Genomic DNA, 96153 nt, shown 5'->3' with positions numbered 1-96153 from the left:
CACATGCCGCAGTCGTTTGATGAGGGCCCAGAATCCTCCGCCTTTCAGTCACGCTGAGCTCTCAGACTGAATTTTTCAGGTCCGACTATTTCAAGATCTGGATCAGAAATAAATCTGTCCCTCTTTTTCCCGCTTGTGGCCCGGCGCACCGGGAAAGTCTAGCGCTGGTTGCCTCCGGCGTGGGCCGGCTCCGCGCGCGGTAATCAATAGAGGCCCGGCAACAACCGCCGCGTCCTGGCGCGGTACGCCGCGTACTCGTCGCCAAACTGGTCGAGCAACAGCGCTTCCTCCGCCCGGATGCGCGCCAGCAGTACCGGCACCATCGCCAGCGTCAGCACCACCCCCACGCCCGAGCGGAATCCGAGCACCCATCCCAGCGAACTGATCACGAACCCGAGGTAGCTCGGATGCCGGATCACGCCGTAGATGCCGGTCGTCACCAGCGTATGCCCGGGCTGGATCGCCACCAACCCGCTGAACCGGCGCCCGAGCACGAACACCGGCCACAAGCGCAGCACGCCGCCGGCTGCAAACAGGGCCACGCCGATCCAGCGCACGGTATCGCCATCCAGCGTCCAGAAGCCGATGCGGTCGGTATAGGCCGGGAGGTAAGCCGCGAGCAGCCCCAGCACGCCGAACGCGCCCAAGACCCAGCGGTTGCCGCGGTCTTCGCGCATGCCGCTGCTGATGTTGCCGCCGGAGAACAGCGCGGCCACGGCCAGTGCAAACAGCACGATGGTGAGGGCCACGCGCGCGGGATGCGCGAAGAAGGCGCCGATGCCGCCCCAGCCTGCGATCGCGATGGCCAGGTAGGCAACGGTGCCGGCAAGGGTGGCGAATGCCAGGCCGGGAGTCGGGCGCATGGGGACCTCCGCTGCGACGATCGATGCACCCGTGTAGCGTAAGCCCGGCATGACGGGCTGTCGAGCGGGCGTGGACGTGCTTAAATTGCGGCTTCGCCCCGCTGTCGGATGCGCCGCCGTCGCAGGGCCGCCCGCCATGAAGCCCCAACGCCATCCCGTCATGCCACTGATCGACATCCATAACCTCCAGCAAGCCGCCCTTGCCTTTGGCGAGGCCCGCAACTGGGGCAAGTACCACAGCCCCAAGAACCTGGCGATGGCGCTGAGCGTGGAGGTGGCCGAGCTGGTCGAGATCTTCCAGTGGCAGACCGAGGATGAGTCGCGCCAGGTCATGTCGACGCACAAGCGCGAGCACGTGGAGCAGGAGCTGGCCGATATCACCATCTACCTGACGCAACTGGTGACGGCGCTGGGTGTCGACCTTGATGCCGCGGTGCGCGCCAAGATGGAGATGAATGCCAGGAAGTACCCGTTGCCGGAGTGAGTCAGCGGGTTGGATGAACTGATGCCGGAAGCCCAGGCCTGCGTTGCATTGCGCGACGGCGGCCTGGCCTCATGAGGCGGATGCTCCTGTCACCAGGATGCACAGGAACAGCACGGCATTCAGCATCGACAGCCCCCAGACCGTCAGCACCATGGCCGACGCGTCGCGCAGGCGCTCGCGCAGGCGGTGTCCGCCCGGCAGCCATTCCCCCCGCGTCCGGCGGGACCAGCAGCAAATACCCGCGCTGCACATGCCCAGCCACGCCAGCGTGCCAAGCGATTCCCATCCGGTTTGCCGCGATGCCTGCACGCGAGTCGGCGATGTACGTAGCGGTATGGGAGCCGGGGGCGGACGATCGATTGCGGCGCGTGTGACGGGGTCTTCAAGAACGCCCGACCCGGCTACGGAACCAGGCGGAGGCTGGGGCGCGATGTCCGGGGGCGCGGGCTGCGGCCGGCCTGGGCGCGTCAGCCTGGGCGCCATCTTTGGCGTCGCTTGCGGCTCGTTCTTCGCAATGTTGTGCACAGGCGCCTCGGGCGCGTTGGGTTGCGATGCGGTGGCGCGCGGAGCCGGCTTGCGGCTCCTGTGCGGGCGCCAGCTGGCAAAGACGCTGTCCAGGCATGCCACCGACGTGCAGGCATCCCGGCGCCGGCGCCATGCGATGACCTCGTCCTGCCCGATTGCGCCGGCGCGCAGCAGTCGCTGCTGCTGTGCATGAATGCGTTCATGATTGCGATAGAGCATCGCGTAGTCGCAGATCAGGGTGGCGGCGCTTGGTTGCCGGCTTTCCCTGCATGGGCTTCCTGAGGCGAACAGATCGTCGCAGCGGGCGGCTGGGTGACGCAGCGCGTGCTTGCAGGCGATATCCGACGCCTGCGCACCGGCGGTGAGCAGAAGGTTGATCGAGATGCAGGCGGCCAGACGGGCCGGAAGCCTTTTCATCCTGTCGCCCCGGGGGCATGCCGAGGGAGGGGCGGCGCAAACGGGGCGTCGATGGGCTCCTATTCTGCGGCTCTGTCGCGGATGTTCGGTGCGGTCGCACACGGTACGGCAGCGATGTGTCCCGGGCACTGGCGCACCGCGGACTGCATATTGAGCGCGGCGCACTGCCCTTGCGATCGCTTCCTGCGCGCCTTGCTCATTTGATCAAAAGCCTCCCCGGCGCTTGATCATTTCATGAAGTCCAATGCTGCGGATGCGGTGGCGTACAGCCTGCGCCCCAGCCGGCTTTGTCTCCCGGCGTCCGCATACGAAGGCTCCACGCGTTCCCCGCTGCACCTGGCTCCCAGCCGCGCCGCGACTGGCATGCCCCATGCAGTTACCGGGCAGGGCCGCCGCTAGCGGCCGGCAACAGGGGAGACGGCAATGAGGCTCTGCAACACAATAGGGATGGCGACGGCACGGTCTGCTTGCTACCTGCCAGCCGAAGCCTCACTGTCCTCGCCATTGCCGTTCGCTGCCGACGTCGAGCCGCCGCTCGGCGCGCACCTTGTGACGCCGCGCCACGGTTACGCGCACCACGGCATCTACGTCGGCGATGGCAAGGTGGTCCACTACGCTGGCTATTGCCACCGTCAGCAGCGCGGCCCGGTGGAGGAACTGGGCCTGGCTGCGTTTGCCGCCGGGCGCGGCATCACCGTGCTGGCCACGCCGATGGCGCGCTACGGTGTCGCCGAATCTGTCAGGCGCGCGCGCTCGCGCCTGGGCGAAGACCGTTACCGGCTGCTGACCAACAACTGCGAGCACTTCTGCACGTGGTGCCTCTATGGCGAAAGCCGCAGCGAGCAGGTGCGGCAATGCATGATGCATCCGCTCAGTGGCTTGCGGCTGTTGGCGAGCCTGCTGGCCTGCTGGTGGAAGACGGCAGCCAGGCAGGCATGGGACGGTGTCCCGGCCTGAGCGCAAGGCAACGGCTGGCGTTACGCCAGGATCCAGAACAGTACGATGCTGTTCACGGCGATCAGTCCCGCCGATACCAGCACGATCCGCGTCGCGGTCCGCGCCCGCTCGCGCCGGCGCGCGGCATCCGGTAGCCATTCAACCCGTCTCCTCCGGCACCACCGGACCACGCACACGCCGCACAGGATCAACCATGCCAGCGCGCCAAGTGGTTCCCATCTGCCAGGCAAAGATCCCTCTATGGGGTAGATGGGGGTCCATCGGGTGGCAGGGCCGGGAGGCGGTTGATTGGTCGCTACCGGGGCGACGGGGCGCTCTGGGGTTTCTCTTTCGGTCACGGCCCGGTGCGGAGGCTGCGGCGCGGCCAGAGGGGCGGCATCCGGGAGCGGCCGATCGGTCGTGGCCGGAGCGATGGGGTGCTCGTTGATTTTCCTGTCGGCCACGAACTCAGGCGGAGGCTGCGGCGCAGGTGGTGGGACCGTATCGGGGAGCGGCCTGCTCTTCACGACAGGGGCGACAGGTTGCTCCCGGCCTTCTGCAGGCAACACGGCCTCCGCCAACGGCTGCGAAGCGGCGGGAGACGCGGGCCGCGCCGTGGCGGGCTGGGTGTCCCGCTGCTTTTCCTGCGGCTTCTCCTGCTGCCTCTCCTGCTGTTTCTCCCGCGGCACCGGCTTCGCGACAGGCTGAGGCTGACGCACCGCCGTCTGCATGCCAGCGTCCGGTTTGGTCTTCCTGGCATTGCTCGCGGCTTTGGCGGGTACCGGGAGCGCCTGGGCAGCGGGGGGAACAGGCTTCTGGCTCGCGTAGTCACGCCAGTTGGCAAAGACCCTGTCCAGGCACGGCACCGAGGTGCAGGCATCGCGCAGTCTTCGCCATGCGGCGATTTCATCCGGGCCAATTTCCCCGGTGCGCAGGAGCTGTAACTGCTCGGCGTAGACGCGCTCATATGTGCCGCGGAGCATCGTGTAGTCGCAGATCAGGGCGACGCCACTCGGCGGCTTGTCCGCATGCCTGCATGTGTTCGCTGTGGCCGGCTGGCCGTCGCAGCGGGCCGCCTGCGGAGCCGCCACATGATGGCAGGCAATATCCGAAGCCTGCGCACCGGTGGCGAGCAGAAGGCTGAGTGCGACGTAGGCGGCCAGTCGGCCAGGAAGCCTTGCCATGCAATTACCCCGCGGTAGCGGGATGCGGTGCGCGATGGCGCCGAAGGGTTCCTATTCTCGCCCTGTGCAACAGATGCTCCGTACGTTAGCGCACGGAACACAAACATTCCTCATGGTGGAGCGCGGCAAGCCCGGGACCCTGGCGTCAGCCATGACAGCCTGTCTCCCCTGCCTTCGAGCCGGCAGGCACCCGCGCGGTAATCATCCAGCAGGCAGCGGTGAAGTGCACAGTCTGGCCATGCACATAGGGCCTGAAGGCGTTGCCGACGACTTCGACAACCCGGGCACGCGTGCCTGCGTCTGCATCACCCAGTGCCAGGCCGACTGGGCCCAGGTTCGTGAAATAGTCTTCCAGCGCGCGCGCTGGAAGCGCGCATGCCACGTCGATCGGCGTGATGTCGATGGCGGTCCAGCCGCTGCCTTCGAGGATGGACCGCACGAACCGGCGACCGCCGAACGCGAACTGGCCGGGGGCACCGGGTTGCCGTGGCAGCAGGTTCGGCAACAGTGGCGCCGCGGCGCGCTCGGCGGTGGTCATGAAGGGGTTGTCCGCGGCGCTGCGCCAGGCGAGGCAGTGCAACGCGGCACCCGGCTTCCCGGCACGTCGCAGGTTGGCAAAGGCGGCGACCGGGTCGGTGAAGAACATCACGCCAAGGCGCGACACGATGGCGTCGAAGCTGCCCGGCGCGAAGGCATGGGTTTGCGCATCCGAATGGACAAAGGCCGCCTGAACGCCTTCCCGTTGCGCGCGCGACCGCGCAACGTCCACCAGCGGGCCGGAGATGTCGATTCCCGTGCAATGCCCGCGCGCCCCGAGCAGCCGCGCCAGCGCCAGCGTCGTCGCGCCCGCGCCGCATCCCACGTCGAGCACATGCTGCGCCGTGCCGGCATCGACCGCGCCGACCAGCAGCGCTTCCAGCGGCTGGAGCATCCGGTCGAGCAGCGCCTGCTGCGCGACCCAGGCCTGGCCGGTCGGGCCGTTCCACAACGCGGCCTGGTCGCCGCCATTGCTGCGCTCTGCTTGCTTGTCACCCATGGTTGCCTCTCCTTGCTCGCCTTCATGGTATTGAAGCTACACTGTGTGTTCAAGCCAACTTGAGTTGACATCCTCGCCGGCCTGAAGTCCGGCGATCCCTACGGCGCTCAGGCGCGGCATTAAACCGCCCCTGAGTCGCTTCGGTGGGTTCCTGCTGCTGGCGACCCGACTGCATCGCTCACTTCACAGGCTAACCGGGCGTGTCCCGCCCTTAGAACATTGATTGCGCCAACCACATCGGCGTTTTCCTCGAAGCCGCATTCCACACACTCGAACCAAGCTTGGGTCTGCCTGTTGTGTGCCGATATGTGGCCACAGCACGGGCAGGTGCGGCTTGTATTCTTCGGCGACACGGCAATGAGATAGCCGCCGTTCCACGCCAGCTTGTAGTCCAGCTGGCGGCGGAACTCGGACCAGCCTTGATCGAGGATGGCCTTGTTCAGGCCAGACTTGGCCCGCACGTTTCTTCCCGGCGCCTCCGCCGTGCCTGCGGCCGAATTGGACATATTCCGCACCTGCAAGTCCTCGATACACACCATCGCGTGGTTTTGGCTGATCGCGGTCGTGGTCTTGTGCAGGTAGTCGCGGCGGGCGTTGCCGATCCGGGAATGAATGTGCTGAACGCGGGCTTTCGCCTTGTTCCAGTTTTTGCTGAACTTTTTTTTGCGGCTCATCGCCTGCTGGGCCTTGCGCAGCGCGGTTTCATGCCGCTTGACGCTGTTGAGCGGCGCGTAGAACGTGCCGTCCGAGAGCGTAGCGAACCGCGCCACGCCCATGTCGATGCCAACCGCGCCGCCGTTGGGGACGTGCTGCTCGACCTCTCGCTCGGTCTGGATCGACACAAACCACCTGCCGCCCGACAGGCTCACGGTGACGTTTTTCACCGTGCCGAGCGTCTCACGGCTGTTGCGGTAGCGCAGCCAGCCGAGCTTCGGGAGGAACAGGCGGCTGTTGGCCTGATCCTGCTTGATCTGCTTCGGGTCGGGATAGCGGAAGCTGTCGCTTTGGCCCTTCTTCTTAAAGCGTGGGAAGCTGGCCCGCCTGGCGAAGAAGTGCGCGTAAGCCCGCTCCAAATCCTTGAGAGTCTGTTGCAGCGGATGAGTGGGCGCATCGGCCAGCCAGGCGGTGTCTGTGCTGTTGCGCCACTGGGTGAGCAGCTTGCACAGGCCGGCGTAGCCGAGCTTCTTCTCGCCCTGCTCATGGCGTTCCTTCTGCAACGCCAGCGCCTTATTGAACGCGAACCGGCACGATCCGGCGAAGCGGCGCATGTTGCGCTGCTGCTCGCTGGTGGGCATCAACTCGTACTTGAAGGCTTGAAGTCGTTGCATGGCTCAACAATACCTCAAAGGCATGTCCAGCTGCCTGCTGCGCAAGGAACGGCCCGACATCCAAAACCGCTACTGGGCGTCCTCTGGTCGCCGTCTTACTTCGTCTCATCCTGCGGCGGCGCTCCGAGCTCCATCGTGCGCCAATACATCGAACAGCAACAGACGCAACATTCAAGCCCAAGGACGGCTACGCCGTCCGCGCTATCCTTACCCGCCCTGAACGGCGGGGCTTGCCGCGCACAGGGTTAAGCGGTGAAAAGCCTGGATATCGCCTTGGCGTAGCGCGCGAGTATACCTGCGTCGAGGCTACCCTCCTATGAGGAAAAGGGCCTGCTCGCCCCGATCGGTCGGCGTGGCATGTGACGCGTGTACGCAGCCGGAGTACTCGAGCGGCTGGCGCTCGCTGGGGCGGGCGGCGGGGTTCTCGCTGGATGACATCGCCAAGATGTTCTCACCGGGGGGGGCGGGTCGCAGGTCGATAGGAAGTTGCGCGCAGCCAAGGCCAATGAACTGGACCGCACGATCCGCAAGCTCACGGCGATGCGGGACTGACTGCGGTACGCGGCCGTGTGTCCGGCGCTGAGCCATATGGAATGCCCGACGTTCCGGCGGATCCGGGCGGGCCGGCATCGGGGGCGATTGGGGGCAGGAAGAAGCTGGCCGTGCCATGAAGTGAAGGGCGTCGCCATGGGAAGCGCCGGTCCTCTGCCCTCCATAGGGGAGAACACGGGCGGTTCTCAGTCGCGCACGATATTCCACACAGCGGCGCGAACCCACTCGAACCCAATACGCTCTTGTTCCAGCCTCAGGTTTTTGCGGATGCGGTTGTCCCGCAAGTCGTCATAGAGCGCCCGCTCGGCGGCGTTCAGCCCGGGCAGATCCCGCAACATCTGACTATCCTCCACGCCCCATTGCGCCTCGAACGCTATCAACGTCTCGCGGTCCATCAGCAGCGATTCGGCGTGCCCGAACACGCCGCGCAGCTGGCTGAGCATGGCAAAGCCGTGGGTGTCGATGTCGCCCCAGTAGTAAAGCCGGCAATCCGACAGCCAGCGCGCGCCGGCGAGGAGGCTGAAGCCATAGCCCGCACCAAAGATCACCAGGCTGTCGGTGACCTCCGGGAACGCCAGAAAATTTATCTCGTTCTCGGTGATGAACACGCGCGAGACGCCGGGCGCCAGCGCCGCAAAGCTGTCAGCATCCAGCGTGACATCATGTGTTGGTGCGTTGCCAGGCAGCGTGCGGTTGTTGCGGTCGAGGATGCGGAATCGAATGCGCAGCGGCTTGTCGAGAAAGCCATAGCGCGCGGAGAACTGGTGGATGCCGGAGTACTCCGAAGCGATGGCGCCTGGCGGCAGCGACAGGTCGAGCAGCTCGGCCAGCACGCCGCGATGCGCCTCGATGAATTTGGTATGCACGCCCGGCAGATCGACCTGGCGCAGATATACGCCAGGTCTCGGGCGCTGCTGCAGCCAGCCGACGATGGCAAGCAGCCTGTCCCACGCGTCGTGGAGTTCCAGCGGCTGCGTCGCGCGCGTGGTCGCGGCAATGGCGCTAAAGCGCTCGACCTCGCGGCGCTTGCCCAGGAGTGCGACGGCATCGTCCAGCGTATCGACCCACGCCGCACACGGCATGGCATTGGCACCAAACGTGCGATGCCGGAATTCGCGCATTTCCAGCCGGCAATGCGGCAGTTGCCGTAATTCGCCAATCCAGGCGCGCGCTGCCTCGAAGCGCTCCGTCAGTTCGCCTGAGGACGGTGCGCGCAACGTCAGCCGCCTTGGGAACAGCGCCTCCTGCGGTCCCGGGCCGAGCAGCGCGCGCAGGATGTCGCCCTTGTCCCAGAGCCGCTGCACCTGGATGCGCACGTCGGCGGGACGGCTCCAGTTCATGCGGTCATCCTGGCTTTCTCGGCGCGGTACTCGTCAATCGTCAGGTTGCGCACCTTGGAGGCGCGCCCTTCGTCGTTTTGCACGAATGCGACGCTGGATACGTAAGGTTCGATGATGTGGATTTTCTGCAGCGGCGTCACAATCAACAGTTGCAGATTGAGCTTCGCGAACAGCCGCAAGCCATATTGCGCCGACTCGTCCGAGCCGCGCCCGAAGGCTTCATCGATCACGACAAAGCGGAACGAGCGCGAACGCACCGCGCCCCATTCAAGCCCGAACTGATAGGCCAGGCTGGCGGCCAGGATGGTGTAGGCAAGCTTTTCTTTCTGGCCGCCTGACTTGCCGCCGGAGTCGGAGTAGTGTTCATGCTCGGCGTTGTCTTCACGCCAGCGTTCGCTCGCGCCGAAGACGAACCAGTTGCGCACGTCGGTCACCTTGGCGGTCCAGCGCCGGTCCTGTTCGGTCAGGCCGGTGCGGCCGCGAAAACGTTCGATGATGCGCTTGACCTGCAGGAACTTGGCTTCGGAGTACTGGCTGTCCTCGGAGCCGGTCAGCACGCCTTCGGTACAGGCGCGCAACTCGGACTGGAAGTCGCGGATTTCTGCATCGGGCGTTACCTGTGCTTCCAACCGGATGTAGCGCCCGGTGTTGTAGTCGATCTGCGTCAGGGACTCGTTGATGCGCTCCACGCGTTCGCGGATGGTCTGCTGTTCCTTGCCGAGTTGCGCGTTGAAGTTGGCGATCTCGTTGATGGTGTTGACGTTCAGCAGTTCCTTGAAGCGGGACTCGAAGCGGGGCAGATCGTCGGCGCGCAGCTTGTCGAGCATGCCGCGGTATTCAAAGCCAGCCGAGACGCTGGCATCAACCTCGCTGGTTTCCAGCTTGAATGCATCCTTGTAGGCGGACATCGCTTTCACGATGTTCTCGCTGAGGCGCGCTATCCGCTTGGCTTCGGCGTCGAGGCGTTCCTGGAGCGCGGTGCGCATATCGCGCTCGCGGCCGTCGCATGCTTCCACGGTCAGCGTGTGCTCGCCCAGTATCTCCGCGCGCAGCACATCGATGGTGCCGCCCGGCACGGCTTGCGCCAGGTCGGCGCAGGCGTCCAGCGTTGCCTGGGTTTCGTCGCGCAATGCCAGGGCGTCGCTCTTGCGGCCCTCTGCCTTGGAGCGCTTGTCGCGGTGCTCGTCCAGCTGCCTTTCAGTGTCTTGCAGCGCGGCCTGGACCTCGCCCAGCCGGTCCGTCAGTTGCCTCAGCACATCCGATGCGGATTCCAGCTGACGCTTCTCTTCGGCCAGCCGCGCGGCTTCGCGTGCCGGGGCCTGCCAGTCAAGCTCTTCGAAGTCGGCAAAAATATCGAGCTGGGACAGGGCGGTAAGCTGGTCCCTGAGGGCGTCGCGCTCCTTCATCAGCGCGGACATCAGCGCGGCCAGCTTTGCCAGCCGGGTTTCCAGCGCGCGCGCATCCGCTTCCAGCGCTGCAATCTTGGCGGCATTGCTCCAGCCCAGCACGTAGCGGCTGCGATCGTCCAGGCGGTGCCGGTCGTCCTTCTCATGGCGCTCGCCCGGCATCTTGACCTGTCCCGCGCGCGTGACGGCGCGGGTTTCGCGGCGGAATTGCTCGTGCGTGGCGCAGCAGGCAACGTCGAAGCGCGCGGCGACTTCCCGTTCCAGCCAGCCGTAGAAGGGCGAGTCCGGCTTGATGGCGAGCTTGCGCGCGAGCGAGTCGCGGTGCAGCGCCGCGCTGTCCGTCCTGGCGCCTTCGCGCACGCGGAAATAGACCAGGCGGCCTTTCAGATGCGTCCGGTCCACCCATGCCGATACCTCCGGATAGCGCGCATCGGGCACCAGCAGCGACAAGCCGAAGTTGTGCAGCAGGCGCTCGGCCGCGCCTTCCCAGTCGCGCTCATCGTCACGTACCTGCAGCAGTTCGCCGGCGAAGGGCATGTCGTCTTCGGACAGCGACAGCGCCTCGCACATGGCGCTGCGCATCGCGATCTGCGCCGCCGGGATATTGCTGCGGCGCGCTTTCAGGCTGCGGATTTCTTCGCTCAGCGCGTCATGATCCAACTTGTCCTGGCGGAACGCGACGTTGTGTTCGGTCAGGTCGTTCTCCAACGCGGCTTGGCGGGACTTTGCCGTGTCGGCAAGCGCGGCAAAGCGCGCCTTCATGGCAAGGAAGGCCGGCTCGTCTTCCGCCGGCGTCTCGCCGACCGCGCGGACCAGCTCGCCGTAGCGCTCCGCCCTGTGCCGGCGCCTGGCGCTCTCGTCGGTCTGCACGCGGATGTCTTCGGCGAGCCGGCCGAGGCGGTCGCCGCCGTTCTCGGCGATATTGCGGCGCAGTTCTGCCTCGTCGTTGCGCTGGGTGTCGCGGCGCTCCTGCAGGCGGCGCACGTGGCAGTCTTCGCGCTCCCATTCCTCGGTCTGGCCGGCAATGCGCTTGTCGAGCAGCGCCAGCTTGAGCTTTGCAAAATAGGGGCGCAGCGCCTCGCGGCAGGCACGCAGCTGCTCGGAGGCTGCGACCCGTTCGGCATGGCGCTCGCAATCGGCGACCAGCGGCGTCAGCATCGCCTCTTGCCGCTTGGCCTTGAGGACCGCCTCATGCGCGCGATCCAGGTCGTCGAAGTGTCCCAGCAAGGCTTCGATGCGCGGCGCGACGTCGAACGGCTCCAGCATGTGGCTGCGCACGAAATCGGTCAGGTTGCCGACGGACTTCATCGACACGGTCTGGTGGAACAGCTCCAGCGCCTGATCGTTCTCGATGCCGAAGCGCCGGCGGAACCAGGCGCCATAGGGATTGAATGCGTCAAACACCTCGGCCGTCAGCCCGCGCAGCTTCTTGCGCAGCGCGGCGATATCCGTACCGAAGTGGGCAAAGTCGCTGGCAATGGACAGTTCCTGTTCCGCGCCGACATAGAAGCGTGCCGGCTGCCCATGGGCTTCCTTCATCCAGAACACTTGCGCCAGCGTCACAGTCTGGTCGTACCCGGCGTTGTGGAAGACGCCGAGGATGACGGAGTAGCTGTTCTGGTCGCGCAGCGCCACGGGGCGCGCGGTGCCGGTGACTTCGTTGCGCTCGGACTTGTAGTGCCCGAGGACATAGCTGCGCAGGGTGCGCTCGCGGCTTTCGGCGCCGGCGGCCTTGTTGTAGGCGATGCGCTGGGCGGGCACCAGCAGCGTGGTCACGGCGTCGACCAGCGTTGACTTGCCTGAACCAATGTCGCCGGTCAGCAGGCCGTTCCTGCCTTCCGGGCGGATGATCCAGACGCGCTTGTCGAACGTGCCCCAGTTGAAGACCTCCAGCCGCGACAGGCGAAAGCCGGACAGCGTGTCGTCGTCGGTGAAGTCCAGGCTCAGGTTTTGCGGCTCATGCATCGGACAGCCCTCCATTGGGCGCGCCTGCCTGGCCGCTCAGCTGGATCTGGTAGGCCGCCAGGCGGGAATCGAATTCAGACAGCCATTGCGCGTCGATAAAGGCCTTCAGGATGCGGCGTACTTCAAAGCCGGTCCGGTTGCCCGCGCGCGCGCCGGGGTCCGTCTTCAGCCGGCGCAGGAAGCCCAGCTCAACGATCTTGTTCACATGCAGTTCGATCTGGTCGATCAGCTTGACTTCGTTTGTCCCGGCCGGCAGGAACACGCGCAGCAGTTCGGCGATTTCATCGAGCGTCAGGACCAGCCGCGTATCGCCGCCGGTGGCGTCGAACTCGGCGAGCTTTTTGCGCAACAGGGCCAGCGTCAGGCTCACCGGGAACGACAGCTGCCTGCGCGCGATCAGCCGTGGCGGGCGCCCTGTGCTGTCGTCGTCGCTGTCCGGCTGCGAGCGCAGGAAGGCGTAGCCTTCGGCCTCATCGAGCACCAGTTCCAGCCCGAGCACCGCAACGTAGTCGCGCACCGTCGGCTGCAGGTTGAGCAGCGCATGCCACGCCGCGGCATCGGCGTCGCGGTAAAGGACGCCCTTCAGCAGCGGCACCACCAGCGCCGACAGGGCAAGGTCAGGCGGCGCCGAAGACGAGCCGGCTGCGGCAATTTCATTCTGGTCTGGTGTCATGTTCATCGGACAAAAATTACCCTGGGCAGGCTGGCCTGCCTGACCACGGTGCCCGCCTCCGGGCTCTGCACCGTCCAGCTGACGGTGTCGGTCGCGTCTTCATCCACCACGGTGCGGAAGGTGTCGCCCGAGAGCTGCAGGTAGGCGACCAGTTCAGCCAGGCCATGCTGGAGCGGGCGCATGTCGCACAGCGCCTGCAGCGTGACCTGTGTGCGGCTTTGCAGCGCGTGGCGTACGTGTCCGGCCAGTTCTGCCTTGTCGATCACGACTTGCGAGAACAAGGCTTCCGCATCGACCTCGGCGTCGCCGGCTTCGATGTCGCGCTCGGCAATGCGCGGCTTCAGGGCCGGCACGAACAACGGCCGCTCCATCGGCAGTTCGATATCGGCGGCGGTATCGTCTACCGCCATCACAACACCAGGCGGCGGCGCGTCGCGCACGGCCAGCGCGCGGGCCTCGATGCCGCGCAGGATATCCATGATGCGGCGGTTCTCCAGCCAGGCCTTGTCGTCGAGGAAGCGCCGCAGTTGTTGCGAGAGCTGGGCCACGGTGCGCTGGGTATGCTCGCCGGCCTCCAGCCAATCGTAATGCACGCGGCGCAGGCGCGTGTCGGGCTTGAGTTCCGATACCGGCGGCAGTGCCAGCACATGTTCGAGCAGGGACGAAAGTTCTTCCTGGCGGCGGCTGCTCATCAGGAAATCCCAAAAGGCGCGGAAACTGCGGCCCTGGTCGGAATCGGCGATGGCATCGCGCTCGCCCATGATCTCTTCGAGCAGTGCGCCCCTTGAGCCTTCCCACAGCGCAATGCGCTCGCGCACGCGGCGGTCCAGCGAGCGGAAATTGTCTTCCACTTCGCGGAAGTCTGTCAGCAGTTCGCGCGCCAGCGAGACGAACTGCTGGAAGCGGTCTTTCAGCGCGGTGTCGTCCAGCAGTGACAGGTCGCCGCCTGCCACGCGCGCGATTTCCGCATCCAGCTCGTCGCGTCGCCGGTGCAGTTCCGCCATGCGCGCCTGCGGGTCGGTCTGCGTGCCTTCTTGCATCTGCTTGAGCAGGTCGAACAGCGTCAGCAGGCGCGACTCCGTGCCGACGAAGCTGCGTTCGGCCAGCGTGCCGAGCCAGGCGATCGCCTTTTCGGTGGCCGGCGTCAGGTCGAACTGCGGCTCGTCCGAGCCCTGCCGGTAGAACTTGCGCAGCCAACCCCTCTCGTTGGCGGCCCAGTCGTTCAGGTAATCGAGTGCGGCTTTGGGAAAGGCATCCTGGCCAAGTCGTTCGCGCAGGGCAAACAACTCGTCCTCGAGCGCTTCGGCGAGATCGGATTGCCCGATCGAACGACGATTGGGTTCGACGAATGCACGATGGAGAAACGCCGCGACAAGGCTGGCATGGTCGGAGCGCAGCAGGCGCCAGGCGGGATGGCTCTGGCGCAGGCGCTCAAGGGTGTCGAAATCGAGGCTCACAGGGACAAGCCAGGCGCTTCGGCAGTGCGCTGGCAGGTTGGCAGGGTGAGCCCCGGATTTTACGCCAGCGATACCAGGCGCGATGTGATGCGTGGATCGTGTGACATGGCTTTGGTGTTCCCTTATCCCAGCCTGAACTGACCTACCGCCCCCGCCAGGCTTCCTGCCTGCGTTTGCAACGCCGCGGCCGCCGCGGTCGACTGCTCAACCAGCGCCGCGTTCTGCTGGACCATTTCGTCGAGCTGGCTGACCGCCTTATTCACCTCTTGAATGCCGTGTGTCTGTTCCATCGCAGCGTGAGTGATCTCATTAATAATTCCGGTCACCTTCGACACATTGCCGACGATCTCGTCCATCGTCTCGCCGGCGCGCCGGACCTGCCCCGAGCCGGAGGTGACGCTGCCCACCGTGGATTCGATCAGCGTCTTGATCTCCTTGGCCGCCTGCGCACTGCGCTGGGCCAGCGCGCGCACTTCGCCGGCCACCACGGCAAAGCCCCGACCCTGGTCGCCGGCACGCGCCGCTTCCACCGCGGCGTTCAGCGCCAGGATGTTGGTCTGGAAGGCGATGCCTTCGATCACGCCGATGATGTCGGAGACCTTGACCGAGGCATTCTCGATCTGCCCCATGGTGGCGATGACTTCGCCGATTACCACGCCGCCATCGGCGGCCACGCGCGAGGCGGCGCTGACCGACGCGTTGGCATGCTGCGCCGAGTTGGCCGACTGGCTGACGGTGGCGGTGATCTCTTCCATCGACGCCGCAGTCTGTTCCAGGCTGGCGGCGGCGGATTCGGTACGGCGCGACAGGTCGATATTGCCGGCGGCGATCTCGTCGGACGCGGCGCGCACGGATTCGCTGGCGTCGCGGATCTGGCGCATGGTGATGCAGAGCTTGTCGGCAAAGGTATTGAAGGCGCGCGCGATCTGGGCGACTTCGTCGTTCCCGTGCGCGGGCAGGCGCTGGGTCAGGTCGCCGTCGCCGGAGCCGATGGCGTCCATGGCGTCGCGCACGGTGCCGAGGCCGCGCAGCGACATGGTCGCCACGCCCCATACCACGATGGCGGCAACGCCCGCGATCAGAACCAGCGCGATCACCGAGGCGATCAGCACCGAGCGCATGCCGGCCGTGGCCTCGGCCTGGTCGAGCGCGACGATGAGCATCCAGTCGGTGCCGGGGATGGCGCGCGCGCCGAGCAGCTTGGCGCTGCCGCCGATGTCGACCTGCAGCGGGGGCTTCGCGCCGGCGAGCGCGCCGAGCTTGTCGGCGGTCAGCGCGGGAACGAGATCGGTGACGGGCTTGAGTGTCAGCTTGCCGTCGGTATGCGCGACGATTTCGCCGGATTTGGCGACCAGCATGCCGAAGCTCGCCGGCGTGGGATGGATCGCCTTGACGTTGGCGATCACGGTGTCCATGGCGACGTCGCCCGAGACCACGGCCTTGACGCCGCCGTCGCGGATCACCGGCACGGCGAACGCCACCACCAGCTTGCCGGTGCCGGCATCGACATAGGGCGGCGTGACCACCGGCTTGCCTGCCGCGGCGGCCTGCTTGTACCACGGACGGCCGGTGGGATCGTAGTCGGGCGGGATGCCTTCCGGCTTGGAAAATTTGGCAGTCTTGTCGGCATAGCCCACGTAGACATTGGCAAAGCGGCCGGCGTCGGCGATCTGCCTGAGCGCAGCGTCGGGTTCGGGCTGCAGCGCGGCGTCCTGCAGCGAATCGATCATCTGGCTGTGCGACGCCACCCACTCGGCGATGGCGCTGCTATGCCCGCTCTGCACGGCGGCCAGGCTGCTATCGATGGCGTCTTCGTTATAGCGGCTGGCGACTAACTGGTTCAGCGCGGTATTGATGGCGAGCGCGGCCACGACAATGGCCACGCACAGGGCCATGATCCGGGCGCGGAGAGTAGTGAACATCTGGGGAGTTCCTTTGTAGGGAATCGTGGGGGGCAGTTGTCTCGTGGGATTTCCACCCCGCTGTATACGGGTGCGCCCCTTGCCGACTTGAGAGCGGAACGCGAGATGTTCGGGAATTCGCCGAAGTTGACGACGCAACCTGCCAGTTTGCTGTGTGATCGGAGCGTCGTCAGGGTGTTGAAGGCATGGCTGTCAGGGTGTTGAAGGCGAAGCTTCTTTACAACGCTTTACAAAGGCTTACACCGGTTATGCGTTTCGCAACATATTCTCCGGTCAACCCCACAACAACAAGCGGAGAGACGCCGTGCTGAACCTTTCTCATACATCCACGCCGCTGCGCATCCTGGCGCTGAGCGGCGCGCTCGCGCTGGCAGCCTGCGGCGGCGGCGGTGGAGATGATTCCGGTGGCCAGGGAACGCTGAAGGTCTCGATGACCGATGCGCCCGCCTGCGGCTATGACAATGTCTTTGTGACCGTCAACAAGGTGCGCGTGCACAGCAGCGCCAACGCCGATCCGGGCGCCGGCGGCTGGGTCGATATCGATGTGGTGCCCGCACGCAAGATCGACCTGCTGTCGCTGACCAACGGCGTGCTGACCACGCTGGGCCAGACCGTGCTGCCGGCCGGCAACTATCAACAGGTACGGCTGGTGCTCGATGCGAACCGCGGGGGCGGTTCGGGCGCGCTGGCCAACTCGGTGGTGCCTACCGGCGGCACCGAGCAGTCGCTGGACACGCCGAGCGCGGTGCAGTCCGGCATCAAGATCAACCGTCCGTTCACGGTCGCGTCCGGCACGCTGACCGACCTGGTGCTGGACTTCGACGCCTGCAAGTCGGTGGTCACGCGCGGTAACGGCACCTATGGCCTGAAGCCGGTGGTGACGGCGATCCCGACGGTGGTCAGCGGCGCGGTCACCGGCGTGGTGGCCTCTGCCCCTGGCGCGCGCGTCTATGCCGAGCGCAACGGCGTGGTGGTGAAGGCCACGGTGGCCGATGCCAACGGCAACTTCACGCTGTCGCCGATCGAGCAGAGCAGCACCGCCGGCGCGGTCGACGTGGTGGTGGTGCCGGGCGCCGCCAATGGCCGCGGCACGGGCATCGTGCGTAGCGTGCCGGTGGTGGCTGGCGGCAGCACGGCGATCTCGAATTCGGCATCGCCGATGACGTTGCCGACTTCCGCGTACCGCCGCGTCTCCGGCACGGTTACGCCGGCTTCGGCCGAAGCGACGCTGCGCGCGCTGCAACTGGTCAATGGCGGCACCTTCGAGATCGCGGCGACCGCCGCGGCCACCGATACCGGTGCCTACAGCCTGTTCGCGACCGAGCCGGCGCTGCCGGTGGCCGCGCCCGTGATCGGCACCTACCAGGCTTCGCTGCCGATCCCGCTGCAGCCTGACGGCGCCGCGGGCGGCAAGTACAGCGTGCAGGCCACCAGCAACAGCGGTGCGGTGGTGTCGCAACAGGTCGATGTCAATACCGCCGATGTGATCCAGAACCTGTCGTTCTGAGCGGACCGGGTTAGCGGTCGTTTAGCGGGGGACCAGCCGGAAGCGGGCGCAAGCCTGCTTCCGGCTTCTTCGTTTCTGGTGCCCTGCCCGGTCCGGCATGGCGCCCCGCTGGCCGCGGTTTCCCGCTAGACTTGGGTTCTCGCGTCCGGGGAGTTCGCGCCATGGCAGCACGCACCGCGGCCAAGTCCGCACCTGAGCCGTCACCAAAGCCTGCGTCTGCGCCCACAGCGGCGCCAGCGGCGCGGCGCAAGGCCGGCGGCCTGTTCCGGGTCGGCATCGGCGGCTGGAATTTCGCACCCTGGCGCGACAACTTCTATCCGGCCAGGATGCCGCAATCGCGCGAACTGGCCTACGCCAGCCGGCACCTCAGCGCGATCGAAATCAACAGCACTTATCACGGCACGCAGAAGCGTTCGTCGTTTATCAAGTGGCGTGATGAAACACCGGACAATTTCGTGTTCGCGGTGAAGGCGTCGCGCTTTGCCACCAATCGGCGCGTGCTGGCGGAATCGGCCGAATCGATCGAACGCTTTATCGACAGCGGCATTGCCGAACTGGGCTCCAAGCTCGGTCCACTGGTATGGCAGTTCGCGCCGACCAAGCAGTTCGATGCGGAGGATTTCGAGGGTTTCCTGCAATTGCTGCCGGCGTCCGTCGAAGGCGTGAAACTGCGTCACGTGCTGGAGGTGCGGCATGACAGCTTCATGTCGCCGGACTACCTGAAGCTCGCACGCAAGTACAAGGCCGCCACGGTGTTCACCGATTCGCCGAAATTCCCGTCGATGGCGGACCTGACCGCGGATTTTGTCTACGCGCGCCTGATGGAAAGCAGCGAGAAGCTGAAGACCGGCTATGGTCCCAAGGCGCTCGACGAATGGGCCGAACGCGCGCAGTCATGGGCGCAGGGCGCGCAGCCGGCCGACCTGCCGGTGCTCGAAGACCGCAAGCCGGCCGCACGCAAGCGCGAGGTCTTTGTCTTCTTCATCAACGGCGCCAAGGAACGCGCGCCGGCCGCCGCGCAGGCGTTGCTGGAGCGGCTTGGCTGGACGCCGCCCGCCGATGCGGATGCCTGACGCCGGATCGCTATAATCCCGCATGAACTCGACCCCCGCCCAGCCGCAAGCCGGCCCCGCTTTTTCCACGCTCCCGCTGTCGCCCGCCATGCTCGCCACGCTGGCGCAGCTCGGCTATGACGAAATGACGCCGATCCAGGCGGCCAGCCTGCCAATCACGCTGGCCGGCCAGGACCTGGTCGCGCAGGCCAAGACCGGCAGCGGCAAGACCGCGGCGTTCGCGCTGGCGCTGCTGAACCGGCTCGATCCGCGCCGCTTCGACGTGCAGGCCATGGTGCTGTGCCCGACGCGCGAACTGGCCGACCAGGTCACGCAGGAAATCCGCCGCCTCGCGCGCGCCGAAGAAAACATCAAGGTGCTGTCGTTGTGCGGCGGCTCGCCGATGCGCCCGCAGGTGGACAGTCTTATTCATGGCGCGCATATCGTGGTGGGCACGCCGGGCCGCATCCTCGATCATATCGATCGCGGCAGCCTGGACCTGGCGGCGATCAACACGCTGGTGCTCGACGAAGCCGACCGCATGCTCGACATGGGTTTTTTCGACGATATCGCCTACATCGCCAGCCGTTGCCCGAAGGAGCGCCAGACGCTGCTGTTCTCGGCAACGTATCCCGAAGGCATCGACAAGCTTGCCCACAAATTCCTGCGCAAGCCGCAGTCGCTGAAGCTGGAAGCGACGCATGACAACGCCACCATCCGCCAGCGCTTCTATGAAGTGGAGGAAGGCGAGCGCCTGGGCGCGGTGGGGCGGCTGCTCGACCATTTCCGCCCGGCCAGCACGCTGGCGTTCTGCAATACCAAGGCGCGCTGCCGCGAACTGGTGGAGCTGCTGCGCGCGCAGGGCTACCAGGCGCTGGCCCTGCATGGCGACCTGGAGCAGCGCGATCGCGACCAGGTGCTGGTGCAGTTTGCCAACCGCAGCTGCTCGGTGCTGGTTGCCACCGACGTGGCCGCGCGCGGGCTCGATATCGCGCAGCTGGAAGCGGTGATCAATGTCGAGATCACGCCCGACCCCGAGGTGCACGTGCACCGCATCGGCCGCACCGGCCGCGCGGACCAGGAGGGCTGGGCGTTCAGCCTGGTCAGCATGGACGAGATGGGGCGCGTGGGTAACCTCGAACAGCACCACGGCGGTGAATTCGAATGGCATGCGCTGGCCGAGCTGACACCCGCGAGCAACGAGCGGCTGCTGCCGCCGATGGTGACGCTGCAGATGCTGGGCGGGCGCAAGGAGAAGATCCGCCCCGGCGACATCCTGGGCGCGCTGACCGGCGAGGCCGGCTTCACCAAGGAGCAGATCGGCAAGATCAATGTGCTGGAGATGTCGACCTATATCGCGGTGGAGCGCAGCATCGGCCGCGAGGCGGTGAAGCGGCTCAATGCGGGCAAGGTCAAGGGCAAGAAGGTTAAGGTGCGCCTGATGACCGAGTGAGCGGGGCGCCGGCAGCCGTGGTTGCACCACAACATTGCTTACAAAGATTCGTGTAAGTCACCCTGTAAGCCGGCGCATTCCTTTGCTACTCTGTTTCCATTGGCCGCAAGGCAGGTAGCGCCAGCCGCATGATTTCTCGACGGAAGAGGAGTTGGTGATGAAAACTGCACGCCAGGTTCTGGAATCCAAGCCGACTCAGGCCATCTACAGCATCCCGCCGACGGCGACGGTCTATGCCGCGCTGCAGCTGATGGCCGAGAAAGGGATCGGGGCCCTGCTGGTGATCGAGCACGGGGCCATCATGGGCATCCTGAGCGAGCGCGACTATGCGCGCAAGGTGATCCTGATGCAGCGCACCTCGCGCGAGACGCTGGTGCGAGACATCATGACCACCTCGGTGATCTACGTCAGCGCCGGCCAGAGCACCGACGAATGCATGGCGCTGATGACCAAGCACCGACTGCGCCACCTGCCGGTGATGGAGAACGATGAGCTGGTCGGCATGCTGTCGATCGGTGACCTGGTGAAGGACATCATCTCCGAGCAGCAGTTCATCATCGAGCAGCTGGAGCATTACATCCATGGGGGTGGGCATTAAGGCATTGATGGGCCCCGTGGCGAATTGACGCGCCGGCCCTCTCCCCCGGCCCTTCTCCCGCGGGCGGGAGAGGGGAGAAAGCCGCAGGGGTTTGACGACACCCCGTAGTCTCCGCTCAGCGCGATATGCGCTTACCGCATATAATTATGCGGTTACTGAATTACGGTCACTCCGCTGCGGCTTCCTGCCGTTCCTGGCGGACCTTCCGGCCGCCAATTCCCCTTCTCCTATGTTTGCCTCGCGGCACATTGCCGCGTACCCGTGTCTGCAATGTCGTCGTCCGCATCCGCCGCCCAAGCCATCCCAACGCCCGTCCACGACCATCGCGCCATCATGCGTGTCATCGGCGGCATCGTGCTGTGCATCCTGCTGGCGGCGCTGGACCAGACCGTGGTGATCCCGGCGGTGCCGGCCATCGCCAATGACCTGAACGGGTTTGGCCACCTGTCGTGGATCGTGACCGCGTACCTGATCGTGTCGACGGTGACCACGCCGCTGTACGGCAAGCTTTCCGACAGCTTCGGGCGGCGCCGCCTGCTGATGGTGGCGATCACGCTGTTCATCGGCGCCTCGGTGGCGTGCGCGCTGGCGCAGACGCTGGGGCAGCTGATCCTGTTCCGCGCGCTGCAGGGCGTGGGCGGAGGCGGGCTGATGTCGCTGGCGCAGGCGGCCATCGCCGACGTGGTGGCGCCGCGCCAGCGCGGGCGCTACCAGGGCTACCTGGCCACGGTGTGGGCGGTGGCGTCGATCGCGGGGCCGCTGGTGGGCGGCTGGGTGTCGGACCACATGTCGTGGCGCTGGCTGTTCTGGGTCAACGTGCCGCTGGGCCTGCTGGCGATGGTGATGTGCTATCGCGGCCTGGCGGTGCTGCCGTCGCGCGGCGGTCGCGCGCGTGTCGACTGGCTGGGCGCGCTGCTGCTGGCGGTGGCCATCGTCGCTTTCCTGCTGGCGATGAGCTGGGGTGGCGATGTCTATGACTGGCTGTCGCCGGAGCTGGCTGCACTGCTCGTCGCCGCGGCCGTGGCGGTGGCGCTGCTGGCGTGGCAGGAGCGCCGTGCCGCCGACCCGATGCTGCCGCCGCGGCTGTTCGGCAACCGCGCCTATGTGATGGGCGTGGCGGCATCGGCGCTGTCGGCGCTCAATATCTTCCTGTGCATCTTTGCGCTGCCGCTGCACTTCCAGCTGGTGCGCGGCGCCGATGCCTCGACCTCCGGCCTGCTGGTGATGCCGTTCCTGGTGGCGACGGTGGCGGGCAACTTTATCGTGGCCTGGGTCGCGCCGCGCGTGGGCCGCATGCGCGGCATCCTGACGGCGGGCTATGTCGCCGGTGCGCTCGGCTTGATCGTGCTGGCCCTCGTGACGCCGGCGGTGCCGCTGGCTGTTGTGCTGATGGCGATGACGCTGGCCGGCGTTGGCCTGGGCATCACCATGGTGGCCACGCTGATGAGCGTGCAGAACGTGCTGGAGCGCCGCGATACCGGCGCCGGCACTGGCGCGCTGCTGGTGCTGCGCTCGCTCGGCAGCGCGCTGGGCGGGGCGCTGGCGGGCACACTGCTGACGCTGGAATTCCGCCATGCGCTGGCGGCTTCGGGCGTGACGCAGGCGCTAGACCTGGGCGCGCTGCGCCATGGCAGCGAAGCACTGGCGCAGTTGTCGCCGGCGGTGCGGCAGGTGCTGGCTGGCGGCGTCGAGTCGGGTTTCCACCTGATCTTTGCCGTCGGTGCGGTCGCGTCGGTGCTGGCGCTGCTGGTCGTGCGCAGCATGCCGGACCTGGAGTTGCGCGGCAGCGTCACCGAGCACGCGGCCACGCTGGCGATGGACTGAAGCGGCGGGCGGCAGCGGGCACGTCATCGGCGTAGACTACGCGTACCCGATACAGCGAGCCGATCCCTGGAGCCCGTCGCCATGTTCCGTCGTTCCCTGACTGTCCATCCCCTCGCCTTCGCTGCCGTCGCGTTTGCCGCGTCGGCACTGCTGCCCTCGCCTGCCCGCGCCGCCGACAAGCCCGCGGCGCCCGCTGCCACGGCGCCGGCCGGCACTTGCCCCGCATCGCTCAACTTCACCTTCCCGCGCCTGCAGGACGAAGCGCCGCAGAACCTGTGCCAGTACGCCGGCAAGGTGGTGCTGGTGGTCAACACGGCCAGCTATTGCGGCTTCACGCCGCAATATGAAGGGCTCGAGGCGCTGCACGCCAAATACAATGCGCGCGGCCTGGTGGTGCTTGGATTCCCGTCCAACGATTTCTCGCAGGAGCCGGGCTCGGAGAAGCAGATCGCGGACTTCTGCTACAACACCTACGGCGTCAAGTTCCCGATGCTGGGCAAGTCGCACGTGCGCGGCAGCGACGCCAATCCGATGTACGCGCTGCTGGCCAGGCAGACCGGCACCGCGCCCAAGTGGAACTTCTACAAATACCTGATCGGCCGCGACGGCAAGGTGGTGGCCAGCTATGACAGCCGCACCAGGCCGGACGACAAGGAACTGGTGGCGAAGATCGAATCGCTGCTCGGCGCGCAGCGCTGAGCAGCGTCCTGCCCCCGTCAGCTCAGTCGCGCACAAGCCCTTCCGCGCGCATCGCGTCCTGCACCGCGGGCCGTGCGGCCACGCGCGACAGGTATTGCTGCAGCGACGGGTATGCGCTCAGCGGCACCATCAGCATGCGCGCCCAGCCGAGGATGGTGAAGCAGTACGCATCAGCCACGGTGTAGCGGTCGCCCATCAGGTATTGGCGGGTTTGCAGGTGGCGGTCAAGCTCGGCGAAGCGCGCCTGCAGCCTGGCCTTGCATTCCTGCTGCGTGCTTGGCGCGGTTTCCTTGTGCCACAGCCACGGGCTGAACACCTTGTGCAGTTCGGTGGAAACCAGCGTCAGCCAGCCGGTGGCTTCCAGCCGTTCGCGCGTGCCGGCGGCCGGCAGCAGGTTGCGTTCCGGCACCAGATCGGCGATGTACTGCAGCAACGACGCCACTTCGGTATGGCGTGAGCCGTCGTCCAGCTGCAGCAGCGGCACGTAGCCGCGCGGGTTGATGGCGTAGTAGTCGTCGCTGCCGTGCTCCGGCTGCGCCAGCTTGTGATGCTGGAGGTCGACACGGGCCAGCGTGACGGGCAGGCCGGCTTCGCGCAGCGCGATGTGGACGGACATCGAGCATGCACCTGGGGAGTAGTAGAGCTTCATCGCGATCCTGTTTGGGGTTGGCTGGCCGCCACGCCGTTGTGGGGCCGTGTGGGCAGTCTAGGATCGCGGGCTCGGTGCGGCAATGCGCGGGCGTGCGGAGGGCGATTGCAGATTTGCACAGCGTCTCGCCGTGCGATGGTTTGCCCCTTTCCCGCGTGCGGGAGAGGGGCAAACCTGCAGCAAACCTACTCCACTTCGCGGAACAACCGCCCCCACCCTTTCAGCTCGCGCGTATCCACGCCGCACAGGCGCAGCGATTTCCACACCACCGTCGAAATGGTGTCGTACAGCGGAATCCCCGTCTCGGCTTCAAGTTCCTCGGCCAGGTGCGCCGCACGCAGGTTGGTGCAGAACGTGGTGATCGCCTGCGGGCCGTGCTGCGCGAGGCCGCGCACCATCTCGCGGATGGTGTCCGCTTCGACTTCGGCAAAGCTGTAGTTGACGTGCAGGTCGAGGTGGCTTTCCGCCACGCAGTGAAAGCCGCTGCGTTCGTAGTTGGCGATGATGCGCTGCTGCACGTCGTCCAGGTACGGCGTGGCCAGGCCAAAGTTGCGCGCGCCGGTCTTTTCCAGGATCTCGTTGAGCGCCAGCACCGAGGTGGTGGCCGGGATGCCGGTCGCCTCGGTGATCTGCCTGCACAACGCTTCATCCTTGTCGAAGCCGAGCCAGCCGGACGAGGTGCCGTTCCAGGCGATGACGTCGACGCGCGCATCGGCCAGCAGGCTGGCGGCTGCCAGGATCTTGTCGAGGTTGAACTGCCCCAGCGCCTGGTCGCGCAGCGATATCTCGGTCACGGTGAAGCGCGAGAAATGCGCGCTGACGTTGGGCAGGCCGGCAACCATCGCGCTGGTGATGGGCTCGAGCGCCGTGTTGGAAGACGGCGTGAGCATGCCGAGTCGGATTTGCTTGGTCATGTTGTGGTCTCAGGAGTGGATGCGGGGCCGGGACGTTGCCGGCCCCCTGTTCGTCTTGGAATTCAGGTGATCGCGGCGATCCGCGAGAATCAGACCGGAATCTTGGTCTCGTAGTCGATGGCGGTCGAGGCCAGCAGCAGTCCCACGCCAGCGGCGGCGAAGAACATCAGCGCCAGGAAGTACGAGCCGGTGAACTGCACGATCATGCCGACGATGATGGGCACGGTGATGCCGCCGATATTGCCGCCCAGGTTCATCACGCCGCCCAGGAAGCCGACCTTGTTGCGCGTGCCGAGCATCGACGGGACACACCAGAACAGGCCGCACCAGCGCAGGAAGAACAGCGTGGACGACAGCAGCACCACCACGATGATCGGGTCGCTGACATAGGCCACCGAGAAGATCGACGCCGTGGCAACGACCGCGGCAATGCCGAACAGCGTGCGCATCACCACGTTGGGACGGCCGCCCGCCTCTTTCCACTTGTCGGCGATCCAGCCGCCGATCAGTTCGCCGATAAAGCCGCTGAAGAAGATGATGAAGCTGGCGCCGCCCATCTGCTTGATGTCGAAGCCGTGCACCTTGTTCAGGTAGTTGGGCATCCACGTCAGCAGGCCGTAGAACACGGTGTTGAAGCACATCCAGCCGATCGCCATGCACCACACCGAGCGGTACTTGAAGAAGTCGAGCGAGCGGCCCGACAGGTTGGCCGGTTCGGCCCGGTGCTCGTTGGCCTGCGCTTCCTCGATATAGCGCGCTTCCATCTCGTTCACGCCGCGGTGCTCGCGCGGGGAATTGCGCACGTAGTACCAGGCCATGAAGCCGGCCAGCACGGTGCCCACGCCGGCCACGATAAAGGCCAGCCGCCACGAGCCCAGCGAGGCGATCAGCCACGTGATGATGATGGCGCCGAGCGCCGCGCCCAGCGGTGCGCCGCCGTCCAGCAGCGTGGCGCCGCGGCCGCGTTCGTTCTGCGTCATCCAGATCGCGTTGAGCTTGCCGCCGGCCGGGTAGATCGGCGCTTCGGCTGCGCCCAGGCCGAGCCGGGTCAGCATCAGCGACATGGCATTGGTGGTGAACGCCGCGATGGTCTGGGCGAGCCCCCAGAACACGGTGGCGCAGGCAATCACGATGCGCGGCTTGTACTTGTCGGCCAGCATGCCGCCCGGTACCTGCATCAGCGCGTAGGTCCAGAAGAACGAGCTGAGGATCAGGCCCTGCATGGTGGGACTGAGGTCGAATTCCTTCGCGATCAGCGGCATGGCCACCGAGAGCGAGGCGCGATCAATGTAGTTGATCGCGATGAGGAACAGCATCATCAAAAAAATCTTCCAGCGCACGGAGGTCTTGGCCTCCGTCAACACTGTCGCCTGGCTTGTCGTTTGCATGGCGGCGTCTCCTTGTCTCGGTCCTTGGGTGGGCGGTTTTAATGGGTGTCGCGCAACAGGCCGGAGTATAAGATACGTAATCTGTAATTACAACGCTCGTAAGTTATTGATTTTACGATGTTGCGGATGCACAATTTTGGGATGTGATAGCCTTCTCGTGGTGCATTTCCCCAATCTGGTGACGTCTGTGACACAAACGCTTTCCCCAACTACGCGCCTGCGCACCCTCGGCATGTCCGCCGGCATCGCTGCCCGGCTGCGCACCATGATCGAAGAGGGCGAGTTGCCGCCCGGCGCCCGCATCGACGAACGCGCCTTCTGCGAAACCTTCGACGTCTCCAAGACGCCGCTGCGCGAGGCGCTCAAGGTGCTGGTCTCCGAGGGACTGGTGCTGCACCGGCAATACATCGGCTACCGCGTGGCGCCGCTCGACCTGGAGGAGTTGCGCGCTACCTTCGAGACCCTGCACGGGCTCGAGGCACTGGCCGGCGAACTGGCGGCGCGGCGGCTGGGCGACGCCGCCATGGCGAAGCTGGAGCGGCGCCACCAGGCCATGATCGACGCACATGCCGCGGGGCGGCGCACCGACTATTTCCGCATCAACCAGGAAATCCACCAGCTGATCATCGACGGCGCCGCCAACCCGGTGCTGGCCGGCGTCTACGCCACGCTGATGAGCAAGGTCCACCGCGCGCGCGGCGCCGCCAATGCCGACACCCTGCGCTGGCAGGAGTCGCATGAGGAACATGAAGAAATCATGGCCGCGCTGCGCGAGCCCGGCAGGCCGCGCCTGGCGCAGGTGCTGCGCCGGCATTCCGAAAACACCGCGACCGAGGTACTCGCGGTGGTGGCGGCTTCGCTGGCCGAAGCCGGCGCGCGCGACGCCGGCCTGAAGCAGTCCGCCTGAACAATCCCCAAGGAAGACAACGACAATGAAACTGGTTCGAGTAGGCAATCCCGGCGCCGAGCGCCCGGGCGTGATCGATGCGGAGGGCCGCGTGCGCGACCTGAGCGGCGTGGTGGGCGAGATCGGCCCGGGCGAGCTGGCGCCCGCGGCGCTGGCGCGGCTGGCGCAAGTGGATGTGGCATCCCTTCCTGTGGTCGAAGGCGAGCCCGATGCTATGCGCTTCGGCGTGCCATGGACAGGCATCGGCAAGATTGTGGCGATTGGCCTGAACTATGCCGATCACGCCGCCGAGGCCGGCATGCCGTTGCCGGCCGAGCCGATCGTGTTCCTGAAGGCCAACAGCTCGCTGAACGGCCCGAACGACGACGTGATGCTGCCGTTGGGCTCGGAGAAGTCCGACTGGGAGGTCGAGCTCGGCGTGGTCATCGGCACCGTCGCGCGCAATGTCTCGCGCGAGGAGGCGCTGAACCACGTGGCCGGCTACTGCGTGGTCAATGACGTGTCCGAGCGCGAGTTCCAGATCGAGCGCGGCGGCACCTGGGACAAGGGCAAGGGCTGCGACACCTTCTGCCCGGCCGGCCCGTGGCTGGTGACGCGCGATGAAGTGGCTGACCCGCAGGCGCTGGGCCTGTGGCTGGAGGTCAACGGCGAGCGCGTGCAGCGGGGCAGCACCGCGACCATGGTCTTCGACGTGGCGACGGTGGTCAGCTATGTCAGCCGCTTCATGACACTGCTGCCAGGCGACCTGATCGCGACCGGCACGCCGCCGGGCGTAGGCATGGGCTTCAAGCCGCCGCGCTTCCTGAAGGCGGGCGACACGATGCGCCTGGGCGTGGAAGGGCTCGGTGTGCAGAGCCAGCGCGTGGTCGCCTACGGCGAGCGCTGATCGCAGTCCCGGCGCAAGCCGGGCAGGGCGCGGCGTCACCCGGCAAGGTGATGCCGCCGCGCGTTGCGCGATGCTGCAACGCAGGTAAAAAGCGCGCGTTTCGATGGTTCCCCGTCGAAACGCTTTCACACAAAGCGTTGGGTTTCCATACAAAGCGTGCCGTGCGCGCAACGGTTCCGGTGTCGAAAACGCCCGGATCGCATCGATTTACAGGAAATCGCACACTTGGCATTTCGCTTGCGTTTTCTGCGTGAAATACTGGTTATACAGGTTTCGCCAGAGAGCAAACGTCATGTCAGAGCACGCCCCCGAGATCGAGTCCTACCTCGGTACCACACTCAAGCGCCGCTACTGCGGGCTGGCCGACACCCTGGAGAGCCGCGCCGAGCTCGAGGCGATCCGGCGCAACATCCACCAGAATCCCGAACTTGCTTTTGACGAGGTCCGCACCTCCGGGCTGGTCGCCAGCCTGCTGGATGCGTGGGGCTTCGCGGTCACGCGTGGCGTGGGCGGGACCGGCGTGGTCGGGACGCTGAAATGTGGCGAGGGCAGGCGCAGCATCGGTATTCGCGCCGACATGGACGCGCTGCCGATCCACGAGCGCACGGGGCTGCCTTACGCGAGCGCCAATGCAGGCCGCATGCATGCCTGCGGCCACGACGGCCACACCGCGATCCTGCTCGGCGCGGCACGGCAGCTGGCGCGTACGCGCAACTTCGACGGCACTGTCCACCTGATCTTCCAGCCGGCCGAGGAAATCGGCGCGGGCGGTGGCGCCGAGCGCATGCTGGCCGACGGGCTGTTCGAACGCTTCCCGTGCGACGCGATCTTCGGCCTGCACAACCATCCGGGCGTGGAGCAGGGCAACTTCCTGTTCCGCTCGGGCCCGTTCATGGCGGCGTGCGACACCGTCACCATCACCATCCGCGGCAAGGGCGGCCACGCAGCGCGTCCGCACCAGTCGGTCGATCCGATCCTGGTGGCCGGCAGCCTGGTGATGGCGCTGCAATCGGTAGTGTCGCGCTTCGTGGACCCGAACGAGGCCGCGGTGGTGAGCATCGGCACGCTGCACGCCGGGCACGCACCCAATGTGATCCCGGACAGCGCGCGCATGGAGATCAGCGTGCGTTCTTTCAGCCCCGATGTGCGCGCGTCGCTGGAAAACCGCATCCGCCAGCTGGCGATCTCGCAGGCCGAGGGCTATGGCGCGGTGGCGGAGGTCGACTACGTGCGCGGCTATCCGGTGCTGGTGAACAGCGAGCGCGAGACCGAGTTCGCGCGCCAGGTGGCGCAGGAACTGGTCGGCGCCGACAAGGTGGTATCGCAGGCCGCGCGCATCACCGGCAGCGAGGACTTTGCGTATTACCTGCAGCAGCGTCCGGGCTGCTTCGTGCGGCTGGGCAACGGGGCCAACCAGCCGCTGTTGCACAACGCGGGGTATGACTTCAACGACGAGAACCTGACGGTGGGGGCGGCGTACTGGACGCGGCTGGTGGAGCGTTATCTGGGGCGTTGAGCGGAGAAAGCAAACGCCTACCGGAAGAATGCGCTCGGCGGCACGCCGAACTGCCGCCTGAACATTGTCGCGAACGCGCTGGGGCTGTCGTAGCCCAGATCCAGCGCCACGTCGACCACCTTGCTGCCGGCCGCGAGCTTTTCCAGCGCCGCCAGCAGCCGCGCCTGCTGGCGCCATTGCCCGAAGGTCATGCCGGTTTCGCGCGCAAAGCGGCGCTGGATGGTCTTGGGATCCACACCCAGCTTTGCACCCCAGTCCGCCAGTGTCAGCGCGGTGTCGGGCGTATCCACGATCGCATCGCAGATCTGCCGCAGGCCCGCGTCCGCCGGGCGCGGCAGGTGCAGCGGCAGCGATGGCACCAGCAGGACTTCATCGAGCAGCAGGCGCATCAGGCGCGCATCGCGTGTATCCGGTTCATAGGGCAGGGGGATGTCGATCGCGGCCAGGATCAGCTCGCGCAGCAGCGGCGAGATGCCGAGCACGGTGCAGCGCTGCGGCAGGCCCGGCGCGGCATCCGGGCGGATATAAGCGGTGCGCATCTGCACGTGGCCGACCATGCGGATCCAGTGCATGGTGCCGCCCGGCATCCACATGCCGCGCGTGGGCGGCACGATCCACTGGCCTTCGTCGGTGGCCACCACCATCACGCCGTGCACCGCGTGGATCAGCTGCGCGTGCGGGTGCTGGTGCGGCCTGGTCGTTTCGCCGGGCAGGTAGTCGGCGGCCATCGCGGCGACCGGCATCGGGCTGCGGTCGTAGCGGACGTAGCGCGGCGGATTACTGTCGGTGTCGCCCGGCGGGGCAGTGTCGTCGGAAGCACGGAGCGCGCGCGGCATGTCCTTTTCTCCAAGGTTGCGGACCCATTCTCGCAGGACAGGCGCGTGCGCGCCAGCTAGCATCCCTGCTCACAGTCCTGACTGGCCAGCGCCCCCGCTGGCGTTTTCCGTTTGTCGAGAGCCGCCAATGAGCACAACCATCGACTCCGCGCCAGCCGGCGCCTCAGCAGCCAGTACCTCCGCCACGCCGGCACAGGCCGAACGCACCGGCTTCCGCGTGCTGTCGGCGATCAGCTTCGCCCACTTCCTCAACGACATGATCCAGTCGTTGATCCTGGCGATCTACCCGATGCTCAAGGGCGGCTTCAACCTGAGCTTCACGCAGATCGGGCTGCTGACCATGACGTACCAGGTCACCGCCTCGCTGCTGCAGCCGGTGGTTGGCCTGTACACCGACAAGCACCCCAAGCCGCATTCGCTGGCGGTGGCGATGGCCTTCACGCTCGGCGGCCTGCTGCTGCTGTCAGTGGCGCCGACCTACGGCGTGCTGCTGGTTGCGGCGGCGCTGGTCGGCACGGGCTCGTCGATCTTCCATCCCGAGTCGTCGCGCGTGGCGCGCATGGCGTCGGGCGGCCGGCACGGGCTGGCGCAATCGATCTTCCAGGTCGGCGGCAACGGCGGCAGCGCCATGGGGCCGCTGCTGGCGGCGCTGATCGTGCACCAGCAGGCCAGCCTGGCGTGGTTCTCGCTGGCGGCGCTGGTGGGCATCGTGGTGCTGTGGCGCATCGGCGGCTGGTATTCGCGCCAGCTGGCGCAGGGCGCGCGCAAGCGCAAGGCCGCGGGGGCCGCGGCCAGCGCGGTGCCGGCGCGCGTGGTGGTGCGGGCGATGCTGGTGCTGATGGTGCTGGTGTTCTCCAAGTACTTCTACATGGCCAGCCTGACCTCGTACTACACGTTCTACCTGATGGAGCGCTTCGGGCTGGCGCAGCAGAACGCGCAGCTGCACCTGTTCCTGTTCCTGTTCGCGGTGGCGGCTGGCACCATCCTGGGCGGGCCGATCGGCGACCGCATCGGGCGCAAGCGTGTGATCTGGGCATCGATCCTGGGCGTGGCGCCGTTCACGCTGCTGCTGCCGCACGTGGGCCTGCTCTGGACCACGGTGCTGACCTTCATCATCGGCTTTATCCTGGCGTCGGCGTTCTCGGCGATCCTGGTGTTCGCGCAGGAACTGATTCCCGGCAAGGTCGGCATGGTGTCTGGGCTGTTCTTCGGCTTTGCCTTCGGCATGGGCGGCATCGGCGCCGCGGTGCTGGGCGGAATGGCGGATACGCACGGCATCCGCGTGGTGTATGAGTACTGTGCCTATCTGCCGCTGCTGGGGCTGCTGACGGTGTTCTTGCCGGACCTGCGCGAGCGCGTGCACGCCTGACGCGGTTGGCTTCCCGGTGCGCCGGGGCCGCAGGGTGGGGCGCATGCCGTCGCCGGCGGGGGGCGCTGGGCCTTGCTGAGCCCGGTCAGCGCGCGGCAAGCTGAGTGCGTGGGCACTTCCGCTGCTGCGGTGGACTGCTGCCGGCCGGCGTTTTGCGGCATCATGGCGAGCATGAAGTCCGCCATGCCCCCGCTGCCTCCGCTTACTCCGCTTACTCCGGTCAGCTCCCAGCCTGTCCCGACGCCGGCCAATGCCACGCCGGCCTGCGAGCGCTGCCTGGAACTGGCTGCCGACCCACGCCGGCGCGAGCCGCCTGCTTGCCTGGCGCTGCGCAATACCGCGCCGCTGGTCAGCCAGAGCGCCGCGGGCGTGCCGTTCAGCATGCTGACCTTTGCCTGCCGCGACTGCGGCACGGTCTGGCGCCTCTATGACCGCGCCAATGAACTCTTTGTCTCCTGGGTGCCGGAGCGCCCGCTGGTGCGCTGAGTGGTTCGCTGAGCACCGTTGAGCGCGCAACCGATCGGCTAAGATAGCGGCTGTCGCGCGCCGGCCGGCGGCTCTGCCCGGCGAAGGCGCGCCCCAGACCCTCTCCCGGTATTCCCGACATCATGGCCTTCCTGTTCCGCCCGACCCTGCTGGCAGCCACCGTTGCCGCCGGCCTGCTCGCCGCCGCCGCACTGCCCGCCGCCGCCGCAGACAACTACCCCAGCCGCCCGATCCGCCTGATCGTCGCCTATCCGACTGGCGGCATCAGCGACACCGTGGCGCGCGCGCTCGGCGAGCGCCTGTCGGCGCAGATGGGCACCTCCGTGGTGGTCGAGAACAAGGCCGGCGCCGGCGGCAGTATCGGCATCGACGCCGTCGCCAAGTCAGCGCCGGACGGCTATACGCTCGGCTTCGCCTCGACCAGCCCGCTGACGCTGAACCCGCATGTCGGCCACGTCAACTACGACCCGCAGAAGGACGTGGCGCCGGTGATGAGCGTGATGTACTCGCCGGTGCTGGTGGTCGCCACCAACGGTTTCAGCGGCAAGGGCTTCGCCGACATGGTCGGCCAGGCCCGCGCCAGGCCGGGTTCGGTGCGCTGGGCGACCTCGGGCCTGGGCACGGTCGGCCATGTGGTGCTGGAACAGGTCAGGCAGAAGTCGAAGGCCGACATCACGCTGATCCCGTACAAGGGCGCCGGCCAGCAGATGAACGATGCGCTGGGTGGCCAGTTCGAGGTGATGAGCACCAACGCCAGCCCGGCACTGACCCAGCATATGCAGGCCGGCCGCCTGCGCGCGCTGGCGGTCGGCGCTCCCAGGCGGCTGGATAGCCTGGCGCAGGTGCCCACGCTCGCCGAGCTTGGCTATCCCAAGGCCAACCTGACTTCGACCTTCGGCGTCTTCGCGCCGGGCAAGACCCCCGCGGCGATCATCGATCGCCTGAATGCCGAGTTGAACAAGGCACTGGCCGAACCGGAAGTCCACGAGCGCCTGCTCAAGGGCGGCGAAGTGCCTACCGGCGGCACGGCGGCGCAATTCGCCAAGGCGATCCGCGAGGAGTACGCGGAGAACGCGCGCATCGTCAAGGAAGCCGGCATCAAGGCCGATTGACCGGCGACCGCCGGCTCAGGCGGTATCGAGCCGGCTTCCCAGCCCATAGACCGACGACAGCCGCACGCCGTTGTGCGGCCACAGCGACAGCTTGGTGCGCACGCGCGACAGGTGGCTGTCCACCGTGCGCGAGGTCGGCTCGACGTGGTGGCGCCACACCTGGTCGACCATGGTCTGGCGCGGCACCACGCTGCCGAGATTCCGGAACAGCAGCACGGCCAGGTCGAACTCCTTGGGCGCCAGCGGCACCGGCCTGCCATGCACCCAGGCACGCCGCTCCGAGGGGGCGAAACGGAACGCGCCATGCGCTACGTCGCAGGCCTGCGTGGCCGGCCGCACGCGCCGCAGCAGCGCCTGCGCGCGCGCGCCCAGCTCGCCCAGCCGCAGCGGCGCGGGCAGGTAGCTGTCGGCGCCCTGCGCAAAGCAGGCCGCGACAAAGCCCTCTTCGTTCGAGCCGCCGGTCAGCATCACCGGCAGGTCATGGCCGAGCGAGCGCCGCACCCACGCCAGCACATCCAGTGCCGGGATTCCCGGCGTTTCGCAATCGAGGATCAGCAGGTCGAACGTCTCGGCGTGCAGCGCGCCCAGCAGCGTGCGGCCGCTCAGGTAGCGGCGGCACTGGTGGCCGTCCAGGCGCAGGGTCTGTTCGATGCGGATGGCAAGGGTCGGATCGGTCTGCAGCGAGGCAATCTTCACGGTCGTGCTCCTGCCGGGGCGTGCCACCGGCAAAGAATGCGGGCAGGAATGCAAACGGGAACTCAAACGCAAATGCTGACGCGGTTGTGCCATCGGCGCCGGTTGCCCGGCGCCGCGGCGATGCCATGTTATGGGCACGGTGCCGAGGCAAGAAGTAAAAGATTGTTGAAAGCCTGAATTGAGGTCTTTCCTATTCGTCCCGCCGGTCGCGCGGTCTTAAATGACCCGCTACGGCCGGCAGCCATGGTGCGCTGCCCTGGCCGGCAAACGTCGCCGGAGACCACACATGGGAAAGAAGATTGCATCGCTGGAAGACGCGCCCGCCGATGCGGCGCTGATCCGCCGGATCATTGCCGGCGGCGGGCATGAGTGCGTGACCTTCACTGAAAGCCGCAAGCTGCTGCTGGCGCTGCGCAATGCGTGCTTCGACCTGCTGCTGCTCGACTGGTCGATGCCGGACCTGTCCGGGCGCGAGGTGCTGGCGTGGGTGCGCACGCATCTCGACCGGCGCGTGCCGGTGATGTTTCTCAGCGGGCGCGATGCCGAGCAGGACATCATCAGCGCGCTCGCCGCCGGCGCCGACGACTATATGGTCAAGCCGGTGCGTCCCGCCGAACTTTCGGCCCGCGTGGAATGCCTGCTGCGGCGCGCCTATCCTGCGGTGCAGTCGCCGCACGCCCCGCTGCGGCTGGGCGAATACGCCTTCGACTGCGCCATGCGCTCAGCCACCTGCAACGGACATCCTGTCTGCCTGACGCCCAAGGAGTTCGACCTCGCCGTGCTGTTGTTCCGCAACGAGGGCCGCATCGTCACGCGCGACCATATCACCGCCGCGGTCTGGGGGCGCGAGATCTCGTCGCTGTCGCGCACCATCGATACCCATGTGTCGCGCGTGCGCAGCAAGCTCGGCCTGCAGGCGTCGCGGGCGCTGCGGCTGACGCCGGTCTACACGCATGGCTACCGGCTGGAACGGATCGAGCGCGCTGCCGCATGAGGGCAGGCGCGCGCCCATGAAAAAAGGCACCCGGAGGTGCCTTTCGCCATCGACTGCTGATCGTGTAACGCTCAGAAGATGTGGCGGATACCGACGGCGGCGCCGGTCTGGTTGTTGCGGCCCGGCATTTCGGTGATGGTGCCGCCCGAGACCTTGTTGAAGTCCACGGTGCCATAGACCTGGGTGCGCTTGGACAGCGAGTACTCGGCCAGCAGCACGCCGGTGTAGCGGCGGCCGTTGTTGTCGTTCACGCCGTTCACGTTCTCGACGTAGTCGCCGTAGAACACGCCGGTCAGGGCCAGTGCCGGGGTGGCCTGGTAGGTCATGCCGATGTAGCCGATGGTGTCCTTGCGCGGATTAGCCGCGAAGTTGCCGCCAGCGGGGACCGGGTTCTGCGTCGCGCCGCCGGTGAAGTTCAGCGAAGCGTCGACCGAGCCGGTGCGGTCCTGGCCGCCGATGTAGCCCAGGAAGATCTTTGCCGGGCCGATCGAGTACTTACCGGCAGCGCCCCACATTTGCTGCTTCTGGCCGGTGGTGTTGCGGACTTCCTGGTACACGCCGCCGATGCCGAACGGACCGTAGGTGTAAGCGGCACGCGCGCCCCAGTACTGGTTCTGGCTCATGCTGCCCGGCTGCTCGCCGAAGCCGTAGCTGGCGCCAACGTCCAGGCCGCCGAACTTGCCGCCGTAGCTGACGACGTTGTCGTTACGGAAGTTGGTCAGGAAGAACGGCCAGGCGTTGTTGGTGTAGTTGCCGATGGTCAGCGGATCGTAGTCGCCGAAGAAATTAAAGCCTTCGGTGTACTGGCGGCCCAGCTTGATCGTGCCGAAGTCGCCCGACAGGCCCACATAGGCTTGACGGCCGAACAGACGGCCACCCTGGTTGGCACGGCCGGTGTCCGGATCGAAGCCGTTTTCCAGCTGGAAGATCGCCTTCAGGTTGTTGCCCAGGGCCTCGCTGCCCTTCAGGCCCCAGCGGCTGTTGGTCACTGCGCCGTTGGTCAGTTCCCACGAGTTGTCGTTGTTGGCGCTCGAGTTCGTCTGGAAGCGGATGCTCTGGTCAACGATACCGTACAGGGTGACGGACGACTGGGCGAATGCCGAACCCGCCAACAGGCTGCCGGCTGCGAGGACGATGGCCGATTTCTTCATGGTGCTCCTTTTCTGTCTTGTACTGTTCTCCGCCGGATCACGGCAGGGACGAAGGTCTACGTTTCGTGTAAACGCCGGCGAAAATTTAACAAAACGTTAGCAGTAAGGACACAAATGTCCGCCAAGCCCGGCTTTCAAGCAGGATTTTGGTGCGAATCCGTTGTCTGGCCGCTACATATTCCAGTTTTGGTGCGTCGCGCAAATGCCGCCATGCAGCTTGGGCACTGGGCTGAGAGGCCACGGCGGTGCGCAAAAGACGACAGGCCAGGGCGCAGACACTGCGCCCTGGCCTGTAGCGGAACGGATGGGGACCGGCCGCGCGGGCCGGCCCGGATCAGCCTTGCGGGATCTCGATCTTGACTTCGAGCACCTCCAGGTTGTCCTGGCGTTCGAGGCTGACGCGCAGGTCCTGGTCGCTGATTTTGACGTACTTGGAAATCACCGCCACCAGTTCGCGCTGCAGCGCGGGCAGGTAGTCGGCGGGGGCGGAATGGCCGGTGCGCTCGTGGGCGAGGATGATCTGCAGCCGCTCCTTGGCGACCGACGCGGACTTTTTCTTCTCCCCCAGCAGGAAGGAAAGGATCGACATTGGGATGTGCCTCCGGACCGTTTATTTGTTGCCGAAGATGCGGGAGAACAGCCCCGGCTTCTGGTAGTCGGTGAAGCGCATCGGCTTGTCCTTGCCGAGGAAGCGGTCCACCACGTCGCCATAGGCGTCGGCCACGTCGCTGCCTTCCAGGTGGATGGCGGGCGTGCCCTGGTTCGATGCGTGCAGCACGGCTTCGGATTCAGGCACCACGCCGATCAGCTTGATGCGCAGGATTTCCTGGATGTCGGTCAGCGACAGCATCTCGCCGCCATGCACGCGCTTGGGGTTGTAGCGCGTGATCAGCAGGTGCTCCTTGATCGGGTCGCCGCCCTCGCTGGCGCGCTTAGTCTTGGACGACAGGATGCCGAGGATGCGGTCCGAATCGCGCACCGACGACACTTCGGGGTTGGTGACGATCAGTGCCTCATCGGCAAAGTACATCGCCATCAGCGCGCCCGACTCGATGCCGGCGGGCGAATCGCACACGATGTACTCGAAGTCCATCTCGATCAGGCCGTTGATGACCTTCTCCACGCCTTCCTTGGTCAGCGCGTCCTTGTCGCGAGTCTGCGAGGCCGGCAGGATGAACAGGTTCTCGCACTTCTTGTCCTTGATCAGCGCCTGGCGCAGGTTGGCTTCGCCCTGCACCACGTTGATCAGGTCGTACACCACGCGGCGCTCGCAACCCATGATCAGGTCGAGGTTGCGCAGGCCGACGTCGAAGTCGATCACGGCAGTCTTGTGGCCGCGCAGGGCCAGGCCGGCGGCAAAGCTGGCGCTGGTGGTGGTCTTGCCGACGCCTCCCTTGCCGGAGGTCACAACGATGATTTTTGCCATGGCTCTTTGGTCCAGTAATTAGGTTGAAGCTTGCGCTGCTTGATTGGGGTCCCCGATGCCGGTGCGGTTACTTGAGCCGCAGCGCCTCGAGGATCAGTTTTTCTTCGGCCAGGCGTACCTGGGCCGTCTTGCCGAGCACATCGGCCGGGAGCGTCTGCTCCGCGGTGCGGTAGATGCCGGCGATGGAAATGAGCTCGGGCTCCATGCACGTGCTGAAGATGCGCGCGGCGGTGTTGCCCTTGACTCCCGCCAGCGCGCGGCCGCGCAGCGGGGCATAGATATGGATGTTGCCTTCGGCGATGACCTCGGCGCCATAGCTGACCACGTCGAGGATCACCACGTCGCCGTGCGCGTAGACCTGCTGGCCCGAGCGCAGCGGCTTGTCGATCAGCAGGGTCTGGTGCTGGCGCACTGCGGCGGCGACCGCGGCATCGGTGGTGGCCTGGGCGGCGGCGCGGGCGGCTTCCTCGCGCGCGGCCTGCTCGGCCGCGGCCTGTGCGGCGGCTTGTGCGGCAGCCTGTTCCGCCTCGGCAGCGGCCTTGGCCTCGGCGGCACGGTCGGCGCCGGCCCCGCTGCCGCGGCGGCTCTGGCTGTCGAGCAGCGGCAGGCCGAAGCGCTCGGCCCATTCGCGCTGGCCCGCGCGGGCCACCACGCCGATGGCGCGTGCCTTGAGCGTGGCAAGAGTCTCGATCACCGTGCCGAGCGCGACTTCGCTATCGTCCTCGAGCGCGCGCAGGTCCAGTGCGATCACGTCATTGGAGAAGAAATCGGGAGTGGCTTCGAACCGGGAGAGGAGGTCATCCCGCAGCGCAGCCATGTCGGCGGTCTGGAGGGCGAGAAGGAGGGCGTCGACGTTGCCACTGCGCAGCTCGAAGCGTGGCGATTTCTTCTGGGACATAGCCGGGTGACCGTGGAAATGCCACATTCTAACGTTCTCTTACTCGCTAACTGTAACAATTGGCGCGATACGTGAGATCGGAGAGAGATGGGTGCCCTGTGCGTTCCATCCGCGCCCGCGTTGTGCCTCAGGCGGCTCGCGAATCAAATCCCGAGTGATGGGTGACACGCAGCACCGGCACGCGCCGCCGTAGCAATTTGCAAAGCCTTGTTACGATTGCGCCATCTGATAGCGGAGGTTCCATGGGCGCCATCGTCAATTGCGTGGCCTACCGGCAGGGCAAGCGGCTCGGCACGGTCGGCATGGAAGAGATTCCCTCGGTGCTTGGCGTGCCCGGCACTTTTGTCTGGCTCGGGCTGCATGAGCCCGACCTGATACTGCTGCGCCAGGTGCAGCTCGCCTTCGGCCTGCACGACCTCGCGGTGGAAGACGCGCTCGATGCGCACCAGCGGCCCAAGCTCGAGGCCTATGGCGATTCGGTCTTCGTCGTGCTCAACACGGCGCAGCTGGTCGAAGACGAAGTGGTGGTCGGCGAGACGCACCTGTTCGTCGGTCCCAACTACGTGGTCTCGGTGCGCCACGGCGCGAGCAGCGCCTACACCCCGGTGCGCGAGCGCTGCGAAAGCGATCCGCAGGGCCTGTCCAACGGACCCGGCTACGTGCTGTATGCGCTGATGGACTTCGTGGTCGACCATTACATGCCGATCGTCACGCGGCTGGAAGACACGCTGGAGGACCTTGAGCAGGGCATCTTCCACGACGAGTTCGATCGCGGGGCGATCGAGCACCTGTACCGGGTCAAGCGCCAGGTGCTGCGCCTGCGCAATGCGGTCAGCCCCGTAGAGGACATGTGCGGCCAGCTGATCCGGCTGCATGAGCAACTGGTGCCACGCGAATTGCGCGCTTACTTTCGCGACATCGAGGACCACGCCAGCCGGCTGGTGCGCACGCTCGACGTGGTCCGCGAAATGCTGACCACCGCGGTGCAGGTCAACCTGGCGCTGGTGACGGTGGGCCAGAACGAGGTGGTCAAGCGGCTTGCCGGCTGGGGTGCAATCCTGGCGATCCCCACGGTCGTGTTCAGCCTGTACGGGATGAACTTCAATTTCATGCCGGAGCTGAAATTCCACTATGCCTATCCGGCGGTGATCGGCGTGACGGCGGTGGCGTGCGGACTGCTGTGGCGCCGGCTGCACCGCGCGGGATGGATATGATCCTTGCAGATGATTTATCGATGCGAAGAATGATTAATCCATGTTTTTATGGTGGTTGATTATTCGTATCGATAAGCTGGTGGCCTACCGGGCGCCTTCGCTGACTCCTACACTGGAGCAAAGTAGGCGCCGCGCCCGGAGTCCGCCATGTCGAAAGCCCGTTCCCCGCATGCCGCCGTGCTGGCCGGCATCCTCTGCGCATGGCTGTGCCTGCCGCCGGCTGCCGCCGCACCCCAGCCGCCCGCTCCCGCGCAGGCGCAGACCCGCGACGCTGTTGCCGCCTATGAGTTGGGCCGCTTCGACGAGGCCTTGCAGGGCTTCTCCAGCGCCGCGCGCCAGGGCAACCGCCTTGCGCAATTCAACTACGCGATGATGCTGCTGCGTGGCGAGGGCACTGCCGCGCGGCCACAAGAGGCATTAGTGTGGCTGCGCAAGGCGGCCGACAATGGCATGACGCATGCGCAATACACCTGGGGCGATCTTTACGAGCGCGGCGAGCTGGTGCCGAAATCGCTGGAAGAGGCGAACCGCTGGTATGAGCGCGCGGCGCAAGGCGGGCACGTGCAGGCGCAGATGGAGCTGGCGACGAATTACTTCACCGGGCGTGGCTTGCCGCGCGACTATGCGCAGGCGTTTGCGTGGTACCGGCGCGCGGCGAGTGCGGGGGATGGTGGCGCGCAGTACATCGTCGGCAGCTTCTATGAGCACGGCGAGCCTGGCGTGGTGGACCGGGATATCGAGCAGGCGAAGATCTGGTACGCGCGCTCGGCGGCACACGGAGATCCGGGGGCGCTGGCGAAGTTGCGGTCGCTGCTGGAGGAGACGGTGAGGGGGAGGGCGGGGATGTGAAGGGCGCGTCGGAGTACGCAAACCTTCATTGACTGAAGGCCGGCTCCCTCTCCCGCAAGCGGGAGAGGGAGCAAACAATCGGGTTAGGTGCGGCCTCTCAGCCCAGTTTCTTCCTCAGCAGCTCGTTCACCTGCGCCGGATTCGCCTTGCCCTTGGTCGCCTTCATCGCCTGGCCGACCAGCGCGTTGAACGCCTTTTCCTTGCCCGAGCGGAATTCCTCCACCGACTTGGCATTGGCCGCCAGCACGTCGTCGATGATCTTTTCCAGCTCGCCGCTGTCCGACATCTGCTTCAGGCCCTTGGCGGCGATGATGGCGTCGGCATCGCCGTCGTGCTCGCCCGCCCACATGGCCGGGAACACGTCCTTCTTGGCGGTGTTGTTCGATACCGTGCCGTCCGCGATGCGCGCCAGCAGCCTGGCCAGCTGCGCCGGCTTGACCGGTGCGTCGTCGATGGCGATGCCTTCGCGGTTCAGCTGCGACGCCACGTCGCCCATCAGCCAGTTGGCGGCGGGCTTGGCGTTGGCGGTGCCGGCATCGGCAACCACGGCCTCGTAGTAGGCGGCAAATGCCTTGGTCGAGGTCAGCGTGGTCGCGTCATACGCTGACAGGCCGTATTGCGACACGAAGCGCGCCTGCATCGCGGCCGGCAGCTCGGGCAGGGCATCGCGCACGCGCTCGATCCAGGCCGGTTCGATCTCCAGCGGCATCAGGTCCGGATCCGGGAAGTAGCGGTAGTCGTGCGCGTCTTCCTTGGTGCGCATCGCGCGGGTTTCGCCGGTGTCCGGATCGAACAGCACGGTGGCCTGCTGGATCTTGCGGCCGTCCTCGATCTCGGCGATCTGCCACTGCACTTCGTATTCGATGGCCTGCTGCAGGAAGCGGAACGAGTTCAGGTTCTTGATCTCGCGGCGGGTGCCGAATTCCTTCTGCCCGTACGGGCGCACCGATACGTTGGCGTCGCAGCGGAAGCTGCCTTCCTGCATGTTGCCGTCGCAGATGCCCAGCCACACTACCAGCGAATGCAGCGCCTTGGCGTAGGCCACCGCTTCGGCGGCGCTGCGCATGTCGGGCTCGGTGACGATCTCGAGCAGCGGCGTGCCGGCGCGGTTGAGGTCGATCCCGGTCATGCCGGCAAAGTCCTCGTGCAGCGACTTGCCCGCGTCTTCTTCCAGGTGCGCGCGCGTCAGGTTGACGGTCTTTTCGTAGAATTCGCCCTTCTTGCCTTCGACCTGGATGGTGATGGTGCCGCCCTGGACCACCGGGATCTCGTACTGGCTGATCTGGTAGCCCTTGGGCAGGTCAGGGTAGAAGTAATTCTTGCGCGCGAAGACGCTGCGCGGCGCGATGGTGGCGCCGATTGCCAGGCCGAACTGGATCGCGCGCTCGACCGCGCCCTTGTTGAGCACCGGCAGCACGCCGGGCAGCGCCAGGTCCACCGGCGAGGCTTGCGTGTTGGCCTCGGCCCCGAAGGCGGTCGAGGTGCCGGAGAAAATCTTGGAGGCCGTCGAAAGCTGCGCGTGCGTTTCGAGGCCGATCACCACTTCCCATTGCATGGCGGTATTCCTGTTCGGTTCTTTCGTTCTGTCTGTTGCGGCGGGGCGGCGGGCCGCCCCGGGTTCGGTCTGTCTGGCGTCTGTCCGGCTGTGGCCCTCAGGGCTCGGGGCTGGCAAGCCAGGAATCGAGTTGCGCAAGCGCCGCGGCGCGCGCGACCGCGTCGCCGCCGACGGTAACCGCGCGCGCCTTGCGTACGCCGCCGGCGCTGTTGCTGCTCGCGGGCACGTCGCGGCGGACGTGCAGCTCGCTGGTGCCGTCAAAGCCGTGATGGGCGCCGGGGTAGATCTCCAGCCGGAAGCGCGCGTTGGGCTGGCGCGCCAGCACGGCGGACTGCAGCATGGCGCAGCGCGTGGCGGGCGTCCAGTCGTCGGCGCCGCCGATCATCAGCAGCACGGGCGCGCGCAGCCGGTAATCGTGCTGGCGCACCGCGCGCTTGCAGCCGGGGTAGAACGCGACGGCGCGCTCCACTTGCGGCGTGCCCGTCGGCCACGGACGGCTGGCGTCGACGGTGGCCAGCACCGCCTGCGCGCCGTTGGACCAGCCCAGCAGCACGATGCGCGCGGGGTCGACGCCCGGCTGGGTGCCCAGCCAGCGCAATGCTGCCAGCGCATCGGCGCGGCGCGTGCGGTCGTCGATGCCGCGGTTGTCGATCGGCTCGGTGCAGGTGCCGTGAGGCTTGCCACGGGCGCTGAAGCTGTCCGGCATCAGCACCGCGTAGCCGCGCGCGGTCAGCCACTGGGCGTATTCGCGGTAGCGTTGCTGCAGCAGCGCCGACGCGTCGGCGCCGTAATCTGCGGCCACGGTGGTCATGGGCTCGTGCGGGGACAGCAGGCCGCCGCAGCCATGCAGCGCTACCACCACCGGCAGCGCACGTGGCGAGGCGCCTTCGCGCGGCACGAACCAGTAGGCGGTCAGCGCCGGCGTGGCCGCGTCGCCGCGCAGCAGCACGCGTTGCGCGGGCACAGGAGCTGAGCTGGGGGCCGCCGTTGCCGGCGCGGCTCCCTGGCGCGTCACCGTGCCGGGCGCCAGCGCGCCGGCCGGCGACAGCAGCGGCGGCTGCACCAGCGCCGGCGCCGGCAGGTCGGGTGTATGCGCCGCGGCGCCGCCCGACCATGCAACCAGGCCGAACGCCAGCACCGCTGCCGCAGTGCGGCGCGCGGCGCGGACGGCGCTTGCGGTGTCGGGTCGGGGCCGGAAGGCGGGTGTGCGCGGCATGGCGGTGGCGATATCAGCGGGTATCAGCGCGTGGCGGCGCAGCCGCCGCTGCCGGGCTCGAACATCACGGGCCAGGCCTGTTCGTAGATGCCGGCCGTGCAGCGCTGCTGGCAGTTGGCATGCGCCAGCGTGACGCGGCGCGGGTCCTGCCAGACCATCAGCTTGCAGCCGCTGCCGTCGTTGGCGCGCAGCTCGATATGCGGCCTCTTCTGGACCTGGCGGAAGTCGGCCAGGTTGAAGGTGCACGAGCCGCGCCGGCCCACCCACAGTTTCCACGAGAGCTGCTGCACGGTGTTGTCGGAAACGCGCAACTGGGCATCCTCGCGGAAGCCGTCTTCCTCGGTGCGGCGGCAGTCGCCGGCCAGGTCGATGTCGCGGCTGGCGATGGGCGTGGGCTTGCCGATGATCGGCAGCTGGATGCAGCCCGCCACCAGCGTGGCGAATACCAGGGCGGCGAGCAGCCGGAGGAAGGTCGGGGTCATGGTCAGGCCTTGGCGGGGCGGCGCAGGTGCCAGTCGGTCGCCTGCTGGAACGCATGCGCGGTCTGCAGCAGGCGCGCTTCGTCGAAGTAGTTGCCGATCAGTTGCAGGCCGACCGGCATGTTGCCATCGCCGAAGCCGCACGGCACGCTCATGCCGGGCAGGCCGGCCAGGCTGGTCGACAGCGTGAAGATATCGGCCAGGTACATCTGCACCGGGTCCGAGGACTTCTCGCCCAGCTTCCAGGCCACCGTCGGCGCCACCGGACCCATGATCACGTCACACTGGGCGAAGGCGCGCTGGAAGTCGTCGGCGATGATGCGGCGGATCTTCTGCGCCTGCAGGTAGTAGGCGTCGTAGTAGCCATGCGACAGCACGTACGTGCCGACCATGATGCGGCGCTTGACCTCGGCGCCGAAGCCTTCGGCACGGGTCTTCTTGTACATGTCGAGCAGGTCGCGGTACTCGGCGGCGCGGTGGCCGTAGCGCACGCCGTCGAAGCGCGACAGGTTCGACGAAGCCTCCGCCGGCGCGATCACGTAGTACACCGGGATCGACAGCTCGGTCTTGGGCAGCGTCACCTCGACCAGCGTGGCGCCCAGCTTTTCATACTCGGCCAGCGCGGCGCGCACGGCCTGCTCGACGTCTGCCGACAGGCCCTTGCCGAAGTACTCCTTCGGCAGGCCGATGCGCAGGCCCGCCAGCGGGCGCTCGGCGCTGGCGCCGGCGCGCGGCTGGCCCAGCAGGCGGGTGTAGTCCTCCTCCACGCCGCCTTGCTCCGGCGGGATGCTGGTCGAGTCCTTCGGGTCGAAGCCGGCCATGGCGTTGAGCAGCAGCGCGCAGTCCTCGGCCGAGTGCGCCATCGGGCCGCCCTGGTCCAGCGACGAGGCGAACGCGATCATGCCGTAGCGCGACACGCGGCCGTAGGTCGGCTTGATGCCGGTGATGCCCGAGAACGACGCCGGCTGGCGGATCGAGCCGCCGGTGTCGGTGCCGGTGGCGGCGGGCGCCAGGCCCGCGGCGACGGCCGCGGCCGAGCCGCCCGACGAACCGCCGGGCACGCGGCTGGTGTCCCAGGGATTGCGCACCGGCCCGAAATGCGAGTTCTCGTTGGACGAGCCCATCGCGAATTCGTCCATGTTGGTCTTGCCCAGCGTGACCATGCCGGCGGCGGCCATGCGCTCGACCACGGTGGCGTCAAACGGGCTTTCGTAGCTGTCCAGCATCTTCGAGCCGGCGGTGGCGCGCCAGCCGCGGGTGACGAACACGTCCTTGTGCGCGACCGGCACGCCGGTCAGCGGCGCGGCTTCGCCGCGCGCGCGGCGCTCGTCGGCGGCGCGCGCCTGCGCCAGGGTGCGCTCGGGGTCGACGTGGATAAAGGCGTTGAGCGCGGCGGCCTGCTCGATGCGGGACAGGTACTCGCGCGCGAGTTCCTCGGCGGAGACGGTGCGCGCGGCCAGGGCGTCGGCGAGCTGGCGCAGGGAGGTCACGGAATCAGCGGAAAAGGGCATGACAGTCGGGTTGGCATTCGGGGTGGCGTACTGGCTGGGGCGGCCGGGGCGGCAAGGTTCTGCGAGATTCGCCAGGTTCGGCAAGGCGCGCGGCCGGCGCAGGTCACTCGATGACCTTGGGCACCAGGTACAGCCCGTTCTCGGTGGCCGGGGCGGGACGCTGGTAATCGTCGCGGCGGTCGTTCTCGGTGACCGCGTCGTCGCGCAGGCGCTGCACCATGTCGCGTACGGCCGACAGCGGGTGCGCCAGCGGTTCGATGCCGGTGGTGTCGACCGCCTGCATCTGCTCGACCAGCGAGAAAAAGTTGTTCAGCTGCGCAAGCGTCTGTTCGGCCTCGGCATCGCTGGTTTCGATGCGGGCCAGGTGGGCGATGCGCTTGACGTCGGATAGGTCGAGGGCCATGGCGTGGTGGTTCGGATGCTCGGATGCGGAAGGTGCCGGCAGCGGCCGGCGGCCGGCCGTGCGGCGGTGACGTCGCGCGGTCGGACAAGGCGTCTCCGGAGCGCTGCAACGGCGCAACGGAGTCGTCGGAATTACAGGGTTTTTCAGGCCGTAAACGCCCGAAGCAGCAGGAATTATAAGGTATCATTGCGTGCTCCCGACCTTTGGCAACGCCTTCGTCACTTTGCCGCAGGCCGCTCCCCGGCTGGCCCGCCGTGCCTGGCGGCCGAAGGTGCCCGAAGGGCGAACCTGGGTCCTCTGATTAGGCCTTTGCCACCGGCCACGACAGCCCGAATTCAACGGGTCCTGACGCGCCGGTGCCTGCACATTTTCGTGCGCATTGTCGCGAACTTTTTCGCGAGGCCTAATCAAAGGTTCCCGTAGGGCTGGCCCGCGCGGCATGCCGGCGGCGGCGCCGACCCCGACTCCAATCCAGCACCCCGGCCGGGCACCCCGCGCCGGAGCGTGGGCGGGCCGGGAAGCCGAGAACCGTTCCGTATTCAACACCCAAGTACTTCGTGGCCGGGCCGCCCGCGGCGCCGGCCGCTTCGCCTACCCGCGAACACCATCACAGACAGGATTCCTGATGTTCGGATTTCTCCGCAGCTACTTCTCCAACGACCTGGCGATCGACCTCGGCACCGCCAACACGCTGATCTACATGCGCGACAAGGGCATCGTGCTGGACGAGCCCTCGGTCGTCGCGATCCGCCAGGAAGGCGGTCCCAACGCCAAGAAGACGATCACGGCGGTGGGCAAGGAAGCCAAGCAGATGCTGGGCAAGGTGCCGGGCAACATCGAAGCGATCCGTCCGATGAAGGACGGCGTGATCGCCGACTTCACCGTCACCGAGCAGATGCTCAAGCAATTCATCAAGATGGTGCACGACAGCAAACTGCTGCGCCCGAGCCCGCGGATCATCATCTGCGTGCCGTGCGGCTCGACCCAGGTCGAGCGTCGCGCCATCCGTGAATCGGCCCTGGGCGCCGGTGCCAGCCAGGTGTACCTGATCGAGGAGCCGATGTCGGCCGCGATCGGCGCCGGCCTGCCGGTGTCGGAGCCGTCGGGCTCGATGGTGGTGGACATCGGCGGCGGCACCACCGAGGTGGGCATCATCTCGCTGGGCGGCATGGTCTACAAGGGTTCGGTGCGCGTCGGCGGCGACAAGTTCGACGAGGCCATCGTCAACTACATCCGCCGCAACTACGGCATGCTGATCGGCGAGCAGACCGCCGAAGCGATCAAGAAGGAAATCGGCTCGGCCTTCCCGGGCTCCGAAGTCCGCGAGATGGAAGTCAAGGGCCGCAACCTGTCCGAGGGCATCCCGCGCGCCTTTACCGTTTCGTCCAATGAAATCCTGGAAGCCCTGACCGATCCGCTGAACCAGATCGTGTCGGCGGTGAAGATCGCGCTGGAACAGACCCCGCCGGAACTGGGCGCCGACATCGCCGAGCGCGGCATGATGCTGACCGGCGGCGGCGCGCTGCTGCGCGACCTGGATCGCCTGCTGGCCGAGGAAACCGGCCTGCCGGTGCTGGTCGCCGAAGACCCGCTGACCTGCGTGGTGCGCGGCTCCGGCATGGCGCTGGAGCGCATGGACAAGCTGGGCAGCATCTTCTCCTACGAGTAAGCACCAGGAACTGCACGTGGCGATGCGCGGGCTGCCGGATCGTTGGATCAGGGCGGTGTCGCGGCGCCGCATCGGCCGGGGGATCGCCCCGGCAACGCCCGCCGCCCTGCGGCGCCGTGCCCCCGCCGGGCGCGGCACCGCGGGCGGCGCGGTGTTTGCGGCATTCGCATGCGTGCACCGGCCTGCGTTCGGGTAAATGGATTACTCTCCTCCGCCGCTCTTCAAGCAAGGCTCCTCCGCTGTCGCCAGGCTGGTGCTCTACGTGGGCATCGCGCTGGCGCTGCTGGTGGTCGACGCCCGTTTCAATGCGCTCAGCGTGGGCCGGCAGGTGGCCGCCACCGTGCTGATGCCGGTCGAGCGCCTGGTGCTGGTGCCGCGCGACGCGCTGCGCACCGCGTTCGACTACGCGCAGTCGTCGGCGATACTCGCCTCCGAGAACCGCGAGCTGCGCCAGATCGCGGTGCAGCAGGCCGAGGCCTCGGTGCGCCAGGCACAGCTGGAGGCCGAGAACAACCAGCTGCGCAAGCTGCTGGGGCTGGCCCGGCAATCGGCCACGCCGGTGACGGCGGCCGAGATTCTCTATGACGCACGCGACCCCTACAGCCAGCGCATCGTGATCGACAAGGGCAGCCAGCAAGGCATGCGCGCCGGCTACCCGGTGATCGACGAGCGCGGCGTGGTGGGCCAGGTCACGCGGGTGTCGCCGTTCCAGTCCGAAGTGACGCTGCTGACCGACAAGGACCAGGCGATTCCCGTGCAGGTGGTGCGCAACGGCCTGCGCAGCGTGGCCTTCGGCGGCGCGCGCGCGGGCCAGCTGGACCTGCGCTTCATGGCCGCCGCCGCCGATCTGCAGCAGGGCGACCTGCTGGTGACATCGGGGCTGGACGGCATCTATCCGCCGGGGCTGCCGGTGGCGAAGATCGTCCAAATCGAGCGCAAGGCCGACACCGCGTTCTCGCGCATCTACTGCGAGCCGGTGGCCGGCGTGCGCGCCCACCGTCAGCTGCTGGTGGTGCGCTATGACTCCGCCATCCCGCCGCGCGAGTCGGTCGAGGCCAAGCCCGAGGCGCCGGTCAAGGGCGCCAAGTCCGCCGCGGCACGCGCGGCCGCGGCCAGCGCCGCGGCGGCCAGGGATGCCAAGGAGGGTCAACGGTGACCAATCCCCAATACCTGCTGCGGCCCGTCAATCCCGCGTTTATCGCGCTCAGCTTCGTGCTGGCATTCCTGTTCAACCTGATGCCGTGGGGCGACACGCTGTGGATCCCCGACATGGTGGCGCTGGTGCTGGTGTTCTGGAACATCCACCAGCCGCGCAAGGTGGGCATGGGCGTGGCCTTTGCGCTGGGCCTGCTGATGGACGTGCACGATGCGCGCCTGCTGGGCGAGCATGCGCTGGCCTATACGCTGCTGGCCTACTTTGCCATCACCATCCACCGCCGCGTGCTGTGGTTCACGGTCTATACCCAGGCGCTGCACGTGCTGCCGCTGCTGTTCATCGCGCACGCGGTGCCGGTGCTGATCCGCCTGGCGATGGGCGCGCCGCTGCCGGGCTGGCCGCTGCTGCTCGCGCCGGCGATCGAGGCGCTGCTGTGGCCGCTGGCGACCAGCCTGCTGCTGGCGCCGCAGCGCCGTTCGAGCGATGTCGACGAGACGCGTCCGATCTGACGCCCGGATTTGACGCCACTCATCCCTAACAGGCCCCGCGCAGTACCATGACCGAAATCCGCAACGTCGAACTGGAAATCGGCCGCTTCCGCATCCGCGTGGCGGCCGCGGCCCTGTTCACGGTGATCTGCTTTGGCCTGCTGTTCTCGCGCTTCCTGTGGCTGCAGTGGTACAAGCATGACCAGTACTCGGCCAAGGCGGAGGATAACCGCATCTCGGTGGCGCCAATCGAGCCCAACCGCGGCATCATCATGGACCGCAACGGCATCGTGCTGGCGCGCAATTATTCGGCGTACACGCTGGAGATCACGCCGTCCAAGCTGACCGATACGCTGGACAACACCATCGAGGGCCTGTCGGGGCTGGTGGAGATCCAGCCGCGCGACCGGCGCCGCTTCAAGCGGCTGATGGAAGAGTCGCGCAGCTTTGAAAGCCTGCCGATCCGCAGCCAGCTGACCGATGCGGAAGTGGCGCGCTTCTCCGCGCAGCGTTTCCGCTTTCCGGGCGTGGACGTGCGCGCGCGGCTGTTCCGCCAGTACCCGCTGGGCGAGTCAGCCTCGCACGTGATCGGCTACCTGGGGCGCATCTCGCAGCGCGACCAGGAGCGGATCGAGGCCATGGACGAGGCCAACGATGCCGACAGCGCCAAATACGATCCGCGCAGGGACGCCGACAACTACAAGGGCACCAACTACATCGGCAAGATCGGCCTGGAGCAGAGCTACGAGACCGAGCTGCATGGCCTGACCGGCTTCGAGGAAGTGGAAGTCAGCGCCGGCGGGCGCCCGATCCGCACGCTTTCGACCTCGCCCGCCACGCCGGGCAACAACCTGATCCTGTCGCTCGATATCCGCCTGCAGCAGCTGGCCGAGGCGCTCTACGGCGACCGCCGCGGCGCGCTGGTGGCGATCGAGCCGACCACCGGCGACATCCTGGCGTTCGTTTCCAAGCCGACCTTCGATCCCAACCTGTTCGTCGAGGGCATCGACACCAATACCTGGAACGAACTCAACGGCTCGCCCGACAAGCCGCTGCTGAACCGCCCGCTGCGTGGCACCTATCCGCCAGGCTCGACCTACAAGCCGTTCATGGCGCTGGCGGCGCTGAGCACCGGCAAGCGCACCGCAAACTGGGGCATGTCGGATCCGGGCTTCTTCACGCTGGGCAACCACACCTTCCGCGACGACAAGCCGGGCGGCCACGGCTGGGTCGACATGCACAGCTCGATCGTGCATTCGTGCGACACCTACTACTACGCGCTGGCGCGCGACATGGGCGTCAACGGCATCCATGACTTCATGAAGCCGCTGGGCTTCGGCCAGATCACCGGCATCGATATCGAGGGCGAAAGCCGCGGCATCCTGCCGTCGACCGACTGGAAGCGCAAGGCCTACCGCAAGCCCGAGCAGCAGAAATGGTATGACGGCGAGACCATCTCGCTGGGCATCGGCCAGGGCTACAACAGCTTCACCATCCTGCAGCTGGCGCAGGCCACCTCGGTGATCGTCAACAACGGCAAGGTGATGAAGCCTCACCTGGTCAAGGCGGTCGAAGACGCGGTCACGCGCAAGCGCACGCTGACGGTGCCCAAGGAAAGCTACACGATCCCGTTCAAGCAGGCCGACATCGACGTGATCAAGCGCGCCATGGTTGCGGTGACGCACTCAGGCACGGCGGCGCGCGTATTCGCCGGCGCCTCGTATGAGTCGGCCGGCAAGACCGGCACGGCGCAGACCTACAGCCTGTCCAAGGGCGAGAAGTACAACCACCACGCGCTGGCCGAGCACAAGCGCGACCACTCGCTGTATACCGCGTTCGCGCCGGCGGGCCAGCCGAAGATCGCGATCGCGCTGATCGTCGAGAACGCCGGCTTCGGCGCCGCGGTGGCCGCGCCGATCGCGCGCAAGCTGATGGACTATTACCTGACCGGCAAGTGGCCGGCCGAACTGGAGGCAATGGCGCCGCCGGCCAGCGAGCGCGTGGCCGGCCGCCCGCCCGTGGATACGCCGAGCGTGTTCACCACCGGCCAGACCGCCAGCATCGCCAGTGCCACGGTGATGTCCTCCGGCGCCGCCGCCAGCGCCGTGGCCGCGGCCTCCGGCGCGCAGCCGGTGACGCCGGAAGCCATCGCCGCCGCGCTGAACGCGGAGGCAATCGCACCAGCCTCGGCCGTCGAGACGCTGGACCAGCGCATGCTGCAGGCCCTTGGCCACAGCAAGCCCGCGCCGCAGCCGGCCTCCGCCCCCGCCGTGCAGCCCGCCAGGGCGCCCGCGCCCAAACCTCGCGTCAAGCCCGTGTCCGCCAAGGCGGCCAGCGGTGCCGACGCCACCCGCTGAAGGAGACGCGCATGGATCGCCGCCGCGTCATGTCCCTGATCAAGACCGCGCTGACCGGTTTTGACAAACCGCTTTCACTGATCGTCTTTCTGCTGTTCGCCACCGGCATCGTCGCGCTGTACTCGGCCGCCATCGACATGCCGGGCCGCGTCGAAGACCAGCTGCGCAACATCCTGCTGTCTTACGTGGTGATGTTCGTGATTGCCTACCTGCCCACGCAGACGCTGATGCGGGTGGCGGTGCCGATCTACACGATCGGCGTGGCGCTGCTGATCGCGGTGGCGATGTTTGGCCTGATCCGCAAGGGCGCGCGCCGCTGGCTCTATGTCGGCATGGTGATCCAGCCGTCGGAGATCATGAAGATCTCGATGCCGCTGATGCTGGCGTGGTACTTCCAGAAGCGCGAGGGCGTGATCAGGTGGTTCGACTTCATTGTCGCGCTGGGGCTGCTGCTGATCCCGGTCGGCCTGATCGCCAAGCAGCCCGACCTGGGCACCGCGCTGCTGGTGATGGCGGCGGGCCTGTACGTGATCTACTTCGCCGGACTGTCGTGGAAGCTGATCCTGCCGCTGATGGGGCTGCTGGTGGTGGCAATTACATTGCTGATCACGTTCCAGAACGACATATGCGCGCCGGGCGTGAACTGGCCGGTGCTGCACGACTACCAGCAGCACCGCGTGTGCACGCTGCTCGACCCGACCAGCGACCCGCTCGGCAAGGGCTTCCACACCATCCAGTCGATCATCGCGATCGGCTCGGGCGGGGTGGAGGGCAAGGGCTTCCTGAAGGGCACGCAGACCCACCTCGAATTCATCCCCGAGAAGCACACCGACTTCATCTTCGCGGTCTACTCCGAGGAGTTCGGCCTGATCGGCAATGCGCTGCTGCTGGTGCTTTACTTGCTGCTGATATTCCGCGGGCTGTTCATCGCCGCCAACGCGCCGACGCTGTTCTCGCGGCTGTTGGCGGGGTCGATCACGCTGATTTTCTTTACCTATGCCTTCGTCAACATGGGCATGGTCAGCGGGATCCTGCCGGTGGTGGGCGTGCCGCTGCCGCTGATGAGCTATGGCGGGACGGCGCTGGTGACGCTGGGGGCGGGCATCGGCATCTTGCTGAGCATTTCGCGGCAGAAACGGTTGATCCAGACGTAGCGCGGGCGGCACGGAAAAAGGGAACCGACGCCCCTTTGCTAAACTGCCACCCAATTTTCCTCTACCGGTCCAAGCCTCATGAACGCCCAAGACGTTGCCGCCTACCTGCAGAGCCATCCCGAATTCTTCGAAGAGCACGCCGAGCTGCTGGCCGCGGTGCAGCTGACCAGCCCGCACAGCCACCGCGCCGTGTCGCTGCAGGAACGCCAGATGGAAATCCTGCGCGAGAAGAACAAGGGCCTGGAGCTGCGCCTGGCCGACCTGGTGCGCCATGGCCACGAGAACGACCGCACCCAGCAGCGCCTGCACGACTGGCAGCTGCGGCTGCTGGCCGAGGCCGATTCGCACGCGCTGCCGTACGCCGTGCAGGACGGCCTGCAGCAGGTGTTCGACGTGCCGGCCGTGGCGCTCAGGCTGTGGAACGTGGCCGAACAGTACGCCCATATGGAAGTCGCGCAGGGCGCCAGCGAGGACCTGCGCCTGTTTGCCGACGGCCTGCGCGCGCCGTACTGCGGCGCCAACGGCGGCTTCGAGGCGGCGGCGCTGCTGGAGCGCGACGATATCGTCTCGCTGGCGATGGTGGCGCTGCGCGTGCCCATGCGCGCGGCCGATGCCGGTGCTGACATGCAGGGCGCCGCGTTCGGCCTGCTGGTGCTGGGATCGCCGGACCCGCGCCGCTTCCATGAAGGCATGGGCACCGCCTACCTGGCGCAGATCGGCGAAGTCGCCGGCGCCGCGCTGAACCGCCTGCGCGACTGAGGCCGATGCCGTGAGCGCACGCCGGCCGCCGCGCCAGCCCGCTCCCGCGCCGGCGCCGGCGGATGACGGCGCGTCTCCGTCGGCCGATGCAACGTCCGATGCGCGGGTCGATCCGCTGGTCGATCCGCTGGTCGCGCGCTATCTCGACTGGCTGCGCGGCAGCCGCAAGCTGGCCGACCATACCCTTGCCAGCTATAGCCGCGACCTGCGCGTGCTGCAGGCGCATGCCGCGCGCTACGCGCCCGGCGTCGCGTTGCTGGCACTGCAGACCCACCATATCCGCAACTTTGCCGCCCGGCTGCATGGCAGCGGGCTGGCCGGCACCAGCATCGCCCGCACGCTGTCGGCGTGGCGCGGCTTCTACCAGTGGGCGGCGCGCCATGGCCATGGCGTCGCGGTCAATCCGGTCGATGGCGTGCGCGCGCCGAGATCCGGCCATGCGCTGCCCAAGGCGCTGTCGGTCGAGCATGCGGTGGCGCTGGTTGCCCACGCCGGCGGCACCGATGCACAGGCCTTGCGCGACCATGCGGTGCATGAACTGTTCTATTCCAGCGGCCTGCGGCTGTCGGAACTGGTGCAGCTGGACCTGCGCTATGCCAGCGTCGACGGCTACCAGTCCAGCGGCTGGCTCGACCTGGCTGGCGCCGAGGTGACGGTGACCGGCAAGGGCGCACGCCGGCGCACGGTGCCGGTCGGCAGCAAGGCCATCGAGGCGCTGCACGCCTGGATCGCCGTGCGCGACACGCTGTTGCGCCCCGGCGCGGCGCCCGAAGACGCGCATGCGCTGTTCCTGGGGCCGCGCGGGCGGCGGCTGTCGATGCGCACGGTGCAGCTGCGGCTCAAGCAGCACGCGCTGGGCGCTGGCGTGCCGGCCGACGTGCATCCGCATATGCTGCGGCATTCGTTCGCCACGCACGTGCTGCAGTCGTCGGGCGACCTGCGCGCGGTGCAGGAGATGCTGGGGCATGCCAGCATCTCGACCACGCAGATCTATACGGCGCTGGATTTCCAGCACCTGGCGCAGGTCTACGATAAGGCGCACCCGCGCGCGGGACGGCGCTCGGCGCCGCCACCGCCGGACGAGGTGGACGCCGCCGACGACGAAGCCGAAGCCGGCGACTAGATCACTCCCACTGCGCCAGCTCCTCGCGGAAGCGCTCGATCTCCGGCATCAGCCAGCTGCGGAAGGCCTGTACCTTGGGCAGGTTCAGCGAGCCCGGCGCACAGACGAAGTACAGCAGCCACGGGCACGGGATGCTGACATCGAACAGCCGCACCACGCGCCCCGCCAGCAGGTCGTTGTAGGCCAGCGACGAGCGGATCAGCGCGATCCCCTGGCCCTCCGACGCGGCCTGCAGCAGCAGCGACGAATCTTCCATCAGCAGGCCCTTGCGCGGCTCGGGCCAGTCCAGCCCGGCGGCCTCGAACCATGGCTTCCACGGATCGCCCTCGCCGCGCAGCAGCGGCAGGCCGGCCATCTCCTCCGGCTTCTGCGGCAGCCGGCCGCCATTGAAGCCGGGGCTGCACATCGGGAAGAAGACGTCGTCGAGCAGCTTTTCCACGTACAGGCCGGGATAGTCGCCGCTGCCCATGCGCAGCGCGATATCGACTTCCTCATGGGCAAAGTTGACCAGCGTGTTCGACGACAGCAGCTCGACATCCAGCTCCGGATGGCGCTCGATAAAGCTTCCGATGCGCGGTGTGAGCCAGCGCGCGGCGAACGAGGGCATGGTGCTGATAGTCAGGCGCTTGTCGCGGTTGCCGGCCTGCAGTACGCGCGTGGCATCGGCGATCTGCAGCAGTGCGTCGCGCACGCGCTCGGCGTAGACGCGGCCCGCCGGGGTCAGCGCCACGCGCTTGCCGTGGCGCTCGAAAAGCGGCAGGCCGAGCTCGTCTTCCAGCGCGCGGATCTGGTGGCTGACCGCGCCGTGGGTGACGAACAACTCCGTCGCCGCGCGCGAAAAACTCTCATGGCGCGCCGCCGCCTCGAACGCGCGCAGGGCGGTCAGTGCCGGCAGGCGCGGCAATTCGCGGTGCCAGCCGCGCGGCAGGTCCTTTTCCCAGGCACTCTTCCAGGCCATGGCTGCCTCCGGTGAAGTCGGGTGTATGTGAGTTTGACTAACAAGAACAAAGAAAATATATCGTTTTGATAGTGTCCGGGCAATCACTAATATTCCTTCACCGGCCCCCGCTGTAGCGATTCACTTAACGGCGAATTCCCTAAGATTTAACTGGCCCGGTCCCCTTGCCGGGCCAGTTTCCGTGGATTCGTTGCCCATAAGCGACAGTGTGGCGCAAGTGCCCCCCGGCCGGCTGAACGGAGAACCTCCATGAAAACCGTGCTCACAACGACCGTGTTCACCCTGAATCCTGGCGAAGTCACCGCCCTGTCGGTACACGCCGCCCAGCGCCTGCATGTCGAGAAAGCCAATGGCATGGACGTATGGCTGACGCGCGAAGGCGATTCGGAGGACTACTGGCTGCGTTGTGGCGGCAGCCTGTTGCTCCGCTCCGGCGACGAGGTGGTGGTCAGCATCGACCCGCGCGCGCAGGAACCGGTACGCCTGGCGCTGATCGCCGAGGCACGCCGTCCGGCGCTGGCGCTGGCCGATGTGCCGCACCTGGTGTACCGCAGCCTGCGCCGGCTGGTTCGAGGCACGGAATGGACGCCTAACCAGGACCAGGCTGCCGCATCCTGAAGCCGACACGGAAGCGGACGGGGTATCGTCCGCGTCACACCGGCGCCGCGCGCACTTGCGCCTGGCCTGGTCGCGTGGCGCGGCCGACGATTTCCCGGCACCGCAAGGCTGACAGTGACAGGGCAGGGCCGGCGCAAGCCGGCCCTTTTCGTTACACTCTCGCCATGCATCCGATTCAGATCATCGAACGCGGCCGCGAGGACTATCAGCCGTGCTTCGACGCGATGCGCGCCTTCACCGCCGCACGCACGCCAGAGACGCCCGACCAGATCTGGCTGGTCGAGCATCCGCCGGTCTACACGCTGGGCCAGGCGGGCGATCCCGCACACCTGCTGTCGCCTGATGACAACATCCCCGTGGTGCAGATCGATCGTGGCGGCCAGATCACTTATCACGGTCCAGGCCAGGTAGTGGCTTACCTGCTGCTCGATTTGCGCCGCCGCCACCTGATGGTGCGCGAGCTGGTCCACGCCATCGAGCAGGCAGTGCTGGACACGCTCGCGGCGTATAATCTCGCAGCCGAACGCAAGCCCGGCGCCCCCGGCATCTACCTGTCCGACGGGCCGCACCAGGGCGCCAAGATTGCCGCGCTCGGCCTCAAGATCCGCAACGGCTGCAGCTACCATGGCGTCAGCCTCAACGTGCAGATGGACCTGTCGCCGTTCCTGCGCATCAACCCCTGCGGCTATGCCGGACTGGAAACGGTCGACATGGCTACCGCGGGCGCCACCTGCCCGGTGGCGGATGCCGATGGCGCGCCGTTGCCCGTGACCGCGGCACGACAACCCGACATCGCACAGCGCCTGGCGGCTGCATTGTGCGAAGTGCTGGCAGCGCACGAATCCCGCGTGCTGGCGGCAGAAGCCGCCGACGTGAATGCCGACCCGGCCCTGGCCTCCTAGTCAAAAGCGAAATGCACGCTGAGCGCGTGCGGAGAAATGTATGAGCGACGCCCTGATCGCCCCGATCGCATCTTCCAGCGAAGCCCCGCAGTCCCCCGCGGAGGCGTACGACCCGACCCGCAAGCAGAAGTCGGCCGACAAGACCGCACGCATCCCCATCAAGATCGTGCCGGCCGAAAAGCTCAAGAAGCCGGACTGGATCCGCGTGAAGGCCGCCACCGGCAATTCGCGTTTCTACGAGATCAAGGACATCCTGCGCGCCAACAACCTGGTGACGGTGTGCGAGGAGGCCAGCTGCCCCAATATCGGCGAATGCTTCGGCAAGGGCACGGCGACCTTCATGATCATGGGCGACAAGTGCACGCGCCGCTGCCCGTTCTGCGACGTCGGCCATGGCCGCCCGGATCCGCTGGACGTAAATGAGCCCGGCAACCTGGCACGCACCATCTCCCAGCTCAAGCTGAACTACGTGGTGATCACCAGCGTCGACCGCGACGACCTGCGCGACGGCGGTGCCCAGCACTATGTCGACTGCATCTCGCAGACGCGCGAGCTGTCGCCCGACACCCGCATCGAAGTGCTGGTGCCCGACTTCCGCGGCCGCCTGGACAAGGCGCTGGACATCCTGCAGGCCTGCCCGCCTGACGTGATGAACCACAACATGGAAACCGTGCCGCGCCTGTACAAGCAGGCCCGACCGGGCGCGGACTACGCGCACTCGCTCAAGCTGCTGCAGGAATTCAAGCGCCGCAACCCCGACGTGCCGACCAAGTCCGGCCTGATGGTCGGCCTGGGCGAGACCGACGAGGAAATCCTGGAAGTCATGCGCGACATGCGCGCGCATGACATCGACATGCTGACCATCGGCCAGTACCTGGCGCCGTCGAACCATCACCTGCCGGTGCTGCGCTACGTGCATCCGGACACGTTCAAGATGTTCGAGGAAGAGGCTTACAAGATGGGCTTCACCCACGCTGCCGTGGGCGCGATGGTGCGCAGCTCGTACCACGCAGACCAGCAGGCGCATCAGGCGGGGTTTGCCTGATTCGCATCGGGTTGAAGAAATGCGTTTTAGAACGGCCGGGATTCACCCCGGCCGTTTTGCTTTGCGCAGGCCTGTTTTCCGCATCGCATTCCCCCGGCTGCCAGCCTACACTGGTAAAAAGTGCGCTACCAGGAATCCCATGAGCCCTTGCACAATCCACCGCCTCGCCGAACAAGCGCTGCTCTACAGCGTGGCGCCCCCCGCATCGCTAGAGGTCCAGAGCCGCATCTGGGCGATGGCAGCCCGGGCGGAAGCATGGCGCGGGGTGGTCGACGTGGTGCCGGGCATGAACAACCTGACGGTGATCTTCGACGGCAGCGCCGATGTCGAAGCGCTGGAGCGCAGCCTGAAGCAGGCCTGGGCCTCGGGCGAGGCGCGCAACACCACCGGCAAGGTGGTGGAGATCCCGGTGCGCTACGGCGGCGGGCATGGGCCGGACCTGGCCGATGTGGCCGCGCATACCGGGCTGTCGCCGCGTGAAGTGGCGCGCCGCCATGCCGCCGGCGAGTACGTGGTCTATTTCCTGGGTTTCCAGCCCGGCTTTGCCTACCTGGGCGGGCTGGTGCCCGAACTGGCCACGCCGCGCAGGCGCGAGCCGCGGCTGGCGGTGCCGGCCGGGTCGGTCGGCATCGGCGGCGAGCAGACCGGCATCTATCCGGCGGTGCTGCCGGGCGGCTGGCAGCTGATCGGCCACACCGATATCGAACTCTTCGTCGCGGATCGCGATCCGCCGTCCCTGTTGGCGCCCGGCGATACGGTGCGTTTTGTCGCCGAGGAAATCATCGCGTGATCGAAATCATCCGACCTGGCGCGCTCGCCTCGGTGCAGGACCTGGGCCGTACCGGCTTTCGCCGTTTCGGCGTGGGCAGTTGCGGGGCGATGGATAGGCTGGCCGTGGCGGTCGGCAACCGGCTGCTGGGCAATGCGCCCGAGTGCGCCGTCATTGAATTCACGCTGGGCCGCGCCGCAGTGCGCTTCCATGCGGACATGCGCGTCGCGCTGGCTGGAGCCGAGTGCGGCGCCACGCTGGACGGCACGCCGGTATGGTCCTGGCATGCCTTCGACGCGCACGCGGGCAAAGTCCTGGTGCTGCCGCCGGCGCGCGGCGGTACGCATGCCTACCTGTGCGTGGCCGGCGGCATCGCCGTCGAGCCGGTGATGGGCTCGCGCAGTACCGACCTGAAAGCCGCCTTTGGCGGGCTCGACGGCCGTGCGCTGCAGGAGGGCGACCGGCTGCCGGTGGGACGCGCTGGGCTGCCGGCCGATGGCGACTGGATCGGCGTCCAGGCGCCCGCGTGGGCCTTGCCGGCCGACGCCGCCGGCAAGGCCACGCCGGTGCGCATGCTGCCGGGGCCGGAGTATGAGGACTTCGAGGCGGAATCGCAGCAGGCGCTGTGGCAGGCCGACTGGGTCGTCACGCCCAACAGCAACCGCATGGGCCTGCGTCTGAATGGCCCTGCGCTGGCGCGCCGCGCCGAGCGCAGCGCCGACCTGCTTTCGCACGGCGTGGTGCCGGGCGTGATGCAGGTGCCGCCGGCGGGGCAGCCGATCGTGCTGATGGCCGATGCGCAGACCACCGGCGGCTATCCCAAGATCGGCGTGGTGATCGGCGCCGACATGTGGCGGCTGGCGCAGGTGCCGCTGGGCGCGGCAGTGCGCTTCGTGCCGGTGACGCTGGCGCAGGCCGCCGCCGCGCAGGCGGAGCTGGACCGCTACCTGCGCCAGATCGACCAGGCGCTGCAATGGCAGGGCGACGGCATGGCCATCGCCGCGCGCCGGCGCACGCTGAGCCGCGCGGCGGCCTGAGCCGGGAGCGCCTGAACCCATCGACAGAAGGCGGTACCGCGGCTTCTCGCCGCACCGCCCGGGAGAATGGCAATGGAAATCGACCTGAACGCCGACCTCGGCGAAGGCTGCGGCAACGACGAGGCGCTGCTGGCGCTGATCAGTTCCGCCAACGTAGCGTGCGGCTGGCACGCGGGCGACGCCGCCACCATGGTGCAGACGGTGAAGTGGGCGCTGCAGCATGGGGTTGCCATCGGCGCGCACCCGAGCTATCCGGACCGCGAGAATTTCGGCCGCACCGAGATGCAGCGCGACCCCGAGGACGTCTACGCCGACATGCTGTACCAGATCGGCGCGCTTGAGGCGATCGTGCGCGCGCAGGGCGGCGAACTGCACCATGTCAAGCCGCACGGCGCGCTGTACAACCAGGCCGTGCGCGATCCCGCGCTGGCCCGCGCCATCGTGCGCGCGGTGCGGGACTTCGATGCCGACCTGGTGTTCTTCGGCCTGGCCGGCAGCCAGATGATCGACATCGCCAGGGAGGCCGGACTGCGCGTCAAGCAGGAGGTGTTTGCCGACCGCGGCTACAACCCCGATGGCACGCTGGTCAGGCGCGGCACGCCCGGCGCGCTGCACGAGGACGAGGAAGTCGCGCTGAACCAGACGCTGACCATGGTGCGCGAAAAACGCGTGCGCGCCATCGACGGCACCTGGGTGCCGATCCAGGCCGAGACCGTCTGCCTGCACGGCGACGGTGCCCATGCGCTGGCCTTTGCGCGCCGCATCCGGGACCGGCTCACAGCCGAGGGCATCGCCATCCGCGCGGGCAACTGACGGCGGCGCCCGCAGTCACGCTGTCACGGCTCCTGCGTACCGGCCGCGGCCGACTCGCGGCGCGCCGCGGCCTTCTTCATGGCGTGGCGGCGCAGGCTGACCTGCTCGAAGCGCCAGATCACATAGCAGAACGCCAGGAACGGCCAGAGCCACCCCAGCCATTGCGCCAGGCTGTTGAAGTGGATGAAGCGGCCCATGCGCCAGCCCTGCTCGGAAATCCATGCATAGGGATTCGACGGCAGCACGTTGGTCAGCACCACCAGCGTGAACAGCGCCACCATCGCCAGCACCGCGCGTAGCCAGCGCGGCAGGTACAGCAGCAGCGCCAGCACCAGTGAACTGGTCAGCAGCGCGAAGCGGCCGCCTTCGGACAGCCAGTTGAAGGCGCTGTCGGCGGGAAACTGCAATTCTGCGGCGGCGGCCTTGATCAGCAGCGCGGCGGCCAGCAGGCCGGCCAGGATGCGCAGCATCGGCGCGTTGCGGCGCATGGCGATCGAGGCGAACAGGCCGGTGCCGATCCAGCTGCTGGCGGTCACCAGCGATTCCAGCAGCTGCTGGCTTTGCATGTCCTCGGGCCGCAGGCCGATGTGGACCTGCCACGCCTCCAGCCGAGGGAACAGCATCTGCAGCACCTGCATCGGCCAGGATTCGGGATCGGTCAGCCATTCGCGCACGATGCCGCCCATGCCGAACAGGTGCTCCTGCGGGAAGATCTGCGCGAACGGCCACAGCATCAGCAGGATGATGGCAAAGCTGGCATGCGGCTCGAACCACGCGTGGCGCAGCCGGGTCAGCCGGCCGTCGTCGATCAGCGCATGCGCGAACGGCGCCACCATCGCGCCGCCCAGCAGCGCGCCCAGCGCATTGGTGATCAGGTCGATGTTGGACGAGATCCGGTTCGGCAGCCAGGTCTGGAAGGCTTCCATGCAGGCCGACAGCAGCGCGCCGGCGCACAGCGCCACCAGCGTCGCGCGCCCGCCCGACATGCGCGGATGCAATGACAGCACAACCAGCGCCCCGAAGGGGACATAGCCGATGACATTGGTCAGCAGGTCGAAGTCGGTGATATAGCGCGGCTTGGGCGCGGTGACGAAGGCGAACGGCGAGATGCCGTTGTCGACCCAGCCCGAGAACGGGTAGAGGCTGGCATACACCACCAGCAGCGTGAAGCAAAGCAGCCCCACGCGGGCCAGCGGCGAATATTGCGGGCCGGAGGGTTCGGTCACGATCACTACCGCCGCCGGTTGGGCTGCCGGTTGGGCTGCCGGATGCGCTGCCGTTTGCGTCATCGGCTGCGCGGCGGGTGCCGGGGGCGGTGCGGAGGGCGGCGGGGCAGCCGGCTCCATGGCAAATCTCCTTGTCTCTCTTACTTTAGCGGTAGCGTGGCGGTCCAGTCGAGCAGCGCGGCGATGGCGGCATCGCTGGCATCGGCCAGCGCCTTGACCCCGCCGGCGCCGTCGGCGCTGGGTGCGGGCCGGCGCGCCTCGAAGGTCTGCTGGCCGAGCTGGCCGTGGTGGTACACGGTGGCGCGCAGCCGCACCACGCCCTGGCTGGTGGTGGCGCTGTCGAATACCTGTTCGAAGGCCAGCAGGTCGACCTTCAGCCCTGGCACGCTGGTGTCGCCGGACCAGGCCAGCCTGCCGCGCGCCGACACCGACTCGCGCAGGCGCTCGTCGAACAGGCGTGTCGGCGACATCACCCAGCGCTGCGTGGCATAGGGTTGCAGCCGCTGCGCCTGCGCGTAAAGCAGGCGGTAGTAGAGCGCATTGCCTTCGAGCCAGTCGGGCCCGTCGGTCTGCGATACGCGCAGCCTGGGCAGCGGCGCGGGCGCTGCGCCGGCAGCGTTGCCCGCCGTGCCGGCAAGCGCGGCGGACGGCCCCAGGTCATACGTGACGGTCGGCGTGCCGCGCGACAGCGCGCAGCCGGACAGCACCAGTGCGGCGCCGGCCAGCGCCAGCAGCGTGGCGGCGGTGCGGGAGCCGCAGTGCTGGCGTGAATTCTCGGTGGCAGGGATCACGGCGAAGTCTCGGCGGTTGTCGTTCTCTGGCATGGCGATGGGTCGTCGTTACATCAGGGCGCGCTGAAACCCGGCTCCCCCGGCCCTGGCGCGGGCGCCGGCGCGCCGAACAGCACGCTGGTCGGGCTATCGTTGAACTGGCCGGCGGCACGCTCGAAGCTGCGCGCGGTCTGGCGCGCATCGCGCGCAAGCCCGTTGAGCTGCGGCAGGGTCTCCTGGCTGAAGGTGCCAGCCGCGGTCTGCACCGACGCCGCCGCGCCCTGCAGGTCGCGCCCGACGCTGTCGACCGTGCGCAGCACCGTGCCGTTGGGGCTGGCCAGCTCCTGCGTCAGGCGCCGCGTCGATTCCAGCGTGGCGTTGAGGTTCTCGGCCACGCGCGGCAGGCGGTTGGCGGCCGGCACCAGCGAATCCGCCAGCTTCGAGTAGTCCTCGGCGGTCTTGCGCACCGAACGGATCGCGGTCATCAGTTCATTGCGGTTGGCGGCCTGGAACATGTCGTTGAGCGAGGCCATCAGCGTCTCGGCCTGCGTCAGCAGCGAATCCCCGCGCTTTTCCAGTTCTTCGAAGAAGCCCGGGCGCATGGCGATCCGCGCCACCGCCTTGGGCGAGGTGGTCAGCGGCGGCGAGGCTTCGGCGCCCGCATGCGCCGCCGTGTCGTCCAGCTGCACGTAGGCGATGCCGGTGACGCCCTGGAAGCCCAGCGTGGCGTAGGTGGTGCGCGTGATAGGCGTGTCCTGGTTGACGCTGATGCGCACGATGATCTGGCCCGGCACCTCCGGATCGAACTTGATCGAGTCCACCTTGCCCACCGCCAGCCCGCGGTATTTGACGTCGGCCTGCGGCCCGAGCCCATTGACTGTGGATCGCGTGACCAGGTCGTACGGCACGCGCACGGCATGGTCGCTGCTGAACCAGAACAGCGCGAACAGTACCAGCACTGCCAGGCCGATGGTGAACACGCCCGCAAGGAACGCGTATGACTTGTTTTCCATCATGCTTCTCCGGGGGGCGCCGGCTGCCCGGTCTGCGGCAGCGCCTGCAAGGCGCGCTGGGCGCGTTCGCCCAGGAAATATTCGCGGATGAAAGGGTGGTCCACCTTTACCACTTCCGGGATCGGCGCGGCGGCGATGACCTTGTGGTCGGCCAGCACCGCGACGCGGTCGGACAGCGCCACCAGCGTGTCGAGGTCGTGCGTGATCATCACTACCGTGAGGCCCAGCTCGCGCCGAAGTTCCCGGATCAGCGCGACGTAGTCGTCCGAAGCCATCGGGTCCAGCCCGGCGGTGGGCTCGTCGAGGAACAGCAGTTCCGGCTCCAGCGACAGCGCGCGTGCCAGCGCCACGCGCTTGATCATGCCGCCGGACAGGTCCGACGGCATCTTGTCCGCATCACGCGCCGACAGGCCCACCAGCTGCAGCTTGAGCAGCGCCGCCCGGCAGATCAGGTTGTCCGGCAGCGCTCGCAGCTCGCGCAGCGGCAGCGCGATATTGTCGATCACCGACAGCGCCGAGAACAGCGCGCCGCGCTGGAACTGCAGCCCCCAGCGGTTGCGCAGCGCCTGCAGCTGCGCCGGGCGCAATTTGGCCGGGTCTTCGCCGAAGACCTTGATGCAGCCCGAGGTCGGCCGCTCCAGCCCGACGATCTGGCGCAGCAGCACGGTCTTGCCGCTGCCCGAGCCGCCCACGATCGACAGCAGCTCGCCGCGCCACACGTCCAGGTTGACGTGGTCGTGCACCACGGCCTTGCCGAAGCGCTTGACCAGGTCGCGCACCTCGATCACCGCGGTACGCTGCGCCGGTGCGGGTGATGCTGCCGGTTCCGTTGGCGCGCTCATATCCCAACGTCCTTGAACAGGATGGCAAACACCGCGTCGGCCAGGATCACGATGGTGATGGAGGTCACCACCGATGCCGTGGTGCCTTCGCCCAGGCTTTGCGTATTGGGTTTGATGCGCAGCCCGAAGTGGCATGCCGTCAGCGCGATCAGGATGCCGAACGCCACGCCCTTGCCCAGCCCCAGCCACAGGTTGGCCACCGGCACCGCGTCGGGCAGCTCGCGCAGGAAGAACGCGGCGCTGATGCCGAGCTGCATGCGTGCTGCCACCATGCCGCCGGCCAGCGCCATCACGTCGGTCCACGCCACCAGCAGCGGCATCGAGACGGCCAGCGCAATCACGCGCGGCATGATCAGCCGGAAGCCATGGGAGATCCCCATCACGCGCATGGCATCGAGCTCCTCGGTGACGCGCATCACGCCGATCTGCGCGGTGATGGCCGAGCCGGACCGGCCCGCGATCAGGATCGCCGCCAGCACCGGCCCCAGTTCGCGGATCACCGCCATGCCGAGGATATTGACGATGAACGTGCTGGCGCCGAACATGCGCAGCTGGTTCGCCGACAGGTACGACAGCACGATGCCGATCAGGAAGCCGACCAGCGCGGTGATGCCGAGCGCCTTGTAGCCGACGTTGTAGATATTGGCCGAGACCTCGCGCCAGGGGCCGCGCTGCGGCATGCGCGCGAAGCGCATCAGGTCGAACGCCAGCTGGCCGAGCATGGTGATGCCGATGGCCAGCTGCACGCCGAACGACAGCACGTTGGTGCCAAGCAGCATAACCGGGTTGAAGCGGTCCACCATGTGCTTCGTCCAGCCTTCGTCCTGCACCGCCGCGATGCGCTCGAACACACGGCGCTGGCCCTCGCTGGCCTCGATCTGCTGCGGCATCTTGCCGTCCCACGCCTGCCACAGCAGCTGTCCGCCGATATGGTCCAGCCGCTGCACCTCGGCCAGCGACCATTGCGCATGCTCCGGCGCCTGCGCCAGGTCGTGCAACTGCGCGCGCAGATGGCGCGCCTGGTGGCAGCCGGCCAGCGCGAGCGCGGTCCAGTCGCCACGCAGCGCTACGCTGACGGTTCCGTCCCCGCGCGTGATATGGAAGTCTGGCGTCGTCTGGCGTTCCAAGGGCTAGCGATGTGATGGCCGAGTCCCGATTCTAAGCCACCCGCCCGGCTGGCGCGACCGCGGCCATGCACGGCAGGGGCGGGCACGGAGCAAGCGCGCGGCGCGGCTACAATGCGGCAGTCGGGCAGGCGCCATGCCTGCCAGTCTTTGCACCACCCTTGCACCACCTTTGCACCACCTTCGCACCACCTTCGCACCACCTTCGCACCGCCGATTGCCACCAGCGCAGCTTCCCATGCCAGACGCCCCTGACACCTCTCTTACGCCCGCACCGGGCCCGTCCGCTCCCTGGCGCATCGACCCCGCCGCCCTGCGCGCCGCGCTGTCGCCGGCACTGCGCGACTGGACGCTGGAACTGGTCGAAGAAACCGGCTCGACCAATGCCGACCTGACCGCCGCGTGCCGCCACGCACCCTGGTCGGATGCCGGCCGGCTGCGCCTGGCCTACCGCCAGACCGCCGGGCGCGGGCGCCTGGGACGGCCGTGGCAGGGACAAGCGGGCATGACCTTCTCGGTGGCGCTGCCGCTCGCGCTGGCGCCGGCACAACTCACCGGCCTGAGCCTGGCGGTGGGGCTGGCGCTGGCCGAGGCGCTCGGCGATGTCGAAGCGCGCCTGGGCGCCCGCGTCCGCCTGAAATGGCCGAATGACCTGCAGATCGACGGCCGCAAGCTGGCCGGGATCCTGATCGAATCGGTGCGCGCCGGGCAGAACCGGATCTGGGCCGTCATCGGCATCGGCCTGAACCTGGTGCGCGATGCGCAGATGGAAGCCGCGCTGGGCCGCGAGCTGGCCGGCGTGGCCGAGGCCGTTCCGGGCTTCGACGCCAGCCGCGACGCGGCGCGCCTGCTGGCCGCGGTGCTGGAGCGGCTGGCATCGATGCGCACCGCGTTCCTGGCCCATGGCTTCGGGCCGATGGCGCCGCGCTGGTCCGCCGCCGATGCCTACCGCGACCAGCCGGTGCGGCTGCTGCACGACGGCAAGGTGATCGCCGAAGGCATGGCGCGCGGCGTCGACGAGGCCGGCCAGCTGCTGCTTGAAACGCCGGCGGGGCTGGAACGGGTCGCCAGCGGCGAGCTGTCGCTGCGCCCCGCGCCGGGGCAGGAGGATGGCGCATGAATGTGCCGCAGCTGCTGATCGACATCGGCAACACGCGCCTGAAATGGGCGTGGTGCGAAGCGGGCGTGCCGCTGCCGGCCGGGGCGGGTTTGCCCACGCCGTGGCAGCACGGCGGCGCGGTGGCGCATGCCGATGACAATGCGCTGAAGACCCTGGCCGCCGACCTGCGCGCGCTGCGCGGCAGCGGCCCGATGCCGGCGGTCTGGATCACCAATGTCGCCGGCCCGGTGATTGCCGCCGCCGTCGATGCCGCGCTGGCCGACGCCTTCGGCGGCTGCGCATCGGTGCAGTGGGTGCGCAGCACCGCGGCGCACGGCAACCTGGTCAACGGCTATCGCGAGCCCACGCAGCTGGGTGTTGACCGCTGGGTTGGCGCCATCGGCGCGCACCGCTGGCTGCCGCACGATACGCTGCTGGTGGTGACGGCTGGCACCGCGACCACGCTGGATATCGTTACTGTCGGCGCGGATGGCCGCGCGCGCTTCGAAGGCGGACTGATCCTGCCCGGGCTGGCGCTGATGCTCGGCACGCTGGCGCGCAATACCGCGCAGCTGCCGGCGCTGGGGGTGGAGGAGGTGGAGGGGGCCGGCACCGTGGCCGGCGCGCACCTGCGCTGGGCGGACAACACCCACGACGCCATCGCCGCCGGCTGCCTGGCCGCGCAGGCGGGCGCGATCGAACGCACCTGGCGCGCGCTGGGCGAACGCGGGCCGACGCGCTGCCTGCTGTCTGGCGGCGCACGCACCGCGCTGGCTGGCGCGCTCGCGGTGCCCTTCGAGATGCACGATAATCTGGTGCTGCTCGGCCTGCATGCGATGGCGTCGGCCGAGGCTTAGTGACCATCGCCTTCACCACGGAATCCCGCACGCTCCCGCAGCCGTTCCAATGCCCGCCCCACGCGTCCTGCGCATCGCCCTGCTGTTGCTGCTGCTCGCCAACGCCTTGCTGGTGGCCGCGCTCGCCGGCCTGTTCGGCGCCAATCCGCTCGGGGGCTGGTTCGGCACGCCGCGCGAGCCGCACCGGCTCGGGCAGCAGGTGCGCTCCGAGCGCCTGCTGTTGCTGCCGCCGGCACCTTTGCCCGCACCAGGTGCCGCGCCGCGCGGCACCTTGCCGGTGGTCCGGCGCCAGCGCTGAGGATGCGGTTCAGCCGGCCTGGCGGACCTTGGTCAGCAGCTTGGTGGTGGAGCGGTCGTGCAGGAAGGGGATGGCATAGGCCTGGCCGCCCCAGCTGCGCACCAGCCGGGTTTCTTCCAGCCTATCGATGTCATAGTCGCCGCCCTTGACGTAGATGTCGGGGCGCACCAGCCGGATCAGCTCGACCGGCGTCTGCTCGCGGAACATCGCCACCAGGTCGACCGACGCCAGCGCGGCCAGCAGCGCCATGCGGTCCGATTCATGGTTGAGCGGGCGGTCGTCGCCCTTGCCCAGCATCTTGACCGAGGCATCGCTGTTGACGCCGACCACCAGGCTGGCGCCCAGCGCGCGCGCCTGCGCCAGGTAGGTGGCATGGCCGCGGTGCAGGATATCGAAGACACCGTTGGTGAACACCAGCGGGCGCGGCAGCGCGGCGATGCGCGCGGCCAGCTCGGCGGGGTTGTCGGCGGGAGTCAGCTTGGATTCGAAGGCGGGTAGGGACATGGGTCATGGATCGGATGGTGGAGGCCGGCGCTGGCGGTGCCGGCACGCTTGCCCGAATGGTACCCCGTCCGGTGAGGTTCGCCGTTCGTTCAGCGCTGCTCGCCCGGCCGGTGCCACCACCGATGGCGGCGGGCGCCAACAAAAAAACCTCGCCGCAGCGAGGTTTTTATCGGGGTGCAGCAAGCCGCCGGATCAGGCCTGTGCTGGCTGGGCGCCGCCGGAGCCTGGCAGGCGGGCGTTCAGTTCCTTGCGGTAGCGGTTCAGGTCCTGCACGCTTTCAAAGGTGCGCTCGAACAGCAGCGACATATTGTGCAGGATCCGTTCGATGACCTTCTTCTCCCAGCCTTCGTCGAAGCGGATCTGCTCGTCCAGCCATTTCTCCAGCCAGTCCGGGTCGGGCAGGCGCGACTGCACGGTGTCGTTGGGGAACAGCGCCTTGTTGACGTGCAGGTTGGTCGGGTGCAGCGGCTTTTCGGTGCGGCGCGCCGATGCCATCAGCACGCCGATCTTGGCGAACGCGGCGCGCGCGGTGTCGCCGAACTGGGCCAGGTATTTCTTCATGTAGCGCAGGTAGGCGCCGCCGTGGCGGGCCTCGTCCTGCGACAGGGTGCGGTAGATATGCTTGATCACCGGTTCCGAGTGCCATTCGGCGGCGCGGCGGTACCAGTGGTTCAGGCGGATCTCGCCGCAGAAATGCAGCATCAGCGTTTCCAGCGGCGGCGCCGGGTCGAATTCAAAGCGCACTGCGTGCAGCTCTTCCTCGGTCGGCACCAGGTCCGGGCGGAAGCGGCGCAGGTATTCCATCAACACCAGCGAGTGCTTCTGCTCCTCGAAGAACCAGATGCTCATGAACGCCGAAAAGTCGGAATCGTGGCGGTTGTCGCGCAGGAACATCTCGGTCGCCGGCAGGGCCGACCATTCCGTGATCGCGTTCATGCGGATGGTCTTGGCCTGGTCGTCCGTCAGCAGGCTGGCGTCGAAGGTATCCCAGGGGATGTCCTTGTCCATGTGCCAGCGGACCGCTTCCAACGATTTGAACAGTTCGGGGTAGAGCATGGTAAGCCTTTGAAATTACGGCGAGATTCTACCAGATGCGAATTATTCTCTTCCCCTTTTTTAGGGCGGATGGGGGCAATTGCAACGACTTTTGCAGAGGCTTGGCGCAGCCCGCTGCATATTGCGGGCGATCAGCGGCTCGGTGCGCCGGCCAAGTGCCAGCAGCGGCGCCTGGAGAAAGGGCGCTCAGGCCGCTCAGGGCGAGAGCGCGCCCTCGGGCGTTGCGGCGGGTGCAGTGTCCGGCACTACGCCGTACAGGAACGCGGCGAGCTCGGCGGCCTGTGCTTCGGCGTCGCGCTCGCCCAGCGCCATCAGCGCCCGCGTGAACTCGGGCTCGAACAGCAGATAGCTGGCGAAGGCGGCGCCGCGCGCCTCGGTACCGCCCAAGGGCGCCAGCAGCGCACGCACGGTGCGCGGCAGCTGCTTCTGGTGCTCGGCGGCGAGCGCTTCGATCGGTTCGCTGGGAGAGATCGTCATCACCTGCACCGGGCGCCATCCTTCCCGGTCGCCGGCGATCTCGGGCATGCGCGCCAGCAGCCGGTTGATATGAAGCAGCCTCTCCAGGTCGGCATTGAGCCCGTCCAGGAAGATGCTGGCCAGCGCCTGCCCGCCCACCTGTGCCAGCGACGGGTAGCCGCCGGCGGGCACGGTGTCGAACCAGCCCGAGCGCTGGCGCGAGGCCGCGCCGATCGCCAGGATGCGTGACGCGCCCAGGTGGATCGCCGGCGACAGCGGCGACATCTGCCGCATGGTGCCGTCGCCGAACCACTCGTGATGGCCGTCGATCTCGAGCGGAACCGACGGGAACAGGAACGGTATCGACGCGGAGGCCAGCAGGTGGTCGACCGTGATCGGCGCCGGCACCGCGATGCGCTGGCTGCGGTGCCACGGATGGATGCGGTGGTGCGACTGGTAGAAGGTGACATGGCGGCCGGTGCTGTAGGACAGCGAGGTGACCGCGAACGCCTGCAGCGCGCCGCTGTCCAGGCTGCCCTGCACCCGCGCGGGATCGAACAGCTCGCCCAGCATGCTGCCTAGCGGCGTGTTGTCGAACAGCGCCCGCGGCGCCCTGCGCTGCGTGGCCCAGCCCAGCGCCAGCGTCGACAGCCAGCGCGCGCCCGATATGCCCACGCGCAGCACGTCGGTGCGGTAGACGTCGTCGGCATGGATGCCGTGCCACAGCGCGCCCAGGCTTTGCGTGGCGGCCTGGAAGTCGCCGGCGTGGATGGCCAGCCCGGCACCGTTGATCGCACCCGCCGAGGTGCCGGCGATGATGCCGAACGGCAGCCCGCCATGCGCCTTGCCGTGGCGCGCGGCGATGCGCGCCAGCCCGCACAGCACGCCGGCCTGGTAGGCGGCGCGCGCGCCGCCACCCATCATGATCAGCGCGGTGGCGGCGGGGTTGGGGCCGTTAGGACCGTTGGGACCGTTAGGACCGTTAGGGGTGCCAGGGGCGCCAGGGCCGTTGTGCGGGGCTGGATGGTGTCCTGGCAGGGGATCGCGGTGCATGGCGGGGGCCCGGCGTAGCGACAGATCAGGCGGTGCGGCGATCTGTCATTCGTTGCCGTCCTTGGCAGCATCGTTGCCGTTGGGTGTGGCGTTGGCCGTCTTGCCGGCAGCGGGCTTCTTTGCCGCGGGCTTCTTCGCGGCGGACTTCGCGGCGGACTTTGCAGCCGATTTCGCGGCGGACTTGGCCGCTGACGTGGCTCCGGATTTCGCCGCACCCGTGGCGCCGCTCTTTGCCGTGGCACTCGCCCTGGCGCCATTGCCGTTGCCAGCGGCCTTGCCTGGCGTGGTTTTGGCGGCGGGCGTGGCGCCTGGCTGTGCCGGCGTGCCAGCGGCGCCGAAGGCGCCCATGTTGAACGGTGCGATGCTGGCCGCGGCGGCGCTGCTGGCAATCTGGCTGAACTGATGCTGCAGCAGGTCCCACCACACCGCGGCGTTGGGTGCTGCCTCGGGCGCCGCCTCGGAGGACGCATCTCGCGCTGCCTCGGCCGAGGGCTCGGGAGCCGGCTCGGGCTCGGCGCCGGGCCGGGGCGCAGCCTGCGCCGCGGGCGCTTCTTCGCGCAGCCCTGCGCTGCCGGTACCGGTGTCGGCGCCGGCGCGCTGCGGCGGCGCTGCGCTGGGCGCAGTGGCGGCACGCGCCACGTTTTCCATTGCCGTCTGCATGGCGTCGGGCGAGAGCGCGTTGCCGAAGGTCTGCAGCGCCACCAGCGTGGCGCGCTGCACCTCCAGGCCCTGGATCGTGGTGCGCAGCAGGTTGGTGTTCAACTGCAGCCAGCTCTCCACCGCCTTCAGGTCGGCGATGCGCTTGTCGAGGTCGTCCAGGTCCATCGGCGGCGTCATCGCCTGCAGCCCGGGCATCAGGCTGCCGGGCATGCCGGCGCCGGCGCCCCACAGCCGGCGCATGAAGTCGAAGCTGTTGGTGAAATCGGGAATCTGTCCGAACATGGTCGCGTGCTCCGTGTGCGGCGCAGCCCGCGCCCGGATGCGGGCCGCGCGGCTGCGTCGTCGTTACCTGAATTGTGGCGGCCGCTTCTGGCGCAGGCTCGCCATGCCTTCGTGCACGTCGGGGCCGGCAAAGCCCATGAATTCGAGCGCCAGCGAGGTATCGAAAGCGGGACCGGCCATGCGCAGCCAGTTGTTGAGGGCGTACTTGGTCCAGCGGATCGCCGTCTGCGACCCTGCCGCCAGCCGGTTGGCAACCTCGAAGGCGCGCGCCACCAGTTCGTCCTCTTCCACCGCCAGCGAGACCAGGCCGATCCGCTCGGCCTCTTCGCCGCTGACCGACTCGCACAGCATCAGATAGTACTTGGCCTTGGCCATTCCGCACAGCAGCGGCCACACGATCGCGGCATGGTCGCCCGCCGCCACGCCCAGCCGGGTGTGGCCGTCGACGATGCGCGCGGTCTTGGCCGCGATCGAGATATCCGCCAGCAAGCCCGCCACCAGCCCGGCGCCGACGGCCGGGCCGTGCATCGCCGAGACCACCGGCTTGTCGCAGTTGATGACGTTGTAGACCAGGTCGCGCGCTTCGTGCCACACGCGCGTGCGGGTCTCGAAATCGTTGGCCATGTCTTCCACCAGGGCCAGGTCGCCGCCGGCGGAAAAGCCTTTGCCCTCGCCGCGGATCAGCGCCACGCGGATGTCGGGATCGGCGGAGACATCGCGCCAGATCTCGGCCAGCTCGCGGTGCATGTTGGCGTCGGCGGTGGCCAGCTTCTGGTTGGCCGACTGCGCCGCGCCCATGATGATCTCGAGGATGGCGCCGTGGCGGCGCAGCGTCAGCGCGCGGTAGCGCGCGTAGCGTTCGGAAAGTTCGGTGGAAGACGCGTCGTTGGGGGCAGTCATGGGTAGCCTGTCAGGTGAGTGGCGCGCAACTGCGCCGGTTGCATCGTGGATTAACCAACCGATCGGTCGGTAAATTATATGCGCATCCGGCCGCCCATCACCTGCGGACGCTCGCCGACAGGTGCGGCCGATTCAGGGCGCGGCCACCAGCTGGTCGATTGCACCGAACACCGAATGCCCCTGCGCGTCGAACATCTCGATCTTGACCGCGTCGCCGAACTTCATGAATTCGGTACTCGGCTTGCCATCGTCGATGGTCTCCAGCATGCGCTTCTCGGCGATGCAGCAGTAGCCCTTCTTGCGGTCGACATTGGAAATCGTGCCCGAGCCGACGATGCTGCCGGCGCGCACGTTGCGGGTCTTGCAGATATGCGCGATCAGCTGGCCGAAGTCGAACACCATGTCGGTGCCGCAGTCGGGCTGGCCGACCTTCTTGCTGTTCCAGTGCACCGTCATCGGCAGGTGCACCTTGCGCTCGCGCCAGGCCTCGCCCAGTTCGTCCGGCGTGACGGCGACGGGCGAGAAGGCGGTGGCCGGCTTGCTCTGGAAGAAGCCGAAGCCCTTGCCCAGTTCCGCCGGTATCAGGTTGCGCAGCGAGACGTCGTTGGCCAGCAGCACCAGGCGGATGGCTTCGCCGGCCTGCTCGGGGGTGGCGCCCATCTTCACGTCGCCGGTGATGACCGCGACCTCGGCCTCGAAGTCGATGCCGAAGGCTTCGCTGGCGCACACGATGTCGTCCTGCGGGCCGAGGAAGTCGTCCGATCCGCCCTGGTACATCAGCGGGTCGGTCCAGAACTCGGGGGGCATTTCGGCGCCGCGCGCCTTGCGCACCAGCTCGACGTGGTTGACGTAGGCCGAGCCATCGGCCCACTGGTAGGCGCGCGGCAGCGGCGCCATGCAGTCCTTGGGGTTGAATGCGAACGGATGGCGCGCGCGGCCGGTGTTGAGCGCGTCGTAAAGGTCCTGCAGCTGCGGCGCGTAGAAATTCCAGTCGTCCAGCACGGTCTGCAGCTTGCCGGCGATATCGGTGGCGAAGTGGGCTTGCTTCAGGTCGCGCGACACGACCGCCAGCTGGCCGTCGCGCGAACCGTCCTTCAGGGTTGCGAGTTTCATGGGATGCGATGCGGTAGGGTTGCCTGTCGTTCCCGCCCACGTGCCCCTTGGGTAGGAGCGGGAACGACGGTGCTGATTTGGCCGCTAGTCTACCGTGGCCATCGCTCAGTCGACCGTGATGCCCTTGGCCTTGATCAGCTTGCCCCAGCGCTCGCCTTCGGCGCGGGCGTAGGCAGCGAATTCCTCGGGCGTGCTCGACACCGCCTCGACCCCGACGCCTTCCAGCTTCTTTTGCACCTCGGGCGTCTTCAGCGCCTTGACCAGCTCGGCGTTCAGCCGCGTGACCACCGCCTTGGGCGTGCCCGCCGGCGCCACCATGCCTTGCCAGGCGTAGGCCTCGAAGTTGCTCACGCCGCCTTCGGCCACGGTCGGCACGCCGGGCAACACGGCCAGCCGCTTGGGCGTGGCCACGCCCAGCGCGCGCAGCTTGCCGGCGCCCACGTTCTGCTGGCCCGAGGCCAGGTCCAGGAACATCAGGTCGACCTGGCCGGCCAGCAGGTCCTGCACCGCCGGCGCCGCGCCCTTGTAGGGCACGTGCGTCATCCTGACCTTGGCCTGGTCCATGAACAGCTCCATGGCCAGGTGGTGCGGGCTGCCTGCGCCGGGCGAGGCGAAGTTGACCTTGCCGGGGTTCTTTTGCGCGTACTCGATGGCTTCCTTCAGCGTCTGTGCCGGGAATTTGGGGGTGGCCACCAGCACTAGCGGGAAACGCGCCAGCTGGCCGATATAGACGAAGTCCTTGTCGGGGTTGTACGGCAGCTTCTTGTAAAGGGACGGATTGGCCGCCAGCGTGGCGGTGTCGGCGGTCAGCACGGTGTAGCCATCAGGCTTGGCATGGGCGACGGCATCGGCGCCGACGATGGTGGCCGCGCCCGGCCGGTTGTCGATCACCACCTGCTTGCCCAACCCGGGCGTGATGGCCTGGGCCACGGTGCGCGCCACCACGTCGGTTCCGCCGCCGGCGGGGTAGGGCACGACCCAGCGGATTGGCTGGGTGGGCCATTCTTCGGCGTGAGCGGGTGCGCTGGCGGCGATAATGGCGCCGGCGGCAGCCATGGCGGCCAGCATGAGATGGGCATAACGACGCCCGAGGAAGGGACGCAGGGGGCGCATCGGTAGTCTCCGTGTTAAAAAGGGGCCCGGTTCGGCAGGCATCGACACGTGCGCCGCCGGGTCTGTTGCGAAGGAAGTCTACCGACGGCTTAAAAATTGGTAAATCGATTTCGCTATAGTAAATTTACCTACGAACTTGCCCGGATCCCCGGGCGCCGATCTCCCCCGCCGCTGGTCCATGTCACGCATTGCTGAAAACGAAGAAGACGACGCCAAGCTGCGCTCCGGCATCCAGTCCATCGAAGTGGGCTTCAAGCTGCTCCAGGCTCTGGCGGCGTCGCCGCGCGCGATGATGCTGCGCGACCTCGCCGCCGCCGCGGGCATGAACCCGGCCAAGGCACACCGCTACCTGGTCAGCTTCATGCGGCTGGGCGCGGTGGCGCAGGACCCGGTCAGCGGCCGCTACGACCTGGGCGCGTTCGCGCTGCAGCTGGGCCTGGCCGGCCTCAACCGGCTCGATCCGGTGAAGAAGGCGCGGCCGATCCTGTCGCAGCTGCGCGACGAGATGGACCTGACCGCCGGCATCGCCGTGTGGGGAAACCATGGCCCCACCATCGTGCACTGGGAGGAATCCAGCCACCCCGTGACCGTGAGCCTGCGCCTGGGCGACGTGATGCCGATGCTCAACTCCGCCACCGGCCGGCTCTACGGCGCCTACCTGCCGCGCAAGCAGACCCTGCCGCTGATCGAGCGCGAGCTGGGCGCGCGCGGCAACGGCGCCGTGCCGGACATGCCGGCGTCGCTGGCCGAATACGACGCGATCTGTGCCGAAGTCCGCGAGCATGGCGCCGCGCGCACGCGCGGCGGTGTGCTGCCCGGCATCAATGCGTTCTCGATGCCGGTGTTCGATGCCAACGGCCACCTCGCCATGGGGTTAATCGTACTGGGCGCGCAGAGCCTGTTCGATGCAGAATGGGGCGGTACGATGGATCGTCGCGTACGCGATATCGCCCAACAGCTCTCATCGGAACTCGGCTACCTTGGTGCCGCCCCACCGGCCGGAGAAACCGGCCAGCCCTAGTCTTCGTGCCCGCCCGGGCCCGGATGCCGCCGTCTGGCGCCGCCGGCGCTGGGTGATCGTGGTTGCGCTGGTGGTGCTGGTGCACGTGCTGGCGGTGGTGGGATTCCTGCGCATGCCGGGGCCGCTGATCCCGCTCGACGTCAGCAACACACCGACGCTGGAGGCGGTCCTGCTGCCGCCGCCCAAGCCACCGGCTCCGCCCAGGCCGCGCCCCGCGCCACAGCCGCGTCCGAAGCCCGCGGCGCCGGTCCCGGCTCCCCAGCCCGAGCCTGAACCGCCGGCCCCGCCCTTGGCGACCAGCCCGCAAGGCCCGGTGGAGATGGCGACCGGGCCGGGCGGCACCGGGACCGCGCCGGCAGCACCTGCAGCGCCCGCGCCGGCGCCTTCCGGCGGTCCGCAGGGCGGCGTCGGCGGCGTCGTCTACAGCGCGCCGCCGCCCGCCACGTACCACTACGCCAGCTTCGTCAACGGCGTGCAGAACCCCGATGGCCTGATCCGCTGGGAGCACGACGGCCGCCGCTACCGCCTCGCGGTGGAAACGCGCGTGCTGTGGTTCCGCTTCGCGTTCCAGAGCAGCGGTGCGATGTCCGAGCAGGGACTGTTGCCGGAACGCTACGAAGAGCACCGGCGCAACAAGGCCGAGTCATCGCGCTTTGATACCGCCGCCGGCACCGCCACGCTGCGCAACGGCGCGCAGTCGCCGTTCCCGCCCGGGTCGCAGGATCGCTTCAGCGTGTTCCTGCAGCTGGTCGGCCTGGTGCGTGGCAATCCGCAACGCTATGTCACCCCCGGTGTGACGGAAACGTTCCAGGTTGCCGATACGCGTGATGTGGAACCGATGCAAGTGCAGTATGTTGGAGAAGAGGATTTCGACACGGGCAACGGCGTGGTACGTGCGAAGCACTTTGTGCGGCTGCCGCGCCGCGCCAATGACCGTCGCCGGGTCGAGCTATGGCTTGCGCAATCGCTAGGCTGGATGCCGGTGCGGCTGCGGCAGACCGAGCCCGACGGCACCCAGATCGAACTGGTGTACCGCGGCAACGGCGGGCAATAGCCACGCGCCGCCGCCGGGCGATCGCCGGTAGCCCGCCGGGCGAATGTCAACAATCGTTAAAAAGGCGCCTCGCCCGGGTCAACGTTGCCGAGTTTCGGCGCATTCTTACTGACAGGAGCCTAGCCATGACTGTTGCCACGCCACCCGCCGAAACGCACCGCGTCCATGCCGACGGCGCCGAGCTTTACGTGCGCATCGACGGCACCGACGGACCGTGGGTGATCCTGGCCCATGCACTGGCCGCCAGCCATGCGCTGTGGGACCAGACCGCCAGTCACCTGGCGTCGCGCTATCGCGTGGTGCGTCCCGACCTGCGCGGACATGGCGGCAGCGAGGCGCCGCTGGGGCCCTACACCATGACGCGGCTGGCCGACGACGTGATCGCGGTGATGGACTCGCTCGAAATCCCGCAGGCCCATTTCTGTGGTATTTCGGTCGGCGGCATGATCGGGCAGACGCTCGGGCTGCGCCATCCGGAGCGGCTGCTGTCGCTGGCGCTGGTCGCCACCAACAGCCAGACCCCGATGGAAGCCCACCCGATGTGGCACAACCGCATTGGCCAGGCCGAGGCCCATGGCATGGCCGGCATGGCCGACGCCACGCTGGAGCGCTGGCTGACGCCGGACTTCCGCGCCGCGCATCCCGATGTGGTGGCGCGTATCCACGCCATGCTGGTGGCCACGCCGGTGCGCGGCTACGTGGGCGTTGCCGAGGCGATCATGGCTTTCGATCTCGCCGGCGCGCTTTCCCGCATCCATTGTCCTACGCTGGTAGTAGCAGGAGAGAACGATCAGGGCGCGACCGTGGCGATGGCGCAGAGCATTGCGGCCGCCATCCGAGGCGCCCGGCTGGAAGTGATGCCGCAGGCGGCGCACCTGGTGCATGTGGAGCAGCCCGAACGCTTCCACGCGGCGCTGGAGGCGTTCCTCGGCAATGCGGCGTGCGGCGGCCAGTGCGACGTTCCGTGACAGACAACACACTGATGCGCCAGGCTCAAGAAACTTGTAGCGAAGGACGATGCCCAACCTATGTAGGCAGCAATGACGTGGCAACGCAGTGACCTGCTTAACTCCTTGATTTGGCGCAGGTCACCCCAAGTTTGGAGGTAAAGCCGCGGCGCCCCCTCACGGCAACATCGACGAGGCAAGAATCAAAAGGGCATGCCGCCCAACCATGACGCCCAGGAGGTGTGCCATGCAAATGATCTACAACAGCGACAATTACTGCATCGTCGAGTTCGGTGCGGATGTCGAGCAAGCGCCGCTCGAGTTCGGTGGCTATGAAATCGTCGACAAGAACCTGAAGCGCGAGATTTTCCTTGGCGGGCAGCTGGCTGAAAGCTTCCGCGCCGACGTCAAGCGCCTGATCGAAAGCGAGCCGTCAGTGGAAGAGGTGGACGACTTTCTCGGCAAGTTCGATAACGTGATGACGCATCCGCTGGTGATGCACTGAGCGGCTTTGCGTGGTTGCCGGCCATGGCCGGCAACCCGCCATCGCGCCCGCCCTGGCGGGCGTTTTTGTTTTTGGCGGCCGGGTCCGGCATCCTTGCTCAGTACTGCTCCCACGGCAGCCCTTCGTGGCGCCAGCCGTTGAGCGTATTGCGGTGACGCTGCCCGTCAAGATCGCCTTCGAACCCGTGCAGCACGTTGTAGACGTTGGCAAAGCCCGCGCCCTCCAGCGCCCGTGCCGCCGCCGTCGAGCGGTTGCCGCTGCGGCAGATCAGCAACACCGGCCGCGCCGAGACATGGCCGGCCAGCTTCTTCACCATCTGCACGAAATGCGGGTTGACTTCCCAGTCCGGCCCGTCGTTCCAGGGGACGTTGTGCGCACCCTTCGGATGGCCCACGAACAGGTATTCCATCTCGCTGCGGCAGTCGATGAACAGCGTCTCGGGCGAATCGGCCAGCAGGGCCTGGGCGTCGGATGGGGACAGGTGTTGCATGGTCGGCGGGGACAAAGTACGAGGAAGGACGAGGTAGGGCGCGGAATGACCGGATTGGTGACGGTTACGCCTCTCAGTGTAGGCGGCCAACGACCTGACAGGCAACCGCAAGGCCTTGATACACCTGATAAAATCGTTCCTCTTTGGCCAGCATCGGCCACAGCAGCGCCCGCCGCCGGTCCAATGATCGCGCGCCGGCCGCCTTTCCAGAGTTCCCCGCCATGAGTGCCCCTGAATCCCGCGCGGCCGCGCCGCGCCCCTACACCCGGGCTGCCGAGCTGCCCCGGCTGCTGCAAGAACGCATCCTGATCCTGGATGGCGCCATGGGCACCATGATCCAGCGCTACAAGCTGACCGAGGCCGACTACCGCGGCGAGCGCTTCGCCGAACACAAGGTGGACGTGAAGGGCAACAACGAACTGCTGCTGCTGACGCGCCCGCAGGTCATCAGCGAGATCCACGAGCAATACCTGGCCGCCGGTGCCGACCTGATCGAGACCAATACCTTCGGCGCCACCCGCGTGGCGCAGGAAGACTACAAGATGGCCGACCTGGCGTACGAGATGAACGTCGAGGCCGCGCGCCTGGCGCGCGCCGCCTGCGACAAGTACACCACGCCCGACAAGCCGCGCTTCGTTGCCGGCGCCTTCGGCCCGACGCCCAAGACCGCCAGCATCTCGCCCGACGTGAACGACCCCGGCGCGCGCAACGTCACCTTCGAGGAGCTGCGCGAGTCGTACTACGAGCAGGGCAAGGCCTTGCTCGAAGGCGGCGCCGACGTGTTCCTGGTCGAGACCATCTTCGACACGCTCAACGCCAAGGCCGCGCTGTTCGCCATCGACCAGCTGTTCGAGGACACCGGCGAACGCGTGCCGGTGATGATCTCGGGCACCGTGACCGATGCCTCCGGCCGGATCCTGTCGGGCCAGACCGTGGAAGCGTTCTGGAACAGCCTGCGCCATGCGCGGCCGGTCACCTTCGGCCTGAACTGCGCCCTCGGCGCCACGCTGATGCGCCCCTATATTGCCGAGCTGGCCAAGATCTGCGACGCCGCGGTGTCGTGCTACCCGAACGCCGGCCTGCCGAACCCGATGAGCGACACGGGCTTCGATGAAACGCCCGAGGTCACGTCGTCGCTGGTGGAAGAGTTCGCCGCCTCCGGGCTGGTGAACCTGGTGGGCGGCTGCTGCGGCACCACGCCCGAGCACATCGCCGCCATCGCCCAGCGCGTGGCCGACAAGAAACCCCGCACCTGGCCCGGCCAGTACCGCGACGCCGCCTGAGCCGGAGCCCGAGAACATGAGCGAGAACAAACTGCCCCCGCGCCCGATGCGCCTGTCCGGCCTCGAGCCCTTTACCATCGACGACGACACGCTGTTCGTCAACGTCGGCGAGCGCACCAACGTGACCGGCTCCAAGGCCTTCGCGCGGATGATCCTGAACGGCCAGTTCGACGAAGCGCTGGCGGTGGCCCGCCAGCAGGTCGAGAACGGCGCGCAGATCATCGACATCAACATGGACGAGGCCATGCTGGACTCGAAGGCCGCCATGGTTCGCTTCCTGAACCTGATCGCCTCCGAGCCCGACATCGCGCGCGTGCCGATCATGCTGGACTCGTCCAAGTGGGAAGTGATCGAGGCCGGGCTGCAGTGCGTGCAGGGCAAGCCCGTGGTGAACTCGATCTCGCTCAAGGAGGGCGAGGAGCAGTTCCGCCACCACGCCGAGCTGATCCGCCGCTACGGCGCGGCCAGCGTGGTGATGGCCTTCGACGAGAAGGGCCAGGCCGATACCTTCGAGCGCAAGACCGAGATCTGCAAGCGCAGCTACGACATCCTGGTCAATGAAGTCGGCTTCCCGCCGGAAGACATCATCTTCGACCCGAATATCTTCGCGGTCGCGACCGGCATCGAAGAGCATAACAATTACGCGGTGGACTTCATCGAGGCCACGCGCTGGATCAAGCAGAACCTGCCGTACGCCAAGGTCAGCGGCGGCGTCTCCAACGTGTCGTTCTCGTTCCGCGGCAACGACGTGGTGCGCGAGGCAATCCACACTGTGTTCCTGTACCACGCAATCGGCGTGGGCATGGACATGGGCATCGTCAACGCCGGGCAGCTCGGCGTGTATGACCAGCTCGATCCCGAGCTGCGCGAGCGCGTGGAAGACGTGGTGCTGAACCGCCGCGAGGACTCCACCGACCGCCTGCTGGAAATCGCCGACCGCTACAAGGGTGGCGGCGCCAAGAAGGAAGAAAACCTCGCCTGGCGCGGCACGCCCGAGCAGCCGGTGCCCGTGGGCGAACGCCTGGCGCACGCGCTGGTGCATGGCATCACCACCTTTATCGTCGAAGACACCGAGGAAGTCCGCCAGCAGATAGAAGCGCGCGGCGGCCGCCCGATCGAGGTGATCGAGGGCCCGCTGATGGACGGCATGAACATCGTCGGCGACCTGTTCGGCGCCGGCAAGATGTTCCTGCCGCAGGTGGTCAAGAGCGCGCGCGTGATGAAGCAGGCGGTGGCGCACCTGCTGCCCTTCATCGAGGAAGAAAAGCGCCTGCTGGCCGAGGCCGGCGGCGATGTGCGCGCGCGCGGCAAGATCGTGATCGCCACCGTGAAGGGCGACGTGCACGACATCGGCAAGAACATCGTGTCGGTGGTGCTCCAGTGCAATAACTTCGAAGTGGTCAATATGGGCGTGATGGTGCCGTGCAACGAGATCCTGGCGAAGGCCAAGGTCGAGGGCGCGGACATCGTCGGCCTGTCGGGGCTGATCACGCCGTCGCTGGAAGAAATGGCCTACGTCGCGTCGGAGATGCAGCGCGACGACTACTTCCGCGTGAAAAAGATTCCGCTGCTGATCGGCGGAGCCACCACCTCGCGCGTGCATACCGCGGTGAAGATCGCGCCCAACTACGAAGGGCCGGTGGTGTACGTGCCGGATGCCTCGCGCTCGGTCAGCGTGGCGTCGAGCCTGCTGTCCGATGAAGGCGCGGCGAAGTACCTGGACGAACTGAAGACCGACTACGACCGCATCCGCACCCAGCACGCCAACAAGAAGGCGACCCCGATGGTGACGCTGGCGCAGGCGCGCGCCAACAAGACGCCGATCGACTGGAGCGGCTACGTGCCGCCCAAGCCGAAGTTCATCGGCCGCCGCGTGTTCCGTAACTACGACCTGGCGGAACTGGCCAACTACATCGACTGGGGCCCGTTCTTCCAGACCTGGGACCTCGCCGGCAAATTCCCCGACATCCTCAACGACGAGATCGTGGGCGAGTCGGCGCGCAAGGTGTTCTCGGATGGCAAGGCGATGCTGTCGCGCCTGATCCAGGGCCGCTGGCTGAGCGCCAATGGCGTAATCGCGCTGCTGCCGGCCAACACCGTCAACGACGACGATATCGAGATCTACACCGACGAGACCCGCAGCAAGGTCGCGCTCACCTGGCACAACGTGCGCCAGCAGAGCGAGCGCCCGGTGGTGGACGGCGTGCGCCGGCCCAATCGCTGCCTGGCAGATTTTGTCGCGCCGAAGGACAGTGGCATCGCCGACTATGTCGGCATGTTCGCCGTCACCGCGGGCCTGGGCGTCGACAAGAAGGAAGCCCAGTTTGAAGCCGACCACGACGACTACAGCGCGATCATGCTGAAGGCGCTGGCCGACCGCCTGGCCGAAGCCTTCGCCGAATGCCTGCATGAGCGCGTGCGCAAGGACCTGTGGGGCTACGACGCGGGCGAGCAGCTCTCCAACGAACAACTGATTGCCGAGTCGTACCGCGGCATCCGCCCGGCGCCCGGCTATCCCGCCTGCCCCGAGCATACCGTCAAGGGCCCGATGTTCCAGTTCCTCGACGCAGCCGAGATCGGCATGGGCATCACCGAGTCGCTGGCGATGACGCCGGCCGCGTCGGTCAGCGGCTTCTACCTGGCGCATGCCGAGTCGACCTACTTCACCATCGGCAAGATCGGCCAGGACCAGCTCGACGACATGGTGTCGCGCCGGCATGAAGAGCGCGCCACGCTGGAGCGCGCGCTCGCGCCCAACCTGTAACGGGGTGCGACGGCAGGGCGCCGGCCACGGCCGCGCGACCTTGCCGCCAGCCCGTTGATGCCACAGGGAATTTCCTCGCGCGACGGCTTCCTGGCCCGCTTGCGGCGGTGTATCCGGCGCCTCACAACTCCTTACAGAGCCTTTCAATCCCTCACAGACCGGGGCCGGTGCGCTCCCTAGACTGAGGGCTCGATTCACGCAAACACCAGCGCGTGAACACCGCGACGAATGTTTCGCCGCGGGGCATCCTGAAAGGAGTCTGTCCATGAAGAAACTGCTGCTCTCCCTGTCCGCCCTGTCGATCGCCGCCGCTTCCTCGCTGGCCATGGCACAAGGTACTGGTGTGGGCGCCGGCGCGAAGGCCGACGTCGGCGCATCGGTGACCGCCCCGGCGCCCTCTGCCGCCACGCAGGGTGCGTTGAATACCGCGGGTAGCGCTGCCACCGGCGCCACCAGCGCCGCCGAGAAGGGCCTGTCGACCGCGGGCGCGGCAACCGACAAGGGCATGTCGGCAGCGGGCACTGCGGCTGACAAGGGGCTGTCCACCGCCGGCGCGGCGGTCGAGAAGGGTGCCAGCAAGTCGGCCGATGCCAAGGCCGAAGCCGGCAGCAAGGCCAAGCACGACAAGCACACCACCAAGTCGGCCAAGAAGTCCAAGGCAGATGCCAGCGTCGACGCGGGCGCCGAGGCGGGCGCCAAGGTGCAGTAAGCTCGCCGCCAGCCGGCACTGGCGCGCAGGCCCTGAGATTCCCGGGGCCTGACGCGCCGCAGCAAAGCGGGACGGACTCCAGGCCGTCCCGCTTTGCTTTTGTACGCCATGCCTCGTACCGTTGAGCCGCGGAACCGTCCATGTGCGCTTTACGCGTTGTGGCCGCGCGTCATGTCAGCCTGACACCGACAGCCCGCGCGCCCGGCCGGCACTACAATGACAGCAACGCAAGCGGTTCCGCCTGCACCCGACTGCACCGGGCAATGTGCCGGTCCGTTCAACCCCGTGGAGCCCCACATGATCCGCGTCCTGATCGCTGACGATCACGAGATTGTGCGTGCCGGGCTGCGACAATTCATTTCCGAAGAGCCCGACATCCAGGTGACTGGCGAAGCCGGCAGCGGCGACGAAGTCATGGCGCGGCTACGTGATGCCGAATTCGATGTGCTGGTGCTGGATATCTCGATGCCCGACCGCAACGGCATCGATGTGCTCAAGCTGATCCGGCAGCGCAAGCCTGACCTGCCGGTGCTGATCCTGTCCACCTACCCCGAAGACCAGTACGCCATCAACCTGATCCGCGCCGGGGCTTCAGGCTACCTGACCAAGGAAAGCGCGCCCGACGACCTCGTCAAGGCCATCCGCACGGTGGCGCAGGGACGGCGCTATGTCAGCGCCACGGTGGCCGACCTGCTGATCGGCGGGCTCGACAAGCCGACCGAGCAGCCGGTGCACCAGATGCTGTCCGAGCGCGAGTTCCAGATCTTCTGCAAGCTCTCGCGCGGGCAGTCGGTGTCGGTGATCGCCGACGAATTGTTTCTCAGCGTCAAGACCGTCAGTACCTATCGTTCCCGCATCCTGGAGAAAATGGGCATGAAGACCAACGCGGACCTGACTTACTACGCCATCAAGAACGGCCTGGTCGAGTAGCGGCACGCCGCGGGCCGCATCGCGGCCTGCGGTCGGATCGCACCGGACCGGGCCCGCAAACCAGAACATGTCGGAGCAGGCTTCGAACACTTCCTACCGGGCGCTGAGCATACTGCTGATCGAAGACTCGGCGGTCCTGCGAGGCATGCTGCTCGAATACCTGAAGGATTTCCCGTTTATCGAGAACGTGGACTGGGCCGACACCGAAGCCATGGCCCTGCGCCTGCTCGACGCCGGCAAGTACGACGTCGTCATCGTCGACCTGCAGCTGCGCCAGGGCAACGGCATCAATGTGCTGCGCGCAATGCAGCGCAAAGGCACGGATACCGTGCGCATTGTCTATACCAACCACGCCCAGGTGCAGATGTACCGAAGCCAGTGCGCAGCCGCGGGCGCCGATTATTTCTTCGACAAGTCACTCGAGCTGGAACAGGTGTTCCGTGTGATCGAGGAACACGCGGCGGCGCCGTCCTGATCTGGCAAGGCAACCCTCAAGTACAACTCAAGCACCGCACGCGTCAAGCGCGCGCAGGCTCTTCGCCTTCCGGCTGTTCCGCGGGCGCCAGCACCGATGCCGTTAGCGGCACCTCGATGTGGATGCGCACGCCCGCGTGCGCCGACGAGTCGATCTGCATGCTGCCGCCCAGCGCGGTGACGCGCTGCTCCATGCCCAGCAGGCCGTGGTGGCCGGCGGTGCTGCCGGCGTCGAAGTCGGCCGGCAGGCCCTTGCCGTCGTCGCGCACGGTCAGCGTCAGCAGCTCGCCGCGGCACGCCAGGCAGACCCCGACGCGCTTGGCTTCGGAGTACTTGCTGGCGTTGGTCAGCGATTCCTGCACGATCCGGTACAGCGCGATCGCGGCTTCGTCGCTCAGCGCCGGCAGGTCCTCGGGCACGCTGACGTCCGTTTGCCAGCCGTTGCGCGCACCGACTTCCTCCACCAGCTGGCACACCGCGGCGCGCAGGCCGAGGTTGAGCAGCACGGTGGGGCGCAGGTCCTCGACCAGGCGGCGCTTGACCTGGATACCCTGGTCTACGTGCAGCATCACACGCGTGAGGCGCTCGGCGCTTTGCGGATGCGCCTCCTGGATCTGGCGCCGCACCCAGTGCAGGTCGAGCTTGATGGCGGTCAGGATCGCACCCAACTCGTCGTGCAGCTCGCGCGCCAGCCGGGTCTTCTCGTCTTCGGTGACGCGCTGCAGGTGGGCCGCCAGCGCCGACAGCTGGCGCGTGCGCGCGCGTACCTTGCGGTCCAGCTTGGCGCTTTCCTCTTCCAGCTGCGCGCGCACCGCCTCGGCCATGGACAGGCGCTTGGCGTGGCCCACGCCGACCGCGAGCAGCAAGGTGATATTGATCGCGGTCAGCAGGCCGATGCCATAGCGAGATAGCTGCACATCGTTCTCCGCGCCTTCCAGCCGATGCGATACCGAGCCCGCCTCGCGCGCCTGCAGCTGGTCGAGCCCGCGGCGCGCATTGTCCATGGTCTGCTTGCCATAGTCGGTGCGGACCAGGTCCAGCGCCACTTCCAGGTCGCGCTTGCCGTAGACGAGCGTCAGCGCCATCTCGTTGAGCTTGCTGTTGATCAGCTTGGAGGTGTCGCCGAACATCTTCAGCCCCTCCGGGTCGTTGGCGTAGTCCGCGCGGATCTGCGCCATCAGTTCGGCAATGCGAGGCAGGCCCTTGTAGTAGGGCTCAAGATAGGATTCCTTGCCGGTCAGCAGGAAGCCGCGCTGGCCAGCCTCCGCATTGACCAGCTCGCCGTTGAGCGCGGCCAGCTCGGTCTGCACGCGCTGCGAGCGGATCACGTCGGTGTAGCTCTCGCGCAGGCGGATATTGCCGGTTTCCGACGCCACCAGAACCGCCAGCATCAGCACGATGCCGCCCGCGAGCAGCAGCGTATGAGGAAGAAATGATTGCTTGAGCATGGGGGTCATTTTTCCTGTGTTTGGGACGCGCCGCTTGCCCGCGCAGCGCCAGGGAGCGCCCATGGGATCACATCGATCCACATGGGTCAACCTTGATGCTTCGGGCGTGCCGCACCCGTACTGCCTCTTGTAGGACTCGGCTGACAGTCGAATCGGCTCGCTGTCGGTATTGGCGCGGCGGCAGGCTTCCTACGATGAGGCTATGAGCTTGCACCTTGTGGCGCAAGTCTTCACTTGGGCCCCGGGCCAGTGCCGGCCCGGTCAGCCATCTTCGGGAGCCTAGCATGCTGCACTATGCACTCGTATTTTTCGTCATCGCCCTGATCGCGGCGATCTTCGGCTTCGGCGGTATCGCTGCCGGCGCCGTGGAAATCGCCAAGATCCTGTTCTTCATCTTCCTGGTCGTGGCGCTGGTGGCCGCGGTGATGGGCCTGGTTCGCAGGAGATAGCGCCGGCCGCGCGCCGGCTCCTGTATCGATCGCAACCTGAGGAGACCCCATGCTGACCCAGAACCCCAAAGTCCGGAAGGAACTGAACCACTTGTCCGACAGTGCTGACAGCGCCATCCGCCATATCAAGCACGCCGCACGCGATTCGCGCGAGGCTGCAGCGCCGGTTTCCGGCGAAGTCAAGGCGCTGATCGCCCAGTTGGAGCACACCATCGAAGTGCTGGCGCGGGAAGGCTCGGCCGAAAGCCTGCGTGCCGGCCAGCGGCTGCGCGACCGTGCCAGCGAGATGGCGCACCGGCTGCGCGACCAGACCACCGATGGCATGATGCGCGCCCGCGAACGGATGGATGGCGCGGTCGAACATTCGCGCCAGCGGGTCGTCGAATCGCCGCTCAAGGCAGTAGCGATTGCCGCCGCCATCGGTGCGCTGCTCGGCCTGCTGCTGGCCAACGGCCGCCACCACGAAGAGGAGTAGGCCTGGCGGCACCGGACCCCGCGCGGCGGGGCCGAAAAAAGCATTCCCCCCCTTTCCGGCGCCCTCGTCCGGAAGCCCGGCACGACGCGGTGCCGGGCGTTTTTTTGTGCGCCCGCGGCCTGCCTTGCCGCCGGGCTACACGCCCCACAAGACGTTGGTCCCTTCCCGCTGCGAGGCGCGCAGCATGTCCAGGAAGGGATAGGCGCGCTGTCCCAGGTGCAGCGGCTCTTCCTCGTCCTCGGCGGCGGCGGCCCCTTCCTCGACCGCCGAGTTGGCCGGATGGTCGCGGCGGGCATCGGCCACCGCCGCTTCCAGCTTCTGGATCGCGCGTGGCAGTTCTTCGACGGTGATCACCCCTCGTTCCCCGAGATGCTTGCCGATGATGCCCAGCAGCGTGATGGCCAGATCCTTCATCATGATCAGGTCTTGCGCAGCGTGGGATTTGAAGGTGATCAGCATGGTGTGGTTTCCTTTTCCGGACGTGCGGGGAACGGCGTTCCCGGGGGCGGGTCGCCGCATGGATTGTGGCCCGGGGCCATCTTCGCGCATGATGTCAGCATAGCACCTGATAAAATTCCGCGTTCCCGATTCCAATGCCTGTTATGCGGCTCGGCGTACCTTTGCCGTCACATGCCGCATCAGGGCGTTGGTGTCGCGTTCAAGCCGCTCGGACGAGCCGGCTGAACGCGACGCCTGAATACTTGCCCACAGGGCTTCCGACATCCATGCTGCCTGTTCAGACCTCCAATCTTGCCGCTGCGTTCACCGATGCCGTGCGTGCGCTCGCCCCGGCCGATGCCTCCCTGCCCGCCGTCACTTTCGAGCGGCCCAAGGCGGCCGCCCATGGCGACCTTGCCTGCAATGTCGCCATGCAGGTCGCGCGCGCGCTCAAGTGCAATCCACGTGAGCTGGCGCAGCGCATCGTCGCCGCGGTGCAGGCCGATGCGCGCGCGCAGGGCCTGGTCGAGGCCATGGAGATCGCTGGCCCCGGCTTTATCAACCTGCGCCTGAGCGCGGCCGCCAAGGCCGACGTGCTGCGCGCGGTGCTGGCCGAGGGCGACCACTACGGCGCGCGCGAGCGCGGCGTGCACGGCCAGGTGCTGGTGGAGTTCGTTTCGGCCAACCCGACCGGCCCGCTGCACGTGGGCCACGGCCGCCAGGCCGCGCTGGGCGATGCCCTCGCCAACCTGCTGTCGTGGCAGGGCTTCCATGTCCACCGCGAGTTCTACTACAACGACGCCGGCGTGCAGATCCAGACCCTGGCGCTGTCAGTGCAGGCGCGCGCGCGCGGCCTGAAGCCGGGCGACGCCAACTGGCCCGAGTCGGCCTACAACGGCGACTACATCGCCGACATCGCCGCCGACTTCCTCGCCGGCAAGACCGTCAGCGCCTCGGACGGCGAGCCGGTGACCGCGTCGGGCAATGTCGAGGATATCGACTCGATCCGCAAGTTCGCCGTGACCTACCTGCGCAACGAGCAGGACATCGACCTGCAGGCCTTCGGCGTCAAGTTCGACCGCTACTACCTGGAGTCGTCGCTGTACAGCGACGGCCGCGTGGAAGCCGCGGTGCAGTCGCTGGTGGCCAAGGGCAAGACCTACGAGAGCGAAGGCGCGCTGTGGCTGCGCACCACCGACGACGGCGACGACAAGGACCGCGTCATGAAGAAGACCGACGGCACCTACACGTATTTCGTGCCGGACGTGGCCTACCACACCACCAAGTGGGAACGCGGCTTCAGCAAGGTCATCAACGTGCAGGGCAGCGACCACCACGGCACCATCGCGCGCGTGCGCGCCGGCCTGCAGGGCCTGGACATGGGGATTCCCAAGGGCTATCCCGACTACGTGCTGCACAAGATGGTCACCGTGATGAAGAACGGCGAGGAGGTCAAGATCTCCAAGCGCGCCGGCTCGTACGTCACGGTGCGCGACCTGATCGAATGGTCCAACGGCGGTGATGAAAGCATTCGCGGTTGCCTGGAGCAGGGCGTGGCCGACTGGCCGGAGCACTTCACCCGCGGTCGCGACGCGGTGCGCTTCTTCCTGCTGTCGCGCAAGGCCGATACCGAATTCGTGTTCGACGTCGACCTGGCGCTCAAGCAGAACGACGAGAACCCGGTGTACTACGTGCAGTACGCCCATGCCCGCATCTGCTCGATCTTCGAGTCGTGGGGCGGCGCCGAATGGGAAAGCCGCCTGGCCGAGCTGGCCGGCGCCGACCTGTCGGCCGTGACCGGCCCCGAGGCCAGCGCCCAGGCACAGGCGCTGGGCCGCCGCCTGGCCGAGTTCCCGGACATGCTGTCGGCCGCTGCCTCCGAGCTCGCGCCGCATGCGGTCGCCTTCTACCTGCGCGACCTGGCCGGCGATTTCCACGCCTTCTACAATGCCGACCGCGTGCTGGTCGACGACGAGGCGGTCAAGCGCGCCCGGCTGGCGCTGCTGGCCGCGACGCGCCAGGTGCTGCGCAACGGCCTGGCGGTGATCGGCGTCTCGGCGCCGCGCCGCATGTAATCGACGCGCGCAAGGAAGGACGCAACGAAGGGCGCAAAGAAGGGCGCACAGGGCTGCCCGGCGGTGGCCCTATAATCCCGGCATCACCTAAGAGGACTTCATGCAACAGCAACGCAAGCGCGATGCGCGCAAGGCCCGCCGCAGCCAGCAGCGCGGCGGGACGTTCCTGGGCCTTGTGCTCGGGCTGATCGTCGGGCTGGCCATCGCCGTGGTGGTGGCCCTGTACATCACCAAGTCGCCGACGCCGTTCCAGCAGAAGAGCGCGCCGCGGCCGAGCGAGCCGGGCAATGTCGCCAGCCAGCTGCCGCCGCCGGCGCAGCGCGCCGACGAGGGTCAGGGCCCGACCGACCCGAACAAGCCGCTGTGGAGCAAGACGCCGGCCAAGCCGGTGGGCCAGGCCGCCGAGCCGGAGCCCAAGCCCAGCACCCAGCCGAGCCAGCAGAACGGGCACCAGAATGGCCAGCCTCCGGTGGCGGCCACCCGCCCGGCGGAGAAGCCCGTTGAAAAGCCCGTTGAAAAACCGGTTGAAAAGCCCGCCGACAAGCCCGTCGCCACCAGGCCGGCCGAGAAGCCTGTGTCCGACCCGATTGCCGAGATCGCACAGGCCGACGCCAACAAGGTGGGCTACCTGCTGCAGGTGGGCGCGTTCCGCTCGGCCGACGACGCCGACCGCCAGAAGGCCAACCTGGCGATGCAGGGCTTCGAGGCCCGGATCACCGAGCGCGACGTCAACGGCGTCAAGATGTACCGCGTGCGCATGGGCCCGTACAACCGCATCGAAGACATGAACAAGACGCGCAAGCGGCTGCAATCGCAGGGCTTCGAGGCGTCCGTGATCCGCTTCACCAAGCAGTAAGCTGGCGTATTTGCCACGAAAGCGCCACGAAAGCACCACGAAAACGGCGATAAATACGCCGTAACCAACGCAACACCCTTGTCACCAACGCGGCCGGCGCCCGGGCTGAACCGGACGCCGCCGCCGCGGTCATACGCTCATCGACCCAACCGCAAGGCCGCACAAGATGAAGAAACTCGCCGCACTGTTCGCCATGTTCGCCGCCGTGGGCGGCCTGCTGATGTCCGCGCCGTCCCAGGCCGCGCCCACCGAGGGCAAGGAATACCAGGTCCTGAAGGCGCCGCAGCCGGTCACGCCGGGCAAGATCGAGGTCACCGAGTTCTTCTGGTACGGCTGCCCGCACTGCTTCGACTTCGAGCCCGACCTTGAGGCGTGGGTCAAGAAGCAGGGCAGCAACGTCGTGTTCAAGCGCGTGCCGGTCGCCTTCCGCGACGACCTGCTGCCGCACACCAAGATCTTCTATGCGCTCGAAGCCATCGGCAAGCTCGACGCCATGAACATGAAGGTCTTCAACGCCATCCACGTCGAGCGCAAGCGCCTGCTCGACAGCAACGAGATCGCCGACTTCATGGCCAAGAACGGCGTCGACCGCAAGGCCTTCCTGGACGCGTATAACTCGTTCACGGTGACCACCAACGCGCAGCGCGCCAACAAGATCGCCGATGCCTACAAGATCGACGGCGTGCCGACAGTGGTGGTGCAGGGCAAGTACGTGACCTCGCCGTCGATCACCGGCAACAAACAGGGCGCGATCCAGGCCATGGATTACCTGGTGGAGCAGGTGAAGGCGAAGAAGATGTAAATATGACTGGCGGCCTTGCACAGGCCGGTGGTTAGCCAAACGGCTGGTATCCTGTACCAGCCGTTTTTCATTTCGGACAGCCTGCATCCTTCCATGCGTCCCCTTAAAGTCTTCCTCACCGGCGCCTCCAGCGGGCTCGGCCAGGCGCTGGCGCGCGAATACGCGTCGCAGGGCGCCATCCTCGGCTTGGTAGCCCGGCGCGAAGATGCGTTGCGCGAATTCGTGGCGACGCTGCCCAATCCGGGTGCGGCGCGCATCTACGGCGCCGATGTGCGCGATGCCGACGCGATGGCGAGGGCGGCGGAAGACTTTCTCGGGCATTTCGGCTGTCCGGACGTGGTGATCGCCAATGCCGGCGTCTCGGTCGGCACCGTCGCCAGCGAACGCGAGGACCTGGATGCGTTCCGTCAGGTGATGGACACCAACTGGTTCGGCGTGCTGACCACGTTCCAGCCTTTCCTGCACGCGATGCAGCAGCGCGAACCCGGCCCCGGCGGCCGGCGCGGCACGCTGGTCGGCATTGCCAGCGTCGCCGGCGTGCGCGGGCTGCCGGGTGCCGGTGCGTACAGCGCGTCGAAGTCAGCGGTGATCAAGCTGCTGGAGAGCCTGCGGCTGGAGCAGCGCCCGAATGGCATCCGCGTGGTCACAATCGCGCCCGGCTATATCCGCACGCCGATGACCGCGAAGAACCCGTACCGGATGCCATTCCTGACCGATGCCGACGTGTTCGCGCGCAAGGCCGCGCGCGTGATCGCCGCCGGCCGGCGCTTCCGCGTGATTCCGTGGCAGATGGGCGTGGTGGCTGGGCTGATGCACGTGATGCCGCGCTGGCTGTACGACATGCTGGCGACCGGCGCGCCGCGCAAGCCGCGGCGCGGGGAAAGCAGGGAGCCCTGACCATGTGGACGGATGCCATTGGCCAGCAGCACGCCGCGGCAAGCGGCGAGGTGCGCATCGCCTCGCTGGTGCCGTCGGTGACCGAACTGCTGTTCGCGCTCGGGCTGGCGCCGCAGATGGTGGCGCGCACCGGCTTCTGCATCCACCCGGAACCGGCCGTGCGCGCGGTGCCCAAGGTCGGCGGCACCAAGGACGTCAGGGTGGCGCGGCTGCGCGAGCTGGCGCCCACGCACGTGGTGGTCAATATCGACGAAAACCGGCGCGAGACCGTCGACGAGATCCGCGCCTTCGTGCCCAACGTGATCGTCACGCATCCGTGCGCGCCGGAAGACAATGTGCCGCTGTACCGGTTGCTGGGGGGCATTTTTGGCCGCCGTGCCGAGGCCGAATCGCTGTGCGCGGCCTTGCAGGCCGAGCTGGACGCCATCCGCGCGCGTTCCTGGCCGGCGCGCCGCGTGCTCTACGCGATCTGGCAGGATCCGTGGATGACGGTGTCGCGCGACACCTATATCAGCCGCATGCTGGCGCTGGCCAACTGGCAGACGTGGCCGGATGGCAAGGATGCCATGCAGGCCTGCGGAGGCGGCGACTGCAGCCGCCCCAATGCACCGGGAGAGCGCTACCCCACGTTCCGCTGGAGCGATGCGCTGGTGCGCGAGCTAGACCTGGTGCTGCTGTCGACCGAGCCCTATCGCTTCACCGAAGACCACGCCGACGCGCTCGAGCGCCAGCTCGGCAAGCCGGTGCTGCTGGTCGACGGCGAGATGCTGTCGTGGTACGGCAGCCGCGCGGTGGATGGCGTGCGCTACCTGGCGGCGCTGGCGGCCGCCAGCTAGCCCGCGTTTCCAGTCGGCAATATCAGGCAGCCCGGAAGCGGTACACGCCGTCGTCATCCAGCTGCCGCAGCAGCTCGCCGCGGTGCCACAGGCAGTGCAGGTGCGCCAGCGACTCGCCCATGGCAAAGGTCATCTGGTGGATGTCGAACTGGCGCTTGAAGATCACGCTGACGATATCGTGCGCGCAGCACGGCTTCTCGCGGCAGGCCTCCAGCGTTTCGGCGAGACGGTCGGCGTGGTGCTCGCGCAGCTGCATGATGCGGGTATGCAGGTTGCGGAACGGGCGGCCGTGCGAGGGCAGGATCAGCACGTCCTGCGGCAGCGGCTCGTAGCGGGTGAGCGAATCCAGGTAGAGCTGCAGCGAGTTGCCTTCGGGCTCCATGTCGAACACGCTGACATTGGTCGAGATGCGCGGCAGCACCATGTCGCCGGACACCAGCACATTGGTCGCTTCGTTGTACAGCGCCACGTGCTCGGGCGAATGGCCGAATCCGGTGATCACGCGCCAGCCCGAGGTGGCCGCGTCGGTGCCGATCCGGACAGTGTCGCCATCCATCAGGCGGCGGTACTGGGCCGGCAGGTCGGGCACCAGCGACGGGTAGTAGGTCTTGCGCGCACGCAGCTTTTCCTGGCTGTCGGGATCGGTCAGGCCATGCCGCGCAAAGTGCGCGGCGGCCGCGTCGCCGCCCGCGCTGGAGCCGGCACCGGTGCCGGTGCCCATCACGCGCGCGCTCATGTAGTCGCCCAGGCTCATCCACAGCCGCACGTCGAAGCGCTTGCACAGCCAGTGCGCCAGGCCGACGTGGTCGGGATGGCTGTGCGTCACCAGCACGCGCACCACCGGCAGCCCTTCCAGCTCGTTGGCGAAGATGGTCTCCCAATGCGCCTTGATGGTGTCGTTGGTGATGCCGCAGTCGATGATGGTCCAGCCGTCGCGCCCGTCCAGGCGGTCGCGCAGCAGCCACAGGTTGATATGGTCGAGCGCGAACGGCAGCGGCATGCGCAGCCAGTAGACGCCGGGGGCAACTTCCTGCTTGCTGCCGGGCTCGGGCATGGTGTCGCCGAACGGGTATTGGAGCTGGTGTTCGAGTGCATTCATGAGGAGTCTCTTGTTCGAAGCCTAGTGCCGCGCCGGTGATCCGGCCGGGGGCAGGCGGGCTTTCTCGATGCCAGGCGCGCAGGGGGCAATCCGCCGGTTCGCGCCAGTTGCCAGTCGCCGGTGTTGACGCTAACGTAAACGTCAACTCTGACGGTTCGTCTCCATCTTAAGCGAAAACTTGACTTCGCAACGAACGACCGTTCACTTTACTGGGCGCACCCATGGCAGTCACGCAATCTCCCGCCTCCGCAACGTACACCATCACCGACCTCGCCCGCGAGTTCGATGTCACGCCCCGCGCCATCCGCTTCTATGAAGACCAGGGCCTGCTGGCCCCTGAGCGCGAAGGCCCGGGCGGCCGCAAGCGGGTCTATAACAGCCGCGAGCGGACCCGGCTGAAGCTGACGCTGCGCGGCAAGCGGTTAGGGCTCACTCTCAATGAGATCCGCGAGATCCTGGACCTTTACGAGTCGCCGCGCGACACCGCACCGCAGCTCGAACGCTTCCTGCACGCGCTTGCCGCCCACCGCAGCGCGCTCGAGCGGCAGATGGAAGATCTGCAGGCGCAACTTGCCGAGATCGACCAGCATGAGCGCCATTGCCAGGACTTGCTGGCCGCCCAGACTGGCGGCAAGCCCGCGGCCACGGAGGGCGGAGATGCGCCGGTCCGGAAACGATCGGCCTGATACATCACCCGGCACGGCTTTCGTGCCGATTCGGATTGACGTTTACGTAAACGTAAATAGAATACTCCAACGCCTTCACCGCCGCATTCACGCTGGATCCCTGCCATGACGTCTGCCAACGCCAGTGCCGTACCCGCCGAACCCGAGGCGCTGTCCGCCGCGCGCGCCGATGCCATCGCCACCAGTTTCTCGCGCCAGGGTCTGATGACCAGCTTCGGCGCCTCGCTGCAGCGGGTGGCGCGCGGAGAGGTCGAAATCGCGATGCCGTGGTCCGAAGGCGTGACCCAGCAGCACGGCTTCTTCCACGGCGGCGCGGTCGGCGCGCTGGCCGACAGCGCCTGCGGCTATGCCGCGCTGTCGATGGTGGGCGAGGGCGAGGCGGGGCTGACCGCCGAATACAAGATCAACCTGCTATCCCCCGCGCAAGGCGAACGCCTGGTCGCGGTGGGGCGGGTGCTGAAGCCCGGGCGCACGCTGATCGTGGCGCAGGGCGAGGTGTACGTCGAGCAGCAGGGCCGCCGCAAGCAGGTGGCCACCATGCTGATGACGCTGTGCGTGGTCAAGACCCTGGACCACGTCTGAAGCACTCATACATACCGAATCCAACAGGAGACCGACATGACCGAACTGCCAGGCCTGAAATTCGATCTGGGCGAAGACATCGAGATGCTGCGCGATTCCGTGCGCACGTGGGCCCAGGCCGAACTGGCCCCGCGCGCCGGCGAGATCGACCGCACCGACCAGTTCCCGATGGACGCCTGGAAGAAGATGGGCGATCTCGGCGTGCTCGGCATCACCGTGGCCGAGGAATACGGCGGCGCCAACATGGGCTACCTGGCGCACATGATCGCGATGGAAGAGATCAGCCGCGCCTCGGCGTCGGTGGGCCTGTCGTACGGCGCGCATTCGAACCTGTGCGTGAACCAGATCCACCGCAACGGCACGCCGGCGCAGAAGGCGAAATACCTGCCGAAACTGGTGTCGGGCGAGTGGATCGGCGCGCTGGCGATGAGCGAGCCCAACGC

93 protein-coding genes and 2 pseudogenes are annotated in these 96153 nt (G+C 67.4%); 54 read left to right on the top strand and 41 right to left on the bottom strand.

Features of this window, described 5'->3' with window-relative positions; all coding sequences use genetic code 11:
* Positions 1–203: 203 nt before the first annotated feature.
* On the bottom strand, positions 204–863 hold the full coding sequence (locus tag K309_RS0118610) for a methyltransferase family protein (RefSeq protein ID WP_029047829.1): 660 nt from the start codon (positions 861–863) through the stop codon (positions 204–206).
* A 160-nt stretch (positions 864–1023) separates the two neighbouring features.
* Here K309_RS0118610 and K309_RS0118605 point away from each other — a divergent pair, with 160 nt between their 5' ends.
* Positions 1024–1347 (top strand): nucleotide pyrophosphohydrolase, encoded by a 324-nt coding sequence (locus K309_RS0118605; protein WP_029047828.1) that lies wholly within the window; start codon positions 1024–1026, stop codon positions 1345–1347.
* A gap of 69 nt (positions 1348–1416) precedes the next feature.
* Here the strand turns inward: K309_RS0118605 and K309_RS36790 are convergent, their stop codons facing one another.
* Entirely contained in the window at positions 1417–2289 is an 873-nt protein-coding gene (locus K309_RS36790) for a hypothetical protein (protein WP_035877839.1), read from the bottom strand.
* A 423-nt stretch (positions 2290–2712) separates the two neighbouring features.
* Here K309_RS36790 and K309_RS36785 point away from each other — a divergent pair, with 423 nt between their 5' ends.
* Complete coding sequence (locus K309_RS36785) at positions 2713–3246, top strand: lecithin retinol acyltransferase family protein (protein WP_232232417.1); 534 nt, start codon at positions 2713–2715, stop codon at positions 3244–3246.
* A 20-nt stretch (positions 3247–3266) separates the two neighbouring features.
* Here the strand turns inward: K309_RS36785 and K309_RS39225 are convergent, their stop codons facing one another.
* The 3 genes from K309_RS39225 to K309_RS0118580 all read right to left on the bottom strand — a co-directional run bounded on the left by K309_RS39225 (position 3267) and on the right by K309_RS0118580 (position 6773).
* Positions 3267–4409: a hypothetical protein gene (locus K309_RS39225; RefSeq protein WP_051320508.1), complete on the bottom strand. Its 1143-nt coding sequence runs from the start codon at positions 4407–4409 to the stop codon at positions 3267–3269.
* Positions 4410–4554: 145 nt separating this feature from the next.
* The gene (locus tag K309_RS0118585; protein WP_029047827.1) at positions 4555–5445 is read right to left on the bottom strand and encodes a class I SAM-dependent methyltransferase; all 891 of its coding nucleotides are present in this window, start codon (positions 5443–5445) and stop codon (positions 4555–4557) included.
* A gap of 119 nt (positions 5446–5564) precedes the next feature.
* Positions 5565–6773, bottom strand: a complete 1209-nt coding sequence (locus tag K309_RS0118580) for an RNA-guided endonuclease InsQ/TnpB family protein (protein WP_029047826.1) — start codon at positions 6771–6773, stop codon at positions 5565–5567.
* A 13-nt stretch (positions 6774–6786) separates the two neighbouring features.
* Here K309_RS0118580 and K309_RS40020 point away from each other — a divergent pair.
* Both K309_RS40020 and K309_RS42970 read left to right on the top strand, forming a co-directional pair.
* Positions 6787–6944, top strand: a pseudogene (locus tag K309_RS40020) (transposase); the annotation flags it as partial.
* Positions 6945–7064: 120 nt separating this feature from the next.
* Positions 7065–7388, top strand: a pseudogene (locus tag K309_RS42970) (MerR family DNA-binding protein); the annotation flags it as partial.
* 122 nt (positions 7389–7510) lie between these two features.
* Here K309_RS42970 and K309_RS0118570 read toward each other — a convergent pair.
* From K309_RS0118570 to K309_RS0118550, 5 genes are all read right to left on the bottom strand, one after another.
* Positions 7511–8665, bottom strand: a complete 1155-nt coding sequence (locus K309_RS0118570; RefSeq protein ID WP_029047824.1) for a Wadjet anti-phage system protein JetD domain-containing protein — start codon at positions 8663–8665, stop codon at positions 7511–7513.
* Positions 8662–12036, bottom strand: a complete 3375-nt coding sequence (locus tag K309_RS0118565) for an ATP-binding protein (RefSeq protein WP_029047823.1) — start codon at positions 12034–12036, stop codon at positions 8662–8664. Before K309_RS0118565 ends, K309_RS0118570 begins: the two co-directional genes overlap by 4 nt.
* Positions 12029–12715, bottom strand: coding sequence for a DUF4194 domain-containing protein (locus tag K309_RS36775; RefSeq protein ID WP_369796445.1), 687 nt, complete (start codon positions 12713–12715; stop codon positions 12029–12031). Before K309_RS36775 ends, K309_RS0118565 begins: the two co-directional genes overlap by 8 nt.
* On the bottom strand, positions 12712–14166 hold the full coding sequence (locus tag K309_RS0118555; RefSeq protein ID WP_029047822.1) for a DUF3375 domain-containing protein: 1455 nt from the start codon (positions 14164–14166) through the stop codon (positions 12712–12714). The genes K309_RS36775 and K309_RS0118555 overlap by 4 nt, the downstream gene beginning before the upstream one ends.
* Before the next feature lie 122 nt (positions 14167–14288).
* On the bottom strand, positions 14289–16088 hold the full coding sequence (locus tag K309_RS0118550; RefSeq protein ID WP_029047821.1) for a methyl-accepting chemotaxis protein: 1800 nt from the start codon (positions 16086–16088) through the stop codon (positions 14289–14291).
* Positions 16089–16392: 304 nt separating this feature from the next.
* Here K309_RS0118550 and K309_RS0118545 point away from each other — a divergent pair, with 304 nt between their 5' ends.
* The 6 genes from K309_RS0118545 (at position 16393) to K309_RS0118520 (ending at position 23221) form a co-directional block, all read left to right on the top strand.
* On the top strand, positions 16393–17595 hold the full coding sequence (locus K309_RS0118545; protein ID WP_156914393.1) for a DUF4382 domain-containing protein: 1203 nt from the start codon (positions 16393–16395) through the stop codon (positions 17593–17595).
* A 161-nt stretch (positions 17596–17756) separates the two neighbouring features.
* The gene (locus K309_RS0118540; protein WP_029047819.1) at positions 17757–18668 is read left to right on the top strand and encodes a DUF72 domain-containing protein; all 912 of its coding nucleotides are present in this window, start codon (positions 17757–17759) and stop codon (positions 18666–18668) included.
* Between the two features lie 22 nt (positions 18669–18690).
* A complete protein-coding gene (gene dbpA, locus K309_RS0118535) occupies positions 18691–20100 on the top strand; it encodes an ATP-dependent RNA helicase DbpA (RefSeq protein ID WP_029047818.1) in 1410 nt (469 codons plus the stop codon).
* 157 nt (positions 20101–20257) lie between these two features.
* Positions 20258–20698 carry a CBS domain-containing protein gene (locus K309_RS0118530; protein ID WP_029047817.1) on the top strand — a complete coding sequence of 147 codons (441 nt, stop codon included), beginning with the start codon at positions 20258–20260 and terminating at the stop codon, positions 20696–20698.
* A gap of 270 nt (positions 20699–20968) precedes the next feature.
* Complete coding sequence (locus K309_RS0118525) at positions 20969–22522, top strand: MDR family MFS transporter (RefSeq protein WP_084402464.1); 1554 nt, start codon at positions 20969–20971, stop codon at positions 22520–22522.
* A gap of 81 nt (positions 22523–22603) precedes the next feature.
* Entirely contained in the window at positions 22604–23221 is a 618-nt protein-coding gene (locus K309_RS0118520; RefSeq protein ID WP_029047815.1) for a glutathione peroxidase, read from the top strand.
* A 22-nt stretch (positions 23222–23243) separates the two neighbouring features.
* Here K309_RS0118520 and gstA read toward each other — a convergent pair whose 3' ends face one another.
* The 3 genes from gstA to K309_RS0118505 all read right to left on the bottom strand — a co-directional run bounded on the left by gstA (position 23244) and on the right by K309_RS0118505 (position 26172).
* Complete coding sequence (gstA, locus tag K309_RS0118515; RefSeq protein WP_029047814.1) at positions 23244–23870, bottom strand: glutathione transferase GstA; 627 nt, start codon at positions 23868–23870, stop codon at positions 23244–23246.
* Positions 23871–24055: 185 nt separating this feature from the next.
* Positions 24056–24784 carry a maleate cis-trans isomerase family protein gene (locus K309_RS0118510; protein WP_029047813.1) on the bottom strand — a complete coding sequence of 243 codons (729 nt, stop codon included), beginning with the start codon at positions 24782–24784 and terminating at the stop codon, positions 24056–24058.
* Positions 24785–24873: 89 nt separating this feature from the next.
* Entirely contained in the window at positions 24874–26172 is a 1299-nt protein-coding gene (locus K309_RS0118505) for an MFS transporter (RefSeq protein ID WP_029047812.1), read from the bottom strand.
* Between K309_RS0118505 and K309_RS0118500 the strand changes: the two genes are divergently transcribed.
* The 3 genes from K309_RS0118500 (at position 26171) to K309_RS0118490 (ending at position 29481) form a co-directional block, all read left to right on the top strand.
* Positions 26171–27079 (top strand): GntR family transcriptional regulator, encoded by a 909-nt coding sequence (locus K309_RS0118500; RefSeq protein ID WP_232232418.1) that lies wholly within the window; start codon positions 26171–26173, stop codon positions 27077–27079. The genes K309_RS0118505 and K309_RS0118500 overlap by 2 nt on opposite strands.
* A gap of 25 nt (positions 27080–27104) precedes the next feature.
* Positions 27105–27965, top strand: a complete 861-nt coding sequence (locus K309_RS0118495; RefSeq protein ID WP_029047810.1) for a fumarylacetoacetate hydrolase family protein — start codon at positions 27105–27107, stop codon at positions 27963–27965.
* 292 nt (positions 27966–28257) lie between these two features.
* A complete protein-coding gene (locus tag K309_RS0118490) occupies positions 28258–29481 on the top strand; it encodes a M20 aminoacylase family protein (protein ID WP_029047809.1) in 1224 nt (407 codons plus the stop codon).
* A 17-nt stretch (positions 29482–29498) separates the two neighbouring features.
* Here K309_RS0118490 and K309_RS0118485 read toward each other — a convergent pair whose 3' ends face one another.
* On the bottom strand, positions 29499–30317 hold the full coding sequence (locus tag K309_RS0118485) for an AraC family transcriptional regulator (RefSeq protein WP_029047808.1): 819 nt from the start codon (positions 30315–30317) through the stop codon (positions 29499–29501).
* Between the two features lie 127 nt (positions 30318–30444).
* On the opposite strand from K309_RS0118485, the gene K309_RS0118480 reads away from it, so the two are divergent.
* The 3 genes from K309_RS0118480 to K309_RS0118470 all read left to right on the top strand — a co-directional run bounded on the left by K309_RS0118480 (position 30445) and on the right by K309_RS0118470 (position 33284).
* Positions 30445–31686: an MFS transporter gene (locus K309_RS0118480; protein WP_051320506.1), complete on the top strand. Its 1242-nt coding sequence runs from the start codon at positions 30445–30447 to the stop codon at positions 31684–31686.
* A 162-nt stretch (positions 31687–31848) separates the two neighbouring features.
* Entirely contained in the window at positions 31849–32172 is a 324-nt protein-coding gene (locus K309_RS0118475) for a hypothetical protein (RefSeq protein ID WP_029047806.1), read from the top strand.
* Positions 32173–32294: 122 nt separating this feature from the next.
* Entirely contained in the window at positions 32295–33284 is a 990-nt protein-coding gene (locus K309_RS0118470) for a Bug family tripartite tricarboxylate transporter substrate binding protein (protein WP_029047805.1), read from the top strand.
* A 15-nt stretch (positions 33285–33299) separates the two neighbouring features.
* Here the strand turns inward: K309_RS0118470 and K309_RS0118465 are convergent, their stop codons facing one another.
* Positions 33300–33980 carry a response regulator transcription factor gene (locus K309_RS0118465; protein WP_029047804.1) on the bottom strand — a complete coding sequence of 227 codons (681 nt, stop codon included), beginning with the start codon at positions 33978–33980 and terminating at the stop codon, positions 33300–33302.
* A 286-nt stretch (positions 33981–34266) separates the two neighbouring features.
* On the opposite strand from K309_RS0118465, the gene K309_RS0118460 reads away from it, so the two are divergent.
* A complete protein-coding gene (locus tag K309_RS0118460; RefSeq protein WP_029047803.1) occupies positions 34267–34974 on the top strand; it encodes a response regulator transcription factor in 708 nt (235 codons plus the stop codon).
* 71 nt (positions 34975–35045) lie between these two features.
* Here K309_RS0118460 and K309_RS0118455 read toward each other — a convergent pair whose 3' ends face one another.
* The 4 genes from K309_RS0118455 to minC form a co-directional block, all read right to left on the bottom strand.
* Entirely contained in the window at positions 35046–36125 is a 1080-nt protein-coding gene (locus K309_RS0118455) for a porin (protein WP_029047802.1), read from the bottom strand.
* 334 nt (positions 36126–36459) lie between these two features.
* On the bottom strand, positions 36460–36714 hold the full coding sequence (gene minE / locus K309_RS0118450) for a cell division topological specificity factor MinE (protein WP_006164360.1): 255 nt from the start codon (positions 36712–36714) through the stop codon (positions 36460–36462).
* Between the two features lie 21 nt (positions 36715–36735).
* On the bottom strand, positions 36736–37551 hold the full coding sequence (gene minD / locus K309_RS0118445; protein ID WP_029047801.1) for a septum site-determining protein MinD: 816 nt from the start codon (positions 37549–37551) through the stop codon (positions 36736–36738).
* A gap of 67 nt (positions 37552–37618) precedes the next feature.
* Positions 37619–38449 (bottom strand): septum site-determining protein MinC, encoded by an 831-nt coding sequence (gene minC, locus K309_RS0118440; protein ID WP_029047800.1) that lies wholly within the window; start codon positions 38447–38449, stop codon positions 37619–37621.
* Positions 38450–38691: 242 nt separating this feature from the next.
* Here minC and K309_RS0118435 point away from each other — a divergent pair, with 242 nt between their 5' ends.
* Positions 38692–39663: a magnesium and cobalt transport protein CorA gene (locus tag K309_RS0118435; protein ID WP_029047799.1), complete on the top strand. Its 972-nt coding sequence runs from the start codon at positions 38692–38694 to the stop codon at positions 39661–39663.
* A gap of 147 nt (positions 39664–39810) precedes the next feature.
* Entirely contained in the window at positions 39811–40512 is a 702-nt protein-coding gene (locus K309_RS0118430) for a tetratricopeptide repeat protein (RefSeq protein WP_029047798.1), read from the top strand.
* A 97-nt stretch (positions 40513–40609) separates the two neighbouring features.
* On the opposite strand, the gene gatB is transcribed toward K309_RS0118430, so the two are convergent.
* The 5 genes from gatB to gatC form a co-directional block, all read right to left on the bottom strand.
* Positions 40610–42067, bottom strand: coding sequence for an Asp-tRNA(Asn)/Glu-tRNA(Gln) amidotransferase subunit GatB (gatB, locus tag K309_RS0118425; protein ID WP_029047797.1), 1458 nt, complete (start codon positions 42065–42067; stop codon positions 40610–40612).
* Between the two features lie 97 nt (positions 42068–42164).
* The gene (locus K309_RS0118420) at positions 42165–43283 is read right to left on the bottom strand and encodes a dienelactone hydrolase family protein (protein WP_029047796.1); all 1119 of its coding nucleotides are present in this window, start codon (positions 43281–43283) and stop codon (positions 42165–42167) included.
* 23 nt (positions 43284–43306) lie between these two features.
* Positions 43307–43765, bottom strand: a complete 459-nt coding sequence (locus K309_RS0118415; RefSeq protein WP_029047795.1) for a hypothetical protein — start codon at positions 43763–43765, stop codon at positions 43307–43309.
* Positions 43766–43767: 2 nt separating this feature from the next.
* Positions 43768–45273, bottom strand: coding sequence for an Asp-tRNA(Asn)/Glu-tRNA(Gln) amidotransferase subunit GatA (gene gatA / locus K309_RS0118410; protein WP_029047794.1), 1506 nt, complete (start codon positions 45271–45273; stop codon positions 43768–43770).
* Between the two features lie 103 nt (positions 45274–45376).
* The gene (gene gatC / locus K309_RS0118405; RefSeq protein ID WP_029047793.1) at positions 45377–45676 is read right to left on the bottom strand and encodes an Asp-tRNA(Asn)/Glu-tRNA(Gln) amidotransferase subunit GatC; all 300 of its coding nucleotides are present in this window, start codon (positions 45674–45676) and stop codon (positions 45377–45379) included.
* Positions 45677–46301: 625 nt separating this feature from the next.
* Here gatC and K309_RS0118400 point away from each other — a divergent pair.
* The 7 genes from K309_RS0118400 to K309_RS0118365 all read left to right on the top strand — a co-directional run bounded on the left by K309_RS0118400 (position 46302) and on the right by K309_RS0118365 (position 54382).
* The gene (locus K309_RS0118400; protein WP_008648066.1) at positions 46302–47345 is read left to right on the top strand and encodes a rod shape-determining protein; all 1044 of its coding nucleotides are present in this window, start codon (positions 46302–46304) and stop codon (positions 47343–47345) included.
* 196 nt (positions 47346–47541) lie between these two features.
* A complete protein-coding gene (gene mreC, locus K309_RS0118390; protein ID WP_029047792.1) occupies positions 47542–48501 on the top strand; it encodes a rod shape-determining protein MreC in 960 nt (319 codons plus the stop codon).
* Complete coding sequence (gene mreD, locus K309_RS0118385) at positions 48498–49010, top strand: rod shape-determining protein MreD (RefSeq protein ID WP_029047791.1); 513 nt, start codon at positions 48498–48500, stop codon at positions 49008–49010. The genes mreC and mreD overlap by 4 nt, the downstream gene beginning before the upstream one ends.
* 47 nt (positions 49011–49057) lie before the next feature.
* A complete protein-coding gene (gene mrdA, locus K309_RS0118380) occupies positions 49058–51346 on the top strand; it encodes a penicillin-binding protein 2 (protein WP_029047790.1) in 2289 nt (762 codons plus the stop codon).
* Between the two features lie 11 nt (positions 51347–51357).
* Positions 51358–52500: a rod shape-determining protein RodA gene (rodA, locus tag K309_RS0118375; RefSeq protein ID WP_029047789.1), complete on the top strand. Its 1143-nt coding sequence runs from the start codon at positions 51358–51360 to the stop codon at positions 52498–52500.
* Between the two features lie 78 nt (positions 52501–52578).
* A complete protein-coding gene (locus tag K309_RS0118370) occupies positions 52579–53259 on the top strand; it encodes a DUF484 family protein (RefSeq protein ID WP_029047788.1) in 681 nt (226 codons plus the stop codon).
* A 10-nt stretch (positions 53260–53269) separates the two neighbouring features.
* Complete coding sequence (locus K309_RS0118365; RefSeq protein WP_035877831.1) at positions 53270–54382, top strand: tyrosine recombinase XerC; 1113 nt, start codon at positions 53270–53272, stop codon at positions 54380–54382.
* Position 54383: 1 nt separating this feature from the next.
* Here the strand turns inward: K309_RS0118365 and K309_RS0118360 are convergent, their stop codons facing one another.
* Entirely contained in the window at positions 54384–55340 is a 957-nt protein-coding gene (locus K309_RS0118360) for a transcriptional regulator GcvA (RefSeq protein ID WP_029047786.1), read from the bottom strand.
* Positions 55341–55589: 249 nt separating this feature from the next.
* On the opposite strand from K309_RS0118360, the gene K309_RS0118355 reads away from it, so the two are divergent.
* The 6 genes from K309_RS0118355 (at position 55590) to pxpA (ending at position 60524) form a co-directional block, all read left to right on the top strand.
* On the top strand, positions 55590–55958 hold the full coding sequence (locus K309_RS0118355; protein ID WP_029047785.1) for a DUF2917 domain-containing protein: 369 nt from the start codon (positions 55590–55592) through the stop codon (positions 55956–55958).
* Between the two features lie 164 nt (positions 55959–56122).
* Positions 56123–56860, top strand: a complete 738-nt coding sequence (gene lipB / locus K309_RS0118350) for a lipoyl(octanoyl) transferase LipB (RefSeq protein ID WP_029047784.1) — start codon at positions 56123–56125, stop codon at positions 56858–56860.
* 40 nt (positions 56861–56900) lie between these two features.
* Positions 56901–57905, top strand: coding sequence for a lipoyl synthase (lipA, locus tag K309_RS0118345; protein ID WP_029047783.1), 1005 nt, complete (start codon positions 56901–56903; stop codon positions 57903–57905).
* Between the two features lie 139 nt (positions 57906–58044).
* Positions 58045–58695 carry a 5-oxoprolinase subunit PxpB gene (gene pxpB / locus K309_RS0118340; protein ID WP_029047782.1) on the top strand — a complete coding sequence of 217 codons (651 nt, stop codon included), beginning with the start codon at positions 58045–58047 and terminating at the stop codon, positions 58693–58695.
* Entirely contained in the window at positions 58692–59711 is a 1020-nt protein-coding gene (locus tag K309_RS0118335; RefSeq protein WP_029047781.1) for a 5-oxoprolinase subunit C family protein, read from the top strand. The genes pxpB and K309_RS0118335 overlap by 4 nt, the downstream gene beginning before the upstream one ends.
* 72 nt (positions 59712–59783) lie before the next feature.
* Entirely contained in the window at positions 59784–60524 is a 741-nt protein-coding gene (pxpA, locus tag K309_RS0118330) for a 5-oxoprolinase subunit PxpA (protein WP_029047780.1), read from the top strand.
* Between the two features lie 23 nt (positions 60525–60547).
* On the opposite strand, the gene K309_RS0118325 is transcribed toward pxpA, so the two are convergent.
* From K309_RS0118325 to K309_RS0118305, 5 genes are read right to left on the bottom strand one after another with little or no spacing between them, the layout of a single operon-like run.
* On the bottom strand, positions 60548–61870 hold the full coding sequence (locus tag K309_RS0118325) for a VanZ family protein (RefSeq protein WP_029047779.1): 1323 nt from the start codon (positions 61868–61870) through the stop codon (positions 60548–60550).
* A 20-nt stretch (positions 61871–61890) separates the two neighbouring features.
* Positions 61891–62574: an ABC-type transport auxiliary lipoprotein family protein gene (locus K309_RS0118320; RefSeq protein ID WP_029047778.1), complete on the bottom strand. Its 684-nt coding sequence runs from the start codon at positions 62572–62574 to the stop codon at positions 61891–61893.
* A 20-nt stretch (positions 62575–62594) separates the two neighbouring features.
* Positions 62595–63536 (bottom strand): MlaD family protein, encoded by a 942-nt coding sequence (locus K309_RS0118315; protein ID WP_035877830.1) that lies wholly within the window; start codon positions 63534–63536, stop codon positions 62595–62597.
* Positions 63533–64375 carry an ABC transporter ATP-binding protein gene (locus K309_RS0118310; RefSeq protein ID WP_029047776.1) on the bottom strand — a complete coding sequence of 281 codons (843 nt, stop codon included), beginning with the start codon at positions 64373–64375 and terminating at the stop codon, positions 63533–63535. Before K309_RS0118310 ends, K309_RS0118315 begins: the two co-directional genes overlap by 4 nt.
* Positions 64372–65502 carry an MlaE family ABC transporter permease gene (locus K309_RS0118305; RefSeq protein WP_156914392.1) on the bottom strand — a complete coding sequence of 377 codons (1131 nt, stop codon included), beginning with the start codon at positions 65500–65502 and terminating at the stop codon, positions 64372–64374. The genes K309_RS0118310 and K309_RS0118305 overlap by 4 nt, the downstream gene beginning before the upstream one ends.
* Positions 65503–65737: 235 nt before the next feature.
* Between K309_RS0118305 and K309_RS0118300 the strand changes: the two genes are divergently transcribed.
* The 3 genes from K309_RS0118300 to K309_RS36770 are packed head-to-tail and all read left to right on the top strand — an operon-like array spanning position 65738 to position 67753.
* Positions 65738–66619, top strand: coding sequence for a biotin--[acetyl-CoA-carboxylase] ligase (locus K309_RS0118300; protein ID WP_029047774.1), 882 nt, complete (start codon positions 65738–65740; stop codon positions 66617–66619).
* A complete protein-coding gene (locus tag K309_RS0118295; RefSeq protein ID WP_029047773.1) occupies positions 66616–67455 on the top strand; it encodes a type III pantothenate kinase in 840 nt (279 codons plus the stop codon). Before K309_RS0118300 ends, K309_RS0118295 begins: the two co-directional genes overlap by 4 nt.
* A gap of 49 nt (positions 67456–67504) precedes the next feature.
* The gene (locus K309_RS36770; protein ID WP_051320505.1) at positions 67505–67753 is read left to right on the top strand and encodes a hypothetical protein; all 249 of its coding nucleotides are present in this window, start codon (positions 67505–67507) and stop codon (positions 67751–67753) included.
* 9 nt (positions 67754–67762) lie between these two features.
* Here K309_RS36770 and rfaE2 read toward each other — a convergent pair whose 3' ends face one another.
* The 7 genes from rfaE2 to K309_RS0118255 all read right to left on the bottom strand — a co-directional run bounded on the left by rfaE2 (position 67763) and on the right by K309_RS0118255 (position 74881).
* On the bottom strand, positions 67763–68257 hold the full coding sequence (rfaE2, locus tag K309_RS0118285; RefSeq protein WP_029047772.1) for a D-glycero-beta-D-manno-heptose 1-phosphate adenylyltransferase: 495 nt from the start codon (positions 68255–68257) through the stop codon (positions 67763–67765).
* 192 nt (positions 68258–68449) lie between these two features.
* Positions 68450–69313 carry a ferritin family protein gene (locus K309_RS0118280; protein WP_029047771.1) on the bottom strand — a complete coding sequence of 288 codons (864 nt, stop codon included), beginning with the start codon at positions 69311–69313 and terminating at the stop codon, positions 68450–68452.
* A gap of 195 nt (positions 69314–69508) precedes the next feature.
* A complete protein-coding gene (locus K309_RS0118275) occupies positions 69509–70693 on the bottom strand; it encodes a patatin-like phospholipase family protein (protein WP_029047770.1) in 1185 nt (394 codons plus the stop codon).
* A gap of 174 nt (positions 70694–70867) precedes the next feature.
* Complete coding sequence (locus tag K309_RS0118270; RefSeq protein WP_029047769.1) at positions 70868–71764, bottom strand: PhaM family polyhydroxyalkanoate granule multifunctional regulatory protein; 897 nt, start codon at positions 71762–71764, stop codon at positions 70868–70870.
* Positions 71765–71827: 63 nt separating this feature from the next.
* Positions 71828–72664, bottom strand: coding sequence for an enoyl-CoA hydratase/isomerase family protein (locus K309_RS0118265; RefSeq protein WP_029047768.1), 837 nt, complete (start codon positions 72662–72664; stop codon positions 71828–71830).
* Positions 72665–72796: 132 nt separating this feature from the next.
* The gene (locus K309_RS0118260) at positions 72797–73777 is read right to left on the bottom strand and encodes a fumarylacetoacetate hydrolase family protein (RefSeq protein WP_029047767.1); all 981 of its coding nucleotides are present in this window, start codon (positions 73775–73777) and stop codon (positions 72797–72799) included.
* A 105-nt stretch (positions 73778–73882) separates the two neighbouring features.
* Positions 73883–74881 carry a Bug family tripartite tricarboxylate transporter substrate binding protein gene (locus K309_RS0118255; RefSeq protein ID WP_369796446.1) on the bottom strand — a complete coding sequence of 333 codons (999 nt, stop codon included), beginning with the start codon at positions 74879–74881 and terminating at the stop codon, positions 73883–73885.
* A gap of 196 nt (positions 74882–75077) precedes the next feature.
* Here K309_RS0118255 and K309_RS0118250 point away from each other — a divergent pair, with 196 nt between their 5' ends.
* The 4 genes from K309_RS0118250 to K309_RS0118235 all read left to right on the top strand — a co-directional run bounded on the left by K309_RS0118250 (position 75078) and on the right by K309_RS0118235 (position 78417).
* Positions 75078–75911 (top strand): IclR family transcriptional regulator, encoded by an 834-nt coding sequence (locus K309_RS0118250; RefSeq protein ID WP_029047765.1) that lies wholly within the window; start codon positions 75078–75080, stop codon positions 75909–75911.
* 58 nt (positions 75912–75969) lie between these two features.
* Positions 75970–76965 carry a DUF3108 domain-containing protein gene (locus tag K309_RS0118245; protein WP_029047764.1) on the top strand — a complete coding sequence of 332 codons (996 nt, stop codon included), beginning with the start codon at positions 75970–75972 and terminating at the stop codon, positions 76963–76965.
* Positions 76966–77090: 125 nt separating this feature from the next.
* The gene (locus K309_RS0118240; protein ID WP_029047763.1) at positions 77091–77933 is read left to right on the top strand and encodes an alpha/beta fold hydrolase; all 843 of its coding nucleotides are present in this window, start codon (positions 77091–77093) and stop codon (positions 77931–77933) included.
* Between the two features lie 226 nt (positions 77934–78159).
* Positions 78160–78417: a BTH_I0359 family protein gene (locus K309_RS0118235; protein WP_012351433.1), complete on the top strand. Its 258-nt coding sequence runs from the start codon at positions 78160–78162 to the stop codon at positions 78415–78417.
* 97 nt (positions 78418–78514) lie between these two features.
* Here K309_RS0118235 and K309_RS0118230 read toward each other — a convergent pair whose 3' ends face one another.
* On the bottom strand, positions 78515–78907 hold the full coding sequence (locus tag K309_RS0118230) for a rhodanese-like domain-containing protein (protein WP_029047762.1): 393 nt from the start codon (positions 78905–78907) through the stop codon (positions 78515–78517).
* A gap of 221 nt (positions 78908–79128) precedes the next feature.
* Between K309_RS0118230 and K309_RS0118225 the strand changes: the two genes are divergently transcribed.
* From K309_RS0118225 to K309_RS0118205, 5 genes are all read left to right on the top strand, one after another.
* The gene (locus K309_RS0118225; protein ID WP_029047761.1) at positions 79129–80190 is read left to right on the top strand and encodes a homocysteine S-methyltransferase family protein; all 1062 of its coding nucleotides are present in this window, start codon (positions 79129–79131) and stop codon (positions 80188–80190) included.
* Positions 80191–80206: 16 nt separating this feature from the next.
* Complete coding sequence (gene metH / locus K309_RS36765; protein ID WP_035877828.1) at positions 80207–82954, top strand: methionine synthase; 2748 nt, start codon at positions 80207–80209, stop codon at positions 82952–82954.
* A gap of 265 nt (positions 82955–83219) precedes the next feature.
* Complete coding sequence (locus tag K309_RS0118215) at positions 83220–83663, top strand: hypothetical protein (protein ID WP_029047760.1); 444 nt, start codon at positions 83220–83222, stop codon at positions 83661–83663.
* Between the two features lie 297 nt (positions 83664–83960).
* Positions 83961–84593: a response regulator gene (locus K309_RS0118210; protein ID WP_029047759.1), complete on the top strand. Its 633-nt coding sequence runs from the start codon at positions 83961–83963 to the stop codon at positions 84591–84593.
* A 67-nt stretch (positions 84594–84660) separates the two neighbouring features.
* A complete protein-coding gene (locus K309_RS0118205; RefSeq protein ID WP_029047758.1) occupies positions 84661–85068 on the top strand; it encodes a response regulator in 408 nt (135 codons plus the stop codon).
* Positions 85069–85111: 43 nt separating this feature from the next.
* On the opposite strand, the gene K309_RS0118200 is transcribed toward K309_RS0118205, so the two are convergent.
* On the bottom strand, positions 85112–86515 hold the full coding sequence (locus K309_RS0118200) for a sensor histidine kinase (protein WP_029047757.1): 1404 nt from the start codon (positions 86513–86515) through the stop codon (positions 85112–85114).
* A gap of 284 nt (positions 86516–86799) precedes the next feature.
* On the opposite strand from K309_RS0118200, the gene K309_RS40010 reads away from it, so the two are divergent.
* Positions 86800–86964 (top strand): DUF1328 domain-containing protein, encoded by a 165-nt coding sequence (locus tag K309_RS40010; RefSeq protein ID WP_029047756.1) that lies wholly within the window; start codon positions 86800–86802, stop codon positions 86962–86964.
* Between the two features lie 49 nt (positions 86965–87013).
* The gene (locus tag K309_RS0118190; protein WP_029047755.1) at positions 87014–87439 is read left to right on the top strand and encodes a DUF883 family protein; all 426 of its coding nucleotides are present in this window, start codon (positions 87014–87016) and stop codon (positions 87437–87439) included.
* A 135-nt stretch (positions 87440–87574) separates the two neighbouring features.
* Here K309_RS0118190 and K309_RS0118185 read toward each other — a convergent pair whose 3' ends face one another.
* Positions 87575–87898 (bottom strand): DUF1840 domain-containing protein, encoded by a 324-nt coding sequence (locus K309_RS0118185; protein ID WP_029047754.1) that lies wholly within the window; start codon positions 87896–87898, stop codon positions 87575–87577.
* Positions 87899–88164: 266 nt separating this feature from the next.
* Between K309_RS0118185 and argS the strand changes: the two genes are divergently transcribed.
* The 5 genes from argS to K309_RS0118160 all read left to right on the top strand — a co-directional run bounded on the left by argS (position 88165) and on the right by K309_RS0118160 (position 93343).
* Entirely contained in the window at positions 88165–89952 is a 1788-nt protein-coding gene (argS, locus tag K309_RS0118180) for an arginine--tRNA ligase (protein WP_029047753.1), read from the top strand.
* Positions 89953–90052: 100 nt separating this feature from the next.
* Positions 90053–90808, top strand: coding sequence for an SPOR domain-containing protein (locus K309_RS0118175; protein ID WP_029047752.1), 756 nt, complete (start codon positions 90053–90055; stop codon positions 90806–90808).
* 166 nt (positions 90809–90974) lie between these two features.
* Positions 90975–91610 carry a thiol:disulfide interchange protein DsbA/DsbL gene (locus tag K309_RS0118170; RefSeq protein WP_029047751.1) on the top strand — a complete coding sequence of 212 codons (636 nt, stop codon included), beginning with the start codon at positions 90975–90977 and terminating at the stop codon, positions 91608–91610.
* A gap of 93 nt (positions 91611–91703) precedes the next feature.
* A complete protein-coding gene (locus tag K309_RS0118165; protein WP_029047750.1) occupies positions 91704–92507 on the top strand; it encodes an SDR family oxidoreductase in 804 nt (267 codons plus the stop codon).
* A 2-nt stretch (positions 92508–92509) separates the two neighbouring features.
* Positions 92510–93343: a helical backbone metal receptor gene (locus K309_RS0118160; protein WP_029047749.1), complete on the top strand. Its 834-nt coding sequence runs from the start codon at positions 92510–92512 to the stop codon at positions 93341–93343.
* Between the two features lie 22 nt (positions 93344–93365).
* Here K309_RS0118160 and K309_RS0118155 read toward each other — a convergent pair whose 3' ends face one another.
* Positions 93366–94442: an MBL fold metallo-hydrolase gene (locus K309_RS0118155; protein WP_029047748.1), complete on the bottom strand. Its 1077-nt coding sequence runs from the start codon at positions 94440–94442 to the stop codon at positions 93366–93368.
* A 221-nt stretch (positions 94443–94663) separates the two neighbouring features.
* On the opposite strand from K309_RS0118155, the gene K309_RS0118150 reads away from it, so the two are divergent.
* The 3 genes from K309_RS0118150 to K309_RS0118140 form a co-directional block, all read left to right on the top strand.
* A complete protein-coding gene (locus K309_RS0118150; RefSeq protein ID WP_029047747.1) occupies positions 94664–95128 on the top strand; it encodes a MerR family transcriptional regulator in 465 nt (154 codons plus the stop codon).
* Positions 95129–95233: 105 nt separating this feature from the next.
* Positions 95234–95710: a PaaI family thioesterase gene (locus K309_RS0118145; RefSeq protein WP_029047746.1), complete on the top strand. Its 477-nt coding sequence runs from the start codon at positions 95234–95236 to the stop codon at positions 95708–95710.
* Positions 95711–95746: 36 nt separating this feature from the next.
* A partial coding sequence (locus tag K309_RS0118140) for an acyl-CoA dehydrogenase family protein (RefSeq protein ID WP_029047745.1) occupies positions 95747–96153 on the top strand: 407 nt, incomplete at its 3' end.

The organism is Cupriavidus phytohabitans (assembly GCF_000426345.1).
Lineage (GTDB): Bacteria > Pseudomonadota > Gammaproteobacteria > Burkholderiales > Burkholderiaceae > Cupriavidus.
The sequence above is the reverse complement of the archived record's forward strand: the minus strand, read 5'-3'. Positions and strand labels throughout refer to the sequence as shown.

Bases quoted from the DNA above. Each gene is read 5' to 3' on its own strand.
- K309_RS0118165 (WP_029047750.1), top strand. From the start codon at position 91,704: ATGCGTCCCCTTAAAGTCTTCCTCACCGGCGCCTCCAGCGGGCTCGGC.
- K309_RS0118475 (WP_029047806.1), top strand. From the start codon at position 31,849: ATGGCGAGCATGAAGTCCGCCATGCCCCCGCTGCCTCCGCTTACTCCG.
- K309_RS0118520 (WP_029047815.1), top strand. From the start codon at position 22,604: ATGTTCCGTCGTTCCCTGACTGTCCATCCCCTCGCCTTCGCTGCCGTC.
- K309_RS0118500 (WP_232232418.1), top strand. From the start codon at position 26,171: ATGGCGGCGTCTCCTTGTCTCGGTCCTTGGGTGGGCGGTTTTAATGGG.
- rfaE2 (WP_029047772.1), bottom strand. From the start codon at position 68,257: ATGTCCCTACCCGCCTTCGAATCCAAGCTGACTCCCGCCGACAACCCC.
- K309_RS0118240 (WP_029047763.1), top strand. From the start codon at position 77,091: ATGACTGTTGCCACGCCACCCGCCGAAACGCACCGCGTCCATGCCGAC.
- K309_RS0118480 (WP_051320506.1), top strand. From the start codon at position 30,445: ATGAGCACAACCATCGACTCCGCGCCAGCCGGCGCCTCAGCAGCCAGT.
- K309_RS0118550 (WP_029047821.1), bottom strand. From the start codon at position 16,088: ATGTTCACTACTCTCCGCGCCCGGATCATGGCCCTGTGCGTGGCCATT.
- K309_RS0118420 (WP_029047796.1), bottom strand. From the start codon at position 43,283: ATGCCGCGCACACCCGCCTTCCGGCCCCGACCCGACACCGCAAGCGCC.
- K309_RS0118610 (WP_029047829.1), bottom strand. From the start codon at position 863: ATGCGCCCGACTCCCGGCCTGGCATTCGCCACCCTTGCCGGCACCGTT.
- K309_RS0118225 (WP_029047761.1), top strand. From the start codon at position 79,129: ATGAGTGCCCCTGAATCCCGCGCGGCCGCGCCGCGCCCCTACACCCGG.
- gatA (WP_029047794.1), bottom strand. From the start codon at position 45,273: ATGCCCTTTTCCGCTGATTCCGTGACCTCCCTGCGCCAGCTCGCCGAC.
- K309_RS0118565 (WP_029047823.1), bottom strand. From the start codon at position 12,036: ATGCATGAGCCGCAAAACCTGAGCCTGGACTTCACCGACGACGACACG.
- K309_RS0118310 (WP_029047776.1), bottom strand. From the start codon at position 64,375: ATGAGCGCGCCAACGGAACCGGCAGCATCACCCGCACCGGCGCAGCGT.
- metH (WP_035877828.1), top strand. From the start codon at position 80,207: ATGAGCGAGAACAAACTGCCCCCGCGCCCGATGCGCCTGTCCGGCCTC.
- K309_RS0118160 (WP_029047749.1), top strand. From the start codon at position 92,510: ATGTGGACGGATGCCATTGGCCAGCAGCACGCCGCGGCAAGCGGCGAG.
- gatB (WP_029047797.1), bottom strand. From the start codon at position 42,067: ATGCAATGGGAAGTGGTGATCGGCCTCGAAACGCACGCGCAGCTTTCG.
- K309_RS0118300 (WP_029047774.1), top strand. From the start codon at position 65,738: ATGCCAGACGCCCCTGACACCTCTCTTACGCCCGCACCGGGCCCGTCC.
- gatC (WP_029047793.1), bottom strand. From the start codon at position 45,676: ATGGCCCTCGACCTATCCGACGTCAAGCGCATCGCCCACCTGGCCCGC.
- K309_RS36790 (WP_035877839.1), bottom strand. From the start codon at position 2,289: ATGAAAAGGCTTCCGGCCCGTCTGGCCGCCTGCATCTCGATCAACCTT.
- K309_RS0118455 (WP_029047802.1), bottom strand. From the start codon at position 36,125: ATGAAGAAATCGGCCATCGTCCTCGCAGCCGGCAGCCTGTTGGCGGGT.
- K309_RS0118570 (WP_029047824.1), bottom strand. From the start codon at position 8,665: ATGAACTGGAGCCGTCCCGCCGACGTGCGCATCCAGGTGCAGCGGCTC.
- K309_RS0118235 (WP_012351433.1), top strand. From the start codon at position 78,160: ATGCAAATGATCTACAACAGCGACAATTACTGCATCGTCGAGTTCGGT.
- gstA (WP_029047814.1), bottom strand. From the start codon at position 23,870: ATGAAGCTCTACTACTCCCCAGGTGCATGCTCGATGTCCGTCCACATC.
- K309_RS0118170 (WP_029047751.1), top strand. From the start codon at position 90,975: ATGAAGAAACTCGCCGCACTGTTCGCCATGTTCGCCGCCGTGGGCGGC.
- K309_RS0118150 (WP_029047747.1), top strand. From the start codon at position 94,664: ATGGCAGTCACGCAATCTCCCGCCTCCGCAACGTACACCATCACCGAC.
- K309_RS0118485 (WP_029047808.1), bottom strand. From the start codon at position 30,317: ATGCCGCGCGCGCTCCGTGCTTCCGACGACACTGCCCCGCCGGGCGAC.
- K309_RS0118215 (WP_029047760.1), top strand. From the start codon at position 83,220: ATGAAGAAACTGCTGCTCTCCCTGTCCGCCCTGTCGATCGCCGCCGCT.
- dbpA (WP_029047818.1), top strand. From the start codon at position 18,691: ATGAACTCGACCCCCGCCCAGCCGCAAGCCGGCCCCGCTTTTTCCACG.
- K309_RS0118490 (WP_029047809.1), top strand. From the start codon at position 28,258: ATGTCAGAGCACGCCCCCGAGATCGAGTCCTACCTCGGTACCACACTC.
- minD (WP_029047801.1), bottom strand. From the start codon at position 37,551: ATGGCAAAAATCATCGTTGTGACCTCCGGCAAGGGAGGCGTCGGCAAG.
- minC (WP_029047800.1), bottom strand. From the start codon at position 38,449: ATGTCCCAGAAGAAATCGCCACGCTTCGAGCTGCGCAGTGGCAACGTC.
- K309_RS0118585 (WP_029047827.1), bottom strand. From the start codon at position 5,445: ATGGGTGACAAGCAAGCAGAGCGCAGCAATGGCGGCGACCAGGCCGCG.
- K309_RS0118525 (WP_084402464.1), top strand. From the start codon at position 20,969: ATGTCGTCGTCCGCATCCGCCGCCCAAGCCATCCCAACGCCCGTCCAC.
- K309_RS0118190 (WP_029047755.1), top strand. From the start codon at position 87,014: ATGCTGACCCAGAACCCCAAAGTCCGGAAGGAACTGAACCACTTGTCC.
- K309_RS0118460 (WP_029047803.1), top strand. From the start codon at position 34,267: ATGGGAAAGAAGATTGCATCGCTGGAAGACGCGCCCGCCGATGCGGCG.
- K309_RS40010 (WP_029047756.1), top strand. From the start codon at position 86,800: ATGCTGCACTATGCACTCGTATTTTTCGTCATCGCCCTGATCGCGGCG.
- K309_RS0118580 (WP_029047826.1), bottom strand. From the start codon at position 6,773: ATGCAACGACTTCAAGCCTTCAAGTACGAGTTGATGCCCACCAGCGAG.
- K309_RS0118530 (WP_029047817.1), top strand. From the start codon at position 20,258: ATGAAAACTGCACGCCAGGTTCTGGAATCCAAGCCGACTCAGGCCATC.
- K309_RS0118370 (WP_029047788.1), top strand. From the start codon at position 52,579: ATGAACGCCCAAGACGTTGCCGCCTACCTGCAGAGCCATCCCGAATTC.
- K309_RS0118360 (WP_029047786.1), bottom strand. From the start codon at position 55,340: ATGGCCTGGAAGAGTGCCTGGGAAAAGGACCTGCCGCGCGGCTGGCAC.
- argS (WP_029047753.1), top strand. From the start codon at position 88,165: ATGCTGCCTGTTCAGACCTCCAATCTTGCCGCTGCGTTCACCGATGCC.
- K309_RS0118210 (WP_029047759.1), top strand. From the start codon at position 83,961: ATGATCCGCGTCCTGATCGCTGACGATCACGAGATTGTGCGTGCCGGG.
- K309_RS0118540 (WP_029047819.1), top strand. From the start codon at position 17,757: ATGGCAGCACGCACCGCGGCCAAGTCCGCACCTGAGCCGTCACCAAAG.
- rodA (WP_029047789.1), top strand. From the start codon at position 51,358: ATGGATCGCCGCCGCGTCATGTCCCTGATCAAGACCGCGCTGACCGGT.
- K309_RS0118325 (WP_029047779.1), bottom strand. From the start codon at position 61,870: ATGGAGCCGGCTGCCCCGCCGCCCTCCGCACCGCCCCCGGCACCCGCC.
- K309_RS36775 (WP_369796445.1), bottom strand. From the start codon at position 12,715: ATGAACATGACACCAGACCAGAATGAAATTGCCGCAGCCGGCTCGTCT.
- K309_RS0118430 (WP_029047798.1), top strand. From the start codon at position 39,811: ATGTCGAAAGCCCGTTCCCCGCATGCCGCCGTGCTGGCCGGCATCCTC.
- K309_RS0118205 (WP_029047758.1), top strand. From the start codon at position 84,661: ATGTCGGAGCAGGCTTCGAACACTTCCTACCGGGCGCTGAGCATACTG.
- K309_RS0118320 (WP_029047778.1), bottom strand. From the start codon at position 62,574: ATGCCAGAGAACGACAACCGCCGAGACTTCGCCGTGATCCCTGCCACC.
- minE (WP_006164360.1), bottom strand. From the start codon at position 36,714: ATGTCGATCCTTTCCTTCCTGCTGGGGGAGAAGAAAAAGTCCGCGTCG.
- K309_RS0118415 (WP_029047795.1), bottom strand. From the start codon at position 43,765: ATGACCCCGACCTTCCTCCGGCTGCTCGCCGCCCTGGTATTCGCCACG.
- K309_RS0118495 (WP_029047810.1), top strand. From the start codon at position 27,105: ATGAAACTGGTTCGAGTAGGCAATCCCGGCGCCGAGCGCCCGGGCGTG.
- K309_RS0118280 (WP_029047771.1), bottom strand. From the start codon at position 69,313: ATGCTCTACCCCGAACTGTTCAAATCGTTGGAAGCGGTCCGCTGGCAC.
- K309_RS0118175 (WP_029047752.1), top strand. From the start codon at position 90,053: ATGCAACAGCAACGCAAGCGCGATGCGCGCAAGGCCCGCCGCAGCCAG.
- K309_RS0118510 (WP_029047813.1), bottom strand. From the start codon at position 24,784: ATGACCAAGCAAATCCGACTCGGCATGCTCACGCCGTCTTCCAACACG.
- K309_RS0118275 (WP_029047770.1), bottom strand. From the start codon at position 70,693: ATGATGGGTGGCGGCGCGCGCGCCGCCTACCAGGCCGGCGTGCTGTGC.
- lipB (WP_029047784.1), top strand. From the start codon at position 56,123: ATGCATCCGATTCAGATCATCGAACGCGGCCGCGAGGACTATCAGCCG.
- K309_RS0118265 (WP_029047768.1), bottom strand. From the start codon at position 72,664: ATGACTGCCCCCAACGACGCGTCTTCCACCGAACTTTCCGAACGCTAC.
- pxpA (WP_029047780.1), top strand. From the start codon at position 59,784: ATGGAAATCGACCTGAACGCCGACCTCGGCGAAGGCTGCGGCAACGAC.
- K309_RS0118200 (WP_029047757.1), bottom strand. From the start codon at position 86,515: ATGCTCAAGCAATCATTTCTTCCTCATACGCTGCTGCTCGCGGGCGGC.
- K309_RS0118315 (WP_035877830.1), bottom strand. From the start codon at position 63,536: ATGATGGAAAACAAGTCATACGCGTTCCTTGCGGGCGTGTTCACCATC.
- K309_RS0118505 (WP_029047812.1), bottom strand. From the start codon at position 26,172: ATGCAAACGACAAGCCAGGCGACAGTGTTGACGGAGGCCAAGACCTCC.
- K309_RS0118355 (WP_029047785.1), top strand. From the start codon at position 55,590: ATGAAAACCGTGCTCACAACGACCGTGTTCACCCTGAATCCTGGCGAA.
- K309_RS0118155 (WP_029047748.1), bottom strand. From the start codon at position 94,442: ATGAATGCACTCGAACACCAGCTCCAATACCCGTTCGGCGACACCATG.
- lipA (WP_029047783.1), top strand. From the start codon at position 56,901: ATGAGCGACGCCCTGATCGCCCCGATCGCATCTTCCAGCGAAGCCCCG.
- mreC (WP_029047792.1), top strand. From the start codon at position 47,542: ATGGATTACTCTCCTCCGCCGCTCTTCAAGCAAGGCTCCTCCGCTGTC.
- K309_RS36785 (WP_232232417.1), top strand. From the start codon at position 2,713: ATGAGGCTCTGCAACACAATAGGGATGGCGACGGCACGGTCTGCTTGC.
- K309_RS0118435 (WP_029047799.1), top strand. From the start codon at position 38,692: ATGGGCGCCATCGTCAATTGCGTGGCCTACCGGCAGGGCAAGCGGCTC.
- K309_RS0118295 (WP_029047773.1), top strand. From the start codon at position 66,616: ATGAATGTGCCGCAGCTGCTGATCGACATCGGCAACACGCGCCTGAAA.
- K309_RS0118270 (WP_029047769.1), bottom strand. From the start codon at position 71,764: ATGTTCGGACAGATTCCCGATTTCACCAACAGCTTCGACTTCATGCGC.
- K309_RS39225 (WP_051320508.1), bottom strand. From the start codon at position 4,409: ATGGCAAGGCTTCCTGGCCGACTGGCCGCCTACGTCGCACTCAGCCTT.
- K309_RS0118145 (WP_029047746.1), top strand. From the start codon at position 95,234: ATGACGTCTGCCAACGCCAGTGCCGTACCCGCCGAACCCGAGGCGCTG.
- K309_RS36770 (WP_051320505.1), top strand. From the start codon at position 67,505: ATGCCCGCCCCACGCGTCCTGCGCATCGCCCTGCTGTTGCTGCTGCTC.
- K309_RS0118230 (WP_029047762.1), bottom strand. From the start codon at position 78,907: ATGCAACACCTGTCCCCATCCGACGCCCAGGCCCTGCTGGCCGATTCG.
- K309_RS0118260 (WP_029047767.1), bottom strand. From the start codon at position 73,777: ATGAAACTCGCAACCCTGAAGGACGGTTCGCGCGACGGCCAGCTGGCG.
- K309_RS0118470 (WP_029047805.1), top strand. From the start codon at position 32,295: ATGGCCTTCCTGTTCCGCCCGACCCTGCTGGCAGCCACCGTTGCCGCC.
- K309_RS0118605 (WP_029047828.1), top strand. From the start codon at position 1,024: ATGCCACTGATCGACATCCATAACCTCCAGCAAGCCGCCCTTGCCTTT.
- pxpB (WP_029047782.1), top strand. From the start codon at position 58,045: ATGAGCCCTTGCACAATCCACCGCCTCGCCGAACAAGCGCTGCTCTAC.
- K309_RS0118400 (WP_008648066.1), top strand. From the start codon at position 46,302: ATGTTCGGATTTCTCCGCAGCTACTTCTCCAACGACCTGGCGATCGAC.
- mrdA (WP_029047790.1), top strand. From the start codon at position 49,058: ATGACCGAAATCCGCAACGTCGAACTGGAAATCGGCCGCTTCCGCATC.
- K309_RS0118185 (WP_029047754.1), bottom strand. From the start codon at position 87,898: ATGCTGATCACCTTCAAATCCCACGCTGCGCAAGACCTGATCATGATG.